Here is a 115343-nt window from a genome sequence, read left to right on the forward strand (position 1 = left end):
GCAGGCACACCAGGAACCGGCGGCGGACCGGGCGGAGCCGGCGGCCCCACCACAGCAGGCCCGGCCAACATCGTCGCAGCGTGATCAAGCCCACCACCCGGCGCACCAGAAGCCCCCGGCCGCGCACCAGGCGCAGGAGGCGCGGACGGCACGTCAGCCGGCTCACCGGCCGCTGCCCTGGAAACCCCCGGCCGCACCCGCGCCTTGCTCGTCGGCGCGTCGGCGATGCTCCCGGCACCCTCCCCCAACGCCGGCGCTATCGCCGTCCTCGGCAGCTGGCTGCCCCCGGACATCAACGTCGTCTTCGCCTCCGGGGCCACCCCCGAAGAGGACGCCGCCGCACCCTCCTCCGCGTCCGACCCCGACAGCGGCGGCGCGAACACCGTCGCGGGCAACGGCACCGACGGCTCGTCGGCGCCGGAATTCACATCCGTCCCCGCCCACGGCGTCGCCCCCACCGGCACCCCGTCATCGGCGGTCGGCTCGTACGGCACCTCGGCCCCGCTGCGGGACGCGACCGCGTCCGAAGGAACGCCGCCGGCCTCGGAGGCCTCCTTGCGGGGGATCCCCGCACGGTCCGCTGCCTCCTGCAACCACTCCGGCGGACTCAACATGAAGGACGTCTGTTCCGAGTCGATCCGCGGCGACGGAACCGAAGCCTCCGCCACCGGCGCCGGCGCCGCCCCGTACTCCTCCTCGTACCGCCGGATCACCTCACCCACCGGCAACCCCGGCCACAGCGTCACCTCCCCGCTGTCCCGCGCGATGACCAGCCGCTGCCGCCCACCACCGGACACCGGACCCGCCGCACGGTCCTCCGCCCACACCACGAAGCCCAGCCCGAACTCCCGCACCCGCACCTCACGGTGCTGGTACCCGGGCACATCCCCGTTGATCCACTCCTCGGCGCGCTCCTGCGCCTGCGCAAACGTCACCACCGCGCCGTCACCCCTCCACCGGAGCGGCACCCGCAACGGGAACCGAGCGTGCGAATCCGCCGTCCACCATCAGACCGGCCACCGTCTCCAACTCCGGCGGATTGCCCGCCAACCGCTCCAGAAAGGCGTCGAAATCAGCACCGCACGGCAGCAACAGCCGCTCCACGCGCTCCTGCACCGACCAGCCGTCCCGGTCCCGTCCATCGTCGTAGGGAGAGAACCACACGGAACCGATCCCCTCACCCTTCACCTTCACCGCGAGCAACCCGCCCTGCGCGAAAGCCACGCACAGGTAGTCCTTCGTCAGGTGGTCCCGCAGACACTTGTTGACGTACACCAGGTCGTTGACCGCCGCCTCCTCACGCACCGTGAAGAACGGCTGGTCCACCAGCAGGCCCAGCTCCACGTCCAGCCCGGTACCCACCGGCGCACAGCCTCCGGCCGCCTTGAGGAACGAGCGGTACGCCTCCGGCAGCCGGTACCCGAGGTCCTCCTCGACGCCCTGCACCTGCCGCTCCGACACCGACACCACCGACTTCGGCAGACCCAGGTGCACCGGACGCACCTCCTGCAAGGGCCGCGTCCCGCGCTTTTCGTGGTCCACCGGCGCCGTCGCCAGCCCCGCATGGTGGCGCAGCAACGCCTTCACCTCGACCGGAACCAACTCCAACCGGCGCGAACCCGACACGTGGTGCCACGTCCAGCCGTGCGGAGTCGCCACCGCACCGACCGTGTCCCACAGCTCGTGACCCACCGCGCGCATCGCCGCATTCGCGGACACGTAGTCCGTCAGACGCAGCTCGTCCACACCGAAGCCCTCCGGCGGCTCCGCGATCTCCACCGCCGCCCGCGCGTACGGAGAGAAATCGGGATGCCCCTCACCACTCATCCGGACACCGTGAGGATGCCGGGCAGCCCGGACCGGGTCCGGAAAATGCACGACCTGCCCCGAATAAGCGGCGTTGGGTGGCGGGGCCTGCTGCCCGAGCCGACCTGTCGTCATGGCGGTAGCCCCCTGCTGGATCTGGCTGGTTCACCACAGCCTATGTGCTCCCGCAAGAGCGGCAGCCGCCCGCCGGCCGCCCACCCACACCGCGGCCCGCAACATCCGAATTGATACGAAAATTCGACCCCGCTTCCACACCACACGGGACATTTGACAGGCTGTCCCCTCAGCACGGGGGCGTGCGCGACAGCGGCCCACCACCGCCGCCACGGGAGGGAAGAGCGACCATGCAGCACACGGCAACACGCGCGGACCACGCCGGACCGGCACCCACCACCGCCGCCACCACCAGCACAACCGGCACCATCGGCACCACCGGCACCGGCGACCCGCGCCTGCGCTGGAGCACCACGGACGGCCGCACCGTCCCCGTCCTGCGCTTCCGCCGCGACGGCATCCTGCCCACCATCGCCGCAGCCCTCTCCGTACGCGGCGAAACCCTCACCGGCACCGCCGGCAAAGCCGACCAGCCCCCCGCCCTGCACCCGCTCGTCCAGGACTACCTCGACACGCTCACCAGCAGCCAGCGCGAACGCTTCACCGGCCGATGTCCCGAGGCGATACTCCTCTCCCGCCACATCACCGCCGCCGAAGCCGCCCGCAGCAGACGCGCCTCCCGCAAGCCCCTCACCGCGAGCGAAGCCCGCCGCTCCCTGAAGCACGGCAAGATCACCGCCCGCCACATCCGCGAAGACGGCGACCCCCTCCACGGCACCTACGCGCCCCCCTGCCGCTCCTGCCAAGCCCTCCTCGCCCACTTCGGCGTACGCCCCGTCGACCTCTCCCACACCGAGTAGCCGCCATGACCACCTCCGCGTCCTACGACCGCTCCTCAGCCACCCGCTTCCCCACCGCCGTCGACGCCGCCCTGCGCACCGCCGGATGGGAACCCGGCCGCTGGGACATCAAGCAGGCCGAATACTGGGCCGACGCCCTCCGCGATCACACCACCCCCGCCGGACACCGCCACACCGTCTTCCCGGCAGCCGTCGAAGCCTGGGCCGAATTCGGCGGCCTCACCATCACCGCGGCCGGGCCCGGCCGCCAGATAGCCCCCACCCCCGTACGCCTCGACCCCCTCACCGGCCTCCACCTCGCCCGCACCTTCGCCGACCTCGGCCGCGCCCTCTCCACCGAGCTCAGTCCCCTCGGCACCGACGCCGACACCGGCTCCCACCTCGCCATCGACCGCGAGGGCCGCGTCTACGGCATCGACCACACCGGCGACTGGTACCTCGGCGCGTCCCTCGACGAGGCCCTCACCCTCCTGCTCACCGGCCTCCAGCCCACCCGCCTCACCACCGGCTAAGCCTGCACGGACGCACACGGCAGCACGGCCGACACCCGGAACCCGCCCGACTCCGTCGGCCCCGCCACGAACACCCCGCCCAGCCCCAGCACCCGCTCCCGCATCCCCACCAGACCGTTCCCGCCACTGGGCAGGCCCGCGCCACCCGCATCACCGTCACACGGCCCGTTCTCCACCTGCATCGCCACCTCACCCTCCCGGTGAGCCAGCCGCACCACGACCTCCGCACCCGGTGCGTGCTTGTGGCAGTTGGTCAACGCCTCCTGCACCACCCGGTACGCCGTCTGCTCCACCTCAGCCGCATACCCCGGCCGCTCCCCGCGCACATCGAGCCGTACCACCATCCCCGCCGCCCGCGACTGCCCCACCAGCACCTCCAGCTCCGCCAGCGACGGCCCCTCCTCCACAACCGGCGCCGGCACCGCAACCGCCACCGGCTTCGGCACCGCCGGGGCCGGGGCCCGCAACACCCCGAGCATCTCCCGCAGCTCCGTCAACGCCTGCCGGCCCATGTCCCCCACCAACGCCGCGTTCCGCGCCGCCTTCACCGGATCCTTCACCGCCACCGCCTGCAACGCCGCCGCGTGCACCACCATCAACGACACCCGGTGCGCCACCACGTCGTGCATCTCCCGCGCGATCCGCGTCCGCTCCTCCGTACGCGCCCACTCGGCCCGCTCCTCGGCCCGCTCCGCCAGCAGCGACAACTCCCGCTCCAGCGAGTCCGCCCGCTCGTGCAGGCTCTCCATCAGCCGGCGCCGCGCGCCCACGTACATGCCGAGCAGCACCGGCGGCACCGTCAGCGCCACCGCCACGAACACCGACAGCGAGATCAGCAGGGTCTGCGTCACCCCCGCCTCGTCGTCGGTCCGCACGTACATCACCACCAGCGTCGCGACGAGCGACATCGAAGCCACCGTCGCCGTGACCCGCCGGGGCACCTCGCACGCGGCCAGCGTGTACAGCCCCACCACCCCGAGCAGGAACCCCATCACCGCCGGCGTCACCGCGATCGACACCAGCACCACGGCCACCGGCCAACGCCGCCGCAGCACGAGCGTGGCCCCCACCACGAACCCGAACAGCACCCCCAACACGACCGGCACCCCGGCCTCGCGGGCGAAACCCACCCCCTCCCACGCACACTCCAGGGCGGACACCGCCCCGATCCCCACGTCCCACACGACGTCCCGCCGCCGCTCCCACCACAAAGGCGGCCCAGCGCGGCCTTGCTCTTCCCCCGTACTGGTCATGCCGTCCAGCGTACGCAGCGCCCCCACCACGCCCCGGCGGAATTTTCCGGGAAACCGCCGGTAATCGCACGTACGACTGAATGCGCCGCGTGCCGAGACCTGAATCCCGCATTCCGGACGAACCTGGGTCCATGAGCAAATACGCCGACTTCGAGGGTCTCCGCACCCGGGCCGTGGCCCTCCGACGCGAAGGCCTCAGCCGCCGCGAGATCCGCGACCGCCTACAAGTCTTCAACGGCGAGATCCTGAACCGCTTACTGCACGGGGAGCCGGCCCCGGAGTGGACCCGCCGCCCGAACGCCAAGGACGACCTCCGCGATCGAGCCCGCGAGCTCCGTCTCAAAGGCCTCACGTACGACCAGATCCGGACCGAGCTGGGCTGCTCCAAGAGCTCCATCTCCCTCTGGGTCCGCGACCTTCCCAAGGTGGATCACCGCACACCCGAGGAGCAGGGCCGCGACGCCGCCCTGAAACGCTGGGCCTTCGAGGGTCCACGCCGGGAGGCCGCGCGCAACGCCTCGATCGACGCCGCAAGAGCAGCGGTCGGCAGCCTGAGCGACAGGGAACTCTTCTTGGTCGGCGCGGCGCTCTATTGGGCCGAGGGCAGCAAGAGCAAGACATATCGACGGAGCGAGACCGTGACGTTCATCAACAGTGACCCCGGCGTCATCCGCGTCTACATCGCCTGGTTGAACCTCGTCGGCGTCAGCCGTGAGCGACTGCGCTTCCGGGTGATGATCCACGAGACGGCGGACGCGGCCGGCGCGGAGCTGTACTGGGCGGACTTCGTCGGGGTGCGGCGGGCGCAGCTGCAGAAGACCACGCTCAAGAAACACAACCCCAAGACCGTCCGGAAGAACACCGGAACCGACTACCGTGGATGCCTGATCGTCCGTGTGTCCGCGAGCTGCGACTTGTACCGTCGCATTGAGGGCACTTGGTGCGGCATAGTAGGTGCCGTCGACTCGATCAATAGAAGCGAATGTCCGATTTAGTCGGGTTTACCATCCCCTGTGGTGTAATCGGCAGCACTGGGACCTTTGGAGTCCTATGTCCGGGTTCGAGTCCTGGCAGGGGAGCAATACAAGTTCGGGTCCCGACCTCCGCGGTCGGGACCCGGCCTCGTTTCCGGCTCCCGGCCCACCGGTATCCTTCACGGGTCCACCCCCGAAGCCGAAGGGCACACCCGTGAGCGCAACCCGCCCGGCAGCCGTCGTCGTACTCGCAGCGGGTGAAGGCACCCGCATGAAGTCGGCCACTCCCAAGGTTCTGCACGAGATCGCCGGGCGCTCGCTCGTCGGCCACGTCGTCGCCGCCTCGCGCGAGCTGGACCCCGCGCACCTCGTGGTCGTCGTCGGCCACGCCCGCGAGAAGGTCTCCGCGCACCTCGCCGAGATCGACCCGGGTGTCCGCACCGCCGTCCAGTACGAGCAGAACGGCACCGGGCACGCCGTCCGGATGGCCCTCGAAGAGCTCGGCGGAGAGATCACCGGCACCGTGGTGGTCGTCTGCGGCGACACCCCGCTGCTGACCGGCGAGACGCTCCGCCGGCTCGCGCACACGCACGAGGCCGACGGCAACGCCGTCACCGTGCTGACCGCCGAGGTCCCCGACTCGACCGGCTACGGGCGGATCGTCCGGGACTCGGCGACCGGCGCCGTGACGGCCATCGTCGAGCACAAGGACGCCACCGACGCCCAGCGTGCGATCCGTGAGATCAACTCCGGTGTCTTCGCGTTCGACGGGGCGCTGTTGAGCGACGCGCTCGGCAAGGTCCGTACCGACAACAGCCAGGGCGAGGAGTACCTGACCGACGTCCTCGGCATCCTGCGCGAGAGCGGGCACCGCGTGGGCGCGGCCGTGGGCACGGACCACCGGCAGATCCTCGGGATCAACAACCGGGTGCAGCTGGCGGAGGCCCGGGCGCTGCTGAACGCGCGGCTGCTGGAGCGCGCGATGCTCGCCGGGGTGACCGTGGTCGACCCCGCGAGCACGTTCGTGGACGTGACGGTGACCTTCGGGCAGGACGCGGTGGTCCACCCGGGTACGCAGTTGCTGGGGAGCACGCATGTCGCCGAGGGGGCCGAGGTCGGTCCGAACACCCGGCTGACGGACACGCGGGTCGGCGCGGGGGCGCGGGTGGACAACACGGTCGCGGTTTCCGCGGTGGTCGGGGAGTCGGCGAGTGTGGGCCCGTTCGCGTACTTGCGGCCGGGGACGGTTCTCGGTGCGAAGGCCAAGGCCGGCACGTACGTGGAGATGAAGAACGCGACGATCGGTGAGGGCACGAAGGTGCCGCACCTGTCGTACGTCGGGGACGCGACGATCGGCGAGTACTCCAACATCGGTGCGGCGAGCGTCTTCGTGAACTACGACGGTGAGCACAAGCACCACACGACGATCGGTTCACACTGCAAGACGGGTTCGGACAACATGTTTGTGGCTCCCGTCACGGTCGGGGACGGTGCTTACACGGCGGCCGGATCGGTGATCACGAAGGACGTGCCGCCGGGTGCGCTGGCCGTTGCCCGTGGCCAGCAGCGGAATATCGAGGGCTGGGTGGCTCGCAAGCGTCCGGGGAGCGCCGCTGCCGCGGCGGCCGAGTCGGCGGTCGGGGAGGACTCGGGGCCGCGTTGAGGGGCCGTCCGGGTGAACTGACCGGAAACAGGTGCGTCGGCGACGGCGTACCGTGATAGGTGCACGCAATTCGGCTGGCTCACCGTGTGCGGGACGGACGCACACGGGGGCGAGCAGCTTTCAACACGTCTGAGGAGACTGTGCTGTGACCGGGATCAAGACGACCGGCGAGAAGAAGCTGATGCTCTTCTCCGGCCGCGCCCACCCCGAGCTGGCCGAGGAGGTCGCGCACCAGTTGGGCGTCGCTCTGGTGCCGACGAAGGCTTTCGACTTCGCGAACGGTGAGATCTACGTTCGGTTCCAGGAGTCGGCGCGTGGTGCGGACTGCTTCCTGATCCAGAGCCACACGGCTCCGATCAACAAGTGGATCATGGAGCAGCTGATCATGATCGACGCGTTGAAGCGTGCTTCGGCGCGTTCCATCACGGTGATCGTGCCGTCGTACGGGTACGCCCGTCAGGACAAGAAGCACAAGGGTCGCGAGCCGATCTCGGCGCGTCTGGTGGCGGACCTGCTCAAGACGGCTGGTGCGGACCGGATCCTCACGGTGGACCTGCACACGGACCAGATCCAGGGCTTCTTCGACGGTCCGGTGGACCACCTGTCGGCGCTGACGGTCCTCGCGGACTACGTGGGCGCGAAGGTGGACCGGTCGAAGCTGACGATCGTGTCCCCGGACGCGGGCCGGGTGCGCGTGGCGGACCGCTGGTGTGACCGTCTGGACGCGCCGCTGGCGATCGTGCACAAGCGCCGCGACAAGGACGTGGCGAACCAGGTGACCGTCCACGAGGTCGTGGGTGAGGTCAAGGGCCGGGTCTGCGTCCTGGTGGACGACATGATCGACACGGGTGGCACGATCTGCGCCGCGGCCGACGCGCTGTTCGCGCACGGTGCGGAGGACGTCATCGTGACGGCGACGCACGGCATCCTGTCGGGTCCTGCGGCCGACCGGCTCAAGAACTCGAAGGTCAGCGAGTTCGTGTTCACGAACACGCTGCCGGACCCCTCGGACCTGGAACTGGACAAGATCACGGTGCTGTCGATCGCCCCGATGATCGCGCGTGCGGTGCGCGAGGTCTTCGAGGACGGTTCGGTCACGAGCCTGTTCGAAGAGCAGCAGTAGCAGCGGTCGGCGGGCCGGCCCGCTGATCCTTTTGGGTGTGGCCTCCCGGCCGGGTAGACTCTTCGAGTTGCTCGGCGAGGGAGGCCGTACCTGTTTTCGGGTGCGGATGCTCCGTTATCGACGCGCTCTTCGTAGCAGGCCGTTTCGGCCGGGTGACCGTCGTCCTTTTTCCGTCACCCCACGAGGAGTGAGCATGTCCGAGGTCAAGCTTTCCGCCGAGTCCCGCACCGACTTCGGCAAGGGCGCTGCCCGTCAGGCCCGTCGCGACGCCCTGACCCCCGCCGTCATCTACGGCCACGGCACCGACCCGAAGCACGTCAACGTCGACGCCCACGCCCTTCAGCTGGCGCTGCGCACCCCGAACGTCCTGATCTCCCTGGACATCAAGGACGGCGGCACCGAGCTGGTCATCCCGAAGGCCGTGCAGAAGCACCCGCTGAAGCGCTCGGTCTCGCACGTCGACTTCCTGATCGTCAAGAAGGGCGAGAAGGTCACCGTCGACGTCGCGATCGTCACCGAGGGCGAGCTGGCCCCGGGCGGCAACATGCTGGAGACCCTCCAGAACACCATCTCCGTCGAGGCCGAGGCCACGCACATCCCGACCGAGGTCACCGTCTCCATCGCGGGCCTGGAGGCCGGCGCGACCATTCACGCGTCCGACCTGGTCCTGCCGAAGGGCACCACGCTGGCCGTCGACGGTGACATCGCCGTCCTGCAGGTCGTCGCCCCGCAGGCCGAGGAGCCGGCCGCCGAGGCCGACGCCGAGGGCTCCGAGGCCTGAGTTCCGCCTCTCCCCCTCAGCATTCGCAGCACTTGCTGAACGACCGCCGTCCGGCTCCACTGGAGCGGGACGGCGGTCGTCTTCGTTCCAGGCACTTGAAGGAGCTTTTGATGTCGGACGACGCGGCGCCCTGGCTGATCGTCGGTCTCGGGAATCCCGGGGCGGAGTACGCGGGCAACCGCCACAACATCGGGTTCATGGTGGTGGACCTGTTGGCGGAGCGGATGCGCGGGAAGTTCAAGGCGCACAAGGCGCGGGCGCAGGTGGTGGAGGGCCGGATCGGTTCTCCGGGGCCGGCGAACCGGCGGGTGGTGCTGGCGAAGCCGATGTCGTTCATGAACCTGTCGGGTGGCCCGGTGTCGGCGTTGCGGGACTTCTACAAGGTGCCGCTGGAGCGGATCGTCGCGGTCCACGACGAGCTGGACATCGACTATCCGACGCTCCGGTTGAAGCTCGGTGGCGGTGACAACGGGCACAACGGGTTGAAGTCGATGACGAAGGCGATGGGGCCGGATTACCACCGGGTGCGGTGCGGTATCGGGCGGCCGCCGGGCCGGATGCAGGTGGCGGACTTCGTGTTGAAGGACTTTTCGTCCACGGAGCGCAAGGAGCTGGACTGGTTCGTGGACCGGTCGGCGGATGCGGTGGAGTGCCTGGTCCAGGAGGGTCTGGAGCGGGCGCAGTCGGCGTACAACGCGTAGCGGAACGTGCGGAAGGGGGTCTGCCCGTGCCAGTCGGCACGGGCAGACCCCCTTCCGGCTTGCCCGGTGCCGGTCAGCCGGTGTTGCGCAGGCCGGCGGCGACGCCGTTGACGGTGAGGAGGAGGGCGCGGCCGAGGAGCGGGTCGGGTTCTTCGCCGCGTTCGGCGGCGGCGCGCTGGCGGGCGAGGAGGGAGACCTGGAGGTAGGAGATGGGGTCGAGGTAGGCGTCGCGGACGGCGAAGGTCTGCTGGAGGACGGGGTGGGAGTCGAGGAGCTTCTCCCCGCCGGTGATGCGCAGGACCTCGCGGACGGTGAGTTCGTGTTCGGCCTGGATGCGGTCGAAGACGTGCTTGAGGTGGTCGGGGACGAGGGTGTCGACGTAGTGGCGGGCGATCCGCAGGTCCGTCTTGGCGAGGGTCATCTCGACGTTGGACAGGAAGTTGCGGAAGAAGTGCCAGCGCTCGCCCATTTCGGCGAGGGCGTCGTCCTGGCCGGCTTCGCGCAGGGCCTTGAGGCCGGAGCCGACGCCGTACCAGCCGGGGACGATCTGGCGGGACTGGGTCCAGCCGAAGACCCACGGGATGGCGCGCAGGCCGTCGAGTCCGGCGCCGGAGTCGGGGCGGCGGGAGGGCCGGGAGCCGAGGTGGAGGTCGGCGAGCTGGTCGACGGGGGTGGCGGCGAAGAAGTAGGCCGGGAGGTCGGGGTCTTCGACGAGGGCGCGGTAGGCGGCGTGCGCGGCGTCGGAGACGGTGTCCATGGCCGCGTCCCAGCGGGCGAGGTCGTCGTGGGACTGGCGGGGGGCGGTGTGCAGGGCGGAGGCCTGGAGGGTCGCGGCGACCGTCAGTTCGAGGTTCTCGCGGGCGAGGGACGGTACGAGGTACTTGTCGGAGATGACCTCGCCCTGTTCGGTGACCTTGATCTCGCCTTCGAGGGTGCCCCAGGGCTGGGCGAGGATCGCGTCGTGGGAGGGGCCGCCGCCGCGGCCGACGGTGCCGCCGCGGCCGTGGAACAGGCGCAGGCGGACGCCGTAGCGGTGGGCGACGTCGCGCAGGCGGCGCTGGGCGCGGTGGATCTCCCACTGGCTGGTGGTGATGCCGCCGAACTTGGAGGAGTCGGAGTAGCCGAGCATGACCTCCTGGACGTCGCCGCGCAGGGAGACCAGACGGCGGTAGGAGGGGTCGGCGAGCATGGCGTCGAGGATGACGTCGGCGGCCTTGAGCTCGTCGGTGGTCTCCAGGAGCGGAACGATTCCGATCTTGGCCCAGCCGGCGTGGAGGTCGATGAGGCCGGCTTCGCGGGCGAGGACGGCGGCGGCGAAGACGTCGTCGGCGCCCTGGCACATCGAGATGATGTAGGACTCGATGACTTCGGGGCCGAACTTCTCGAAGGCGTCCTTGATGGCGAAGAAGACACCGAGGGTCTTGGCGCCGGCGGCGTCGAGGGGCGCGGGGGTGGGGGCGAGGGGGCGGCGGGAGCGCAGTTCCTTGGCGAGGAGCTTGCCGCGGTAGTCGCGGGGCATGTCGGCGTAGCGCCAGGATTCCTCGCCGAGGCGGTCGAAGAGCTGGCCGAGGGCGTGGTGGTGGGCGTCGGCATGTTCGCGGACGTCCATGGTGGCGAGCTGGAGGCCGAAGGCGGCCAGCGTGCGGATGGTGCGGTCCATGCGGCCGTCGGCGAAGAGGACCGCGCGGTGCTCGCGCAGGGAGGTCTGGATGAGGGTGAGGTCGGCGAGGAGTTCGGCGGTGCCGAGGTAGTCGCGGCCGTCCTGGTGGGGGGTGCCGCCGGCGAGGCGTTCGCGGGTGTTGAGGAGCTTCTGGCGGACGCAGGTCGCCTTGAGGCGGTAGGGCTCTTCCGCGTTGAGGCGCTTGTACCGGGGGCTGATCTCGGGCAGGCGTTCGAGATCGGTCTGGAGGGAGGTGAGGAGTTCCTCGGTGGCCCCGGTGTAGCGGATGGAGTTGGACAGCAGTCCGCGCAGTTCGTCGATGGCGGCGAGGGCGTCGGTGATGCCGTGTTCGTGCTGGAGGATCAGGACGTCGCGGGTGACGTCGGGGGTGACGTTGGGGTTGCCGTCGCGGTCGCCGCCGATCCAGGTGCCGAAGGTGAGGGGGCGGGTGCCGGGGGGCAGTTCGACGCCGACGCGCTGGAGCTCGGCGGCGAGGTCTTCGAGTACGTCGCCCACGGCGCCGGCGTGCAGCTCGTCGAGGTAGTAGATGGCGTTGCGGGCTTCGTCGGCGGGTTCGGGACGCACGACGCGCAGTTCGTCGGTCTGCCAGACGAGGTCGATGTTCTCGGCGAGCCGCAGGTCGTGGCGGCGGCGCTCGCCGGCGCCCGTGGCGGGCTCTTCGAGGAGCGCGGCGATGCGGCGCAGCTTGTTGAGGACGCTGCGGCGGGCCGCTTCGGTGGGGTGGGCGGTGAAGACGGGCCGCACGTTGAGGTTCTTGACCGTTTCGCGCAGGTGTGCGGGATCGGCGTCCTTGAGCATGTCGGCGGTCCGGGCGAGGAGGCCGCCTTCGGCGGCCCGGTGGGCGCGCAGTTCCTTGCCGCGGTGTACCTGTTCGGTGACGTTGGCGAGGTGGAAGTAGGTGGAGAAGGCGCGGACGAGCTTGGCGGCGGTTTCCAGGTCGGTGTCGCCGAGGAGCCGGGCGGCGGCTTCGCCGTCGGTGCGGGTGAGGGCGCGGACGCGTTCGACGAGGTCGAGGAGGTCCTGGCCTTCCTGGCGTACGAGGGTCTCACCGAGGAGGTCGCCGAGGCGGCGGATGTCGGCTCGCAGTTCCGCGTTGGCGGTGGCGGCCTGCGTGAGGGTGGCCTTGGTGGCCGGGGCCTGGGTGACGGGGGCCTGGGAGGCCTGGTCAGCACTGCTCACAGGTGCGGCTCCTTGCAGTGTTCGAGCGCTACTGGGCGGTGGGCTCCCGGGGCGGGCGCGGCGGTGCCGCTGCGCAGCCCGGGCTGCCCGTGCGGACCGCGCTGTCCGACGTGACCAGGATAGGTGGCCGGTGCTCGTGTGACGGCAGCGCGGGCCTGCTGCGCCCGGCGGGCGTGCTCCTCTTGCCGCGAGCGGGAGCTTTGCCATACTTACGTTGCCGTAGGTTACGGGACCGTAGGGTCCGTGATCATGCGCTCCCCCGTCTCCTCACCCCCCAGGGGATCCACTGTGACCATGACCGACGACCTGATCGACGGCGCTTCGGCGCCGTCCCCGACGAGTGGGCCGTCCGCGACGCGCGGAGGCGAGAGCAAGCGGTCCGTCGAGCAGATCGCGTTGCTCTTGTTCATCACCGTCCCCTTCGTGGCGCTGCTGGGGGCGATCCCGCTGGCGTGGGGGTGGGGGGTGAGCTGGCTGGACGTCGGCCTGATGGTGTTCATGTACTTCCTGGCGTGCCACGGCATCACGATCGGTTTCCACCGCTATTTCACGCACGGTTCCTTCAAGGCGAAGCGGCCGCTGCGGATCGTGCTGGCGGTGATGGGCTCGATGGCGGTGGAGGGGCCGCTGGTGCGGTGGGTGGCGGATCACCGCAAGCACCACAAGTTCTCCGATCACGAAGGCGACCCGCACTCGCCGTGGCGGTTCGGCGAGACGGTCCCGGCGCTGATGAAGGGGCTGTGGTGGGCACACATCGGATGGCTGTTCGACGAGGAGCAGACGAACCAGGCGAAGTACGCGCCCGACCTGATCAAGGACCCGGCGATCCGGCGGATCTCACGGGACTTCGTGTACTGGACGGTGCTGTCGCTGGCGATCCCGCCGCTGGTCGGGGGTCTGGTCACGATGTCGTGGTGGGGGGCCTTCACGGCGTTCTTCTGGGGTTCGCTGGTGCGGGTCGCGCTATTGCACCACGTGACGTGGTCGATCAATTCGATCTGCCACGCGGTGGGCAACCGTCCGTTCAAGTCGCGGGACCGCTCGGGGAACGTGTGGTGGCTGGCGGTGCTGTCGTGCGGCGAGTCCTGGCACAACCTCCACCACGCGGAGCCGACGTCGGCGCGCCACGGTGTACTGCGCGGGCAGGTCGATTCCAGTGCGCGGCTGATCCGCTGGTTCGAACAGCTGGGGTGGGCTTCGGACGTGCGGTGGCCGTCGGAAGCCCGCATCGCTGCCCGGCGCAAGGAAATGCCTTCGAACGCGGCATGATGGGGGACGTGGCGATCGACGGCAGCAGTAGTACCAGCGGTGACAAGCCCCGGCGTGGTCGCCGCGTGCGGATGACGGGGGCGGAGCGACGTCAGCAGCTGCTGGACATCGGCCGGGCGCTGTTCGCCGAGAAGGGCTTCGAGGGCACGTCGGTGGAGGAGATCGCGGCGAAGGCCGGGGTGTCGAAGCCGGTGGTGTACGAGCACTTCGGGGGCAAGGAAGGCCTGTACGCGGTGGTCGTCGACCGCGAGATGCGACAGCTGCTGGACGGGGTGACGGGCGCGCTGACGGCCGGGCATCCGCGGGAGCTGCTGGAGCAGGCGGCTTTCGCGCTGCTGGATTACATCGAGAGCTATACGGACGGGTTCCGCATTCTGGTGCGGGATTCGCCGGTGGCGCAGTCGACGGGTACGTTCGCGTCGCTGATCAGCGACATCGCCACGCAGGTGGAGGACATCTTGGGCCTGGAGTTCAAGGCCCGCGGTTTCGACCCGAAGCTGGCTCCGCTGTACGCGCAGGCACTGGTGGGGATGGTGGCGCTGACGGGCCAGTGGTGGCTGGAGACGCGGCGCCCGAAGAAGGCGGAGGTGGCGGCGCACCTGGTCAACCTGGCCTGGCACGGCCTGGAGAACCTGGAGGCCCGCCCCCGCCTGGTCGGCCACCGCAGGAGCTGACGGGACCGTCAGCCGCTCGACCGCCAAGGGCTCGAAAGGTTGTACGGAAAACTACTTTGACCTCGTGAAACGCGCCGGTACCGTGGGGTCCACTTCCGGGGGGAAAGTACGACCGACGCCCAGTGCCGTTCTCGGGCTGCGCCCACGACCGTCGTGACGACCACCCGGTTCCACTGCGAGTCACTGGGGAACCCACTTGCGCTCTTCGCGCCTCGGCCGCATCGCGGCCTGCACCGCTCTCGCCCTCTCCGCGGGCACCCTGCTCTCCGTAGGCCAGGCGACCGCTGCCGGCAAGACCTCGGACCGCCCGGCGCCCGCCGCGGCCAAGGCATCGACCAGCCCGAAGGCCGCCGTCCCGCACGCCGCCGCCCCGGCACCCGGCGTGGTGGCGCCGAAGGCCAAGTCCGCGAACCAGGGCGCTCGCGCGGCCGCTCCGCAGGGCGTCGCCGCCGCTGCCGCGGGCAACGTCGCCCAGCCTCGCCTGGACCTGGACGGCGACGGCTTCAGCGACCTGGTCTTCCGTGACACGCGCGGCTGGGCCGGCGCCTTCGCGACCAGCGCTCCGGCGGGCAACCCCGCCACCGCCTTCCGCATCCAGGGCGACGACACCGAGACGGTCAAGGACATCATCGCCCTCGGCAACGTCGGCGGCAGCTGGAACCCCGAGATCCTCACGCTCACCTTCGACGGCAAGCTCCAGCTCCGCGAGACCTCGGGCGGCTACGCCGGTGCGCCGACCTGGACCGGCTCCGGCTGGCAGATGTACAACCGCGTCATCGCGGCGGGCGACCTGAACAAGGACGGACGCCCCGACGTCCTCGCCCGCACGCCCGCCGGTGACCTGTACTACTACAAGAGCACCGGCAACCTCGCCAGCCCGTTCGCAGCCGCGGTGAAGGTCAGCGGCGGCTGGAACCAGTACGACCAGATCGTCGGCCTGAGCGACATCGACGGCGACGGCGACGCGGACGTCCTGGGCCGCACGTACACGGGTGAGCTGTTCCTCCACAAGGGCACCGGCAACGGCGCCAGCCCGTTCGAGTGGCGGACCCAGATCGCCTCCGGCTGGACCGGATACACGCAGATCATCGCCGCCGACGACATCGACGGCGACGGCAAGGCCGACATGATGGGCGTCACCCCCACCGGTGACCTGTTCTGCCACTTCTCCGAGGGCAACGGCCTGTTCAGCCAGCAGTACAACTGCGGCTCGAACTGGAAGAGCACCGAGCTCTTCCTCGGTGCGGGCATCACTCCGGTCTACGGCAAGCACAACGTCGGCACGATCGACGCCGGCGGCCAGTACTGGTCGTACGACGCCAAGAGCGACGGCACGCTCTTCGAGCCGCGCAAGTCCGGGGACTTCGTCTGGCCGGACGACGGCTCCAAGCTGGTCGTCGTCAGCGGCCTGGACAAGACCGGCTGGGGCCACAAGTTCCAGTTCAACCAGTGGGGTCTGACCAACCGCACCACGAACCAGAGCATCGCCGGCGACTGGTGGGGCGTCACCAACGCGGTCCTCGGCGGCGGCGACGTCTCCGGCGACGGCAAGGGCGACCTGCTGACCCGCGACATCTGGGGCAACCTGTACGTCCACCAGGGCAACGGCACCGGCAACGCCTTCGCCGCCCCGGTGAACGTCGGCGGCGGCTGGGGCCAGTACAAGCAGCTCGCCTCCGGTGACTTCAACGGTGACGGCTACGCGGACCTGGTCGGCATCGACAACAGCGGCGGCCTCTACTTCCACCCGGGCACCGGCAAGGCCGCCGCACCGTTCGGCACCCGCTGGCAGGTCTACGCCTTCATGGGGGGCTACAAGGACGTCGTGTCGCCCGGCGACCTCACCGGCGACGGCAAGGCCGACCTGGTGCTCGTCGACGCCGGCGGCAACGCGTTCCGCATGGAAGGCGGCCACAGCCTCTTCGGCAGCGAGGTCCTCACCCCGCAGGTCATGTTCCGCGGCAACATGAGCTACCGCAGCATCGGCTAGCCCTGCCGGCACCACGCCACGGCGCCCCGTCACCGGAACTCCGGTGGCGGGGCGCCGTCGTTCGCTCAGGTGGTGGGTTCGAGGAATTCGAGGCGGTTGCCGACGGGGTCGTGGGAGAAGAAGCGCTTGTGGCCGGGGAGGCCGGTGTCCCAGTGGACGTCGGCGCCGTGGTCGCGGAGCCGGCCGGCGTAGGCCTCGATGCCGGTGACGCGCAGGCCCGGGTGGGCTTTGATCGCGGGCCGGAAGTCGTCCTCGATGCCGAGGTGGAGCTGTACGGGCCCGGCTGCGAACCAGCAGCCGCCGCGGGCGGCGAGGGCGGGCGGTTTGGGTAGTTCGGTCATGCCGAGGGCGTCGGCGTAGTAGCGGCGCAGCAGGTCTTCGGAGCCGGGCGGCGCGGCGAGCTGGACGTGGTCGAGTGCCGTGAGCACGTCAGGCCTCCTTGCGGGCGACGGCGAAGATGCGGCGGAAGGGGAACACGGTGCCGCGGGGGCCCGGCGGGTAGGCGGCGCGCAGGGCTTCGCGGTACTCGGCGAGGAAGCGGTCGACGGCCTCCTTGTCGTCGCCGAGTTCGGTGAGGACGGGCCGCAGGGCGGTGCCCTTGACCCAGTCGAGCACCGGGTCCGGCCCCGCCAGCAGTTGGTGGTAGGTGGTTTCCCAGACGTCGACGGCGCAGCCGAGTTCGGTGAAGCGGGCCAGGTACTCGGCGGGTTCGAGGATGTGGACGTAGCGCGCGCCGTGGCCGGCGAGGCGGTCGCGCCAGCGGGGGGCGTCGCAGAGGTCGGCGAGCATCCGGTGGCTGGGCGCGGTGAAGTTGCCGGGGATCTGGAAGGCGAAGGTGCCGCCGGGCCGCAGTGCGGTGATCCAGGCGGCGAAGGAGCCGGGATGGTTCGGCACCCACTGGAGGGCGGCGTTGGAGACGATCAGGTCGTAGGACTCCTCCGGGTGCCAGTCGGCGAGGTCGGCGTGCCCGAAGTCCAGGTGTCCGCCGCCGGGGGTGGGGCCGGCGTGGTCCTGGGTGGCGCGGCGGAGCATCTCGGGGGAGAGGTCGAAGCCGGTGATACGGGCCTGGGGCCAGCGGTCGGCGAGCAGCGCGGTGACGTTGCCGGGGCCGCAGCCGAGGTCGGCGATGCGCGCGGGGGTGGTGGGGAGCTCGGGTATGCGAGTCAGCAGGTCGAGAAAGGGGCGCGTACGGTGCCCGGCGTGCCGGAGGTACTGCTGGGGGTCCCAGACGGGCGCCGCGGAAGCGGTGACCACGGGCGTCGGGGCCGAGGCGGTATCGGAGTGCATGTGCGAAGCCTCCCTGCTGATGGGGCGGTTGGAAGCGGAAGCCATCCGGCCCCCTCCATTCCCATCCTGGCCGAATATATATCTTGATGTCAAGATACTCGATATCGAGATGTCCAGTTCCTGAGATCCTTGAATTGAAGAGACTTCACGTCGACAGACCCCTTACACTGATCGGCATGGAGGACGAGGTCGACCGACTGGTCGCGGCATGGCGGCGAGAACGCCCTGACCTCGACGTTGAACCGCTCGAGGTACTGAGCCGGGTGAGCCGGCTCGCCCGCCACCTCGACCGCGCCCGCAGGCTGGCCTTCTCCGAGCACGGCCTGGAGCCCTGGGAGTTCGACGTCCTCACCTCGCTGCGCCGCGCCGGCGCGCCGTACCAGCTCTCCCCCGGCCAGCTGCTGACCCAGACGCTGGTCACCTCCGGCACCATGACCAACCGCATCGACCGGCTCGCGAAGAAGGGCCTGGTCGAGCGGCTTCCCGACCCCAGCGACCGGCGCGGCGTACTGGTCCGGCTGACCCCCGAGGGCCGCGACCGCGCCGACCAGTCCCTGGCCGGGCTGCTGGCGCAGGAACGCGCCATCCTCGCCCAGCTCTCCCAGGGCCAGCGCGGTGACCTCGCGGCGCTGCTACGCAGGCTGACCGCTCCGTTCGACAACATCCCCGGCTAGCTCCGCCGGCCGCACCCCGGCCCGCCGGGCCAGTGCCACCGCCGCGAGCGTGGAGTGCACCCCGAGCTTGCCCAGGACGTTCTGCATGTGGGTGCGGACGGTGTGCGGGGACAGGAACAGCCGCGCCGCCACGTCCTTGCGGCCCAGTCCGGCCACCATGCAGCGCAGCACCTCGTGCTCGCGCGGCGTCAGCGACTCCACCAGCCGTTCGCTGTCCGTACGGTGCTTGCGCGCCGCGGTCAGCTCCCGCAGGACCCCGGTCAGCAGGGCGGGCGGCAGGTGGGTCTCCTCCCGCAGGACGCCTCTGATGACGGCCAGCAGCCGCGAGAGCGAACAGTCCTTGGCGACCCAGCCGGAGGCCCCCGCCTGGAGCGCGAGCGCGGCCCGGCGGGGGTCGTCACGTTCGGCGAGGACCACCGTACGCACCCCCGGATGCGCCGTGCGCACGCTCGCGACCAGCGCGATCCCGTCCGCGCCGGGGGGCGCGGGCGGTGGTGCGGAGCCCGGTGCGCGCTGTACGGGTACGGTCCCCGCGGCAGCGCCCAGGTCGGCGTCGACGAGCATGACGTCGAAGCGGCGGCCCTCGGCCGCGGCGCGTTCGAGGCAGCGCGCGGCGGCGGGAGCACTGCCGGCCGCGGACACGTCCACGTCCGGCTCGGCCGCGAGCGCGGCCGCGAGAGATTCGGCGAAGATGCGGTGATCGTCGACGACGAGAACGCGGATACGAACCACGAAAACCCCCACGGGTCGGGGAACGGACGACGGCGGGTACGGCGCCCGGACCGGGTGGTGATCCGCAGCAGCCGCGGCCGCCGCCGAGACATCTCTGCACTACCCCGGAGCGGACGCCGTACCCGGCGTATCTCGACCCCTGAATCAACACCGGCCCCCACCGGTGTCACGCATCAGCGTAGAGCGGCCGGGCTCCGGCGGTTGGCCGAATAGCGGAAGTTTTTCGAGGGATTTTGCGACGCGGAGGCCCCGAACCGCCCTTGGGGTGGCCGGAATTCACCTATCCGCGTGACCCGGCGGACGGTCCGGGGCCCGGGGCGTGCCACGGGCAGTTGCACGGGGGGCGGTTCACCCGGCGTACGCACGCCGGGCGCCCGCGCAGGGCGCCCGGCGACAGCGCACGGAGAACCGGTGCGCGCCCCTGTCCGCGGCGCGCCCCATGCCCGATCGGAAGGTGCGGGCCGGTCGGAAGGGTGCGGCCGGTCAGGAGGGTACGGCCGGTCAGGAGGGTACGGCCGGTCGGAAGGGTACGCCCGGTCAGGAGTGGTTGCGGCGCGCGAAGTTCCAGGCGTCCGTCACGATGCCGGTGAGGTCGGAGCGGGTGGGGGTCCAACCGAGGCGCTCGTGCGCCGTGCGGGCGGAGGCCACCAGCACCGCCGGGTCGCCCGCGCGGCGCGGGGCGACGACCTCGGGGATCTCCCGGCCGGTGACCTTGCGGACGGTCTCGATGACCTCGCGGACCGAGAAGCCGTTGCCGTTGCCGAGGTTGCAGATGAGGTGTTCGCCCTCGGCGGCGACGCGCAGCGCCGAAAGGTGGGCCTGTGCGAGGTCCGCGACGTGGATGTAGTCGCGGACGCAGGTCCCGTCGGGGGTCGGATAGTCGTCGCCGAACACCGAGATGGACTCGCGCTGTCCGAGCGCGACCTGCAGCACCAGCGGGATCAGGTGCGTCTCGGGGTCGTGCCGCTCGCCGAACTCCCCGTAGGCACCCGCCACGTTGAAGTAGCGCAGCGACACCGCCGCCAGGCCGTGTGCCACGCACTCGCCCGCGATCATGTGGTCGACGGCGAGCTTGGAGGCGCCGTAGGGGTTGGTCGGCGCGGTCACCGACGTCTCCGTCAGCAGGCCTTCGGTGGGCTCGCCGTAGGTGGCGGCGGTGGAGGAGAAGACGAGCTTGCGCACGCCCGCCCCGCGCATCGCGGTCAGCAGGGCGAGGGTGCCGCCGACGTTGTTGTCCCAGTACTTGCCGGGGTTCACGACCGACTCGCCGACCTGCGAGGAGGCCGCGAAGTGCAGTACGGCGTCGAAGGAGGGGTCCAGGTACCGGGCGGCGTCCTGGATCCGCCCGTCGATCAGGGTGGCGCCCGCGGGGACGCCCTCTCCGAAGCCGGTGGAGAAGTTGTCGAGGACGGTCACCTCGTGGCCGGCTTCCAGGAGGTGGGCGGCGACGACGCCGCCCACGTATCCGGCGCCGCCCGTGACCAGGTACTTGCTCACTGCTGCTGCCTCTCGCGGGGGAACGCACACGGGAACGCGTGCAGGGTCCGGCTTACCGGATCGCACGCCTCCGGGGAAATCCGCGGGGACGCCCTGCCCGCAATCGCCCGGAAAGCGGACCCCGGCCCGCCCCTCAGCCCTCGGCGGGCGGCGGCCACACCGGCGGCGCGGGCGGGGCCGCCCGGTCCAGGAGGCCGGTACGGGCAGCGAGCGCGGCCGCCTCCAGCCGCGAGCCCACGCCCAGCTTCATCAGGACCCGCTGGACGTGCGTACGCGCCGTGCTCGGCGCGATGGCCATGCCCGCCGCGATGAGCCGGGTGTCCTCGCCCTCCGCTACCCGGACCAGTACCTCCACCTCGCGCGGCGTGAGCATCCGCAGCAGCCGGCTTCCCTCGTCGTCGGGCTGGGCGGCGGGGTTGAGCAGCTCCGCGAAGGCGCTCTGCAACAGCTGCGGGGAGATGGCGACCTCCCCCGCCCGCGCCTTGGCCAGGGCCCGTTCCACGCCCTCGATGCGCTCGTCGTGGCGTACGTACCCGCAGGCGCCCGCGGCGAAGGCGGCGGCGATCCCGCGCGGGTTCGGCACCGGGCCGAGGACCACGACGGCGATCTGCGGGCGCTCGCGCCTGATGCGGACGACGGGTTCGAAGACGGCCGGCTCGGCCGGGGTGGCGGTACCGAAGAGGCAGACCTCGGGGGCGCGGCTGATGACCAGTTCGGCCGCTCCGGCGGCCGGCGCGGCGGCGGCGAGGACCCGGTGGCCCCGCAGTTTGAGGGCCGAGGCGAGCGCCTCGGCCAGCAGGCGGTGCTCGTCGACCACCATGACCCGTACGCCCATGAGGGCAACCTCCCCCGTTCCTCCTGACCCGGCAAGCTACACGCTTGTTCGACGGGGCGTGCCGGTTACCGCGCGAAAGCCCCCGGAAGCGTCGGGTCGTCCGGGGGCTCGCGTGCGCGGGGGTTCGTCGGTCAGTTGGCGATGAAGGACACGAACAGGTGCTCCGGTTCACTGGTGCTGGAGTAGGGCTTGCGGACCATCGTGCGGGCGATGAACAGGTGCCCGTTGTGGTAGCGGAACTCCGAGTGGTCGACCACGAACTGCGTCTCGGCGCTGTGGACGGCCTTGTCCGACGGGTTCTGCATCAGGACGGTCTGCTTCATCGTCTTGCCGTCGATGCTGACGATCTGGCCGCCCCCGTCGTAAGGGGGCTCCTTGTAGGCGATGATGTTCGACCCGTCCATGCGCAGCGGGTACATCGTGTACCGCTCACCGGCGTCGGCGCGGTCGGTGGTGCCCTTGCCGGTCTCCAGGTCGAAGGAGACGATCTCGTTGGTGCGGCCGATGGAGCCGGCCGCACCCTGGTGCTCGTAGGTGGGGAGGTAGACCTTGCCGTTGCCGACGACCATGCCGGAGCACTGCTCGACCTCGGTGGCGGGGCAGTCGGGCCCGTAGTTGCCGCTGGAGAGCCCGATGCGGGACTTGAGCTGGCCGGCGTCGTCGATGACGAACAGGTCGCTGACGTTGGTGGCGTTCTTGGCGGTGTTGCCGACGTTGGCGGCGACGATGAGCGGCTTGGTGGAGATGATGCCCGCCCACTCGATGCCGGGGGCCAGCTTGTACGAGGCCTTCGGCGCGCCGGTCGCCGGGTCGAGGGACTGCGCGAAGAGGGTCTGGTTGGGGTCGCGGCCGCACTTGCGGAGCACGGCGAGGGCTTCGCCGCCCGCGTAGCCGAGGTCGTAGCAGCCGTCCGCGTCGGCCTTGGGCGTCCACAGCGACTTGCCGTCGGCGAGGTTCCAGGCGGCGCCGCCGCCCAGGCCGCCGGCGGCGACGGTCTGGCCGCTGAGGGTGACCTCGGTGAAGGGGACGGGCTTGTCGCCGTTGGTCTGGGACTTGGCGGTGCCGGACCAGACGAGCTTGCCGGCGTCGAGGTCGATGACGCCGACCTGGGTGCACCGGGGGTACTTGTTGCTGTCGTTGGCCATGCCCTCCTGGAAGAGGATGGCCGTCTTGTTGCCGCTGACGTGCTTGGTCGCACCGCAGACCTGGGCGGGGAGCGGGATCTCCCACTTCTTGCCGCCGTCTACGAGGTTGTAGCCGACGACCTTGGCCAGGTCGGACTTGACGTAGGTGGTGTCGGTGAGCCAGGAGCCGTCGACGGAGACGACGTCGTCGGGCGCCGGGCTGGGGACGTTGACCAGGGTCCGCGACTTGGTGTTGGCCGGGACCTTCTCCGTGCCGCCCGAGGGCGCGGGTCCCTTGTCGCTGCCCGGGGAGCCGCTGGGGCCGCCGTTGGCGGTGGGCTGCGTGCCGCCACCGCCACCCTGGTCGGAGACGTACAAGAAGCCGCCGCCGATGATGAGGACCATGGCCAGCAGCGCGGCGCCGACGATCATCAGCTGGGTGCGCTTGTCGCCGCCGCCCGCTCCGCCCTGGCCGACGGCCTGGTGCGGCGTCGTGGGGAAGCCGGCGGGCTGCTGCTGGGGGTAGCCGTAGCCGGCCGGTGCCTGCGGCGGGTAGCCGTAGGAGGGCTGGCCGGGCGCGGCGGCCGGGGGCTGCTGCGGAACCGTCGGCGGCATGGGCGGGACCGGCGGGGGCGCGCCGTAGCCGCCGGGCGGCGGCTGGTTGGGCGGCGGGGGCGCGCCGTAGCCGCCCTGGGGCGGCTGGTTCGGCGGCGGGGGCGCGCCGTAGCCGCCGGCGGGCGGCTGGTTGGGCGGCGGGGGCGCGCCGTAGCCGCCGGCGGGCGGCTGGTTGGGCGGCGGGGGCGCGCCGTAGCCGCCGGCGGGCGGCTGGTTGGGCGGCGGCGGCGGGGTACTGGGCGTGCTCATGGGGGGATCTACTGCCTCTCGGTGGGCGGCTCGTTGGACTCGTTCACTTGCCGAAGGCCATCAGGAGCTTCTCGTCCTTGCCGTCGGCCTGCAGACGGGTGACGGACAGGAAGAACCGGCCGTCCACGTAGTCGAGCTCCGGGGAGTAGAACGCGCTCTCTACCTTCGAGGCCGCCCCCGACGGATTGTGCAGCAGCACGGTCGGGTTGCCGCCTGCGGCCGGGACGGCGACGATCTCGCCGCCCTTGTCGGAGGACAGGCTCTTGCGGTAGGCGATCAGCCGGCCCTTCTCGGCCCCGAGCGGGGCCAGGAAGGTGTTGTCCCCGGAAGGGGTGCGCCACTTCGCCTTGCCGCTGCCCAGGTCGAAGGCGACGATCTCGTTGGACTTGCCGCCCGTCGCGGACGCGGTCGCCAGGTAGAGGGTGTCGTCGGCGACGGCGGAGGTGCCGCAGCCCTGCCGGCCTTCGTCGCCCCCGGGGCAGATGCCGAACGATCCTTCGGCGGACATGCTGGCGCGCTTTTGCCCGTCGGGGCCCAGGGAGAGGATCGCCCGTTGCTTGGTGTCGCGGTTGCCGACGTCGATGACGAGGGGGTCCACGGAGTAGACGCTGCTGACGGTGAAGCCCTTGGGCAGGCGGTAGGTCCAGCTCTTCTTGCCGGTGGCCGGGTCGGCGCCCTGGACCTCGGCGGTGCGGTCCGCGTCCTCGCAGGTGGCGAGGCCGATCATCTTGGTGCCGCCGCCGATGTAGGCATGCGGCTTGCAGCCCTCGGGGACGTTGCCGGTGAAGAGCTTGTCGCCGGTGCTGATCTTGTAGGCGGTGCTGGAGATGAGGCGGTTGACGGTGACCGTGTCGCCGACGATGCTCGGGTAGGCGCTGATGGCGGTGTCGAAGAGGTTCTGCTGTTCGACGGTCTTCGTCCAGCCCTCCTTGCCCGACTTGAGGTCGATCAGCTTCAACTGGTTGCAGTCGGCGGTGTCGCTGTCGTCCTGCTTGAGCAGGACGGCGGTCTTGCCGTCGCCGGTGGTCTGGTCGGTGCTGCCGCAGACATCGGAGGGGAAGTCGAGCTTCCACTTCTGCTTGCCGTCGGTGACCTGATAGCCGACGAGGGACTTGCCCACCGCCTTGACGACGGAGTCGCCGACGACCCACTGGCCCTTGGAGGGGATGCCGGCGCCCGGACCGTCGATCTTCGCGCTCTTGTACCAGAGGACCTTGTCCTCGCCGGGCCCCCGGCCCGCGTTGAAGTCCTGTTGCTCGCCGGCGCCGTTGCCGCTGCCGTCGCCCGTGTCGACGGAGGGCGAGCCGGAGGGCTTGTCGTCGGCGGACGTACTGCCCTGTGCGACGGGCTGCTTGGGGGAGCCGCCGCCGTCCCGGCCGAAGGCGAAGTAGGCGCCGGTGCCGAGGACGAGCGTGGCGGCCACGGCGGCGGCGATGATGACGACCGGCTTCCGGTTGCCCGGGACGCCGGGGGCACCCGGCGCGCCGGGAACGCCCTGGGGCGGCGGCGGGAAGCCGTAGCCGGGCTGCGGGAACTGCTGCTGCGGGGCCGTCGCGGGCTGCTGGGCGTACGGGTTCCCGCCCGGCGGCGGAACGTACCCGGGCTGCGGCGGGCCGGGCAGGTGGCCGTAACCGGAAGGCGGTGGCGGCTGGTTCGGCGGCGGCTGGGGCGGCTCGGTCATCAGCGCATACCTTCGGCGTGGGACGGTCGTGACGGGAGAATGACCTTTCTATCACTGACGCCGCGCATACATCGGGCCGGTCCACGCCCTGTTCCCAAGGGAGGACCGGCCCGTGACGTGGCCGTTATCCGGTCGGCCGGCGACCGGAGGTGGCCGGATCAGGCCTCTTCGGCCAGCTCCAGCCAGCGCATCTCCAACTCGTCCCGTTCTGCGATGAGTTCCCGCAGCTCCGCGTCGAGCTTGGCGACCTTGTCGTAGTCGGTGGAGTTCTCCGCGATCTGCGCGTGCAGGTTCGACTCGCGGTCCGACATCTTGTTGAGCTGCCGCTCGATCTTCTGGAGTTCCTTCTTCGCGGCGCGCCCGTCCTTGGACGTCGCGGTGCCCGCCGAGGCGGACTTGGCGGCGGGCGCCGGCGCCGGGGCGGCGGCCTCGATCATCGCCCGGCGGCGCTCCAGGTACTCGTCCAGGCCGCGCGGCAGCATCCGCAGGGTCGCGTCACCGAGCAGCGCCATCACGGTGTCCGTGGTGCGCTCGATGAAGAACCGGTCGTGGGAGATGACGATCATCGAGCCGGGCCAGCCGTCGAGGAGGTCCTCCAGCTGCGTCAGGGTCTCGATGTCGAGGTCGTTGGTCGGCTCGTCGAGGAAGAGGACGTTGGGCTCGTCCATCAGCAGGCGCAGGATCTGCAGCCGCCGACGCTCGCCGCCGGAGAGGTCGCCGACCGGCGTCCACTGCTTCTCCTTGGTGAAGCCGAACTGCTCGCAGAGCTGACCGGCGGTCATCTCACGGCCCTTGCCGAGGTCGACGCGGTCGCGGACGCGCTGGACGGCTTCCAGGACGCGCAGCGACGGATCGAGCTCGCCCACCTCCTGGGAGAGGTAGGCCAGTCTGACGGTCTTGCCGACGGTGACGCTGCCGCCCGCGGGCTGCTCCTCGCCCTGGGTGCGGGCGGCCGCGGCGAGGGCGCGCAGCAGGGAGGTCTTGCCGGCTCCGTTGACGCCGACGAGGCCGACGCGGTCGCCGGGGCCCAGGTGCCAGGTGAGCTGCTTGAGCAGGACCTTGGGGCCGGCCTGGACGGTGACGTCTTCCAGGTCGAAGACGGTCTTGCCGAGGCGGGCATTGGCGAAGCGCATCAGTTCGGACGTGTCGCGCGGCGGCGGCACGTCGGCGATGAGCTCGTTGGCGGCCTCGATGCGGTAGCGCGGCTTGGAGGTGCGGGCCGGGGCGCCGCGGCGCAGCCAGGCGAGCTCCTTGCGCATGAGGTTCTGCCGCTTGGACTCCTCGGTGGCGGCGATCCGTTCGCGTTCGGCGCGGGCGAAGACGTAGTCGCTGTAGCCGCCCTCGTACTCGTGGACGGCTCCGCGCTGGACGTCCCACATGCGGGTGCAGACCTGGTCGAGGAACCAGCGGTCGTGGGTGACGCAGACGAGTGCGGAGCGGCGTTCCTGGAGGTGCTTGGCCAGCCAGGAGATGCCTTCGACGTCGAGGTGGTTGGTGGGCTCGTCGAGGACGAGGAGGTCCTGCTCGGCGATGAGGAGCTTGGCGAGGGCGATGCGGCGGCGCTCGCCGCCGGAGAGCGGGCCGATGACGGTGTCGAGGCCCTGCCCGAAGCCGGGCAGGTCGAGGCCGCCGAAGAGGCCGGTCAGCACGTCGCGGATCTTGGCGTTGCCGGCCCACTCGTGGTCGGCCATGTCGCCGATGATCTCGTGGCGGACGGTGGCCTGCGGGTCGAGGGAGTCGTGCTGGGTGAGGACGCCCATGCGCAGGCCGCCGGACTGGGTGACGCGGCCGGTGTCGGGTTCCTCCAGCTTGGCGAGCATCCGGATGAGGGTGGTCTTGCCGTCGCCGTTGCGGCCGACGACACCGATGCGGTCTCCCTCGGACACGCCGAGGGAGATGCCGTCGAGCAGGGTACGGGTGCCGTACACCTTGCTGACTGCCTCGACATTGACCAGATTGACGGCCATCAGACGCGCTCCAGGTGCGGGGTCCCCCCGGCCGGTGTCCGGGAGAGGGTGTGGATCAGCCCCTCAGCCTAACCCTCCCGGACGGCCCGGAGACGACGGTGGCTCCCGGGGCGGGACCGTCGGCCACACGGGTGGCGCGGCAGGTCCCGGAGGCTTCGAGGGCGGCGGCGACCGCGGCGGCCGACGCCGCATCACGGACCAGGAACGCGGTGGTGGGGCCGGAGCCGGAGACCAGGGCGGCCAGCGCTCCGGCGCCGGTGCCCGCCGCGAGGGTGTCGGCGAGAGCGGGCCGCAGCGACAGGGCGGCGGGCTGGAGGTCGTTGGCCAGGGTCGCGGCGAGCGCGTCGGCGTCGCCCGAGGCGAGGGCGGCCAGCAGGTCCGGGGACGCCTGCGGGGCCGGGACTTCCCGGCCGGCGGTGAGCCGGTCGAACTCGCGGAACACGGCCGGGGTGGACAGCCCGCCGTCGGCGACCGCGAACACCCAGTGGAAGGTCCCCGCCGGGACCGGCGTGAGGACCTCCCCCCGGCCCGTTCCGAGCGCCGCCCCGCCGACCAGGCTGAACGGCACGTCGCTGCCCAGCTCGGCGCAGATGTCCAGCAGCTGCGCGCGCGGGGTGTCCAGGCCCCACAGCCGGTCGCAGGCCAGGAGGGCCGCCGCGCCGTCCGCGCTGCCTCCGGCCATGCCACCCGCCACGGGGATGTTCTTCGCGATGTGCAGGTGCACGGACGGGGCGAGGCCGCTGCGCTCGGCGAGGATCTCGGCGGCGCGGGCGGCGAGGTTGCTGCGGTCCAGGGGCACCTGGTCGGCGTCGGGGCCTTCGCAGGTCACCGTCAGCCCGTCGGCGGGGGCCGCGGTGACCTCGTCGTACAGGGACACCGCAAGGAAGACGTTCGCCAGGTCGTGGAAGCCGTCGGACCGGGCGGCGCCGACCGCGAGACGGACGTTGACCTTCGCCGGGACCCGTACGGTCACGGAGCTGCTCACGGAACTGCTCGCGGAGTCGCTCACGGGGCCGCTCAGCGGGTGGTTCGCGGCGCGGCTCACAGGGCGGGCCTCTCGGCGGCCGGCTTGTGCTCGGCGATCGCGGCGAACTCCTCCACCGTCAGGGACTCCCCGCGGGCCTGCGGGGAGACGCCCGCGGCGACCAGGGCGGCCTCGGCGCCCGCGGCGGAACCGGCCCAGCCGGCGAGGGCGGCGCGCAGGGTCTTGCGGCGCTGTGCGAAGGCCGCGTCGACGACCGCGAACACCTCCGCCTTGGAGGCGGTGGTCTTGATCGGCTCGGAGCGGCGGACCAGCGAGACCAGACCGGAGTCGACGTTGGGGGCGGGCCAGAACACCTTGCGGCCGATGGATCCGGCCCGCTTGACGTGCGCGTACCAGTTGGCCTTGACGGAAGGCACCCCGTAGACCTTGTTGCCCGGCTCGGCGGCGAGCCGGTCGGCGACCTCCGCCTGCACCATCACCAGCGTCCGCTCGATGGTCGGGAAGCGGTCGAGCATCGTGAGCAGGACGGGCACGGCCACGTTGTACGGGAGGTTCGCGACGAGCGCGGTCGGCGCGGGGCCGGGCAGCTCGGTGACGAGCATGGCGTCGGAGTGCACGAGCGCGAAGCGGTCCTTGCGCCCGGGCATCCGTGCCTCGATGGTGGCGGGCAGCGCGGCGGCGAGGACGTCGTCGATCTCGACGGCGGTGACCCGGTCCGCGGCCTCCAGCAGCGCGAGCGTGAGGGAACCCAGACCCGGCCCGACCTCCACGACCACGTCGTCCGGCCGCACCTCGGCGGTGCGCACGATCCGGCGGACCGTGTTGGCGTCGATGACGAAGTTCTGGCCCTTCTGCTTCGTCGGCCGGACGCCGAGTACGGCGGCCAGTTCCCGGATGTCGGCCGGGCCGAGGAGGGCGTCGGAGGGTGTCTCGTTGGGCTGCTGCTCTGCGGTGCTCACCGGTAAAGCCTACGGCCGCAGTGGGGCCAGGGAGTCGCCCCCCGCTGCACGTAGAGCTTCTTGGCCCGGTAGGTCTGCTCCGCGCCCGGGGCGTCCTGGGGCCGGCCGCTGCCGCCGAGGCTCTGCCAGGTGCTGACGTCGAACTGGTAGAGCCCGCCGTAGGTTCCGGACGCGTCGGTGGCGGAGGGCCGGCCGCCGGACTCGCACTGGGCCAACGCGTCCCAGTCGAGGCCGTCGGCGCCCGCGACGGAGGTCGGCAGCGGCTTCGTGCCGACCTTGACGAGCTGGGTGACGGGCTCGCGGATCACCTCGTCGGAGATCCGGCGGGGCTTCTCCCGTACGCCGTTGACGGTGCGCAGGCTGTAGGTGACCCGGCGGGCCCCGGGCCGGCCGGCGCGTTCCACCAGCTCGGTACCGGCGAAGAGGCTGTCGTCCTCGGCCCGCTCGGTCTCGAAGGGGATGCGTTCCTCGCGGACCTCGTGGATTCCGGTGATGCGCAGCACGGTGACGGTCTGCCCGTCGCGGGGGAAGGAGTCGGGCGGGACGGAGGTGGTGTCCTGGCCGCGCAGGGTGATGCCGGCCTGGCCGAGGGCTTCGCGGACGGTGGCGGCGTTGGTGCGGATGGTCGTCTCGTGGCCGTCGGCCATGAAGGTGACGCCGCGTTCGGTGCGGACGGTGAGGGTGAGCCCGGCGCGCGGTACGGCGGTGGCCGGGGCGGCGGAGAGGTAGGCGCCTTCGGCGCGGACGCCGATCTGGTGCAGGGCGCCTTCGACGGTGCGGGCGGTGGTCCACACCTGGCGGGGAGCTCCGTCGAGGGTGAGGTGGAGGGGCCGCCCGTAGCGGACGACGACCTCCTCGCCGTCTTCGAGGGCGGTGTCCCGGCCGGGGGCGACGAGGTCGTGGGGGCCGACGCCGAGGTCTTCGGCGGCGAGCAGTTCGTCCACGCCGTCGGCGAAGGTGTGGAGGGTGCGGGGGACGCCGTCGACGGTGAGGCGGACCGTTTTGTCGGCGGCGACGAACGCGGTGGTGCCGCCCGCGAGGAAGGCGACGACCAGGGCCTGGGGGACGATGCGGCGCCAGTGGTCGGGGCCGGCGGTCGCGGTCGCGGGCGCCGCGCGGCGTCTTCCGGTGCCGGTCGCGGCGGGGGCGGGCGGGGGGTTCTCGCTCCGGCGCCTGCGGCCGGGTCCGGTCTCGGCGGGGGGCCAGGCGGTGGCACCCGCGGCTTCCGGGCGCCGGCGCCTGCCGGGGCCCGCGGGTTCCTCCGCCGGGGTGCGGGACGGGTCCTCGTGCGGGGCGGCGGGACGACCGCGGCCCTTGCGGCGCCGTGCGGGACGCGGGGCCGGGACGGCCGGGTCCGGATCCCGCGGCGTGGGGTGCCCGGGCTCCTCGCGCGGGGCGAGGAGGCTGCGTAGCGGGCTGTCGTAGGGGTCGCCGGGCGGGGTTTCGAGCCGGCCGTCGTACGGGCCGCCGTCCCGGTCTTCGCGAAGGCTCCCGTACGGGTCGCCGGCTCGGCCCTCGCCCTGGCCGTCGTACGGGCCGCCGACGCGATGGCCTCCGTACGGGTCGCCGGCTCGCCCCTCGCCCTGGCCGTCATACGGGCCGCCGACACGATGGCCTCCGTACGGGTCGCCGGCTCGCCCCTCGCCCTGGCCGTCGTACGGGCCGCCGACACGATGGCCTCCGTACGGGGAGTCGCCGTGGCCGCCGTAACGGGCCTCGTAAGGGCCGTCGTACGGGGCTTCGCCGGGGCCGCCCGGGTGGGGCGGCCGGGTGGGCGGGGGCCAGAGGGCCGGGGAGGTCCAGCTCGGGGCCGGGCCGTCGGCGCCGCGCGGCCAGGCCGCCGCGGCGGTGTCCCACTCGTCCCGCGCCCCGGCCGGCCGGGGCTCGGCCGTCTGTGCGGCACGGCCGCCACTGCCCTGTGTCTCGCTCACGACGATCGCTCCACGTGTCCGGCCCCACTGGTTCGGGCACGGCACCCTAGCGGGAACGGCCGTCACTCATCAAAGCCGCAGCGCTACCCAGCGTGTCGGACGGGTCCCGGGGGCCTCAGTAGCCGAAGGCGCGGGCCGTGTTGGCGGCCAGGGCGGTGGCCATCGCGTCCTCGTCCAGGCCGCGGACCGCAGCCATCGCCCGTACCGTCAGCGGAATGAGATAGGGGGCGTTCGGCCGCCCCCGGTACGGCGCGGGGGTGAGGTACGGGGCGTCCGTCTCCACGAGCACCAGCTCCAGCGGGGCCACCGCGAGCGCCTCGCGCAGCGGCGCGGCGTTCTTGAAGGTGACGGTCCCGGCGAAGGACATGTAGTACCCGGCGGCGGCGCACTCGCGGGCCATCTCGGCGTCCCCGGAGTAGCAGTGGAAGACGGTCCGCTCGGGGGCGCCCTCCTCGCGCAGCACGCGCAGTACGTCGGCGTGGGCGTCCCGGTCGTGGATGACCAGGGCCTTGCCCCGGCGTTTGGCGATCTCGATGTGCGCACGGAAGGACCGCTCCTGCGCGGCCATGCCCTCGGGCCCGGTGCGGAAGTAGTCCAGTCCGGTCTCCCCGACCGCCTTGACGTGGGGGAGCGAGGCCAGCGCCTCGATCTCGGCCAGCGCGTCGTCCAGCGCCCCCTCGCCGCCGCCGGTCCGGACGCCCTGCCCCGGCCGGCCTCCCCCGGGATCCCCGTGGACGATGCGGGGCGCTTCGTTCGGGTGAAGGGCGACGGCGGCGTGGACGTTCTCGTACGCGGCGGCGGTCTCGGCGGCCCAGTGCGAGCCCTTCACGTCGCAGCCGACCTGGACGACGGTGGTCACTCCCACGGAGGCCGCCTTGGCCAGGCCTTCTTCGACGGTTCCGGACTGCATGTCCAGATGGGTGTGCGAGTCGGCGACCGCCACCCGCAGCGGTTCGGGCAACGGGGGCGGCGCGTCGTTCGGGGTGCGGCTCATGAGGCCGATCTTATGACCGGCCGGGCGGGCGGGTCTCGCCGCTCGCCCGCCGCCCGTCCGCTGCTCACCGGCGGCTCACCGGCGGCTCACCTTGCCGCTCATCCGCGGAAGAGGCTCCGCAGCCGGGCCAGCGGCCCGCGCCGTACGGCCGGGGATCCGGCGGGTACCGGACCGGGTCCCTCGTGCGTGAGCGGCGCCTTGCGCGGCTTGGGCGGCCGCGGGGTGTCCTGCGTGGCCGGGACGGGTCCCGCGATACCGGGGTGGATGGCCTGGTGGTAGAGCTGGTCGAGCATGCCGAGGACCGACTTGACCTGTCCCTCGCGCATGATGCGGACCACGTGGCCGCCGCAGTTCATGCAGGTCGGGTTGGACAGGGGCGACGGAACCCGCTCGCTGTCGGCCGTGTACACGATGAAGGGCTGGCCCTTGCCGTCCACGTGGTGTTCGATCTCGTACCCCTGCTCCCAGCCGTACCCGCACTTCATGCAGGCGAACGAGTACGCCTCGTGCACCGTGTGCACGGACGGCCTCGGCGGGGCGGCGGGTATGGCGGTGGCGGCGGTCGGTGCGGGTGCCGGGGTCTCAGCGATCTCACTCATGCCAGCTCCTCTTGTTCCACTGGTGCATTGCCAGTGGACGCCTCTTCGGGCGGGAGCGCATCAGGCCCTGTCCAGTGTTGGGCGGACTTTGGGCCACTCATGCCAAAAAGGGCCGGTGCGCGGTCTGAGCTTTGCTTTTCAGGTTATCTCTTTACCGATCTACGCCTCGTTCCGTGCCGCATTCTTTGCCGCCACCACCGCGTCGAAGACGTCGCGCTTGGGTACGCCGGCCTCGGCGGCGACCGCCGCGATGGCCTCCTTGCGCCGCTCCCCCGCCTCCTCGCGCACGCGCACCCTGCGCACCAGCTCCTCGTCGTCGACGTCGCCCGGTGCGGCGGCGGGTGCGCCCTCGACCACGACCGTGATCTCGCCGCGCACTCCTTCGGCGGCCCAGACCGCCAGATCGGCGAGAGCGCCGCGCTTGACCTCCTCGTAGGTCTTGGTCAGTTCGCGGCACACCGCGGCCCGCCGGCCCCCGCCGAACACCTCGGCCATCGCGGCCAGGGTGTCGTCCAGCCGGTGCGGGGCCTCGAAGTAGACGAGCGTGCGCCGCTCGCCCTCGACCTCCCGGAGCCGGCCGAGGCGCTCGCCCGCCTTCCGCGGCAGGAAGCCCTCGAAGCAGAACCGGTCCACGGGCAGCCCCGACAGGGCGAGCGCGGTCAGCACGGCGGAGGGGCCGGGGACGGCGGTGACCTTGATGTCCTTGGTCACGGCGGCGGCGACGAGGCGGTAGCCGGGGTCGGAGACCGAGGGCATCCCGGCGTCGGTGACCAGCAGGACCCGCTTGCCGGACTCCAGGGCCTCGACCAGTTCGGGGGTGCGGGCGGACTCGTTGCCCTCGAAGTACGACAGCACGCGCCCGGTGGTGTGCACGCCGAGCCCCTGGGTGAGCCGGCGCAGCCGCCGGGTGTCCTCGGCGGCGATCACGTCGGCCCGCTCCAGCTCGGCCCCGAGGCGCGGCGGGGCGTCGGCGAGGTCGCCGATCGGGGTCCCGGCGAGCACGAGCACGCCGGTGGTGGAGGGGGTCACGGCGGCGCGGGGCTGGTCAGTCGTCACCGGTCCATCCTCTCAGCCGCCCCATGGGACTCGCGCAGGCACTGGGGTTCCCCCAGCCGCGTTCCCTACGATGATCCGGTGACCAGTACCGCGACGCCGCCGCCCAGCCCCGCGGGGGCCCCGCCCGTGCCGTCGGGCGGGGGTGGCCCCGAACCCGAGCCGCCCGTCTGGCTCCGCCGCCTGCGCGGCTTCGGCTACGCCCCGCGCGTGCGGGGCGCGGACGTCCGTACCCGCCTCGTGCCCCCGTACGCGCACCCCTCCGAGCAGCTGTGGACGGCGCTCGGCGTGCCCGTCGCGGCGCGCGAGCGCTGGCAGCGCGTCATGGCCTGGGTGGGGCCGCTGCTGGTGACGCTGGTCGCGGGGGTGCTGCGGTTCGCGCACCTGGGCAGCCCGAAGGCGGTGATATTCGACGAGACGTACTACGCGAAGGACGCGTGGGCCACGATCCGGCAGGGCTACGAGGCGAGTTGGCCCAAGGACGTCGACAAGTCGATCCTCGCCGACCCGAGCGGGGTCGCTCTGCCGCTGGAGCCGGGGTACGTCGTCCACCCGCCGGTCGGGAAGTGGGTGATCGGCCTCGGCGAGTGGATGTTCGGTTTCGATCCGTTCGGCTGGCGGTTCATGACCGCGGTGCTGGGCACCTTGTCCGTTCTGATGCTGTGCCGGATCGGCCGGCGGCTGTTCCGCTCGACGTTCCTGGGCTGTCTGGCCGGTGCGCTGCTGGCGGTGGACGGGCTGCACCTGGTGATGAGCCGGACCGCGCTGCTCGACCTGGTCCTGATGTTCTTCGTGCTGGCGGCGTTCGGGGCGCTGGTCATCGACCGGGACCGGACGCGGGCGCGGCTCGCGGCGGCGCTGCCGGTGGACGCCGACGGCCGCGCCCGGCCGGACGCGGCCGTCGCGCAGACGCTGCGGCTGGGGTGGCGCCCGTACCGGCTGCTGGCGGGCGTCTGTCTGGGCCTGGCGTTCGGCACGAAGTGGAACGGCCTGGTGGTGCTGGCATTCTTCGGCGTGCTGACCGTGCTGTGGGACGCGGCCGCGCGCCGCACGGCGGGCGCGGGCGCCCCGTACGCGGCGATGCTGCGCCGGGACGCGCTGCCGGGGTTCCTTTCGACGGTGCCCGTGGCGATCGGCGTCTACCTGGCGTCGTGGACGGGCTGGCTCCTGAGCGCGGACGACGGCAAGGGCGGGTACTTCCGCGACTGGGGCGCCAAGAACGACCGGCACAGCTCCCTGTCCTGGCTGCCGGAGTGGCTGCGCAGTCTGTGGCACTACGAGACCGAGGTGTACAAGTTCCACGTCGGCCTGACCTCGGGTCACACGTACGAGTCGAACCCGTGGAGCTGGCTGGTGCTGGGCCGGCCCGTCTCCTACTTCTACGAGTCCCCCGCGCCCGGCACCGACGGCTGCCCGGCGACGGAGACGGGCAAGTGCGCCCGCGAGGTGCTGGCCCTGGGCACGCCGCTGCTGTGGTGGGCGGGCTGCTTCGCGCTGCTGTACGTGCTGTGGCGGTGGTTCTTCCGCCGCGACTGGCGGGCGGGCGCGATCGCGTGCGCACTGGCTGCGGGCCTGCTGCCGTGGTTCAACTACCAGGAACGCACGATCTTCTTCTTCTACGCGGTGGTCTTCGTCCCGTACCTGTGCCTGGCGGTCGCGATGATGATCGGCGCCCTCCTGGGCCCAGCGGGTTCCTCGGAGCGCCGCCGCGCCCTGGGCGCGATCGGCGCGGGCGTCCTGGTCCTGTTGATCATCTGGAACTTCATCTATTTCTGGCCGATCTACACGGGCGGCACCCTCCCCATGGACTCCTGGCGCGGCCGCATGTGGCTGGACACCTGGGTTTGAAGCCCCGGCAGACCTGGATGAACAGAGTGCGGAGAGGTCCGGCGCCGACGGGGCGCCGGACCTTTTCCGTGGAGGTCGAGAACCGGCCAGGACGTTCCGGTCCGGTAACGAGGCGTGTCCGGCCGTTTCGCAGCGCGTAAGGTCCACACCAAGGGTTCTTGAACACGTTCAGGGGCCGTGGCCCGGGGAGGGGACGCAAGTGAACGGGGCGGCGAAGGGTGCCATCGTCGGCGGGGTGTTCCTCGCGATGGTCGGCGGGGCCGGTTGGGGCGTGTACACGCTGGTCTGGGAGGACGGAGGCGGGGCGACGGGCCTGGCGGCCACCGCCAAGGAGACCGGCCCGCCGAGCACGAAGGAGACCGAGCGGACCGCGAAGGACTTCCTCGCCGCCTGGGCCTCGGGGGACTACCGGGCGGCCGCCGACCTGACGAACAACGCGCAGGAAGCGCAGACCGCGGTAGCCGACTTCGCGGCCAAGGCGTACGTGTCGAAGGCCGTGATCACTCCCGGCACGCCGACCGGCACCACCGTGCCGTTCAAGGTCGAGGCGGAGGTCACGTACGAGGGCACGACCAAGCCCCTCGCCTACGACTCCCGGCTGACCGTCGTCCGCGGCGTCTCCACCGGGAAGGCGCTGGTCGACTGGCAGCCCTCGGTCCTCCACCCGCAGCTCCAGAAGGGCGAACGACTGCGCGTCGCAGCGCCCGCGAACGCGCCGGTCAAGACCGTGGACCACGGCGGTGCGGAGCTGACCGCGGAGAAGTACCCCTCGCTGGGCCCGGTCCTCGCCGAGCTGACCCGGGCCTACGGCACGAAGGCGGGCGGCAGACCCGGCGCGGCGCTGTTCATCGAGCCGGCCGGGGCGGGCACGCCGCAGCGCACGCTGCTGACCTTGACGGAGGGCGAGCCCGCCACGCTCACGACGTACCTGGACGCGCGGGTGCAGGCGGCGGCGGAGAAGGCCGTGTCCCGCTACCCGGAGTCCTCGGTGGTCGCCGTCCAGCCCAGCACCGGCCACGTCCTGGCCGTGGCGAACAACCGCAAGGACGGCTTCAACGCGGCGATGCAGGGCGCCCGCGCCCCCGGCTCGACGATGAAGATCGTGACGGCGGCGATGCTGCTCGACCGGGGCAAGGCGGCCGCCGACAAACCGGCGGAGTGCGTCAAGGAAGCGGCCTGGGGCGGCCGCACGTTTCACAACCTGAACGACTTCGAGCTGCCCGGCGCGAGTTTCGCGACCAGCTTCGCCAAGTCCTGCAACACCGCCTTCATCAAGCAGATCGACGACGTCAAGGACGACGCGGCGCTGGCGAAGGAGGCGAAGGAGGTCTTCGGCATCGGCCTGGACTGGAAGACGGGCGTCAAGTCGGTCGACGGCAAGGTCCCCGTCACCTCGGGTGCGGAGGCGGCGGCCGAGTACATCGGGCAGGGGAACATCACCATGAACCCGCTGAACGTCGCCTCCCTCACGGCCACGGCGCGCACCGGGCAGTTCCACCAGCCGCTGCTGGTCGCACCGGAGCTGGACGGCCGGTCGGTCGCGGCGGCGGCGCGCGGGATGAAGCCGTCGGTGCGCCAGCAGCTGGTGTCGATGATGCGGCTGACGGCGTCGAGCGGGACGGCCGCGGGCACGATGTCCTCGGTCGGCGGCGACAAGGGCGCGAAGACCGGCTCGGCGGAGGTGGACGGCGTCAGCCCGGACAGCTGGTTCACCGGCTTCAGTGACGACGTGGCGGCCGCCGCCATGGTCGAAGCGGGCGGCCACGGCGCGGATGCGGCGGGCCCCATCGTCGCCGCCGTGCTCTCCGCCGCTCCCTGACGCGCCCCTCGCACCGCCCCGTTCCGGACGCGCCCCTCGCACCGCCCCGTTCCGGACGCCGGACTCCGTCCGGCGGATGCCGGGCGGGGCCGCTGGGCGAGGCGTCGGGCTTCGGTGACCTCCGCCCGCCGCCGCCTGCCGGGGGCCCGGTGCCGGACTCACCCGGACACGCGGCGCCCGGCTCCCGCACCGGTCGGGGCCGCGCCGGCCTCGCCCCCGGAAGGGCCCGTGCCGGGTAGGGACGGCCGCCCAGCCTCCCGCGCCACGGCGAGCGCGGCGGGCAGGTCCGGTTCCCGCACCGTGACGCCCGGCAGCGGCGGCGCTGGATGTCAGGCCGACAGCGAAGCGGCGAGGGCGCGGATCAGGGACTGGGGACGGGGGTCCGCGGTGACCGACTTGGCCAGGGCGTTCGTGACGTAGCCGAAGCCGATGCCCGCTTCCGCGTCGGCGAAGGCCAACGAGCCGCCGCGGCCCGGGTGGCCGAACGACGACGGGGACAGCAGCGGTGAGGCCGGGCCGTGCAGCATGTAGCCCGGGCCGAAGCGGGTGTTCACCACCAGCACCCGGTCCGGCCCCGACGACAGCTCGCGGGAAGCCAGCGCCGCCGTCTCGGGGCTGAACAGCCGCGCGCCGTCCTCGGTGTCACCCAGCAGCGCCGCGTAGAACCCGGCCAGCGCCCGCGCCGTCCCGATCCCCGCCGAGGCGGGCAGCTCCGCCGCCCGGTACTCGGGGGCGTTCTCGTCCGGCAGCGGGGCTATCGCCGCGAAGGCGCGCCGCGTCAGGGAGGACGGGTCCGCGTACGCCTGTGAAACGTTTCGCCGCGGACGCGTCCGAAGGACCCCCGCCGGCTCCGGCGGCTCCACCGGACCGACCCGCCCCACGCGCCCCGCCTCCGCCTCCGCTTCCGGCAGGCCGATCCAGAAGTCCAGCCCCAGCGGCCCCGTGACCTCCCGGGCCAGCCAGGCCCCGATCGAAATCCCGGTCACCCGCAGCATCAGCTCCGACAGCAGCCAGCTGTACGTCTGCGCGTGGTAGCCGTGCTCCGTGCCCGGCTCCCAGAACGCCTGCTGCCCGGCGACCGCCCGCGCCCCCGAGACCCCGTCGACGGCCTCGGCCGGGCTCAGCGGCCGGTCCAGCGCCGGCACCCCCGCCCGGTGGGCGAGCAGGTCCCGGACCAGCGTCCGGTCCTTGCCGCCCGCCTTGAACTCCGGCCAGTACGCCCCCACCGGCGCGTCGAGGTCCAGCAGCCCCCGCTGGTGGAGCAGCAGCGGCACCGCCGCCGCCACGCCCTTGGTCGCGGACCGCACCACCTGCGCGGTGCGCGCCTCCCAGGGCCCGCCGCCGTCCGCGTCCTTCGTCCCGGCCCACAGGTCGACGACCCGGCGCCCGTCCCGGTACACGGCGACGGCCGCGCCCCGGTCCCCGAGCACCTCGAAGTTGCGTACGAAAGCGTCCCGGACGGGCTCGAAGCCCTCCGCCACCTCACCCTGGATGTCCACGCGCGGTCCAACAACCGGCCGGAGGTACTTATGCCGCGGCCACCGGCAGCGTCACCGACCGCGGGTCGAAGCCGAACGGCAGCTCCAGCCGGTGCGCCCGCATCAGCTCCTCGTCGCACAGCAGGTCCTGCGTGCGTCCGTCGGCCGCGATGACCCCCTCGCTGAGGACCACCGCCCGCGGGCACAGCTCCAGCGCGTACGGCAGGTCGTGCGTCACCATCAGCACCGTCACGTCCAGCGAGCGCAGGATGTCCGCCAGCTCGCGCCGCGACGCCGGGTCGAGGTTGGAGGAGGGTTCGTCCAGTACGAGGATCTCCGGCCGCATCGCGAGTACGGTCGCCACCGCCACCCGGCGGCGCTGCCCGAACGACAGGTGGTGCGGCGGCCGGTCCGCGAAGGCGGACATCCCGACCTGCTCCAGCGCCTCGTCCACCCGGGCCTGGAGTTCCGCGCCCCGCATCCCGGCCGCCGCCGGGCCGAAGGCCACGTCCTCGCGCACGGTCGGCATGAACAGCTGGTCGTCGGGGTCCTGGAAGACGATCCCGACGCGCCGCCGGACCTCGGCGAAGTTCCGCTTCTCCACGGGCAGCCCGGCCACGCTCACCGTGCCGACGCCACCGCCCAGGATGCCGTTGAGGTGGAGTACGAGGGTGGTCTTGCCCGCGCCGTTGGGGCCGAGCAGGGCCACCCGTTCCCCGCGCCCGACGGTCAGGTCGACGCCGAAGAGGGCCTGGTGCCCGTCGGGATAGGCGTACGCCAGGCCGGAGACTTCCAGGGAGGGTGCTTCGGTGGTCACAACGTCCATGGTCACAGCGTCCATCCCATCAGACATACGGCGAGGGCCGTCACCGGGAGCACGGCCGCGTGCGCCCACTGGGCGCGCGAGGCCGCGATGTCGTCGATCACCGGCATCGAGCCGGTGTAGCCACGGCTGACCATCGCGAGGTAGACCCGCTCGCCGCGCTCGTAGGAGCGGATGAACAGCGAGCCGGCGGTCTTGGCCAGCACCCCCCAGTGCCGGACGCCGCGCGCCTCGAAGCCGCGCGAGCGCCGTGCGATGGACATCCGCCGCAGCTCACCGGTGATCACGTCGCCGTACCGGATCATGAAGGTGGCGATCTGGACCAGCAGCGGGGGCAGTTTCAGCCGCTGCATGCCGAGCAGCAGCGCCCGCAGTTCGGTCGTCGACGCGAGCAGCACGGAGGCGGCCACGCCCAGGGTGCCCTTGGCCAGCACGTTCCAGGCGCCCCACAGGCCGGAGACGCTCAGCGACACACCGAGCACCCCGACCCGCTCGCCCTGCGCGACGAAGGGCATGAGGACCGCGAAGGCGACGAACGGTACTTCGATCAGCAGCCGCCGCAGCAGGAAGCCGGCCGGGATCCGGGCCGCTGCCGCGACCGCGGCGAGCAGGACGGCGTAGAGGGCGAACGCCCACACCGCCTCGCGGGGTGTGGAGACGACGACCACCACGAAGGCGAAGGCAGCGGCGAGCTTGCACTGCGGCGGCAGCGCGTGCACCGCGGAGTGCCCGTGGCGGTAGAGCTTGTGGGTGTGGCCGGCGCCCATGTCAGCCTGCAACGGAGGTGGAGGTGGCCGTCAGCTCGTCCGCGCGGCGGCGGCGCACCATCCAGAAGATCCCGGTGCCGACGGCGACGGTCGCGCCGACGCCGATGACGCCCGCGAGGCCGCCGGAGAGACGGGTGTCGGGGACGTCCTTGACGCTGTAGTCGGCGAGCGGGGAGCCCGCCGCGGCGTGCCCCCGCTCGTTGCGGTCGATGCCCTTGTCGGCGGCGACCTTCTCCAGGCCGTCGGGGCTGGCGGAGGCGTAGTAGGAGACGAAACCGGCCAGCACGAGGGCGGTGACCAGGCCGGTGATCCACACCGGCCTGGTGGAGCGGGGACCGGCGACGGGCGCGACAGGGGCGGCGGCTGCGGGGGCGTCGACCAGTTCACCGCCGACGCGCAGCTTGAGCGGCGTGCTCAGTCCGCGCGCACCGTGCACCAGGTCGGGTCGTACGGCGAGCACCGCGCCGACCGTCGCGGCGGTGATGACCGCCTCGCCGATGCCGATGAGGACGTGCACGCCGACCATGGCGGTGAACACCTTGCCGAGCGGTACGTCGGTGGTGCCGCCGACGGCGTAGAAGAGGGTGAACATGACGGCCGCGCCTGGGACGGACAGCAGGGCGCCGGTGAAGGCGGCGGCGGTGACCGAGCGGCGGGTCTTGGGCAGGACCTTCACCAGGCCGCGGAACACGGCGTAGGCGACGACGACCGTGACGACGGCCATGTTCATGACGTTGACGCCGAGGGCGGTCAGACCGCCGTCGGCGAAGAGCACGCCCTGCATCAACAGCACCACGGACACGCAGAGCACACCGGTGTAGGGGCCGACGAGTATCGCCGCGAGCGCGCCGCCGAGCAGGTGTCCGCTGGTGCCTGCGGCGACGGGGAAGTTCAGCATCTGCACGGCGAAGATGAAGGCCGCCACCAGCCCGGCGAGCGGCGCGGCGCTGTCTTCGAGCTCCCGGCGGGCGCCGCGGAGGCTGACGGCCACCGCTCCGGCGGCTGCGACACCTGCGGCTACGGAGACGGGGGCATCGATGAAGCCGTCGGGCACGTGCATGGGTTTCGCTCCGCTTCCTGCGGTTGACTCGCAACAGTTTTTAACCGTTCAAGAATAGTGCCCAGTTGCAAACCGTTGGCAAGAGCGTCCACCGCACAAATAGAAGCGGGCGGATTCGTGGAAATGTGCGAGGCTAGAGGGAATACGGACCCATATGTCCCGATTTGGAGGAGTCTTGGAGATGTCAACCACCGCCGAGAATCCCCACGCGACCGCCACCACGACCGCAGTCGAGGAACGGGTCCGCGCCCGCGTGATCACCGACGATCCGCTCTACCGTGCCATCCCGGTCGCCCTGCGCTTCGTCTCCGACGAGCCGCTCGCCGTCCGGATCGTCTTCCCCGCCGGGGTCTCCCCCGAGGGCACCGACAACGAGTGGGTCTTCCCCCGGGCCCTTCTGGAGGCGGGCCTGCTGGCCCCAAGCGGGACCGGTGACGTACGCGTCTGGCCCTGCGGCCGGGTGCAGGTCATCGTCGAGTTCCACGCCCCCGAGGGCGTGGCCGTCGTCCAGTTCGACAGCGCCGCGCTGCGCCGCTTCCTGCGCCGTACGTTCGCGTCCGCCCGGTAGCCGCCCGCACGCGCGAAACGGACCGGCCCCGCACCACCTGCGATCAGGCGGTGCGGGGCCGGCCGTTCACCCGGGCGCCGTTCACCCGTGCGGAGCAACGTCAGGCGTTGACCAGCTCCCGGTCCTTGTCCGGACCGTGCGCGGACTCCCCGAGGTGCTTGCGCAGGCTCTCGCCCTCCACGTCAACGTTCGGCAGGATCCGGTCGAGCCACTTCGGCAGCCACCACGCCTTGTGCCCGAGCAGCGCGAGCACCGCCGGGACGATGGCCATGCGGACCACGAAGGCGTCGAAGAAGACCGCCACGGCCAGGCCGAAGCCGATCATCTTGACCATCTGCTCGCTGGCCCCGATGAAGCCCGAGAACACCGCGATCATGATGACGGCGGCCGCCACGACCACCCGCGCGCTGTACTGGAAGCCGGTCACGACGGCCTGCCCCGGGCGCTCGCCGTGGACGTACGCCTCACGCATCCGGGTGACCAGGAAGACCTCGTAGTCCATCGCCAGGCCGAAGACGACGCCCACCATGAAGATCGGCATCATCGACATGATCGGCCCGGTCTGCTCCACCCCGAAGAGCGAGCCCAGCCAGCCCCACTGGAAGACCGCGACGACCGCGCCGAGGGCCGCGACGACCGACAGCAGGAAGCCGAGGGCCGCCTTGAGCGGCACGAGGACCGAGCGGAACACCAGCATCAGCAGCAGGAAGGCCAGACCGACGACGAGTGCGAGGTAGGGGACCAGCGCGTCGTTCATCTTCTGCGAGAAGTCGATGTTCATCGCGGTCGCGCCGGTGACGAGGACGTCGTCGCCGCTGCCGTCGCGGATGGTGTGGACGAGCTTCTCGGTCTCGGTGGAGGAAGGGCGGTCCTTCGGGATCACGTTGATGATCGCCGCGTCGCCCGCCTTGTTGGGCATCGGCGGGGTGACCACGGCCACGCCGTCCAGGCCCTTGATCCGGTCGACCGTCTTGTCCGCGAGCGCCTTGTCGCCGTCCACGACCACCATCAGCGGGCCGTTGAAGCCCGGGCCGAAGCCGTCCGACAGCAGGTCGTACGCCCGGCGCTGGCTGGTGGACACCGGCTGGGCGCCGTCGTCAGGAAGGCCCATCTCCAGCTTGCCCGCCGGGATCGCGATCGCGCCGAGGCCGATCACGCCGGCCAGCAGCACCAGGACCGGGCGGCGCAGGACGAAGCGGGCCCAGCGGGTGCCGCCGTTGGCCTTGGGCTCGGCCCCGGCCGGCTTGCCCTTGCCGAAGAGCCGGCTCTTCGTACCGGCCGGCAGGACCTTCTTGCCCGCGAAACCGAGGATGGCGGGGACCAGGGTGAGGGCGACGAGGACCGCGATGACGACGGTGCCGGCGGCCGCGAAGCCCATCTTCGTCAGCATCGGGATGTTGACGACGGCCAGGCCCACCAGGGCGATGACCACGGTCAGACCGGCGAACACCACGGCGGAACCGGCGGTTCCGGCGGCCCGGCCGGCGGCCTCGTCGCGCTCACGGCCCTCGGCGAGCTCCACGCGGTAGCGGGAGACGATGAAAAGGGCGTAGTCGATGCCGACGGCGAGGCCGATCATCATCGCGAGGGTGGAGGTGGTGGAGCCGAGGTCCAGCACGTTGGCGAGCGCCGTGATGGAGGAGACGCCGATGCCCACGCCGATCAGCGCGGTCAGCAGCGGCAGTCCGGCCGCGATCAGCGAACCGAAGGTGATGACCAGGACGACGGCCGCGATCAAGATGCCGATGACCTCACCGGAGCCGGTCTCGGGCGCCGTCATCAGCGCGTCACCACCGATCTCGACGGTCAGCCCGGCGGCCTGGGCGTCCTTGCCGGACTCCTTGAGCGCCTCGCGCGTCGCGTCGGTCAGCTCCATGCCGCTGACCTTGTACTTGGTGCTGATGTAGGCGGTACGGGAGTCCTGGCTGATCGCCTTGGACTGGTACGGGTCGTCGACCGAGGCGATCTGGTCGGCGCCCGCGCCGCCCTTGAGGCCGGAGACGATCTTCTCGACCTGGGCCTTGGGGGCCGGGTCGGTGACCTTGGCGCCGTCCGGTGCCTTGATGACGATGCGGGCGGTCGCGCCGTTGGCGGTCATGCCCGGGAAGCGCTGCTCCAGCAGGTCGAAGGCCTTCTGGGCCTCCGTGCCGGGTATGGAGAACGAGCCTGAGGTGGGGGCGGACGCCGACGCCGCGCCGAAGCCGGCGGCGAACAACAGTGCCACCCAGAGGAGGGCGACGAAGCGACGGCGCCGGAAGGCGCCCCTGCCGAGTCGGTAGAGGAAGGTGGCCACGTCGTGGTTCTCCCGTTCGGGTCGTGGAATGGGTGGGGGCGCCGCGAGGCGCCCCCCGAGGGCATGGAGAGCCGGCCCGACGACGAGAGCGGCGTGTCAGGAGCAGCGGACCACCCCGGGGAGGGTGGGCGGAGAGGTCAGACGCCGAGGGCGGGGAACACCACGGCGTCGATGAAGCGGCCGAGGAAAGCCCGGTCCACCGAGCGGTCCTCGATCAGCGGGAGCGCGATGAACGCCCCGATGAGCATGTGCGGTACGAAATCGAGCGCCGAACAGTCCGGGGCGATCTCACCCCGGTCCACCGCGCGCCGCAGCATCACCTGCAGGCCGTTGATCTCGGGGTCCACCAGCAGGTCGCGCAGTGCCTTGTGGAGCTCCGGGCTCTCGTGGACGGCGTGGGCCAGGCCCCGCATCAGGGCGGTGTCCTTGGCCATCTGCGCGTCGTCGGAGTGCTCGACCATGAGGGCGAAGTCCCCGCGCAGACTGCCGGTGTCGATCTCCCGCAGGGAGACCGGCTGGGTGCACCGCAGGGCCTTCGCGACCAGCTCCGGCTTGCTCCCCCACTGGCGGTAGAGGGTCGCCTTGCTGGACTTCGTACGGGCGGCGACCGCGTCCATGGTCAGCGCCTCGTAGCCGACCTCGCGCAGGAGGTCCAGGACCGCCCCGTGCAGTTCGGCTTCCCGTTCGGGGGTGATCCGGGTGCGCCGCGACGAGACCTCTTCGAGCATCTCCGCATCTCCCATCCGAACGGAACCGTTTCGTACTCCTCGAACCATACCCCCGCGCCGATCGAAACGAAACCGTTCCGTTTCGATCGAACAAGTGGCATGGATCACCTGTACGAGTTGCCAGGGCCCCTCCGCGCGGAAAGCATTGGGGGGTGAGTCACGACGGCGCGTACCTCCGATACCCGCACCTGCACGACGACCTCCTGTGCTTCGCCACCGAAGACGACCTCTGGGTGGCGCCCCTCGTCCCGCCCGGCGCCACCGCCGGCCGGGCCTGGCGGATCACCGTCGACCGGACGCGGGTCGGGCACCCGCGCTTCTCCCCCGACGGCCGCCACATCGCCTTCACCACCTGGCGCAGCCTCGACCCCGAGATCCACCTCGCCCCCGTGGACGGCGGGCCCGCCCGCAGACTGAGCTACTGGGGCTCCACCGACACCCGGGTCTGCGGCTGGACCCCGCCGGACAAGGAAGGCCGCAGCGACATCCTGGCCGTCTCCTCGCACGGCCAGCCGTTCTCCTACTACTCCTGGGCCTACTCCCTGCCCACCGACGGCAGCCCCGGCGGCCGGCTCCCCTGGGGTCCGGTCTCCGACATCGCCGTCCAGGACGTCCCGGGCGCGAACGGCGCCCCCGAGCGGCGGACCCTGCTGCTCACCGGCAAGCCGCCGCACGAGCCCGCGGCGTGGAAGCGCTACCGGGGCGGCGCCACCGGCCGGCTCTGGCTGCACGGCACCCGGCTGCTGGAGGACATCGAGGGCCACCTCGACTCGCCCATGTTCGTGGACGGCCGGATCGCCTTCCTCTCCGACCACGAGGGGATCGGCAACCTCTACTCCTGCCTGCCCGACGGCACCGGTCTGCGTCGCCACAGCGACCACGAGGAGTTCTACGCCCGGCACGCCTCCAGCGACGGCACCCGGGTCGTCTACCAGTGCGCGGGTGACCTGTGGCTCGTCGACTCCCTGGCCGCCGACGCCTCACCGCGGCGGCTCGACGTCCGCCTCGGCGGCCCGCGCGCGGGACGGCGTACGTACCAGGTACCGGCCGCCAGCCACGTCGACTCGCTCTCCGTCGACACCACCGGCCGGGCCAGCGCCGTCGTCGTGCGCGGCAGCCTGTACTGGCTCACCCACCGCGACGGACCGGCCCGCACCATCGCCGACACACCGGGCGTCCGCGTGCGGCTGCCCGAGATGCTCGGCAGCGGCGGGCAGGTCGCGTACGTGACGGACGCCGAGGGCGAGGACGCCATCGAGATCGCCTACCTGCCCCGCGCCTCCGGGCCGCGGCAGCCGCGCCGGCTGGCCTCCGGGAAGCTCGGCCGGGTCCTTGAACTGGTGTCCGACCCGGACGGGGAGCGCCTGGCCATCGCCTCCAACGACGGACGGCTGCTGCTCATCGACGCCACCGAGGAAGCCGAGGACGGCGAGGGGGCGGAAGGGGCGGAGGCGGAAGGCTCCGCGGAGTCGGCGGGCGAGGTCACCGAGCTCGTCAAGTCCCTCAACGGACCGGTCAACGACCTGGCGTTCTCCCCCGACGGCTGCTGGCTGACCTGGTCGCACCCCGGCATCGGGCGGTCGCTGCGCCAGATCAAGATGGCGCGGATCGCCGGCCCCGGCCCCCGTACGGTCGTCGACGTCACCAACGGCCGCTTCGAGGACGAGAACCCGGTCTTCACCCGGGACGGCCGCTACCTCGCCTTCCTGTCCTGGCGCGGCTTCGACCCGGTGTACGACGTGCACACCGGCGACCTGTCCTTCCCGCTGGGCTGCCGCCCGTACCTGGTGCCGCTGTCCTCGGCCACCCCCTCGCCGTTCGCGTTCACCCCCGACGGCAGGCCCGCCGCCGGCGGACTCGACCCGGTGGAAGGCGAGTCGGGGGAGGGCGACGGCGCGGTGACGGTGGAGGTGGAGGGGCTGGAGAGCCGGGTGACGCCCTTCCCGGTGGCGGCGTCGAAGTACTCCGCCCTCTACCCGGTGCACGGCGGTGGGCTGGTCTGGCTGCGCTGGCCGATCTCGGGCGCGCTCGGCGAGACCTTCGCCAACCCGGCGGACACGACCGGCAAACCGACCCTGGAGTACTTCGACATCACCAAGGCCCGCAAGACCGAACTGGCCTCCGGGCTGGACTGGTTCGCGGTCAGCGGGGACGGCACCCGGCTGGTCGTCAACGACGACGGCGACCTGCGGGCGGTCCCCGCGACCGAGTCGGGCGACAGCGACTCCACCGTCTACCTGGACCTCCGGCGCATCCTCCACGAGGTCGACCCGGCCGCCGAATGGCGCCAGGCGTTCGAGGAGGCGGGCCGGCTGATCCGCGCCTACTTCTGGGAGCCGGACATGTGCGGCATCGACTGGGACGGGGTGCTGCGCCAGTACCGCCCCCTGGTCGAACGGGTCGCCTCCCCCGACGAGTTCGCGGACCTGATGCGCGAGGTGCTCGGCGAACTCGGCACCTCCCACGCCTACGTGTCCCCCGCGCGCCGCAACGAGGGCCCCCCGCACTACCAGCGGGCCATCGGCCTCCTCGGCGCCAACCTCGTCCCCCGCGACGGGGCCTGGACCGTCTCGCGGATCCTGCCCGGCGAGTCCTCGGACTCCAAGGCCCGCTCCCCGCTCGCCGGTACGGGCATCCGCGAGGGCGCCGCACTCACGCACGTCGACGGCCGCCCGGTCGATCCGGTGGCGGGACCCTACCCCCTGCTGTCGGCGGCGGGCGGCACCACGGTCGAGCTGACCTTCAAGCCGGCCGAGGGCGAGGGCCGGGCGCGCCGGGTCGCGGTCGTCCCGCTCATCGACGAGCGGCCGCTGCGCTACCAGGACTGGGTCTCCAAGCGGCGGGCGGTGGTCCGTGAGCTCAGCGACGGCAAGTGCGGCTACCTCCACATCCCTGACATGGGCGGCTCGGGCTGGGCCCAGTTCAACCGGGACCTGCGGATGGAGATGTCACGGCCCGCGCTGATCGTGGACGTACGCGGCAACGCCGGCGGGCACATCAGCGAGCTGGTGGTGGAGAAGCTGACCCGTTCGATCCTGGGCTGGGACCTGACCCGTAACGCCCAGCCCGTCTCGTACGCCTCGAACGCGCCCCGGGGGCCGATCGTGGCGCTGGCCGACGAAGCCACCTCCTCGGACGGGGACATGATCACGGCGGCCATCAAGCTGCTGGGCCTCGGCCCGGTGGTCGGCCAGCGCACCTGGGGCGGGGTGGTCGGGATGACCGGCCGGCACACCCTGGGCGACGGGACGGTGATCACCGTCCCGATGAACGCGGCGTGGTTCCCGGAGTACGGCTGGTCGGTGGAGAACCACGGCGTCGAGCCGGACCTCGCGATCCTGCGCACCCCGCTCGACTGGGCCGAGGGGCGGCACGCGCAGCTGGACGACGCCGTGCACCTGGCGCTGGATCTGCTGGAGCAGGACCCGGCGGCGGTCCCGCCCGGCTACGAGGACGTCCCGGACCTGCGCCGCCCGAAACTCCCGCCGAGGCCGTAGGCATGCGAGAGGGGCGCGACCCGCCGGACGGGCCGCGCCCCTCGGCGCGTCTCGGGGCACCTCGCCAGGGCTCGGCGACGCCTCCCCCCGCCCCCGCGGCTCCTCCCGCTCCTGCTGTCTCGCTCAGTCGTGCCGCGTGCCCGCCGTCCGCTCCTGCTCGTCGGCGGCGCCCCCGGCGCCCACCAGCCCGCGCGGGATGCCGGCCAGCCGGGGCTCGAAGCGCCGCATCTCCCGTCGGCCGCCGGCCGCGATGAGCGCCGGCAGGTAGCCCCGCACGCCCTGCATGCCCCGCAGCCACCACTGCGCGTACACGTGCGCCGAGCGCCGCTCGATGCCGGCCACGATCCGGTCGACGGCCGGGCCGAGCGGGTACGTACGGTTCGCCGGCCACGGCAGCCGGCCGCGCAGCTCCCGCATGACCTCGTCCTGGTCGGCGCCGCGCACCATGTCGGTGTCGGTCCAGGACAGGTAGCCGACGCCCACCTTGACGCCCTTGTAGCCGACCTCGGCGCGCAGGCAGTGCGCGAACGCCTCGACTCCGGACTTGGACGCGCAGTACGCCGTCATCATGGGCGCCGGGGTGATCGCCGCGAGGGAGGCGATCTGGAGGAAGTAGCCGCGGCTCTCCGTCAGTACCGGCAGGAACGCGCGGGCGGTCACCGCTCCGCCGATCAGGTTCACCTCGATCACCCGGCGCCAGGCGTCGGGGTCGGAGTCGGCCAACGGCCCGCCGGACGCCACACCCGCGTTGGCGACGACGATGTCCACCTTGCCGAAGCGCTGTTTGACCTCCTGCGCCACGCGGGCCATCGCCTCGTGGTCGGTGACGTCCGCGTGCCAGTGGTCGCTGTCGGTGTGCAGCCGTTCGGAGACCTCCTTGAGCGCCTCCGGCTCCAGCCCGACCAGGGCGACCTTCGCGCCGCGCGCGGACAGCTTGCGGGCCAGCAGTTCACCGACCCCGCGGGCGGCGCCGGTGACGACGGCGACCTGGCCTTCCAGACTCCTGCGAGCGCTCACGGCGTCTTCTCCTTCGGGGTGCCCTGGTTGGTGTCGGATCGGTGCTGCGCCGGGCGGCGGGCGGCCAGCTCGCGTATCACGCGGGTGACGGCTTCCGGCGCCTCGATCGGGGTCATGTGGCCCATGCCGGGCAGCTCGGTGAGGCCGGCGCAGTCGGGCAGCGCGGCGGCGAGGGCGCGGGCGTGCAGGATCGGGGTCAGGCGGTCGTTCGTGCCGCCGATGACGGCGGTGGGCACGGTCAGCGCGGTCAGGTTCGCCTCCAGGTCCAGCCCGGCGAGCACCTGCGACCAGGCGTACCGGACCCCGGTGGGGCAGCCGTGCACGATGCGGGCGCAGGCTTCGACCTGGTCCGGGGTGGCGGCCGGGCCCATGGTGGCGTACCTCAGCACGTGCTTGCCGACCGGCGTGACGGGCCCCAGGGGGGCGCGGGATCCGAGGATCGCGCCGGTGATACGGGTCCTCGCGCGCCCCGCGCGCACCGGCAGGACCAGCGCCTCCGCGACGAGCCGCGCACTGCCGGTGCTGCACAGCAGGGCGGCCGCGACGTGCTCGGCGAACCCCGGCCGCCCGGCGGCGGCCATGATCGTCATGCCGCCCATGGAGTGGCCCGCGACGACGGCCCGTTCACCGGGGGCGAGGGTGGCCTCCAGTACCGCGAGGAGGTCGTCGGCGAGCGCGGCGGTGGTGTACCAGCGCCCGGCGGGGCTGCGGCCGTGGCCGCGCTGGTCGTAGGCGATGACCCGGTGGTCCTGGGCCAGGTCCCGTATCTGGGCCGCCCAGAACGCGGTGGAGCAGGTCCAGCCGTGGGACAGCACCACGGGCGGGGCGTCCTCGTCGCCGTGGACCTCGACGTGCAGCCGGGCCCCGTCGGCGGAGACGGCGACCAGCTCGCGCCGGGCGGACGGCGGCGCGTACCGGCCGGAGGTGACGTACGCCGGGCGCCTCATGCCGCGCCCTCCTCGACGGGAGCGGCGGCGGCGTGGCCGGCAGCCGCCGGGACCGCGGCTTCGGCAGCGATGCGGTCCTGGCCCCGGCCCCGCTCCCGCTCCCGCTCCCGGATGCGTACGACCTCGTACTCCGCGAGGTCGACCGAGCGCGTCTCGCGCCGGAACTCGCCCGTGGTGCCCGGCCAGACGGTCGTGTTGCGGCCGTTGGGGTCCAGGTACCAGCTGGTGCAGCCGCCGGTGTTCCAGACCGTCCGCTCCATCCGGGCCTGGACGCGCCGGTTCCAGGCGCCCACCGCCGAGGGCCTGGCGGCCAGGGCGGCCCGGCCGCCGAGCACGTCCAGTTGGCGCAGGTAGTCCGCCATGTAGTTCAGCTGTGACTCGATCATCAGGATCATCGAGCTGTTGCCGAGCCCGGTGTTGGGCCCGATGATCGTCATCCAGTTGGGGAAGCCGGCCGCCGTCGCCCCCCGCAGGGCCTGCATGCCGCCCTTCCACGCGTCCGCGAGCGTTACGCCCCCGGCGCCCACGACCCGGTCGGCGATCGGCATGTCCGTGACGTGGAAGCCCGTGCCGAAGATGACCGCGTCCACCTCGGTCTCGGTCCCGTCCGCCGCCACGAGGGTGCTGCCGCGGACCTCCGAGAGGCCGGAGGCGACCAGGTCCACATTGGGCCGGGCGAGCGCCGGGTAGTACTCGCTGGACAGCAGGATCCGCTTGCAGCCGATCCGGTAGGAGGGGGTCAGCTCGGCCCGCAGCTGCGGGTCCTTGATCGAGCGCGCCATGTTGGCCTTGGCCAGCGACTCGATCAGTCCGAGCTGGTTCGGCCGCTTGGTGAACGCGCTGACCTGGAGCTCGCGGATCCCCCACAGCAGCCCGCGCCGGGCCGCCCGGGTGAACGGCAGCTGCCGGTGCAGCCAGCGCTCGGCGGTCGAGATCGCCCGGTCCGTACGGGGCATCACCCACGGAGGGGTCCGCTGGAACAACGTCAGGCGCTCCACGTCGGGCGCGATGGCGGGGACGATCTGGATGGCCGAGGCGCCGGTGCCGATCATCGCGACGCGCTTGCCGCGCAGGTCGTAGTCGTGGTCCCAGCGGGCGGAGTGGAAGACCTTCCCGGGGAACGTGTCCAGCCCCGGTACCTGCGGCATCTTCGGGTCCGACAGCGGCCCGGTCGCCGACACCACCACGTCGGCCGTCAGTTCACCGGCGGAGGTCTCGATCTCCCAGTGCAGCTCGTCGGCGTTCCAGCGCATCATCCGGACCTCGCAGTCCAGCCGGATGTGCGGGCGCAGGCCGAAGGTGTCGGCGACGTGTTCCAGGTACGCGCGGATCGCGGGCTGCCCGGAGAAGGTCCGCGGCCAGTCGGGGTTCGGCGCGAAGGAGAACGAGTACAGGTGCGAGGGGACGTCGCACGCGCAGCCCGGATAGCTGTTGTCGCGCCAGGTCCCGCCGACGGAGCCGGCCCGTTCCAGTACGACGAAGTCGGTGATCCCTTCGCGCCTCAGCCGTACCGCGGCGCCCAGTCCGCCGAACCCGGAGCCGATCACCGCCACCCGCACGTGTTCGCGCCCGTCCATGCCGCCCATGCCCGCCCGCCTTCCGCTTCCACAGTCCCAGCGCACCGTCACCGAACACTGCCAGCAATCACTGGCACAATCGGGAGGGTAGAGCAGCCTCGTACCCATGGGTAGGGGTCGCGCCGGGAAAGTTACTGCCGGTACGCCCTACGCTGCGCATGTGGCGGAAGAAAAGACACACGAATACCGTACGGAGGAGCTGGCCGAGGCGGCCGGCATCCCGGTGCGCACGCTGCGCTTCTACCGCGAGCGCAAGCTCCTCCCACCGCCGCGCCGCGAGGGCCGGATCGCCTGGTACGACGAGCACCACCTCGCCCGGCTGCGCACCATCGCCGCCCTCCTGGAACGCGGTCACACCCTCGGCGGGATCGCCGAGCTGACGGCCGCCTTCGAGAACGGCCGCGACGTCGGCCAGCTCGGCGAACTGCTCGGCATCGGCTGGTCGGAGGAGACCCCCGTACGCCTGACGCCCGAGGCGCTGGCCGACTACTTCGAGGGAGAGGTGACCCCGGACAACCTGGCGGCCTCCCTGGACCTCGGCTACCTCGCGGTCGACGGCGACGAGATCGTGCACGTCAGCAGGCGCCTTCTGGAGGTCTCCTCGGCGCTGGTCCGCGAGGGCGTTCCGCTGGCCGCCGTGCTGGAGACGGGCCGTCGGGTGCGCGAGCACGCCGACGCCATGGCGGCCCTGTTCACGGAGCTGATCTCCGCGCACCTGACGCAGGACGCCCTGCCGCGGCTGCGCCCGCTCGCCAAGAGCGTGGTCGAGGCGGAGCTCACCATGGCGATGGACCGCCTGCTCGCCTCCGAGAGGGGTCAGGAACCCAGCTCGTAGACCACCGTCACCGGGGCGTGGTCGGACCACCGCTCCGGGTGCGTCCCGGCCCGCTCCACCCACGCCTTCACGGCGCGGCCCGCCAGCCCCGGGGTGGCCACCTGGAGGTCGATGCGCCAGCCCGCGTCGTTGTCGAAGGCCCGGCCGCGGTAGGACCACCAGGAGTACGGCCCGTCGGTGTCCGGGTGCAGCACCCGCACCACGTCGACGTAGCCGGCCTCCCGGTACACCTTGCCGAGCCACTCCCGCTCCTCGGGCAGGAAGCCGGCGTTCTTGCGGTTGGTCTTCCAGTTCTTGAGGTCGGCTTCCTGGTGGCAGATGTTCCAGTCACCGCAGACCACGACCTCGCGCCCGTCGGCGGCGGCCCGCACCTTGAGCTCGGCGAGGTGGGCGATGAACTCCTCCATGAAGCGGTACTTCTCGTCCTGCTTCTCGGTGCCGGCCTGCCCGGACGGCAGGTACAGGCTCGCCACGGTCACCCCGGGCAGATCCACCTCCAGGTACCGGCCCGAGCCGTCGAACTCGGCGCTCCCGAAACCGACCTGCACCCGCTCGGGCGCCCGGCGCGTGTAGAGCGCGACCCCGGCCCGGCCCTTGACCGCGGCCGGGGCGAACACGGTGTGCCAGCCCTCGGGCTCCCGCGCCTCCACCGGAATCTGCCCCTCCTCGGCCCGTACCTCCTGGAGGCACACGACGTCGGCGTCGGACCCGGCGAGCCACTCCACGAAGCCCTTCTTCGCGGCGGCGCGGATCCCATTGACATTCACGGTGGTAACGGTGAGCATCCCCGCACGATAGCGGGAGCGTTCCGTACGATGTTCCGATGTCTCACGGGATAACCCTCCGCGCCGTGCCGTACGACCACCCGGACGCGGTCAAGCTCAACGACCGGGTCCAGCTCGAATACCAGGCCCGTTACTCGGGGGAGGGCGACGCCACCGTCCTGGACCCGGCGATGTTCGCCCCGCCGAACGGCCTGTACTTCGTGGCCTACGACACATCGGACGCCCCGGTCGCAAGCGGCGGCTGGCGCGCCCGCGACGAGAGCCCGGAGGGCTACCTCGACGGCGACGCGGAGCTCAAGCGCATGTACGTCATCCCCGAGGCCCGCGGCCTGGGTCTGGCCCGCCGCATCCTCGCGCTCCTCGAATCCGACGCCCGCGACGCCGGCCGCCTCCGCATGGTCCTCGAAACCGGCGACCAACAACCGGAGGCCATAGCCCTCTACCGCACCTCGGGCTACGCGGACTGCCCCAAGTTCGGCTACTACCGCAGTTACGAATCCAGCATCTGCATGGCCAAGCCCCTGACGCCTGCCGTCCCGCGGTTCCGCTAGCGCGGACCGGGCCCCGCCCGGATCCGACGGCCCGGCGCCCGAGTTCGCTTCGGCAGCCGCAGGTCGGAGCGGGCCGGCCGTGGTCCCGACCCCGCAAACGCCGAGATCCCGCCCGGTCTTGCGACCGGACGGGATCTCGTGACGTTCTCGGGAGCTACCCGGGAACTGTCGTCTGTGGACCTGTGGGGATTTGAACCCCAGACCCCCTCGATGCGAACGAGGTGCGCTACCAGACTGCGCCACAGGCCCTTGCGACGTGTGAAACATTAGCATCCCCGCGCGGGTGCTCCAAAACGGTTCCCGGGAGCGTCCGCGCAGGTCACCGATCACTCGTTCGCGGCGCGCGGGCGGGACTCGCCCTCGTACTGGTCGAACAGCGGGGTGCGGCCGCGGTCGATGCCGCGGGGGCGGGGGGGCTTGGGTTCCGCCGCGGGCTTCGGGGGGCCCGGCTGGGCGCGCAGGCGGGGTTCGGTCGGCTCCGCCGTGCTGGAGCGGGTCGGGCTCCAGGCGTCGGGGGCCGCCGGGCCGGTGGCACGGGGGGCGACGGGGGCGGTCACGTAGGTCGGCAGCGGGACCGGGACCGGCTCCCAGCTGTCGCCGCGCGCCGGGCCCCGCTCGCGCTCGCGCTGCTGGTCCACCCACTCCGCGTGGTCGGTCTGCTCCACCACCGCGCGCCGCCCCGCCTCCTGCGGGGACACCGGCGGCGCGGGGTCCGGTTCGGCGCCGGCCGCGGCCTCGGACTCCCGGCGGCGCGAGTGGTGCTCGCGCAGCCGCCGGGCGGCCGCCTCCGCGCGCCGGCGGTCCATGGTGAACTCGTAGCGGCGCCGCTCCTGGACCCGCAGGTGCACGATGTACGCGCTCAGCAGCAGCGCGGGGACGGCCGGAGCCCACAGGAAGCGCAGCCCGCCGACCGCGGCGACGACCGCGCCCAGCGTGAAGATCAGGAAGAGCAGCGCGGTGGTGCGCCTGCGGCGGGCGAGGACCTGGAGCCGCTGTTCGCGCCGGGCCCGCTCCGCCCGCTGCGCGCCCGCCGACCTCGGTTCCGCCCTGGTCGGGGGCACGACGAAAGCCCGGGCGTCGGCGTCCACGGAATTCACCGTTTCCGTCGCCGCGTCCGGGTCCGTGTGGGGCTGGGGTTCCACCTCTTCGGCACCGCGCTCACGCAGTCCCTTGGCGTAACGGCGCTCCATTCCCGCCCGGCCGGAAAGCAGCCGGATGGCAGTGGAGAAGCGTTCCGTCGGACGGGCTTCGTTCAGCTCGTCCTGCCTCCGGAGCCACATGGGCACCAAGTAGGCGGCCCAGGCCCCGACAATGACTGCGTAGATGAGGCCGCTGCTGCTCACACCCCACACCGTAGAGGGATGCGGCCGGGGGGATCGGCCAATTGAGCCGGTGTGTCGCGCGATCTCGCTGATATCACGGACTTTTTTTGTGATTCTTCGGATCAGGTTATGGACGAAGCGCGGCAGAATTCGAACGCTTTTGCGATTTCATGAATTAGGGGGGCTCTGCGGCCCCGTAGGGCCGTCTCCGTGCCGCGCCGCCGCCCTGCGGTGCCAGCGGCGCAGCAGCCCCTGCGGCACCTCCTCCGCCGTGAGCGCGAAGACGAGGTGGTCCCGCCAGGCGCCGTCGATGTGGAGGTAGCGCGGCCGCAGCCCCTCCTCGCGGAACCCCAGCTTCTCCACCACCCGGCGGCTCGGACCGTTCTCCGGCCGGATGCACACCTCGATCCGGTGCAGTCCGACCGTCATGAAGCAGTGGTCCACCGCCAGCGCGACGGCCGTCGGCATCACCCCGCGCCCCGCGACGTCGCGGTCCACCCAGTAGCCCACGTGGCCCGCGCACATCGACCCCCAGGTGATCCCGGCGACCGTCAACTGGCCGACCAGCCGCCCCTGGTACTCGATGACGAACGGCAGCATCCGCCCCGCGCCGGCCTCCGCCCGCAGGTGGCGCACCATCTGGCGGTACGTCGGCCGGTGGATGACCGGCCCCCACGGCGCGGGCGGCGGGATCGTGGCCTCCCACGGCCGCAGCCAGTCGCGGTTGCGGCGGTTGACCTCGCGCCACGCACGCTGGTCCCGCAGCTTTATCGGCCTGAGCGTGACGTCACCGTCCGTCAGCACCACGGGCCAGGACGGGCCGTTCAGCTCGCGCTCCCGGAGGGTCTGGGGTGATCGCCGCCCCGGATCTGGTCGACGGCGTGCAGCAGGATCCGCTCCAGCACCGCGAGGCCGTCGCGCACCCCGCCCGTCGAGCCGGGCAGGTTCACGATCAGGGTGCGGCCCGCCACGCCCGCCAGGCCCCGGGACAGCGCGGCCGTCGGCACCTTCGCCAGGCCCTCGGCGCGGATGGCCTGCGGGATGCCGGGGACCTCGTAGTCCAGGACCCGGGCGGTGGCGTCCGGGGTCCGGTCGGTCGGCGAGATGCCGGTGCCGCCGGTGGTCAGGACGACGTCGTACCCGGCGGCCACGCCCTCGCGCAGCGCCTCCTCGACGGGATCCCCGTCCGGCACCACGCGCGGCCCGTCCACGGCGAAGCCGAGCCGGCCGAGCCCGTCCGCCAGCAGCGGGCCGCCCTTGTCGGCGTACACGCCCGCCGAGGCGCGGTTCGAGGCGGTGACCACCAGGGCGCGCAGGGTGCGCACCGGCTCCCCGGCTGCCGGTTCTGCCGCCCAGGCCTCGCCCGCCACCGGCGGTACGTGGCTGTGGCTGAACGCCTCGCCGCCGCGCGGGGCGTTCATGCCCGGCTCCAGTCGCCGGACTTGCCGCCAGTCTTCTCCTCCACCCGGACGTCGGTGATGACCGCGCCCTTGTCGACGGCCTTGACCATGTCGATGACGGTGAGCCCGGCGACGGCGACCGCGGTCAGCGCCTCCATCTCCACGCCCGTGCGGTCGGTCGTCTTGACGGTGGCCAGGATCTCCACCGCGTCGTCGGCGACCGAGAGGTCGATCGTGACGCCGGAGACGGCCAGCGGGTGGCAGAGCGGGATCAGGTCGGGGGTCTTCTTCGCCCCCATGATCCCGGCGATCCGCGCGGTGGCGAGGGCGTCGCCCTTGGGGACGCCCTCGCCCCGCAGCAGCTCGATCACCCGGGGGGAGACGAGGACGCGCCCGCTGGCCCGGGCCGTCCGGGCGGTGACGTCCTTCGCCGAGACGTCGACCATCCGGGCCGCGCCGGCCTCGTCGATGTGCGTCAGCCTGCTGTGCTCAGGGGGTCCGGGGTTCTCCGCCCGGGAAAACGCTGCCATAGGTTCGTGCCGCTCCCGCTCCGGGCCCCACAAGGGCCCTGTGTGGTGCAACACGCTACCCGCACCGGCCGGTCCTCAGCCGAGCAGGACCACTTCCAGCTCGGCCCCCGGCTCCACCGTGGTGACGTCCTCCGGTACGACCATCAGCGAGTCGGCGTGCGCCAGGGCGGCGATCAGGTGGGAGCCCGATCCGCCGACCGGGCTGACGGTTCCGCTCTGCGCGTCGTACGCGCCGCGCAGGAACTGGCGGCGGCCCGCCGGGGAGCCGATCGCCCGGTCCGCCTTGAGCACGGCCCGTACGGCCGGACGCCTGACGTCGGGCAGGCCCATCAGCGCCCGGATCGCGGGGCGGACGAACAGCTCGAAGGAGACGTAGGACGACACCGGGTTGCCGGGCAGCGCCAGCAGCGGCGTGTGGTCGGGGCCGATGGTGCCGAAGCCCTGCGGCTTGCCCGGCTGCATGGCCAGCTTGCGGAAGTCGATCCCGCCGCCGTCGACCTCGTCGGAGCCGGTGGCGACCGCCGTCAGCGCCTCCTTGACGACGTCGTACGCGCCGACGCTGACCCCGCCCGTGGTGACCAGCAGGTCGGCCCGGATCAGCTGGTCCTCGATGGTGGCGCGCAGGGTGTCCGCGTCGTCCGCGACGGCGCCGACCCGGTAGGCGATGGCGCCGGCGTCCCGGGCGGCCGCCGCCAGCGCGAAGCTGTTCGAGTCGTAGATCGACCCGGCACCCAGGGCCTCCCCCGGCTGGACCAGCTCGCTGCCGGTGGACAGGACGACCACCCGGGGCCGCGGCCGGACCCGTACGCTGCCGCGCCCGATGGCGGCCAGCAGCGCGATCTGCGGCGGCCCGAGCACCGTACCGGCGGCCAGCGCCAGGTCGCCGGCCTGGACGTCGCTGCCGCGCGAGCGGACGTGCGCCCGCGCCTCGGCGGCCCGGTGCACCCGCACCTCGCCGCCCGCGCCCTCGGGCGCGGCGCTGGCCGGGCTCATCCCGGAGGCCGCGCCGCCCCCCGTGCCGCCGTCGGTCCACTCGACCGGTACGACGGCCTCCGCGCCGGGCGGCAGCGGGGCGCCGGTCATGATGCGGGCCGCCTGGCCGGGGCCCACGGTGGGCAGCTCACCGCTGCCCGCCGCGACGTCCCCGATCACCGTCAGCACCGCGGGGAACTCCTCGCTCGCCCCCTGGACGTCGGCCACCCGGACGGCGTAGCCGTCCATGGAGCTGTTGTCGAAGGGCGGCAGGGCGACGGGCACGGTGACGTCCTCGACCAGGACGCAGCCCTGGGCGTCGAGCAGCTGGAGCTCGATGGGCTCCAGCGGCCGGACGGCGGCGAGGACGTCCGCGAGGTGCTCGTCCACCGACCACAGACGGTGCGGGCCGGTGTCCTGCGGTGCGTCGGGGCTGCTCAAGGTGCTACATCTCCTCCGTGACGTAACGGTGAAGCCAGGTGCGGAACTCGGGGCCGAGGTCCTCCCGCTCGCACGCGAGCCGGACGATGGCCCGCAGGTAGTCGCCGCGGTCCCCGGTGTCGTAGCGGCGGCCCCGGAAGACCACGCCGTGCACCGGTCCGCCCACGCTCTCGTCGGCGGCAAGCTTCTGCAGGGCGTCGGTCAGCTGGATCTCGTTGCCGCGGCCCGGCTCGGTCTCCCGCAGTATGCCGAAGATCGCGGGGTTGAGGACATAGCGTCCGATGACCGCGTAGTTGCTCGGGGCGTCCGCGGGCTCCGGCTTCTCCACGAGTCCGGTGATCCGCACGACGTCCGGTTCGTCGGTGGCCTCGACGGCGGCGCAGCCGTAGAGGTGCACGCTCGCCGGGTCGACCTCCATCAGTGCGATGACGGTGCCGCCGGTGCGGGCGTGGACGTCGACCATCTGGCGCAGCAGCGGGTCGCGCGGGTCGATGAGGTCGTCACCGAGCAGGACGGCGAAGGGCTCGTCGCCGACGTGCGGCTCGGCGCAGAGCACGGCGTGGCCGAGGCCGCGCGGGTCGCCCTGGCGGACGTAGTGCATGGTGGCCAGGTCGCTGGATTCCTGGACCTTCTTGAGCCGGTCGTCGTCGCCCTTGGCGATGAGGGCGGACTCCAGTTCGTAGTTGCGGTCGAAGTGGTCTTCGAGCGCGCGCTTGTTACGTCCTGTGATCATGAGTACGTCGTCGAGCCCCGCCGAGACGGCCTCTTCGACCACGTATTGGATCGCGGGCTTGTCCACGACCGGAAGCATTTCCTTCGGGGTCGCCTTGGTCGCCGGAAGGAAGCGAGTGCCGAGGCCCGCGGCCGGGATGACGGCCTTCTTGATCACGGGGTGCAACTGATTCATGCGCAGAACGATAGTGGGTTACGCAGAAACGCCAGGTCAGATTCCGGGGAGAAGCTCCCGGTCTGTGCCGTTTCGAAAGGAAATCTGATCCAGCTGTGGTAGGCAACCAGTCAGACGCGTCCGGCCGGAGGGCGGCCCGCGTGGCCGAGAAGGCGGCCTTGCGCCGCGAGCTGCTCGCGGCCCGCCGCGCCCGCTCCCCCGAGTCGCGCCGCGCGGCGGCCCGCGCGCTCGTCCGCTCCGCCTCGGGTCTGCCCGAACTGGCCGGAGCGGCAACGGTCGCCGCGTACGTCTCCGTCGGCACCGAACCCGGCACCCGTGAACTGCTCGACGCGCTGCGGGCGGCCGGGAAGCGGGTCCTGCTGCCGCTGCTCCTGCCCGACAACGACCTCGACTGGGCGGTGTACGAGGGCCCGGACGGCCTCACCGAGACCGCGCACGCGGGAAAGATGGCTCTGCTGGAGCCGTCCGGGCCGCCGCTGGGCCCGGAGGCGGTGACCGGGGCGGACGCCGTCCTGCTGCCGGGGCTCGCCGTCGACGCGCGCGGGATGCGGCTCGGGCGCGGCGGGGGCTCGTACGACAGGGTGCTGGAGCGGCTGGAGCGCGCCGGGGCGCACCCCGCGCTGGTGGTGCTCCTCTACGACGAAGAGGTGGTCGCGCGGGTCCCGGAGGAACCGCACGACCACCCCGTCCGGGCGGTGGCCACCCCGTCGGGGGTGTTCCGCTTCTGACCGCCCTACGGCTTGAGCGTCAGGGTGTCGACCGTGGCCTTGTCCACGGCCTCCTTGCCGAACGGCCAGTCCAGCAGCTCGCCCTTGGCCCACAGCGTGGTCTGGTCGGTGTAGTGGGAGTTGTACGCGTGCCCCGAGGCGCCGGTCAGGTTGATCCAGCGGGACTTGTCGAGGTCGTTGAGGTTGACGACCATCCGCATCGACGGCACCCAGGTGACCCCGTAGCCGCTGGAGGCGTTCCAGCCGGTGGCGTTGACGGTGGCCTCACCGCCGCCCAGGTTCCACGGACCGCGGTTCAGCAGCCACCGCATGAAGCCGGGGCCCTCGGTGCCGATCGTCTGGTTCCTGAGCGTCAGCTGGTGCAGCCGGCCCCAGCTCCAGGTCGACTGGTCCTTGCCGAGCTTGGCGGTCAGCTCCCAGCGGGCGTCCTTCATGGCCCGGGCGAACAGCTCGTCCCGGGTCGTGGTCGGCTTCTCCCGCACGGTGCCGGGCGACTTCCACCACGCCGAATTCTCGTCCTTGACCAGGCGGCGGACCACCTCGAACCAGCGGTCGCCGCCGTCCGGCTGCGCGGTGTCGGGGCCGCGGGTCCCGCACTCGCGGACGACGTCGGCGAGGTCGTCGGCGGGTCCGTTGCCGCTGTCCTGGACGTTCATGCAGCTGTTGGTGACGCGCAGCTCCTTCGGCATCTTGTCGCCGAAGGCGCGCTTGAGGATGTTGCGCCACACGGCGTTGAAGTAGGCGGCCGCCGCCGAGTCGGGTTCCTGGGTGTAGTTCCAGCCCTCCAGCAGCTTCTGCGCCGAGCGCACGTCCGGGTCGGAGACCTGGATCTTGGCCAGCATCGGCGTCAGCAGCGCGGCGATCTCGCTGCTGTTGTCCATCTGCATGGTGCGCATGTCATCGGTGGAGATCTTGCCGTTGTCCTTGGTCTTCGCCTCGATGAGGTCGTTGATCCGCTGGCTCCGGGCGCCGTAACCCCAGTCGGTGGTCAGCACGTACGGGTACTTGCCCGCGCCGGTGCCGCTCTCGGTGACGGCCTGGTTGGCCGTCACGATGTAGCCGCGCGCCGGGTTCAAGTCGTACGGCATCTCGTCCTGGGGGACGTAGCCGGTCGCGCCGTCCTTGCCGCCCTTCCAGGCGTACTTCGGGTCCCAGCCGGGCGCCGGCATGCGGCCGTCGCCGGCGCCGCGGATCGGGATGCGGCCCGGGGCCTGGTAGCCGATGTTGCCGCTCGGACCCTTGTTGTCGGCGTAGATCAGGTTCTGGGACGGGACCTCGAAGTCGCGGGCGGCGGCGCGGAAGCCCGCGAAGTCCTTGGCCCGGTCGAGCTTGAAGACCGCGTCCATCGACTTGCCCGGGTCCAGCGCCGTCCACCGCAGGGCCACGCCGTAGCCGTCTCCGCGGTCGGGGGCGGAGCCGGAGACCGGGGCGCGGGAGCCGACCGTGGCCAGCTCGTCGCTGCGGTCGGAGATGAGCGGGCCGTTGTTGGTGGTGCGGACCGTGATCCGCTTGCTCTTGCCGCCCGCGACCTTGATCTCCTCTTCACGGGTCGTGAAGGGGACCACCTTGTTGTCGTAGACGTAGCCGTCCGGCTTGATCTGCTCCAGGTAGAGATCGGTGACGTCGGCGCCGAGGTTGGTCATGCCCCAGGCGATGTCGGCGTTGTGGCCGATGACCACGCCCGGCATGCCGGAGAAGGTGAAGCCGGCCACGTCGTACTGGCACTGGGGCGAGGCCGCACGGCAGTGCAGGCCCATCTGGTACCAGACGGAGGGCAGCTGCGGTGCGAGGTGCGGGTCGTTCGCGAGCAGCGGCTTGCCGGTGGTCGTGTACTTGCCCGCCACGACCCAGGAGTTCGAGCCGATGCCGCTGCCGTTGGGGCCGAGGATGGCCGGGATCTCGTCGAGGGTCTTGGCGAGGGAGGACAGCTGGGTGCGCAGGCCGACGCTCGCGCCCTGGGCGGAGGCGTTGTCGGCGAGGCCGGTGGTGATGCCGCCGTTCGGGGTCGCCTGGGAGCCGGTGCCGGTGACCGTGGACCCCGTGCCCGTGCCGGCTCCGGTTCCGGTTCCGGTGGAGCCGGTACCCGTGGTGCCCGTGGATGCCGCGCCCTGGGGGGCGTACTTGCCGCCGGAGACGGCGCCGCCCTCGACGATCGGCTTGTTCCGGTCGAAGGGGTACGGCGGGTACAGGTCGTCGATCTGCTGCGGCGAAAGCTTGCCGGCCATCAGCGAGCGGTCGATCTCGTCCTGCATGTTGCCGCGCAGGTCCCAGGCCATCGCCTTGAGCCAGGCCACCGAGTCCACCGGCGTCCACTGCTCCGGCGTGTAGTCGCCGGTCAGCTTGAGGGCCGCGTGCTCCACGGAGAGGTCCTTGCCGGACTTCCCCTTGAGGTAGGCGTTGACCCCGTCGGCGTACGCCTGGAGGTACTTCTTGGTCTCCGGCGAGAGCTTGGTGTCGTACTCGGTCTGCGCGACCTGGCGCCAGCCCAGCGTGCGCAGGAAGGCGTCGGTCTCGACCTGGCCGGAGCCGAACATCTCGGAGAGCCGCCCGGAGGTCATGTGGCGGCGGACGTCCATCTCCCAGAAGCGGTCCTGCGCGTGGACGAAGCCCTGCGCGCGGAAGAGGTCCTCGTCGTTGTCGGCGTAGAGCTGCGGGATCCCGTGGTCGTCGCGTTTGACCTCGACGGCCGCGGTCAGGCCGGGCAGCTTGAGGGAGCCGGTGGTCTGGGGATAGGAGGCACGGACGCCGTCGACGCTCCAGTACGCCCCGTAGCCGAGTCCCGCCAAGAGCGCCAGGACCATGACGAGCACGATCAGACGTGCGCGTCGTCCCTTCTTCTTGACGGAAGGGCCGGATGAGTTGGCGGGCATCGCTGTCCTTAGAGGGGCAGGGTGGTCCTGGGATTGCTGGAAGCCACCATAGGCGCAGGACCGCCCTCGATGATCCGCCAGGGGTCGAGGTCCGTAGGACAGGGGCGGGCGCACGTTTCACAATGTGGTTGTCGAGTAAAGACTCCGTCAAAGATTAGGTAAGGTAACGAAGTACTTGTCGCACGTGCCTCCGGAGGAACGATCCGTCACGGCACATGGAGGGAAAGGGCCGCCCGCTGACTGTCCACCAGCTCAATGAGCTCCTGCTGGTCTGCTCGCTCGTGCTGCTCGTCGCGGTAGCGGCGGTACGCGTCTCCTCGCGCAGCGGTCTGCCCAGCCTGCTCATCTACCTCGGCATAGGCATAGCGATAGGCCAGGACGGCATAGGCAACGTCGTTTTCGACAACGCCGAGCTGACCCAGGTCATCGGCTACGCCGCACTCGTCGTGATCCTCGCCGAGGGCGGTCTGGGCACCAAGTGGAAAGAGATCAAACCGGCCCTGCCGGCGGCGATCGCACTCTCCCTCGTCGGGGTGGCGATCAGCGTGGGGGTCACGGCGGCCGGGGCGCACTACCTGGTCGGGCTGGAGTGGCGCCAGGCCCTGCTGATCGGCGCGGTCGTCTCCTCGACCGACGCCGCGGCCGTCTTCTCGGTGCTGCGCAAGGTGCCCCTCCCGTCCCGCGTGACGGGTGTGCTGGAGGCGGAGTCCGGCTTCAACGACGCCCCCGTGGTCATCCTGGTGGTGTCCTTCGCGACCGTCGGACCGGTGGACGACTGGTACGTCCTGATCGGCAAGATCGCCCTCGAACTGGCCATCGGCATCGCCATCGGCCTCACGGTGGGCTTCGTGGGCGCGTACGGCCTGCGGCACGTGGCGCTGCCCGCCTCCGGCCTCTACCCGATCGCCGTGATGGCCATCGCGATCACCGCGTACGCGGCCGGCGCGATGGCGCACGGCTCCGGCTTCCTCGCGGTGTACCTGGCGGCGATGGTCCTCGGGAACGCGAAGCTGCCGCACTGGCCCGCCACCCGGGGGTTCGCGGACGGGCTCGGCTGGATCGCCCAGATCGGCATGTTCGTCCTGCTCGGCCTGCTGGTGACCCCCCACGAGCTGGCCGGGGACTTCTGGCCCGCGGTGATCATCGGACTGGTGCTGACGATGGTGGCGCGGCCGCTGGAGGTGTTCGTCAGCCTGCTGCCCTTCCGGATCCCGTGGCAGGAGCAGGCCCTGATGTCGTGGGCGGGCCTTCGTGGCGCCGTGCCCATCATCTTGGCCACCATCCCGATGGTGACCGGGATCGAGGGCAGCGACCGGGTCTTCAACATCGTCTTCGTGCTCGTCGTCGTCTACACACTGGTCCAGGGCCCGACCCTGCCGTGGCTGGCGCGCAAGCTCGAACTCGGCGCCACGGACGAGGCGGCGGACCTGGGCATCGAGTCCGCGCCGCTGGAGAAGCTGCGCGGGCACCTGCTGTCCTTCGCCATACCGCCGGCCTCGCGGATGCACGGCGTGGAGGTCGGTGAGCTGCGGCTCCCGGCCGGGGCGTCGGTGACGCTGGTGGTCCGGGACGCCAAGAGCTTCGTACCGGCGCCGTCGACGGTACTGCGCCGGGGGGACGAGCTGTTGGTGGTGGCGACGGACCAGGTGCGGGACGCGGCGGAGGCTCGGCTCCGGGCGGTCGCGCGGGGCGGCAAGCTCGCGGGGTGGCTGGGGGCGGGCTCGAACGGGGCTTGAAACGGGGCCGGAGCGGGCTGTGGTCGGGCCGGAGCGGGCTGGAAACGGGGCCGGAGCGGAGTGCCGGCGGGCCTGAGCGGAGCGTTAGAGCAACGTTCTAAATCTGTGATTTCGCGGTTCGGTGCGTGTTTCTGCCCTGCTTTGCGGGTATGCGGAATGCGAACTTCCAGTTAATCGCAGGTGAACCCATAACTTGTCGCCGGAATCACAGGACGCAAGGGGAGCTCTGCCTGTACGATAAAGGCACACCAGAACGAACCAACTCTGCCTGACGCAGAGCTGGCGCGACCGCAAAGCGGCCGTGGCCCCCGCAGTGGGCGCCCAGGTATCACTCGGTTCTGCGCAAGAGGACAGCTCTCGGGGCTCCCACATGTACGGGTGCGACTCGCCCACAAGGTGACGCACCGTCCGCAGACGGGGAGTTCTACCAGGCAGCGGAAAGGCAAGGCCGTGACATCCGCGGTCACGACCGAATCGTCCGCCCGCCCCGGCTACGGGCAGCTCCTGCGCACTCCCGGCGCCCTCGGCTTCCTGCTCCCGGGCTTCGCCGCCCGCCTGCCGTTCGGCATGCTGACCATCAGCATCCTGCTGCTCGTCCAGCACACCACCGGCTCCTACGCCAACGCCGGCATCGTCTCGGCCGTCACCGGCATCTCCATGGCGCTGTGCGCCCCCCTGATGGGCAACCTGACCGACAAGCACGGCCAGAGCGCCGTCCTGCTGCCGGTCGTACTCGTCCACGCCGCCGCCGTGAGCGCCCTGGTCGCGCTCGCGCTGCTCGGAGCCCCCGTCCTCGCCATCGCCGCCGCCGCGATCCCGGCCGGCGCCTCCGTACCGCAGGTCGGTCCGATGGTCCGGGCCCGCTGGGCCGCCAAGCTGGAGGGCTCGCCGCTGCTGCCGACCGCCGCCGCGTTCGAGTCCGTCACCGACGAGTTCACCTTCGTCGTCGGCCCGGTCCTCGCGACCGCGCTGTGCACCGGCCTGCACCCCTCGGCCGGCCTCATCACCGAAGCCACCCTGTCGCTGCTCGGCGGCCTGCTCTTCGCCGCCCAGCGCGCCACCCAGCCCAAGGGGCACGCCCAGACCGCCACCGGCGGCGAGCGCGCCTCGGCCCTGTCCTTCCCGGGCCTGCGCGTCCTGATCGTCGCCTTCCTCGGGATCGGCGCCGTCTTCGGCGGCATGCAGGTCTCGATGGCCGCCTTCTCCAGCGAGATGGGCAACCCCGGCGCGAACGGCCTGCTGTACGGCGTCTTCGCGGCGGGCAACATGCTCGCCGGCATCGCCTGCGGCGCCATCGCCTGGAAGATCGGCCCGCGCCGCCGGCTGCTGCTCGGCTACATCGGGCTGACCGCCACCGCGTCGCTGCTGTGGACCGCCGACTCGATGGTCCTGCTGGCCGCCATCGGCCTGCTCGTCGGTCTGTGCATCGCCCCGGCCCTGATCACCGGCTACACGATGATCGAGGCGCTGATCCCGGCGAACGCCCGCACGGAGGCCTTCACCTGGCTGACCGGTGCGGTCGCCTTCGGGCAGGCCATCGCCGTGATCGTGGCCGGCCGCCTGACGGACGCGCACGGGTCCTCGTACGGGTTCCTCGTGCCGGCGGCCGCCACGGCGCTGGCGCTGGTCACGCTGCTGTCCCTGCGGGCGAAGCTCGCGCCGAGGGCGGGCGGCAGGATCGTCAGCTCTTCCGACACCCCGCAGGGCCGGGAAGACCGGGGCCGGCAGCGGGACCTCACCACCGTCTGAGGGTGGTGTCGGTCACCGCGCGGCCGAGATCGGTGGACTGTTCCGCCGGAATACGTCACCATGGAGCGTCGTTAGCACTCATTGAGTGAGAGTGCCAGGAGGAAATTCGTGCCGACCTACCAGTACCAGTGCACCGAGTGCGGTGAGGGCCTTGAGGCCGTGCAGAAGTTCACCGATGACGCACTGACCGTGTGCCCGAACTGCGACGGACGCCTGAAGAAGGTGTTCTCTGCGGTCGGCATCGTCTTCAAGGGCTCCGGTTTCTACCGGAACGACAGCCGCGGTGCGTCGTCGAGCAGCACGCCTGCTTCGAAGCCGGCTTCGTCCACGACGTCGGCGCCGGCCGCCCCGGCCGCCTCGTCGTCGACCTCGTCGACCACGAGCAGCAGCTCCACCTCGGCCGCCTGACCCGTCCGCATTCCGTAAGGCCCCGCAGCCCCCACCTGGGCAGCGGGGCCTTGCGCGTGCCCGGCTAGGGTGACCGGTATGGCGAACGCAGAGATCGGTGTCATCGGCGGTTCGGGGTTCTACTCCTTCCTGGAGGACGTCTCCGAGATACGGGTGGAGACCCCGTACGGGCCCCCCAGCGACTCCCTGTACCTGGGCGAGCTGGCCGGCCGGTCGGTGGCGTTCCTGCCGCGGCACGGGCGCAGCCACACGGTGCCGCCGCACAAGATCAACTACCGCGCCAACCTGTGGGCGCTGCGCTCGGTCGGCGTGCGTCAGGTGCTGGGGCCGTGCGCGGTCGGTGGTCTGCGGACCGAGTACGGGCCGGGCACGCTGCTCGTGCCGGACCAGCTGGTGGACCGTACGAAGTCCCGGGCGCAGACCTTCTTCGACGGGGAGCCGCTGCCGGACGGATCGGTGCCGAACGTCGTGCACACCACCTTCGCCGACCCGTACTGCCCGCTCGGCCGGGCGGCGGCGATGGGTGCGGCGCGCGGGCGCGGCTGGGAGCCGGTGGACGGCGGCACGATGGTCGTGGTGGAGGGCCCCCGGTTCTCGACGCGTGCCGAATCGCTCTTCCACGCGGCCATGGGGTGGTCGGTGGTCGGTATGACCGGGCACCCGGAGGCGGTCCTCGCGCGGGAGCTGGGCCTCTGCTACACCTCGATGGCCCTGGTGACGGACCTGGACGCGGGCGCCGAGACGGGCGAGGGCGTCTCCCACACGGAGGTGCTGAGGGTGTTCGGCGAGAACGTCGGGCGGCTGCGCGAGGTCCTGTTCGACGCGGTCGCGGCCCTGCCGCCGACGGAGTCCCGGGACTGCCTGTGCACGCACGCGCACGACGGCTGGGACCTGGGCATCGAGCTGCCGTAGCGGCCCGGACCCACCCCTGGGGGTGACGGGGTTTTCCACAACCTGGGGACCGTCCACAGGCGCGAGCGGGATCCGCCGCCGGGACGGATCGTGAGGGGTGTCCGGACGCCGGGTCCGGGCACCGAACTCACAGCCAGGCGGTGTTCAGCATGTCCGCGTTCCTTTCCCCGCAGCTCTCCCCGTCCGTGTCCCCTTCCTGTTCTCCCTCGTCTTCTTTCCCTTCCTCGTCGGGCTCGGGTTCTTCGGGCTCTTCGGGCTCTTCGGGCCCGACTCCCGCGTGCCTGCCCGGTCGCCCCGTACCGCTCTTCCCGCCGCTGCGCGTGGGGCGTGGCGGGGACCGCCTCAGGCGCGCCCTGCGACGCCGGCGGCGGGCGGGGGCTGCCGGGCTGGCCGTCGTTGCGGCCGCCCTTGCGGTGGGTGGGACGGAGGCGCGGGCATATCGGGGCGCCGGGCCCCCGGATGCGGGACCGCCGCCCGCAGTCGCGCGGATGGCGTCGGCGCCCGTACGCATCGCGGACGGGGCCACGGTGCGGCTGCTGCGGCCCGGGGACCGGGTGGACGTGGTGGCGGCTGAGCGCGCCGGGCAGCCCCGGGTGGTCGCGGTCGCGGCCCGGGTCGCGCGGGTGCCGGAGCCGGAGAAGGTGCCGGGCGACGGCGGGGCCCTGGTGGTCCTGTCCGTGCCCCGGGAGACCGCGCGGGCCCTGGTGGGCGCCGGCAGCGTGTCACGGCTGGCGGTGACACTGTGCTGAATCGGACAGGTGGCCGGTCACACCGTCTTGGGACGGGCCTCAATTGGACAGGCGGGGTCCCGGCTGCCGTATTTTTCGGAACGGTTGGCTCCGTGTTCCGTAGATGGTTCCGCAGATGGTTCCGCAGATGCGAGATGAGGCTCAGTCGTGAGCAAGAAGAACGAGAGCGTCCTGGCAGGCTTCAAGGCCTTCCTGATGCGCGGCAACGTCGTCGACCTGGCGGTGGCCGTGGTCATCGGCGCCGCGTTCACCAACATCGTGAACTCCGTGGTGAAGGGGATCATCAGTCCGCTGGTGGGTGCCTTCGGCACGAAGAACCTGGACGTCTACTCGTCCTGCTTGAAGGCCCCGTGCGGCGTCGACGCGAAGGGGGAACCCACCGGCGTGAACATCATGTGGGGTTCGGTGCTGAACGCCACGCTGACCTTCCTGATCACCGCCGCGGTCGTCTACTTCCTGATGGTGCTGCCGATGGCCAAGTACCTGGCCAGGACGGAGGAGCGGCGCAAGGCCCGGGAAGGCGTCCAGGAGACCATGGAGATCACCGAGCTGGAGGTCCTCAAGGAGATCCGCGACAACCTGGTCGCCCAGCGCACCGGCTCAGGCCCGGCGGGCGGCCACGCCCAGTCCCAGGGACCGGGTTACGGTCAGGGGCGCGACGGCTCGGTCTGAGCCCCGGCGCTCAGGCGTGGTGCGGGGGCTTCTCGTCGAGGAAGCGGGCCAGGTCGGCCGCGCTGCCGCCGGCGGGGGGCCGCTCGCCCCAGCCGCGGTCCGTGTCGTCCGAGGACTGCTGGTCGAGCGGGTCGCCGAAGTCGAGCTTCGGCTTCGGCTTGAACTCGGGCTTCGGCCGGGACCTCGGCTGGGGCTTCGCCGCCGTGGCGGGCGCGGCGGCCGCGGGGCCGGTCGTGGAACCCGACGGGTCCGCGGGGTCCTGGCGGTCGGAGGCGGGGGCGGTGCTCATGCCCTCAGGGTACGGCCGCTCCAGCCGGAGCCACCGCTCAGCCGCAGGCCCCCGGGCCCTTGCCGGCGTAGGACCACCGGCTCACATCGCGAGACGCGGGGCGGCGTGCGGCCCCCCGTTTCACCGCGGGCCCGCGCGCCTCGGGTGCCGGCCGGCGGAGGGCTGCTGTCCTGGGCGTCATGATCTACGTACCTATGACCGCCCGGCGCACGGACGAGGCGCACCGGACCGCGACGCCGCTGGAGCTGTTCTTCGACCTCTGCTTCGTCGTCGCGGTCGCCCAGGCCGGGGGACGGCTGGTCCACGCACTGGCCGAGGGGCACGTCGGCGCCGGCATCACCGGCTACCTCTTCGTCTTCTTCGGGGTGTTCTGGGCCTGGCTCAACTTCTCCTGGTTCGCCTCCGCCTACGACTGCGACGACATCCCGTACCGAGTGGCGACCCTGGTCCAGATCGCCGGTGTGCTGATCTACGCGGCGGGGGTGCCGCGTGCCTTCGACAGCCAGGACTGGACCGTGGCGGTCGTCGGCTACGTGGTGATGCGCATCGCGCTGACCGCACAGTGGTTGCGCGCCGCCGCGGGCGAGAGCGGCCCGGCCCGGCGCTCGGCGCTGATCTACGCCGCCGGTCTGGTGGTGTGCCAGGCGGGCTGGATCGCCATGCTCGCGGCTCCGGTGGAGGCACGGCGCTGGCTGTTCCTGGTGCTGGTGCTGGCCGAGCTCTCCGTCCCGGTGATCGCCGAGAGGCATCACCAGACGGCCTGGCACCCCCACCACATCGTGGAGCGGTACGGCCTGTTCACCCTGATCGTCCTCGGCGAGACGGTCTCGGCGAGCACCGTCGCCGTTCAGTCCGCCCTCGACGAGCACGAGGCACTGGGTGTGCTGCTGCCGATCGCGGCCGGCGGCCTGCTGATCGTCTTCGGCGCCTGGTGGATCTACTTCGCGGTCCCCGCGCACGAGCGGCTGTCCACCGACCGCCAGGCGATCCCCTGGGGTTACGGGCACTACGTGATCCTCGGTGCGGCGGCGGCCGTCGGCGCCGGGATGGAAGTGGCGGTCGAGCACGCTGTCGGACAGGCCCACATCTCGCAGCTGGCGGCCAATCTGACGGTCACCGTGCCCACCGCCCTGTACCTGGCGGCCGTCTGGTTCCTGCACGCCCGCCACTTCAAGCGCACGACGGCCCAGCAGTTGCTGCTTCCGCTGTCGGCGCTGGCGATCCTCGCCTGTGCATGGACCGGGGAGTACGCGGTGCTGTGGGCCGGCCTCGTCATGGGGGCCTCGGTGGCGGTGGGCGTGACCTTGACCGAGCGGACGCGTTCTGGTGCGTGAGTACAGACGGTCGGGGGCGGCACGGCGACTGCACAGACGACGAGGAAGAAGGTGCGGGCCATGACAGTCCCGGCACAGCGTTACGCGGACCGGCCCGGGCAGGAGCTGGCCGATCCGGCCTTCTGGCAACTGCCCCCCGAGGACCGCCTGGCCGCCTTCGCACGGCTGCGGGCGCTGGACGCCCCGGTGTTCGTGACCGAGGGCCGGGGGCGCGGCCACTGGGCCCTCGTGCGGCACGCGGACGTGCAGGAGGCGAGCCGGCTTCCGAAGGTGTTCGCCAGCGCGCCCGGGGTCACCACCCCGGAACCGGCCCGCTGGGTGCGGGCGCTGTTCGGGGACTCCATGGTCAATCTGGACGGGCCGGACCACGCGCAGCTGCGGAAGATCGTGCAGCGCGCCTTCACACCCCGGCTGCTGGCCGCGGCCGAGGCGGACATCCACGCGGTGGCGGCCCGGATCGTGGACGACGTACTGGCGCACCGGCCCGACGAGTTCGTCTCGGCGGTGGCTTCCCGGCTGCCCCTGGAGGTGATCTGCAACATGATGGGCATCCCGGACCGGTACCGGCCGGAGATCGCCGACCGGGTCAACCACGCCTCCGAGAACATCGGGGTCGAGCGGGGCCTCGCGGCGCGGCTGCGGATGCCCGGGCGGGGTCTGCGGGCGCTGGCCCGGATGCAGCGGATGGTCGCGGGGATCGGGCGCGAGCGGCGCAGGAATCCGCAGGACGACCTGATTTCCGCGCTGGTCTGCGCCAACGTGGACGGCCAGGCGCTCGGGGCGCGACAGCTGGGCGCGTTCTTCTCGCTGCTGATGGTGGCGGGGGTGGAGACCACCCGCAACGCCATCACCCACGGGCTGAGCCTGCTCACCGATTTCCCCGGCCAGCGGGACCTGCTGCTCGGCGACTTCGAGACGTACGCCGACGGGGCGGTGGACGAGATGATCCGCCACTCGACGCCGATCATCCAGTTCCGCCGGACGGTGAACGCCGAACACCGGCTGGGCGGCCACCTGTTCCGGCCGGGCGACAAGGTGGTGCTGTACTACGCCTCCGCCAACCGTGACGAGGCGGTCTTCCCCGACCCGGACGCCTTCGACATCACCCGCTCGCCCAACCCGCACCTGGGGTTCGGGGGCGGCGGCCCGCACTTCTGCCTGGGCGCGCACCTGGCCCGGGTGGAGATGAAGGCGCTGTTCCGGGAACTGCTGACCCGGCCGGTGGGGCTGCGGGCGGTGGGCCGGCCCGATCTGGCGGGCTCCAGCTTCGACAACCGGGTCCGTTCGCTCCGGTTCGCCTTCGACCAGCCCTGACGAAGGACGGCCGGCTCCCGGGCGGCCGGCCCGGGGGTGCGGCCGGTGGGGGTGCCGGTCGGCTGGGGGGGGCGGCCGGCCCGGGGGTGCCGGTCGGCCGCCGGGTCGGCTGGGGGCCCGGCGGCCGGAGACGGGGCGCCGGGTTACTGGCGCAGGCTCTGCACCGTGATGACGCAGTGGGCGCTGCCGGTCAGCACCGCCTCGTCGCCCGCGAACGCCTGGAGCAGCTCCGGGCTCACGGGCCGGCCCGGGACGGCCTCGGGCCAGGCGGTGGTCGCGAAGAGGAAGTACGCCTGCCCGCTCTCGGTCGCCGCCGTCACCCACTCGTCGGGGGCGGTGCAGGTGGCGTTGAGGCCGGGCAGGGTGAGCGCGACCTGGTTGCCCGCCAGCACGATCTGCACCGCGAAGGTGGAGGGGTTGCGGGTGCCGTCCATGACCACGTCGCCGATGGGCAGCCCGATCTCCTCCAGCAGCCCGCGGGCGGCCGCCTCACCGGCCTCCTTGCCCTTCGGGCCGTCGCCGAGGGTGTAGGCGAGGAGGTACGGGATGTCGTGGCCTTCGGAAGGGTCGCCGATCCAGGCGAGCACCGAGAGGGTGCCGAGTTCGGACCGGTCGATTTCGGCTTGGGTTGAAGTCATGCGCCGCACCTTAGTGCTCTCTCCCGCGACCCTTTCACGGCCTTTCACCCGGGCGGGCTACGGCGCCGCTAGACCGCCCAGAATCCCCCGCCCGAATTCGCCTGGATGTTCGCGTCCTGGTACTGGAGCCGCACGACGCGCACCTTTTCGGGGATTTCGAACACCACCCACCCCTCGGCCCGTTCAGCGACCGCGAGGGAATCGAAGACGAGCGGTTTGCCCGTCGTCAGCTCACCGGTGGGCACCACCGCGTGCCGCCCGCCGGCACTGTCGTACGCCCACATGCGACCGAGCGCCCCGTACGAAGCGCCGCCCACGTTGACGAACGACATCGAGGCGGCCACCCAGCGCGTCCCGGCGGCCGGCGCGAAGTTCTTGTCGACGCTGACGGCCGGGTCCACGTACGCGTTGAGCACCACCTCCAGGTGACGGCCCACCTGGCGCCCCCGCACCCGTACGGACTCACCCACATGGGCGTCCTTCGCGGCGCCGGGCGCGGCCTGCGCGCCGGGCCCGGCCGGGTCCTCACCTGCGCCGGGCGCCCCGTCGTCCACCGGGACGGCGGGCGCCGCCACGGTCGACGCGTCCCCCGCGGGCGCGCTCTGGCAGGCGGTGGCACCGAGCAGCAGACAGGGGAGGAGGGCGGCGACGGCGAGGGCGGAAGCAAAGTGGCTGCGCATACGGGATCCCTTCGGGGATCTTCGGGGATGTATTCCGGCCAGTTTCACGCGCCCGGGCGGGGAATTGCACACACCGACACGAGCCCGCGAAGCACATCGGCGCCCGACTGCCAGCACAATGCGTTCCGGCGGAATTCCGTCACCCACATCCACCTGGAGGAATGATGGCCCTGACCGGCCCCCGAATGGCCCTGTCCGCGTTCTCCGCACTGGCCGCCGCAGCGGTATTCGCCACCCCCGCCACCGCCACTTCTTACACCAATACGATTTCCGTACAGCCGTACGTCCACATCACGCCGGACGGAACGATCACCCTTTCCGGGACGTATGTCTGCAACGACCCGTCACCCGCGGGGGCGGTCCAGCTGATGACCGTGGTCGTCCAGGACTCGGTCCGCCTCGGAAGCAACGCGGACGAGGAGCCCGTCTGTGACGGCGCGGTGCACGAGTGGGACAGCCACGCCAGGATCGCCTGGACTCCCGGCCTGCACGCCGGTGAGGCGGGCGTCGAGGCGCGGCTCCAGCGGGTCAACCGGGCCGGCGGCGGCATCATGCCGAAGTCGATCGACACCCTGGCGGAGGACGTCCACGGCGTCGAGGTGGTCGACCACCGGTGACCGGGACCGCGGGCCCGGGAGGCATAGCGCCGCCCCCGCCCGGTAGCCGCTGCCCCCCGCCCGGTAGCCGCCGCTACCGGGCGGGACGGCCGCCGCCGCGGCATCCGGGCGAACCTTCCCGGCCACAGCACCAGGCGGCGCGCTGGCGGGCGGCAGGCGGTGCGCGGCGGGTCGTCAGCGGCAGGCGCCAGGCTGCGGGCCGTCAGCGGCAGTGCGGTGCGACGCCGGTCATCGACATGAACGCGACCGTCTGGCAGCCCGGGTCCGCGTGCGGGCGGCCCGTCGTCCAGTCCACGACCGCCGGGACGCCGGCAAGCAGCAGGAGCAGGGCCAGGATCCCGCCGGCGGCCCGCCCGTTCAGGCGGCGCACGTCACGATCCCCGCGTCACACGTCGGTTCCATGGCCGCATCATCGCCCCACACCCCGAACCGCACAACCCGTGACATATCGGTCACGTTCCGGAGCGCGGCAGGCCCGTCGCCTCGAACTCGCACCAGACGGCCTTCCCCTCGCCCCGGGACTCCACCCCCCAGTGCGAGGCCAGCGCGTCCACCAGGAGCAGCCCCCGCCCGGTGGTCGCCGACTCCCCCGGGGTGCGCCGCCGTGGCCACACACTGGAGCGGTCCTTGACCCACAGCCGGATCCGCCGGACCGGCTCGGGCAGCACCTCCATCGTCAGCACCGCCCCGCCGTCCGTGTGGAGCAGGGCGTTGACCAGCAGTTCCCCCGCCGCCAGCTCCACGTCGTCGGCGAGCTCCGGCATGCCCCAGTCGCGCAGCGCCTGGCGAAGGGCGTAACGGGCCTCCGAGAGGCCCTCCGGGTCCGCCTGGTGGATGTACTGGTGGATCCGTGGCGCGCGCTGCGTGCCCGGGTCGGGGGCCCGGCGCAGCACCAGCAGCGCCACGTCGTCCCCGGAGCCCCAGCGCTCCCAGAGCCGGTCCGAGAGGTGGTCGGCGAGGGCCCCGGCGTCCTCGGGACCGCTGCGCACCGCGTGGGCGAGCGCCTCCATGCCCTGCGTGATGGCGGTCCCGGGTTCCTCCACCAGCCCGTCGGTGCACAGCACGAGCGTCTCGCCGGGCACCAGGTCCAGGCGGGTCTCGGGGAACTCCTCCTGCTCGAACACCGAAGCCAGCCCGAGCGGCAGGCCGCCGCGCACGTTGGGCCAGCCGGTCCGGCCGTCGGTGTGCCGGATCAGCGGCCCGAGGTGGCCCGCGCGGACCGCCCGTACGCCTCCCGTCTCCAGGTCCACCTGTGCGTACATGCAGGTCGCGAAGCGTTCGGTGTCGAGTTCGGCGAGGAAGCGGGAGGCCCTCGCGAGCACCGTGGACGGCGGGTGCCCCTCGCCCGCGTAGGCCCGCAGCGCGATCCGCAGCTGGCCCATGATGGCCGCCGCGTGCGTGTCGTGGCCCTGTACGTCGCCGACGACGATGCCGACCCGGTCGCGGGGCAGCGCGATCACGTCGTACCAGTCCCCGCCGACCTCGCGCCCGCTCCAGGCCGAGTGGTACCGCACGGCGATCTCCCCGCCGCTGATCCCGGGGATCCGGCGGGGCAGCATCGCGGCCTGGAGTCCGGTGGCGAACTCCCGCTCCTGGTCGAAGAGCAGGGCCCGCTGGAGCGACTGGGCCACGATGCCGGCCAGGCCCAGGCACAGGTTGCGCTCCTCGGGGCTGAATTCGCTGCGCCGCCGGTAGAACAGCACCAGCCCGCCGATCGCCTTGGCCTGCGCGATCAACGGGAGGTAGGCGGCCGCGTCGTACGGGATCCGTTCGAGGTAGTCGGCGAGCAGCGGGAACTCGGCCCCGAGTGCGGTGAGCGAGGTGACGAAACGCGCCTGCCCGGTGACCACGGCGTGGGAGAGCGGCAGCGAACCGTCCAGCCGGGTGAACTGCCGCTCGCTGAGGATCTCCAGGCTCTCCCCGCTCAGCGCGATGATCTTGATGGCGTCGTTCTCGACCAGCCCCAGCGCCAGTCCGTCCGCACCGAGCCGCTCCAGCGCGCCCGCGCCGGTCAGGCTGGCCGTCACGTCGTCGACGGTCACCGCCCGCGACAGGGCCTGCGTGGTGCGCTGCACGATGGTCGCCTGGTGGGCGCGGGCCGTCTCCAGTTTCCGCAGGGCGGTCAGCTGGGCGAGTTCGGCCGTCGCGTCCCGGACGATCCCGACGATCCGTACGGGCCTGCCGCCGGGGTCGCGCAGCACGCGGCCCTGCGTGTGCGTCCACTGGTCGCGGCCGTCGCGCCGGCGCACGGTGAAGTACGCGCCGTACGTGTCCTCCCCGCCGTCCAGGACGCCCTGCACGGTGTCCGCGAGGCGCGCGCTGTCATCGGCCGGGATCCGCAGCCCGAGTCCCTCCGGGGTGTCGTGGAACTCCTCCCGCTCCAGGTCGAAGACGGTCAGGCCGGCGTCGTCCAGCACCAGCACCCCGGTGTCCAGGTCCCAGTCGAAGCTGCCCATGCCGTTCAGGGCGAGCCGTTCCCCGGGGCCGGTCAGGGCCTCCCGTGATTCCGGACCGTCCGAGCCGGGTCCGTCGGATCGCTCCGCCGCTGCCAAGAGACTCACACCACCTAACGGCCGGGCCAGCACGGCTGGGAAATGAGCCGCTCCCACTCCTCGTCAGGATGCCCCGGAAGGGTCCGCCCGGCCTCTCGCCAGCGCGAGAGGAGGGCGAGGTAGATCGTGTACTGCTCGCCGGGACCGGGACCGGGACCGGGGCCGGGACCGGGGCCGGAACGGTAACCGGAGCCGCCTGGACCGGGAGCGGGTCCGGCGCCGTTCCCGGCCGGGGACTGTTCCCCGCGGCTCGCCGGAATGCGCACCCAGCCACGGCCGCCGCCCTGTGCTCGTTCGCCGCCCATCACGACCCCTTCTCAGCGCACCGACGCCGCTCACCGCAGATACGTCTTGGGATACCCCGCCGGCGCCCGGTCGACCCGGGTCCCGCCGGGGGAGCCCGGCAGCGGGCCCCGGCCGCCGAGACGGCCCAGCACTCCCTTCACCAGTCTCCCCGCCGTGAAGCCGGCGCCGTGCACGAATCGCATGGAGGGGCCGAACGAGGGAGCCGTCAGCAGCCCCGCGAAGAACAGGCCGGGCCACGAGGACTCGAAGCGCGGGCCCAGCTGCGGTGTACCGCCGTCGCCCACGGTCGCCAGCGCGGCCCGCAGCCCCGCGTCGAGCAGCCCCAGCCGGCGCAGCTGCGGGGTGAAGCCGGTCGCCGCGATGACGTGCGCCACGTCCAGGACGACGGACTCCCCGGCCGCCGTCGTCAGCCCGAGCCGGGTCCGCTCGCCGACCGCGACGGCCCGGTGCAGGTGGTGGCTGAGCAGTACGGGGACCCGCTGCTCGAAGCGGTCCCTCAGCCACCACGCCCCGGCCGGCCCGAGAGCGGTGGCGGCGATCCGCTCCCGGGTGGCGGCGGGCAGCCTCCGCACCGCCCAGGGCAGCTCCGACCACACCCAGCTGCGCCAGCCGGTGCCCAGGCCGCTGTGCGGGTCGCGCAGGGCGCGGGTCAGCGGCCGCTCCAGGGGCTGCGGGACGGTGTTCCAGTCCAGCCGCGGGCGCCGGGCCACCAGACACGGCCGGGCCCCCGCCTCGGCCAGCAGCGCGGCGGTCTCCAGGGCGGCCTGCCCGGCGCCGAGGACGGCGACCTCGCGGCCGGCGAAACGGGTGAGGTCGCGGTGGCCGCTGCTGTGCGAGTAGTGGCTCGGCGGCAGGTCCCGCAGCACCCGGGGGAAGTTCACGAACGGCATGACCCCGAGGGCGAGCGCGACCGTGCGGGTGAGCAACGGCGGTCCCTCCGCCGTCCTGACCACGAACCCGTCGCCGCGCGGGGCCACCTCGGTGACGGTGACCTCCTCCACCCCGGGACCGCCGGCGTGCCGGGCGAACCAGAGCCCGTACGCGCTGAACGTGCGGATCGGCAGCGGACTGCCGTGCTCGGCGGCCAGTCCGCGGGTGGCGCAGTAGTCGGCGAGGGTGTACCGCCCGTCGGGCGCGGACAGGTTCGAGGACCAGGGCTCCGACTTGAGGTACATGCCGGCGGGCATGTGGTCCCGCCAGGACGCCATGGGCCGTCCCAGGACCCGTACCCCGAGCCCGGCGGCCGCCGCGTGCGCGGCGATCGACAGCCCGTACGGTCCCGCGCCGACCACCACGAGATCGTCCATCCGCGTCATCACTGTCCTTCCAGTCCCATGGATGCCCGGCCGCGCCTTCGTGCGTGCGGTCCTCGCCCCGGCCGACGGACCCCCCGCACGGCCCGCCGGGCGGGACGGGGGGCCGTCGCTCTCACCGGATCACCGGATCACCGGGTCACCAGCTCGTCCGGTTCTGCCGGGGCCTCCGGCGGCGCGGCGCTGCGGGTGGCCGGGCCGCCCGAAGCGGCCGACGGCTGCTGACGGCCCCGCTGGCGGGGCGCGCGGACCACCGCACGGGCGGTGCGCCGGCCCCGCGCGGGAACCCCGCGCAGCACCCGCGCGCCCTTGTCGGCGCCCCGCCCGAGGAAGGCGGCCAGCATCGCCAGGAACGGCACGAGGTCGTCGGCTGCGAACCAGGCCGCCTCCACCCGCCCGCGGCGCGGCGCGTCCGGGACGGCGGCCGCCGCCGCATCCCGGCCCGCGCCCCGGGCGAACGGCAGGCGCCGTCCCCGTACGGCCGCCAGCAGCGCGTAGTTCTCCGCCAGGAACACCCGGCCGGGGCCGCCCGACGGCTGCGGTACCCGTTGCCCCGTCAGGTCCATGTACATCGCCTGGACCACGTCCAGCCCGCTCGCGTCCGTGAACAGCCGGAACTGCGCCCCGGGCCGCGGGTTGAAGTCCACCAGCCGGAAGCAGCCCCGTTCGTCCCGGCGGAAGTCGAGGTCCAAGATGCCCTGGTAGCCGAGCCGTTCGGCGAGCCGCAGCCCCGCCTCCTCCACCGCGGGGTCCGGCAGCCACCGCCCGACCGCCGTCAGCCCCGTCCGCACCGGCCAGGACAGCTCCTTGCGGCCCGAGCCGACCAGCAGCGGGCGGCCGTCCCGGGCGAAGGCCCCGTGGAAGAACCAGTCCGTGTCCGTACCGGCCGGCAGGAACCGCTGGAGCAGCAGCCGGCTCCCCGCCTCCGCCGAGCGCTCGTACAGCCGCCGCGCCTCGGCGGCGCCGTGCAGCAACGTGGTGCTCCGCAGCCCGGCGCCCCCCGGCAGCAGCCACGGCCGGCTCCACTTCGCCACTACCGGCAGCCCGAGCCGCCACACGGCCTCCGCGGCCTCGGCCCCGCTCGCCGGGATCACCGTCTCGGGGTGCGGGACGTCCCAGCGCGCGCACAGCCGGGACAGCTCCGCCTTGTCGGCCACCCGGGCGGGCAGCCCGTCGGGCTGATGGGGGATCCGGTAACGCCCGGTCAGCATCGGCGCGATCCGCGCCACCGCGATGGCGCTCAGGTCGTCCATCGCGACCAGCACCGCCGGCCGCCCGATCCGTTCGGACACCCCGACGAGGCACTCCAGCAACGCCTCCGGCGCCTCCGGATCCAGGCCGCCCTCGGGCCCCGGGTGCGCGGCGCGCAAATACCGCGAACGTCCCATGGGACCTCCCCCGGCCTCGACGACGGCATGGACCTCCACGCCCTTGCGGCCAAGGGATCTGACGGCGCCAAGGGTTCCGTGGTGGAACGGATTGCGATCGAGTCTGAGCAGAACAGCGGGCACATGGTTGGCGAACGCGTGCATGGCAGCGGTGTCTTTCACCTAGTCGGACCAAGCGGGAATGGTACGCACCTGCGAATGGCCTACTGATGGGTCATCGGACAGGCCATTCGTCGGATGTGATGTCTAACGTCGTTGGTGACCACACCGGTTCAGGAAGCTCGGGAGATGCCATGCGCAGACCACACCGCCGACTGGCGAGCACCTGCGTCGGTACGGTCACGGCCGGACTCCTCGCGTCCGGCGCCGCTCTGGCGGCGCCGGAGCCGCAACCGCCCGCCGGCTCCGGTCCCGGCTCCGACATCGCCATGGGCGCCTACCTCGACTACGGGCCGCCCGGCGTCGCCCGGATCCCGTACCTGTCGCGCTGGCTGGGCGGCAAGGAGATCCGGGTCGGGCACACCTATCTGCCCGGCGACCGGTGGGCCGGGATCGAGGGCTCCGTCGACTTCCTGGAGGACTGGGCCGAGTGGCGCCAGGCCCGGGACGACCGGATGTTCGTGCTCAACGTGCCCATGCAGGCGCGCAACGAGGACCGGGTGCCGGACTGGCAGGTGGCCCGGCTGATCGGGGCCGGCGCGCGGGGCGAGTACGACGTGCACTTCCGCCGGCTCGCCGAGCGGCTGGTGGACCTGGGCGTCCCGGACACCGTCATCGTGCTCGGGTGGGAGATGAACGGGGCCACGTACACCCACCGCTGCGGTCCCGATCCGGAGAAGTGGAAGGCGTACTGGAAGCGCGTGGTCAACACCATGCGCTCCGTGCCCGGACAGAAGTTCAAGTTCGATTTCGCCCCGAACCGCGGTTCGGACGCGATCGGCTGGACCCGCTGCTACCCCGGTGACGACGTGGTCGACATCATCGGAATGGATTCGTACGACCAGGCCCCCGGCCGGACGTTCGACGAGCAGATCAGCCAGCCGTACGGGCTCCAGCAGCACGTCGACTTCGCGAAAGCACACGGCAAGCCGATCTCGTACCCGGAGTGGGGGCTGTTCCGGCGCGGGGACAACCCCGAGTACGTGCGGCGCATGCTCAAGTGGATCGAGCAGCACAAGCCGCTCTACCACACCATCACCGACTACTGCCCGCACGGCGTGTGGCAGTGCAAGGCGAACCCGCGGTCGGCCATGGCCTTCCGCACCGCGCTGACCCCGCACAGGCCGGACCCGGTCACCCCGACGCCCGTGGTCCCGACCCCACCGGTCGTCCCCACGCCGCCCGTCGCCCCCACGCCGCCCGTCGCCCCCACGCCGCCCGTCGCCCCGACGCCGCCGGTCGTGCCCACGCCGCCCGTCGCCCCGACGCCGCCGGTCGTGCCCAGCCCCACCGTCCCGGCGCCCGTCGCGTCCGAGCCAGTGGCGCCGAGCCCACAGGTGCCGTCGCCGACCCCCACTCCCACGCCCACACCGACTCCGGCACCCACTCCGACGCCCACCCCCGAGGCGCCGGTGTCCGAGGCCCCGGTCCCGGTCCCGGTCCCGGTCCCGAGCACACCGGATCCGGTCCCCGCGAGCCCTTCGGTCCCGCCGGTCGTCCCGGCCGTCCCCGACCCCGTCCCCGACCCGGTCCCCGTCCCGTCGGCCACACCCGCGCCCACGCCCGCACCGTCGGTCGTACCGAGTCCGCCGGTGCCCGTCGCGCCCAACGTTCCCGTGGTGCCGCCCAAGCCGAAGCCGTCCGGCACGAACACCACCCAGTGGTGCGTGCCGATCAACTTCGGCGAGTGGCTGTCCAAGCTCGTCGGCAACCAGGCCGTCTGCATCAAGATCGACTGGAGCAAGGGCTCGCTCTGGCCGTTCTAGCGGTCGCGGGTGCGTACCTCCCGTCATCGCACCCGCAGTTCGTTCAGCCGGGCCCGCCAGTCCCTGGCGGCCGGCAGGGCCTCGCGCAACGCCCCCACCGCCCGCTCGCGCCCGGTCAGCTGCGACTCGTGCAGACGCAGCAGGGGCGCGAGCGCGTTCGTGGACAGCAAGAGCCGCTGGTTGACGACCGTCTCGGGCCGCCAGTGGTTCTTGTACGGCTCGTTGCCGCGCAGGAAACTCACCACCGGACGGCCCTCGGCGAGCGCGCGGCCGGTCTCGTAGCGCAGCAGCAGGGTGGCGATGTCCACCTTCCGGTCGCGCAGGTCCGGATCGGCCCCGTACAGGTAGCCGCCGCTCAGCGCCGCGGACAGCAGCGTGACGTTGGCGGCCACCACCTTCCCGTCCAGCCGGAACTCCGTCAGCCGGCCCTCGCCCGCCCGGACCATCCGCCGGGTCGCCCGCGTGAGGTGCTCGGCGAAGCGCGGCTTGAGGTGCTCGGGGGTGACCCCGCGCCCGCGCCACTGCTTCTCGTGCAGGCGCAGCAGTGTCCGTACCGCCCCCGGCACCTCGTGCTCGGTGACCTCGTGCTCCTCGATCCCGGCGGCGTCGGTCTTGCGCAGCTTGGCCCGCACCCGCTGGGCACCGGACGCGGGCATGCGCTTGACGAGCTCGTCGAACGGGAGCGTCGGCAACTCCATGCAGGTCGAGTCGGCCAGCTTGGCGCGGGCCCCGGGCCAGGCCTCGAAGACGGCTTCGGCCGAGGCGCCCGGCCTGACCTCGCGCAGGTCCACGACCGCGCCGCGGGCGGCCCGGTGCAGGCCCTGGGCCAGCGCAGGGACGACCTGGTCGGCGTGGCCGGGATCCACGAGCACGTCGAAGTAGTCGGTGATCCCGCCGCCGAGCGGCACCAGCAGCGGCAACGGCCGGTGTACGAGGGTCAGCGCGGCCGCCCCGACCAGTTCCTCGCCGCGCCGTACGAGGAGCAGCCGCAGCCTTCCCTCACGGCCGTACGAGAGCCACCAGGAGTGCAGCCAGGCGTGGCTCTGGAAGGGGGTGGCGGTGGGGCAGGCGCGCAGGAGCCGGTTCCATTCCTCCGCCAGCGCGGCGAACTGCCGGGGGTCGCGGCACAGCGTCACCGACAGGGCCCCGGTGCAGCCCGCAGTCATCGCACGGGCTCCTTCTCCTTGGCCGGGGCGGGCTCGCCCTGTGCGGGCAGCGAGGCGTACTCCTCCACGACGCTCCCGTCCCCGACCGCCTCGACGGCGGACGTCCCGCGCCGCCGCCGCGTGGGTCCGGCCAACAGCCACAGCCCGCCGAGCAGACCGCCGGCGCACATGCCGACGGCGCCGCTGACGGGTGCGGAGGGGGAGGCGGGGTCGGCCGGTGCGACGGCCTGGTTGAACAGGATCAGCTGCACGCCGGTGTTCTTGGCGGCCTGGTTGCTGCTCAGGGAGAGGGCGTCGGCGACGGCGTTGGCGATGTCGGCGGCCTCCGACGGGCTCTTGGAGGTACCGGTGATGGCGATCATCGGGGAGTCGGGCGAGGTCTCCGCGCGCACCTGCGTCCGCAACTGCCGGGCGCCGATGCCCGCGCGGGGCTGGGCGTAGGCGAGGGTGGAGCTGCTGGTGGCGATGCGGGCGTAGGCCTGGGCGAAGCCGAGTGCGGTGGCGGGCTCGGTGGTTTCGTTGGGTACGGCCACGACGTAACTGGTGGCGGCGTACTCGGGCGCCTTGAGCACCCCGTACGCCCCGCCGGCGACCAGCCCCAGCAGCGCGGCGGCGGGCAACGGCCACCACGCGGGCGGGCGCGGGACCCGGATCCGGCGTCGGTGGTCGGACTTCTTCTTCTGGTCGGCGGTGTCGGCCATGTGCGTGCTCGCTTCCTGAGTGGAGGGGACTTCCTTCGGTCCCCGTACGGGGACCCTTGCGGGAGGACTACTCACCCGACGTGACCGCCGGCGAACGAGGCGGACCCGGCGCCGCGGGCATGTGGAGCGCGGGCTCCGAGGCGGGCGAACCCGGCGCCGCGGGCGTGCGGGGCGCGGGCTCCGGGGCGGGCGAACCGGGCTCCGCGGGGTCACCCCCGGGGGCAGCCGGGAGGGCGCGGGGCGCGGGCTCCGGGGCGGTGCCCCGGCCGTCCCGCCCGGCGGGCCGGGGCAGCTCCGGGCCGGGGGCCGGGCCGGGGCTCCGGCCGGGCAGAACCGTGTCGTAGACCGCGAGGAGCCGCTCCGCGCTCCGCGCGATGTCGTACCGCCGCACCACCGGAGGTTGCGGCAGGCGCCGCGCCCCCACCTCCATGTGCCCCCGCAGCGCCGCGACCAGCTCCTGCGTGCCCGTCCCGATCCGCCGCGCCCCCGGCGCCTGCGCCTGCGGCAGGTCGTCGATCGCCGGGCAGGTGACGTGCAGCACCGGCAGCCCCGCCGCCAGCGCCTCGACCACCGCCAGCCCGAACGCCTCCTCCCGCGAGGGCGACACGAACACGTCCATCGCGGCCAGCAGCGCGGCGACCCCCGGTGTCCCCCCGTCCGCGCCGTCCCCCAGCGGGTCCCGCTCCCCCAGCAGGTGGATCCGGCCCTGCGCCCCCAGCTCTCCGGCCAGCCGCCGCAGCGCGGACCGCTCCGGGCCGTCCCCGGCCAGCAGCAGGTGCGCCCCCGGCAGTGCCGCCACGGCCCGCACCAGTACGTCGAACCGCTTCCCCGGCACCAGCCGCCCGACCCCGCCCACCACGAACGCCCGTTCCGAAAGCCCGGTCCTGGCCCGCGCGGAGCGCCGTACGCCCTCGTCGAAGCGGAAGCGGGCGGCTTCGATCCCGTTCGGTACGACGTGCACCCGCCCGGGCGGCACCCCCCACGCCTCCAGCCGGGCCGCCACCGTCTCCGAGACGGCCACCGTCGCCGAGCCGAGCCGTTCACCGGCCAGGTACAGGGCCCGTACCCCGCCCGACAGCGGCCGGCCCTCGATCTCGGCCGCGCCCAGGGAGTGTTCCGTGGCCACGACCGCCCGGACCCCCGCGAGCCGGGCCGCGAGCCGCCCGTACAGGCAGGCCCGGTACAGGTGCGTGTGCACCAGGTCGTACCGGCCGCGCCGGATGAACCGCACCAGCCTCGGCAGCGCGACCAGGTCCCGGTTGCCCTTCATGGCGAGGTGTACGACCCGGACCCCGTCGGCCCGCAGCCCCTCGGCCACCGGCCCCGGGTTGGTCAGCGTCAGCACGTCGCACCGCATGGGCATGTGCCGCAGCAGCAGCCGCAGCTGCTGCTCGGCGCCGCCCACGCCGAGCCCCGTGATGATGTGCAGTGCCTTCACCACCGCACCCCGCGCACCAGCTGTCGGCCCTGGTGGCGCAGCTGCTTGACGCGCAGCCGGGCCCCGCCGTCGGTCTGGCTGACGTGCGTGCGCGGCATGGCGTGCCGTCCCGCGAGCCGGCCGGGGTCGATGGCGCACGCGTACCCGTACCCGGCGGCCTCGGTCGCCTCCACGACCCGGGGGTCGAGGTGCCCGTACGGGTAGCAGAACCCCTCCGGCAGGGTCCCGGTCAGCTCGCGGATCAGCTCGCGGCTGCCGCGCAGCTCCTGCTGGAGCACGTCGTCGGGCGCGGCGGTGAGGTCCTGGTGCAGCAGTCCGTGCGAGCCGATCTCCTGGCCCGACGCGGCGACCTCCCGGATGCCTTCGGCGGTGAGCAGCGGCTTGCGCGGTCCGAGTGGGTCCCACACGTTGTCGACGCCGAGCCGCCCGGGCAGTACGAACAGGGTGGAGGTGCAGTCGTGGCGGCGCAGCAGCGGGAGCGCCCGGGTCAGGAAGTCGGTGTAGCCGTCGTCGAAGGTGAGACCGACGAGCCCGGCGTCCCGCCCGGCGTCCCGGGCCCGCAGCAGTTCGCCGACGGAGACCCCGCGCAGGCCCCGGGAGCGCAGCCACAGCAGCTGGGCCTCCAGCGCGCCCGGGGTGACGGTGATGCCGTACGGGTCCTCGGCAGGGTCGGTGAACTCGGTGACCGAGTGGTACATCAGGACCCACGGGGAAGCGGTCCGGCGGGGTGGTACCACCGTGGCGGCGGGCGCCGTGTCGGTGTCAGCGGGCATGACGGAACCTCTGGGTGAGCTGGGAGGTGAGCTGGCTGATCTGTTCGGGCAGGGCGGTGATCTCCAGGGCCCGCATGGCCATCCCGGTGGCCCCGAACATGGCCGGGACGAGCAGGCAGCCGAGCGCGGCGCTGAGCAGCGGGTCGGGGATCATCGGTCCGGCGATCCAGCCGGTGGCGCAGGCCGCGAAGGCGGCGACGGCGAGCCGGCCGATGCTGACGGCGACCCGGCGGACCTGGATCGGGACGATCCGCGAGCCGAGTCCGGTGAGGAGGAGGGCGGCGGCGGTGGTGATGCCGGCGGCGTTGGCGGCGGCGATCCCGTACGTGCCCCACCAGCCGACGGCGAAGGCGCCGGCCACGATGTTGACGAGGAGCCCGGCGCCCATCGCGAGGGCGGGGAACCAGGTGGGCCGGTCGGTCGAGAAGAAGGGCCTGCTCAGCGCCCCGACGAGGCAATGGCCCAGCAGCCCGAGGCCGTAGACGCGCATGACGGACGCGGTGGCCTGGGTGTCGTGGTGGGTGAACGCACCGCGTTCGAAGAGGATCTGGATGATCTGGGGCGCGTACCCGATGACGAGGGCGGTGCCCAGCAGGACGGCGAGCGAGGCGAGCGCCAGGTCCTGTTCCACGCGTCGGCGCGCCTTCTCGCGCTCGCCGCCGGCCATGGCCTGGGCGACGACGGGGAAGGTGACGGTGCAGATCATCAGGGAGAGCACCATCGGCATCTGCGCGACCTTCTGCGCGTAGTTGAGGTGCGAGATGGCGCCGGGTGGCAGGGAAGCGGCGAGGAAGCGTTCGACGAGCACCTGCGACTGGCGGAACACTGCGAAGAAGATGACCGGGGCGATCAGCCCGAAGGCCATCAGCGTCGGCCGGTCCCGGTCGCGTTCTCTGCGGTGGGCCGCCTTCACGCGGCTCGGACCGAAGCCCACGTTCCGGATGAACGCCGGGAGTTGGACGAGGACCATGAGCGCCCCGCCGACGGCGACTCCGGCGGCCGCCGCGCGCACCCCCCACAGGGCGTGCAGGGCGACCATCGTGCCGATGATGCCGACGTTGTACGAGACGTAGATCGCGGCGGGGGGCAGGAACGAGCGGTGTGCACGCAGCGCGGCGCTGAAATACCCGGCGACACCGAAGGTGAGGACGGTGAGCGCGGTCATCCGGGTGCACTGGACGGCGAGTTCGGGGTCGGGCAGTCCGGGCGCGAGCACGCCCACGACGAGCGGCGCGGCGACGATCAGTACGGAGGCGACGGCGGCCAGGAACACCGCGAGGCGGGGCAGGGTGGCGCCGACGAGCAGCCGTACGGGGTCCTGGCTCCGGGCCTCCTTGCGGGTGCGCCCGGCCCGGCTGGCGGCCCGGCGGGCCAGGGCGTGGCTGAACGCGGGCACCATCAGCAGCGCCATGGCGTCCTCGATGAGCAGCGTGGAGGCCATCTCGGGGACGGTCCAGGCGATGAGGAAGGCATCGCTGTCGTGACCGGCGCCGAAGAGGTGCGCGATGGTCTGGTCCCGTACGAGGCCGAACACCGCTCCGGCCGCGGTGAGTCCGGCGGTGACGGCGGCGGCCTTGGCCAGGAACCGGCCGAGGGGGGCCGGCCCGCTCCCGCCCCGCCGCCCGTCCTGCCCGCCGTCCCCGGCCGCGCCCCGCCGCGCTTCCCGCCCACCGGACGCGTCGGCCCCGTCGGCCGCCCCTGCGCCGGGGGCCGCCGCACCGGTCCCGTCCGTGCCGGGCGCCGCCGTGTCCGGCGCGGGTGGCGCCGCCGGCCCCGGGCGGGCGGCGCGGGGCAGGCGGATGCGCTCCCCGGGCGGATCGGCGGGGGACGCGGCGGACGGGGGCTCCGGGTCCGGCGGACGGCCCGCGGCCGCGGCGAGGTCGGTCGCCGCGGCCGCGGGCCGCCACGGCGTCGTGTCGGTCACCGGCCGGCCGGCCCCTCGGGGACGGGCCGGGCCGGGAGCACGGCGGCGACACCCCCGGGTCCGGCGGGCAGGGCCCACCACGCCGCCAGCCCGATGATCACTCCGGTCAGCACGGTCGACGGCCCCCCGATGTCGGCGTAGAGGAAGTCGGTCAGCTGCCACACGAGCAGCCCGACCGCGATCAGCCCGCAGTCGCGCAGGCCGCGTTCACCGCCGGCCGCGTACCGGCGCAGGCCCGCGACCAGCAGCGCGGCCCAGCCGCCCGCCAGCGCGGTCAGCCCGATCAGCCCCTGCTCGCTCAGCACCAGCAGGTACATGTTGTGCGGGGACAGCAGCGGCTGCTTGACGAAGGCCTGGCCGGCGCCCGCGGTGTCGCTGCCCGAGGACAGCGCCAGCGAGGAGTGGCCGTCCCGGTTGGCGGGGAAACCCTTGAGGCCCACCCCGGCGGCCGGCCGCTCCCGCCACATCGACTCGGCGGCGGCCCACATCGTGTACCGGTCGGTGACCGACTGGTCGGGGGCGTCGGAGACCTGGGTGATCGAGGTCAGCCGCTCCGCGACCATCTCGGAGCCGACCCCGAACCCGCCCACCAGCACCACGCCCACCGCCGCCAGGGCCACGACCACCTTGAGCGCCCGCCGGATCCCGGCGAGCACCATCACCAGCACCGCCGAGCCGGCCGTCGCGATCCACGCGCCCCGGCTGAACGAGAGCACCAGCGGCACCGTCAGCGCCGCCGCGCAGCCGCCCGCGATCCGCCGTACCCGGCCGGGCAGCCCCGGCGCGAGGGCGGCGGCGGTTGCCACGACCAGCCCGTAGGCGACGACCGTGGCCATGCCCATGACGTCGCCCGGGCCGAAGGTGCCCACCGCCCGGATGTCCGCGCCCTGGTACGAGGCGCCGGTGTGGGTGACGAACTGGACGACGCCCAGCGCCCCCTGCACCAGCGCCAGGACCACGAAGCACCCCGCGGCCAGCCGGAACTCCCCTGCGTCCCGCACCAGCAGCACGATCGCCGCCGGCACCAGCACGAAGACCTGGAGGTAGCGCACGAACCCCGGCAGGGCCGCGTACGGGTCCCCCGCCGTCACCGTCGCCACCGCGAGCCCCACGGCGGGAGCCCCGAGGACGAGCGCGCCCAGCGGGCTCAGCGCCCGTACCCGGCCCTGGAGGGCCCGCAGCGCGCAGACGGCCACGAGCAGCAGCGACGCGGCGTCGGCCGGACCGACCTTGCCGGAGGTGCTCGCGTCCCCCGCGGGCAGCGGGGCGAGCAGCAGCAGGACGGTCGCGGCCAGCGGCAGCAGCGGCCAGTGCCGGCGCAGCAGCGGCCCGGCGTACGGGCGGCCCCGGGGGCGGGAGTTCGATACGGCGAGGGTCATGCTCAGCTGCCTCCCAGCCGGAAACGGAAGAAGGAGGCCGCGGTCCGGGCCAGGATCCACAGGTCCTGCCACAGCGACCAGGTGTCGATGTAGTGGTTGTCGAAGCGGGCCCGGTCCTCGATGGAGGTGTCCCCCCGCAGGCCGTTGATCTGCGCGAGCCCGGTGATTCCGACCGGCATCCGGTGGCGGGCCTCGTAGCCGGGGTGGACGGTGCTGAACTTCGCGACGAAGAAGGGCCTTTCGGGGCGCGGCCCGACCAGGCTCATGTCTCCCCGTACGACGTTCCACAGCTGCGGCAGCTCGTCCAGCGACGACTTGCGCAGGAACGAGCCGATCGGACTCATCCGACGGTCCCCGGCGACGGTCCACCGAGTGGCGGACTCGTGCGCGTCGGCGCTCAGGGTGCGGAACTTGAGCAAGGTGAAGGGCCGCCCGTACAGGCCGACGCGCTCCTGCCGGAAGATCACCCCCGGCCCGTCGGAGAGCCGTACGGCCAGGGCGCAGGCGGCCATCACAGGTGCGGCGGCCAGCAGCGCGACCGCGGCGAGCGAGGAGTCGATGATCCGCTTCGCGTGCCGTTCCAGCGACCGCGTGGGCCGCGGCAGCATCGGCTGTACGGCGTAACCCCACAACTGGTCGGCCGGCTCCGCCACCCGCATGCCGGTGACCTTGGCGGTCCCGGCCGGGTCGGCCAGCCAGAGCCGGCAGCCGTGGTCGTGGAAGAGCCGGACCAGCGAGGCGGTGCGCTCGTCGGCCTCGGGCGGCCGGGTGAACACGGCGTGCCGGACGGAGTTCTGGATGACGGCGCGCCGCACGTCCTCGTGGGTGGACAGCACCGGCAGCGGGCCGCTCTCCACGTCGGGCGCGGAGCCGGTGTCGGCGATCCCGACCGGCCGCAGCCCGTACTCGCGCCGCCCGTGCAGCGCGGCGGCGACGGCGCCCGCACCCGCCCCGCGCCCGACGACCAGCGCGGAGCAGGGTCTGCGCACGGCCGCCCGGCGGCGGAGCTGGTTGACCAACCCACGGCCCGCGCAGGCCAGGAGGGTCTGCACGCACAGGGCGCCGAGCAGCACCTCCCACCCGAGCGCCTGCCCCGGCCGGACCGCGGCCAGCACCGCGGCGGCGCCGCACCACAGCACGGCGGCCCGCCCGGCCAGCGCGGGCAGCTCGCGCAGCGCGGAGGGCGCGAGCCGGGGCCGGTACAGCCCGGCCTGCGCGTGCAGTGCGGTGACCAGTACGGCGAGGGGTGCCGCGAGTTCGGCGGTGAGTTCCAGACCGGGTACGGCCAGTGTGGTGAGTACGGCGGCCAGCGCGTCGGCGGTCAGCAGCGGGAGGTTCCCGTCGCCGCGCCGGGCCCGCTGCGGCCGGACGGCGGGCCGGGCCTGCTCGGCCTTGGGCCGGCGCGGGGGGTGGATGGCGGTCACGGCACGGCGGACGGCGGTGGTACCGCCGGCGGGCCCCGTGCCGCTCTGCCCGGTGTGCCGGGCGGGTGCGCTGTCCATCGTCATCGGCTGATGCGCTCCATGTTCGAGGGCTTGGGGGTCCCCCCGGCGGAGCCGGGGGGCCGGCCCCGGCGGGCCGAGGGGGCGGGCCTGCCCAGCAGTTCGTGGTACAGGCCGGTGACCGCGTCCGTGGTCCGCCGCACGTCGAACTCGGTCCGGGCGTGTTGCCGGGCCTGCTCCCCCAGTTCGGTGAGCAGCCGCGGTTCGGCGAGCAGCCGTCCCAGGGCTTTGGCCAGCGCCGTCGGGTCCTCCGGAGGCACCAGGCACAGCCGTCCCTGGCCGGGCGGCAGGCTTTCCCGGGCACCGCTGACGTCGGAGACCAGGACCGGGCGGCCGCAGGCCATGGCTTCGAGCGGGGCGAGCGCCATTCCTTCCCACCGCGACGGCAGTACAACGATGTCGGCGGCCCGAAGCCACGGTCGGATGTCGGCGGCGGCTCCGGCGAAGTGCACGCCGGGCGGCGCGGAGTGCCGCAGTGCCTCGCCGTCGGGGCCGTCGCCGACCAGCGCCAGGCGGGCGTCCGGGACCGTTCCCAGCACCTCGGGCCAGGCGCGGAGCAGGATGTCCTGCCCCTTCTGGGTGCACAGGCGTCCGACGCAGACGGCCAGCGGCCCCCCGTCCCGGAAGGCGTCGGGCAGCGGCAGTGCCGCGCGCGCCCCGGCCCGGTCCTCGCCCCGGTCGTCGCGGCCCGGGCGGAAGTGGGACAGGTCCACGCCGTTGCGGATCACCGACCAGCGGGCGGTGACGCCCTCCGCCTCGCCGGCCCGGCGCTCCGATTCGCTGACGCAGAGCACCCGGTCGGCCCAGCGCGCCCCGAACCGTTCCCAGCGCAGCGCGAGCGCGGCGGTGGCCCCGCCGACGGCGTCGAAGGACCAGGCGTGGGGCTGGAAGACGGTGGGCACGGAGCCCCGTACAGCGAGCCGTCCGGCGAGGCCGGCCTTGGCGCTGTGGGCGTGCAGGAGGTCGGGGCGGACGCGGCGGACCAGCCGCAGCGCGCCGAGGACTTCGGCGGGCAGGGCGGGTCCGGGGGAGCGTCCCGCGTGCCAGCTGTGGACGTCGGCCCCGGCCTCGCCGGCCGCCTCGCCGAGCTGTCCGCCGTCGGGGCAGCCGACGACGACGCGCAGCCCGGCGGCGGACTGGGCCCGCACGAGGTCGGTGACGACCCGGGCGACCCCGCCGTCGACGGGCTGGACCAGGTGGAGGACGGTGAACGATCCGGCGTTCGGGTGGTGCGAGGAGTGCGGGGGCTGTGCTGTCGGACGATGTGTCGGCACGTGGAGTGGTCTCCTGCGTTCAGCGGCGTGCGTCTGTCTGAACGAAGAGCACACCGAGGAATTGGCCCTGGCTTTCACCCGTGAACTTGAAGCTCAGACTGCGGGCGCCACCGGACAGGGCGGGGCTCAGATCGAACACGTCCGCGTCGTATCCGAGATTGTTCATATATTCAGGCTGTCGCACGAACGCCTGCCCGAATTCCGAGATGGTGGAATTCATGACGTCATTGAAAGGATTTTCCGAATCACTGACGCTCACCCGACGGCCGCTGTCCGCGGTGACCGTGAGCGAGTCCCCCAGGACCCCCCGGTCGCCGTCGTACGCGACCACCCCCAGCCGGCCCGAGGAACCCGCCGGGGCGTTCAGCCCGGCCAGCTCCACCGTCTCCCCGGCCGCCTCGCCGGCTCCGGCCGCCAGGCCCTCGAAACCGTCCCACAGCGAGACCCGGCGCAGCGGCTCCTGCGGCTGCTCGTACGCGGCGACGAGCGTCCAGCCGCCCCAGGCGCCCGCTTCCGAGCGGCCCATGGCGATGTTCAGCTGGGCGACCGTCCACATCCCCGTCCCGCCCTTGCGGACGAGCGGGGTGACGTCGGCCGATGCCTGGTAGGCGTCGCTCGCGGCGTCCGTGCGGTGCCCGACCACGGTGTCCGCCAGCACCTCCTTGTACGCACCGCCGGGCTCGGCGACCAGCACCCGGCCGCTGTCCTCCGGCGGCTTCTGCTCGCCCACGCGCAGGTTCCCGCCCCAGTACAGGCGGGCGTACGCGACCTTCGCGCCCTGGGGGACCTTGAGCTCGGCGCGGGTCGAGTTGTAGGTGTCGGGGTCCTTGTCGACCTCCGTGTAGAACATGTCGTAGTCACCGTTGACCCCCGCCGCGCCGCGCTTCACCTCCGCGCACGGCTCGGACTGCGGCGCCTCCTCCTTGCGGCAGGTGATCGAGGAGTTGGACGCCCGGACCAGTCCGCCGTGCAGCACGGCCTGGTAGCGCTGCGTGAAGGGGACGCGGGGCAGCTCCGCGACCGCCGGGGTCGCCGTCGTGGCGGCGGAGGTGGCGGAGGTGGCGGCACCGGCCGCGGGGACGTTGGCCGAAAGCACGAGGCAGGACAGAAGACCGAGAGCGCCGAGGATTCTTCGGGGGGAACCCATGACCCTGCCTCCTATTTTCGATCAAGGGGACAAAACAGGAGTGAACTTTGTCAGAAATCAGGGCTGAAATCACGCGGGACTCGCTCGTACGGCCTTTTGGGCGATAACACGCACCCTCGCAGTGGGCGGGTCGTTATGCGGGTGCACCATTGTTCGAACGGAAAGGGAAAAGCGGAGATGGAGGACGGCGCGACGGCGAACACGCTCGCCGCGGGCGGCCGCACCACCGCCGCCACCGCCGCCGGCGTCATCGCCGCTCCCGACCCCGCACCCCGGCCCGCGTTCGGCACCACCCGGGTCAACGCCTGACGTCAACCGCGCCGTCCGAAACTTCGGCATCCGGGTGAAGACACGCAACCCGAGCCGGGACCACGCCGTTGATCCTGGTGCTCCAAGTAACGGGCAATCCTGCAAAAAAGGGACGACAATGATCAAGAAGTTTGTGGCCGGCGCAGCGGTTGCCGCCTCCGTCGTGGGTCTTGGTGCCGCCATGGCGCCCCAGGCGATGGCCATCGGCAACGACAACGGCATCAACACCGTCAACGGCAACGGCGCCTCGCAGATCTACGGCAACCAGGCCACCTACGGCAACATGAGCCCGCAGATGGCCCTGATCCAGGGCTCGTTCAACAAGCCCTGCATCGCCCTGCCGGCCAAGGCCAACGTGCAGTCGATCCTCGCCCTGGTCAACGTCGGCGTCCAGGACGTCCCGATCCTGTCCAACCCGCAGAACCAGCAGTGCACCGAGAACTCCACCCAGGCCAAGGGCGACGAGCCGCTCTCGCACATCCTGGACAACATCCCGATCCTCTCGGGCAACGTCTCCGCCGGCAGCTGATCGCACCCCGCGCCGGGGGCGGGGCCGTCGCACCTTCGGGTCGCGGCGGCCCCGCCGCGTATGGCCCCTTTCCACGGACCCGGCGCAGGCGTCCCGTTGAATCCGCAGACGAATTCGGAAGCGCGGGCACGCGGGCATCGGGGTGAAATTACCCACCGCCCCCGGAAATAGCCGGTTTCTTTTCCCGAAGCCACTCGTTGTTAATTTTGCAGTGGATACGCCTCTGCAGGAAGGATCGAAATCAAATGACGTACAAGAAGGCAGTGGTGCTGGCCGCCGGCGTTCTGATGGCCGCCGGTGCCGCCTCCCCCGCCCTGGCCGACGCGGGTGCCGAGGGCGCTGCCGTCGGGTCCCCCGGTGTCCTCTCGGGCAACCTCGTCCAGGTCCCGGTGCACGTCCCGGTGAACGTCTGCGGCAACACCGTCAACGTGATCGCGCTGCTGAACCCCGCGTTCGGCAACGTCTGCGTCAACGACTGACGAAGCGCCCGCCCGCAAGGGCACACCTCCTCGCCAGTGGCCTCGGAGTGCACGGCGGTGCACTCCGAGGCCATTTCGATTTCAGCACCGGCGAGAGCGCCGGTAGACAGGGAAGGACCCATGCGACAGGTACTGAGCCGACAGGTACTGGGCAAGGGGGTGCTCACTGCGGCGGCCGCTTCGAGCCTGCTGTCGATCGCGACCGGCGCGGCCTACGCATACCCGGGGGCGTTGGCCGAAGCCGCGCACTCGCCGGGTGTGGCGTCGGGCAACGCCGTCTCCGTACCGATCACCTTCGCCCCGAACGTCTGCGGCAACAGCGTGGACGGGGGCGCGGCGCTCAACCCGGCGTTCGGCAACACCTGCGCCACCACCACCGGTTCCGACACCGACTTCGACTACGAGCGCTACCTGAGCCCGGAGCACGCCGAGGCCTTCGAGCGCTACCTCGACGAGCGGCAGGGACGCCACGCGCTCCCCCGCCAGCGCCACGAGGAGGAGGCGGCCCCCGACCACGACGCCCCCCGCCACGCGGCCCCGCCCCGCGGCTCGATGCGCCCGGAAACCCCGGCACACGCGGCCCCGCAGCCCCGGCCCGCGCAGCACGGAGCCCCGGCACACGCGGCCCCGCAGCACGGAGCCCCGGCACACACGGCCCCGCACCAGGCCCCGCGCCAAGCGGCCCCGCACGAGGTCCCCCGCACCGAACTCCCGCGGCCGGCGGAGTCGCACCGGGACGGATACGGCGATTCCGGGCCCCGTGGAGGTCACGGCGAGGAGGAGTGCGACGACCACCCCCGGGCCGCGCACCCCGCACCGCCCGCGCCCGTCCCGCCACAGGCCGAGGAGGAAGCGCCCCACACCCTCCCGGCCCCGGTCGAGGAGGAGGCCCCGCACACCCTCCCCGCCCCGGTGGACGAGGCTCCGGGCGGCCCGCCGCACGGCAGCCAGGTCGTGGAGCACCCGGCCCCGGCGCCCGCGCCCGAGGCGGCACCTCCCGCCGACCAGCCGCCGGCCGCCCCCGCCGGGGACGTTCCCGTCCACGTGCTCCCCGCCCCGGCGCCCGCTCCGGCTCCCGCACCCGCACCCGCACCGGCCCGCCCCCAGGTCCGGGCGCCCGAGCTGGCCGCCACCGGAGCCGGCCAGCCCGGAGCCGCGGCGGCGCTCGCCGCCGCCCTGGTCCTCGGCGGAGCCATTCTCTACCGGCGGTCCCGGGCAGCCTGACCGGCAATACCGGTAATCAGAAGAAATATCGGCCGGAGAATCCCTTGTTCGGATTCTCCGGCCGTCGCCTTGTTCGCTCGCGCGTTTCCGTATCCCCCCGGAATCGTTAGCCAGGTCGAAAGCGGCGCGACGGTCGCCGCTGGAAAAGGATTTCGAAAAAATGAAGTTCACGAAGGTTGCCGCAGTCGTCGCCGGCTCGGTCGCCGCGCTCGCCGCCACCGCTCCTGCCTTCGCGGCGCAGACGCCGGCGGCCGCGCCCCCCATGAGCCTGACGGGCGGGGTGACGGAGACCTTGAACGCGGTCAACCCCGTCTCCGAGGCCCTCCCCCAGACCGCGGGCAACGCCCTGGCCGAGCAGGGCGACACCGTGGGCAAGGTGGTCGGAACCGTGCAGAGCGTCAACAAGGTCCGCAACGACGCGCCCGGTGAGGTGCTGAAGCTCGCGGACGGGGCCACCCAGGCCACCCCGATGCTCGGCGGCGTCCACCTCAACGGCGGGGCCAACTGAGACGAGCGGACCCGCCGGGTCCTGACATGACTGTGGGCGCCACCGGCAAGGCCGGGGCGCCCACAGTCGGATGTGCCGACGTCAGTCGTTGACGCAGACGTTGCCGAACGCCGGGTTCAGCAGACCGATGACGTTGACGGAGTTACCGCAGACGTTGACCGGAATGTGGACCGGGACCTGGACCAGGTTGCCCGAGAGGACACCGGGGGACCCCGCGGCCACACCCTCGGCACCCGCGTCGGCGGAGGCGGCGCCCGCGGCGCCGGCCACAGCGAGACCAGCGGAGGCCAGGGCCACGGCGGCCTTCTTGGCAGCAGAGTTCATGGGAAGTGCACCTTCTCTTCGACGTCCTGCCCCGATCTTTGGGGCTCACATCGAGCGAAACGGTTCAGGTTCCCGAACGACACGGGTACGGGCGAGATCAGACCTGTTCAGCTCAATAGTCGTAACCTTGTGCCCCGTTCCCGTCCGTACTCCGCCGCCCCGGCGACGGCCTGTCGCGCCCTCAGGGAAGGTCGGGCACGTCCGGGATCTCGGGGACCAGGTCGGCGGGGGGCTTGAGCGGAGTCGCCGCCGGCGGCACCGCCGGGGTGGCGGGCAGCGCCGGGACGGAGACGGACGGGGCCTTCTTCACGGCGTCGACCGGCAGCTGCGGGAGCGCCGGCAGCGCGGGGATCTCCGGCAGCTTCGGCAGCTCGATCGGCGGCAGGGTCACCCCGGCCGGCAGCAGACCGGTCAGGGACTTGAGCAGGTCCTGCAGCGTCTTGAGCAGACCGGCGAGGAGATCGTCGATCGGCCCGGCCGCCGCCTTGGCCGCCTCCACTTCCTTCACCTGCTGCTGAACGGCCGCCACCCGTCGCGTGAGCGAGGCGGCACTGTCGCCGCCCGCGGCGCACGCAGGGGCTGCCGCGCCGGCAAGTATCACGGCAGCGAGGGCCGACGGGACAAGAACGCGGGTGCGGAACGACTTCGTGCGCATGGGTTTCCTTACGGTGGTCTCACGGAAGTGGACCCCAACGATCCACTTCCTTACCCACCGTGCGAACACCTTGCACGGAGCGCAACCGGAGGGCCACGGACGGCCCTCCTCGTGCGAGCCGTCCGGGCTTCGTACGGACTTCGCGCACACGTCCGGGGCGCCCTCACCCGGGCGGGGAAAAGCGCTCCTCCGAACGGGCCGTTTGAGTGAAGCAGCGGAACCAACCCCGTGGAGAGGCAGTTGATCAGGGCGCTCCACTAGCGGGCACTCGTGCGACAAAAGGACCAATGATGCTCAAGAAGATCATGACTGCTGCCGCGGTCACCGCCGCTGCCGTCGGCGCGGGCGCTGCTGTCGCGGCCCCGGCCATGGCCATCGGCAACGACAACGGGATCAACACCGTCAACGGCAACGGGGCGACCCAGATCTACGGCAACCAGAAGACCGAGGGGCCCCTGAGCCCGCAGCTCGGCCTGGTTCAGGGCACGCTCAACAAGCCCTGCGTCGGCCTGCCGGTCAAGGCCAACGTGCAGTCGATCCTGGCCCTGGTCAACATCGGCGTCCAGGACATCAACGTCCTGTCCAACCCGCAGAACCAGCAGTGCACCGAGAACTCCACCCAGGCCAAGGGCGACGAGCCGCTCTCGCACATCCTGGACAACATCCCGGTCCTGTCCGGCAACCTGTCCAACGGCAGCTGACCGCCGTTCCCCCAGCGGCCCGTACGGCCGTGGGGTCCGGGCCCGGCGCCCGTGGAGCGACGCGGTGACGCGGTCGAAGCGATGCGGTGTGTGATGTGACGAGGGCCCCGGCAGCCTCCAGCTGCCGGGGCCCTCGGGCGTGACCGGGCGGCCTCAACTCGTCCAGAACTCCCACCACCGGGTGAGGATCAGCATCCCGATCACTCCCAGGTGCAGCGCGGGCGGGGCCCAGCCGAACTCGGTGAAGAACTGGCGCAGCGGGCCGGGGGCCGCGCTCGCGCGGACGTTGCGGGCGGTGACCGCCCAGAACATCACCAGCGTCGCCGCCCAGGTCAGGCAGCACCACAGGCAGAGCGCGTTGATCTCGTAGAGGGACTGGACCATCAGCCAGGTGCAGAAGCCGGTGCCGAAGAGCATTCCGGCGTTCAGCCCGGCCCAGAACCAGCCCCGGTAGCGGGCCCCGGCCAGCAGGCCGGCGCCGACGCAGACGACGACCCCGTAAGCGACCAGCCCCAGCATGGGGTTGGGGAAGCCGAAGGCCTGCGCCTGCTCGCTCTTCATGACGCTGCCGCAGGAGACCACGGGGTTCAGGCTGCACGCGGGCTTGAAGGAAGGGTCTTCCAGCAGGAGGAACTTGTCGAGGGTGATCACCCAGGAGGCCAGCACTCCGGCGCATCCGGTGAGGACCAGCAACCACGCCAACCCGCGCGGAACGCGCGCGTGTTCGTCATCGGTCCGTCTGGAGCGGTCCTGTTGGCGCGGGAGGCCCACTGGGGCGGCTGTGGTGCTGTCGGGTGCCGTACCGTTCGTTGCCATGCGGCCCATAGTCCCGCGCTTCGCAGCAGACTAGGGCCAACCGTACCCATTCGTACGCAAGTTGACCTGATGGGGTGGCGGGAACCCCTGATGCTTCCCGGACGTTTTACCGAATCCCGGACGTGATGTCAGTGCCAGGGGCTACGTTGTGCTTCCGCGAAGTGACAAGCTGCGACGGCCTGGAGACCCACCTTGAGCGATCCGTACGAGACAACCGAGGCCCACCTCGATCGACTCCTGGGCCGCGCCCTCAACTCCTTCGACCTGCCGGACCCGCTGGTCGGGCGCCTGCGTACGGCGCTCGCCCACAGCTCTTCGCTGCACACCACGCACCACAGCCCGTCGGCGGGGCTGTGGCGCGAAACCCACCGGCACACCTACCTGCTGGCCGACGGCGGAGCCGAGTCGCTCTGGGAGCTGGTCTACCGGCAGCGGGGCGAGCTGACCGCGCGGCACGAGCTCTTCGCCGGCCGGTCCGAGCTCTGCCTCGCGGTGGCCCGGCTGTTCGGCGACGTGCCCTCGCAGGTGGCGCGGGACCTCGCGCCAAAGGGGGCGCAGCAGGCTACGGACCCGCAGGACGACGCGGCCGCGCTCAGCGCCCTGTTCGCGGCCCCGGCGCCGCCCCCGCAACGGGAGTACGCGGTCGAACAGTCCGCCGACCACGCCCGCCGGGTGCTGCGGCGCGCGGAGAACGCGGACCGGCCCGGCGAGCAGGTGGCGCTGCGCCTGCGCTCGGCGTACGCACACCAGATCACCCAGGCGTTCGGCGGACGGCAGTGGCTGGCGGACGGCCGGGGCGTCGGGTTCACCTTGTACGAGCACGCGTTCGTACTGGTGGACGGCAGCGAGGTGAGCCTGTGGGAGGTCGAGCACACGGCCACTCCGGACGGCCGCCACATGTGCGAGGTCTACGAGAGCGAGGCCGCCGCCCGCGAGGCGATGGAAGTGCGCGCCCGCGTCCGCTGACGTACCGGCGCAGCCCGCGCAGCCCGACGGGCGCGCCCCCCGGGGGTGGGCGCGCCCGTCGGTCAAGGCGTTCAGGCGGTCTCGGCGCCCTCGCGCTCGGCCGTCGGGACCTGCTTGCGCGGCAGCATGAACATCACCGCGAAGATCACGACCAGGACCGCCACCACCCACCACAGCGCGCTGCGGAATGCCTCGACGTACGGGGCTCCGTAGGCCATGTCGTCATCGATCATCCCGAAGAAGACGACGGACGTCAGACCCAGGCCGAGGGCGTTGCCCATCTGGCCGGTGGTGTTGATCAGGCCCGAGGCGGAGCCGGCGTGCTCGCGCGGGACCTGGGAGAGCACGGTGTCGGTGAGCGGGGCCACGATCAGCCCCATGCCCGCGCCCATGACGACGAGGGGCGCGGCCATCTGCCAGGAGGCGATCCCCATGCCGTAGTGGGCGGACTCCCAGATGTAGAGGAGCAGACCGGCGGCCATGGTCAGCGCGCCCGCCTGGAGCACCTTGCGGCCGAAGCGCGGTACGAGCTTCTGGACGGACATGCCCGCGGCCACCGAGACGGCGATCGAGAAGGGGATCCCGGTGGTGCCCGCGCGCAGCGGGGTCCAGCCGAGGCCCATCTGCATGTAGAGCGTCCAGACCAGGAAGAAGATGCCGGTCGCGATGCCGAAGGTCAGCTGGACGGCGATACCGCCCGCGAAGCTCTTGATCTTGAAGAGGGAGAGCTCCACCAGCGGCGAGCCGTCCTTGCGGATCTTGTACTTCTCGTACGCGATGAACGCGGCGAACAGGAACGGCGAGGCGATCATGCAGACGAAGCCCCACAGCGGCCAGTCGTTCTCACGGCCGTGCGTCAACGGGAAGATCAGCATGACCAGGGCGAGGGTCGCGAGCACGACGCCGACCAGGTCGAGCCGGAGCGCCTTGGGGGCCTTGGACTCGGTGATGAACTTGACGCCCAGGATCACGCCCGCGATGCCGACGGGCAGGTTGATCAGGAAGATCGGGCGCCATTCGAGGCCGAAGAGGTTCCACTCGGTGAGCAGCGCGCCGAGCATCGGGCCCGAGACGGCGCCGAGGCCGACGATCGCGCCGAACATGCCGAAGACCTTGCCGCGCTCGTGGGGCGGGAAGGTGACGTGGATGATCGCCAGCACCTGCGGCACCATCATGGCCGCCATACCGCCCTGGAGGATGCGGGAGGCAACGAGCACGGACGGGTTGGCGGCGATGCCGCAGAGCGCCGAGGCGGCCGTGAATCCGGCGATGCCGATGAGGAAGAGGCGCTTGCGGCCGTAGATGTCACCGAGACGGCCGCCCGTGATCAGACCGGCGGCGAAGGCGAGGGCGTACCCGGCGGTTATCCACTGGATCGCGCTGGTGGAGGCGCCGAAGTCCGCGCGCATGCTGGGTATCGCGATGTTGACGATCGTGACGTCGACCAGGTCCATGAACGCCGCGGTCATCACGATGGCGAGCGCCAGCCAGCGGCGGCGGTCGGCGGGTGAGCTGCTGCTCGTGTGGTCGTCGAGGGTGGCGTTCCGCTCTTCTCGTACGGGCCCGTTCTCTCTTTCGGGCGATGTCTGGGCTGTCTCGGTGCTCATAGGAAGCAACCTAGACGGCATGTAGGTCAGGTGATGTCCTATTTCCCTGGCAGCCTGTTGTCATGAACGACACTCCCGGACGGCTGCTCACCCTGCTCTCCCTGCTCCAGACCCCGCGCGAGTGGCCCGGCAGTGAGCTGGCCGAGCGACTCGGGGTCAGCGCCCGGACCATCCGGCGGGACATCGAGCGGCTGCGGGAGCTGGGGTACCCGGTGGAGGCGACGCTGGGGGCGGAGGGCGGGTACCGGCTGGTGGCGGGCGCGGCGATGCCGCCGCTGCTGCTGGACGACGAGGAGGCGGTGGCGATCGCGGTGGGCCTGCGGGCGGGGGCCGGGCACGCCATCGAGGGGGTGGACGAGGCTTCCGTACGGGCCCTGGCCAAGCTGGAGCAGGTCCTGCCGGCACGGCTGCGGCGCCGGGTCGGCGCGCTGCAGTCGGCCACGGTGGCGGTGGCCCGCGGCGACGGGGCGAGCGTGGACCCGCGGACGCTGACGACGATGGCGGCGGCGGTGGCGGGGCCGGAGCGGCTGCGGTTCGCCTACCGGGCGCGGGACGGGGCGGAGTCCCGGCGGCTGGTGGAGCCGTACCGGCTGGTGAGCACGGGCAGCCGGTGGTACCTCGTCGCGTACGACCTGGAACGGGACGACTGGCGGACCTTCCGGGTGGACCGGGTCAGCGAGCCGTTCGCGACGGGCGCGCGGTTCGCCGCGCGGCCGCTGCCGGTGGACGCGGCGGAGTTCGTGCGGCGGGGCCTGCGCGGGGAGCAGACGTACGCGGTCGAGGTGACCTTCGCGGCGCCGGCCGAGGCGCTGCCGGACTGGCTGAGGGGGCAGGAGGTGCCGGTGGCGGACGGCTGCCGGGTGCGGTTCGAGAGCGGGGACACGCCCGAGTGGCTGGCGGCGCGGCTCGCTCTGACGGGGGCGGACTTCACGGTCCATGCCCCGCCGGCCCTCGCGGAGGCCGCCCGTGCGCTGGCCTCACGGCTGGCGAGATCGAGCCCCGTCGGAGCGTGAGGCGCGGAGCGTGAGGCGCGGAGCGTGAGGCGTGCGGCCGGGCAGCGGGGAGCCCCCGGCGCCTGGGGGGGATAGGCACCGGGGGCTCGTTCTGGGGGCTTCGACTTCCGTGGGTCGACCAGGCGGGCGGGCCCGGTCAGGCCACCGCGTCGAAGCCGGTGTCGCGCGCCATCCGCTTGAGCTCCAGCAGCGCGTGCTTCTCGATCTGCCGGATCCGCTCCCGCGTCAGACCGTGCTGCTTGCCGACCTCGGTCAGCGTGCGCTCGCGTCCGTCCTCGATCCCGTACCGCATCTTGATGATGGACGCGGTGCGCTGGTCGAGCTTGCCGAGCAGGTCCTCCAGCTCCTCGCTGCGCAGCAGCGACAGCACGGACTGCTCCGGGGAGATCGCGGAGGTGTCCTCCAGCAGGTCCCCGAACTGGGTGTCGCCCTCGTCGTCGACGGACATGTTCAGGCTGACCGGGTCACGCGCCCAGTCCAGTACGTCACCGACGCGCTTCTCCGTCGTGTCCAGCTCGGCGGCGATCTCCGCGTGCTCCGGGTCGCGCCCGTTCTCGCGGTTGAACTCGCGCTGGATCCGGCGGATCCTGCCGAGCTCCTCGACCAGGTGGACGGGGAGGCGGATGGTCCGGGACTGGTCGGCGATGGAGCGGGTGATGGCCTGGCGGATCCACCACGTGGCGTACGTGGAGAACTTGAAGCCCTTGGTGTAGTCGAACTTCTCGACCGCGCGGACCAGGCCGGCGTTGCCCTCCTGGATCAGGTCGAGCAGGGGGAGCCCGCTGCGCGGGTAGCGGCGGGCGACGGCCACGACCAGGCGGAGGTTGGAGCGGATGAAGACTTCCTTGGCGCGCTCTCCCTCGGCCGCCAGGGCCTCCAGCTCCTCGCGGGCGGGGGCCGTCTCCCCGGCGGGCTCTGCCGCGCCGTCGAGGATCTGCTGGGCGTAGACGCCCGCCTCGATGATCTGCGACAGCTCTACTTCCTTGGCCGCGTCGAGCAGGGGGGTGCGCGCGATCTCGTCCAGGTACATCCCGACCAGGTCGCGGTCGGCGATCTCGCCGCCCGCTGCGCGGGCACTGCCCGTGGACTGACTGCGGGCGACGGCGCGGGTTGCCATGCGTGCTCCCTTGCGATGCGATGGATTTCGGTCGCGGTGCGGCTGCCGGACGCCTCGGCTGTGAGAAGTGCGGCACGGTCGACGCGTCCTTCGGACACTCTCCCGAGTGCCCGCTTCCGAAGGAAACAACGACTGGAATCGGGACAGAATTCCCACGAGGGCCGTCTTCTTTCCAGATCTTGCAGTACCCTGCCCCGCCAACGGGGCAAAGCGGCCGGTGGAGGCGAAGTGGCTAGCCGAACTGGAGCGAGCGCTTCGACAGCCCCATCCAGAAGCCGTCCACGGTGGTCGCCGGGGCTCCCAGGTCCCCGGAAGCCTCGGCGGCGCCCAGGGTGACGAACAGCGGCGCGAAGTGCTCCGTCCGCGGGTGGGCCAGACGGCCGGCCGGGGATTTGGCCTCGAAGTCGAGCAGGGCGTCCACATCGGCGGCGGCCAGCGCTTCGCGGCCCCAGGCGTCGAACTCCGTCGACCAGCCGGGCACGCCGCCCGCGTGCCGGAGCGCGGCGAGGTTGTGCGTGAAGAAGCCGCTGCCCACGATCAGGACCCCTTCCTCCCGCAGCGGGGCGAGGGTGCGGCCGATCTCCATCAGGCGGACCGGATCCAGCGTCGGCATGGATATCTGGAGCACCGGGATGTCGGCCTCCGGGAACATCTCCACGAGCGGCACGTAGGCCCCGTGGTCGAGCCCCCGGTCCGGGATGTCCTGGACCGGCGTCCCGGGTGCGCGCAGCAGTTTGCGTACGGAGGCGGCGAGCTCGGGGGCACCCGGGGCGTCGTAGCGCACCCGGTAGTAGTGCTCCGGGAAGCCCCAGAAGTCGTACACGAGCGGGGCCCGCTCGGTGGCTCCGAGGGCCAGCGGGGCCTCTTCCCAGTGCGCGGAGACCATGAGGATCGCGCGGGGGCGGGGCAGGCCGGCCGACCAGGCGGCCAGTTCGCCGGGCCAGACCGGGTCGTCGGCCAGGGGCGGGGCGCCGTGGCTGAGGTACAGGGCGGGCATGCGGCCCGTCGTGGGGGTGGTGTTCACAGGCACGGCGCGCTCCTCGTGGCGGGTGGCCGGGGGCCTTACGCGGTCCCCTGAAAAGACTAACCCCGCTTCGTTCAAATTTGAACGAAGCGGGGTAGTTCGTCATTCCCGTACGGTGCGCGGGGCGGGCGTCAGTGGGCGACCACCGGGATCCGCACCTCGTCCGCCACGCCGCCACCCGAGGCGACCGGACCGGCCGAGCCGGGACGGCCCGTGTTGATCAGCGTGAACGCGATGAGCGAGCTGGTCACCAGGATGCCGACGGCCCACCAGATCGCGGAGGAGTAGCCCTCCACCATGGCCTGCGCCTGGATCAGCTTCGCCGCCGCACCGCCCGCGGCGGCCTGAGCCGCGTGGTCGGTCAGATACGCGGTCGTCGCCGAGGCGGCGATGGTGTTCAGCAGCGCGGTGCCGATGGCGCCGCCCACCTGCTGGGAGGTGTTCACCATGGCGGAGGCGACGCCGGCGTCGGCCGGGTTCACCCCGTGCGTGGCCAGCGACATCGCCGGCATGAACGCCGAGCCCATGCCGAGGCCCAGGAGCAGCTGCGCCGGGAGGATCAGCGCCGGGTACGAGGAGCCGACCTCGAGCTGCGTGAGCAGCAGCATGCCGGTGGCGGCGAGCAGGAAGCCGGGGCCCATCAGCAGCCGCGGCGGGACGCGGGTCATCAGGCGGGCGCCGATCTGGGTGGAGCCCGTGATCATGCCCGCGATCATCGGAAGGAAGGCGAAACCGGTCTTGACGGGCGAGAAGCCCTTCACGACCTGGAGGTAGTAGGTGAGGAAGAGGAACAGCCCGAACATCGCGATGACGGCCAGACCGAGGGAGAGGTACACGCCGCCGCGGTTGCGCTCCAGCAGGACGCGCATGGGCAGGAGCGGGGAGTTCACCTTGCGCTCGGTGAGCACGAAGGCGCTGAGCAGCACCGCGGAGGAGACGAACATGGCCACGGTGAGGCCGTCCGACCAGCCGGCGGACTCGGCGCGCGTGAACCCGTAGACCAGCGCGACCAGACCGAGGGTCGACAGCACCACGCCGGGGACGTCGAGCCGGGCGCGGTTGCGGCCGCCGGCGGGTTCGCGGACGACCAGCCAGGCACCCGCCGCCGCGATGATCGCGAAGGGGATGTTGACGAAGAAGGTCCAGCGCCAGTTGAGGTACTCGGTGAGGAAGCCGCCGAGGATCAGGCCGACGGCACCGCCGCCGCCCGCGATCGCACCGTAGATGCCGAAGGCTTTGGCCCGCTCCTTGGCGTCGGTGAACATGACCGCCAGCAGGGAGAGCGCGGCGGGCGCCAGCAGCGCGCCGAAGGCGCCCTGGAGGGCGCGGGCGCCCAGCATCATGGCCTCGCCGGTTGCGGCGCCGCCGAGCGCGGAGGCGAGGGCGAAGCCCGCGAGTCCGGTGATGAAGGTCTTCTTGCGGCCCCACTTGTCGGCGATGCGGCCGCCGAAGAGGAGCAGGCCGCCGAATGCCAGCGCGTAGGCGGTGATGACCCACTGGCGGTTGCCGTCCGAGATGCCGAGGTCGGTCTGGGCGGACGGGAGGGCGATGTTCACGATGGTGGCGTCGAGGACGACCATCAGCTGGGCCAGGGCTATGAAGACGAGGGCCTTCCAGCGGCTGGGATCTGCAGCCGACGGGGGTGTCGCGGCTGTTTTGGACATGGGGGTACCCACTTCACTGTGCGGAATGACGGAACTGCTGCTGCGAGAACGGCTGGGTGGGGAACGGCTGCCGCAAGAACGGCTACTCGGCCCGCGGGATCACATGGCGGTCCGCCTCAGGTCGTCCAGGCTGGTCGCGCCGCCCGGCAGCTCGGACCGGGCCGGAGCGCGCAACCCGTCGAGGAAGACCTGGAGATGACGGTGGACGAACCGGTCCGCGTCCATGCAGCCGGTGCCCGGGAGGGGGCGGCCGAGCTGGGACAGGGCGACCATCAGGTCACCGGCCCCGATGTCGGTGCGGACGAGTCCGCCGCCCTGGCCCGCGGCCAGCAGGTCTTCGATGGCCTGCGCCAACGCGCCGCGCGCCGCGAGGAGTTCGGGGTGGTCATGGTCGAAGTCGGCGGAGAGCATCGGGCACAGGGCGCCGAACCGCTCGTCCGCGGCCGCGTGCGTGAACCGGCACAGCGCGGCGAAGGCGTCGGGCTCCTCGGCAAGGGCCTCCTCGGCGTGCAGGACGACCCGGTCCATGACGTAGAGCACGACGTGGTGGACCAGCGTGGCCCGGTCGGGGAAGTGCCGGTACAGCGTGGCGTTGCCGACGCCGGCCCGGCGGGCGACCTCGTCGAAGGGAGCGGCCGAGCCGAACTCCACGAAGAGCTCGCGGGCCGCCGCCAGGATGCGCTCCCGGTTGCGGACGGCGTCCGCGCGCGGGCGCGGGAGCCCGGCGCCGCGACCGGAGGCGGGATCCGCGAGGTCCACCGACGCCCGGGGCGCGGCGGAGGCCGCCGCGGCGGTGGTGGAGCGCTTCATTCCGGGCCTCCTCGGCACTGGACTCACAGTCTCTGGGCTACCCGAAACGGGGAAGCCGTCCCCGTTTGCGGGGTCAATAGTTCAAACGGGGATTGACTCCCCGGTTATTTCACTCGTCCGTGTGACCTACGTCACACCGTCGTGGTCTCCGGCTCCCGTTTGGCCGCTCCCGGCGCGCGGGCGCGCCGCAGCCGTCGGAGGGTGAGCGCACAGAGCGCAGACCGGGCCCGGCCGGCTGCCGCGGCCCGAAGGCGAGCTCCATGACGCAGACCCGCCACCGGATACGCAGTCCTCGCCGCACCTGCGCGTACGTCGGCATCGCCGCGCTGGCCATCGGTGTCACGGCGACCGCCAGCGCCGGGATATCCAGCCGCACCCACTCCGCCGCCGGCCCCGTGGCCACGAGCGTCGACTCCGCCCTCGCGCCCTGCCGGATCGCGACCACGATGGGCGTCCAGATGTCCGAAGGACTGCCGACGCCGCCCGGGTACTCGCGCTCGACCGGCGAGGTCCGGGCACTGAACCTGATGATCGACTTCCCCGACGCCAAGGGCGAGGGCTCGGCGATGGACCGGCTGGCGGAGTTCTTCCCCCAGACCTCCAACTGGTTCCGGACCAGTTCGTACGGCCGGCTCACCTACCGGGCCGAGGCCCCGATACGCAACTGGCTGAGGATGCCGATGCCCTTCGCGGCGTACGGGATCGGGCGCGGGTCCGCGTACGAACCCGGCTACCGGCAGCTGGTCGAGCACATAGCGCAGGCCGCCGACCCCGAAGTGGACTTCAGCCGCTACGACCTGATCAACGTCCTCGTCACCCCGAACGCCGGGCCCTCCGCCCTGGACACCGTCCTGTCGGTGACGTTCTCCGGCAACGGCGAGGCACCGATGGCCGACGGGGTGCCGCTCTCCAACACGTCCTTCGTGTACAGCCGGCAGGACGACGGCTCGGGCTCCTACCGGCAGACCGGCTACCGGGTGCTCCCCCACGAGAACGGCCATGTCTTCGGGCTGCCGGACCTGTACACCGCCGACGGGGGCGGCGCGGTCGGGCACTGGGACATCATGAGCGAGGACTGGGGCGCCAACAACGACCTGCTGGGCTGGCACAAGTGGAAGCTGGGCTGGCTGGACAGCAACCAGATCGGCTGCGCGTCGAAGTCCGGGGTCACGGAGCAGGTGCTGACGCCGCTGGGGGTGGAGGGCGGCATGAAGCTGGCCTTCGTACCGCTGACGGAGAACAGCGGGTACGCGGTGGAGGTGCGGACGCAGACCGGGAACGACGAGTCGGTGTGCAAGCCGGGGGTGCTGATCTACAGGGTGGACTCCCAGGTGGACACCGGCCGCGGCCCGGTGACGGTCTCCGACAGCACGACCGGCAGCGGCGGCTGCACCCGACGCCCGAACGTCCACTCGGAACTCTCCGACGCCCCCTTCCGCCCGGGCGAGACCTTCACCGACCCGAAGTCGGGCATCACGATCGCCGTCACCTCCGAACGCCCCGACGGCAGCTTCCAGATCCGCGTGACCCGCCCCTGAGCCGTCCGTCCCGCCCCGGCTGCGCTCCCGACGGCCCGCTCAGGTCGTCTTGGTCTGGCCGCCGTCGATGAGGAATTCGGCGCCCGTGATGTTCGCCGCGCGGGGCGAGGCCAGGAAGAGCGCGAGGTCGGCGACCTCCTGGGGTTCGGTGAAGCGTCCCGTGCTGATGCCCGTCTGCCGGGGCACCACCTCGTCCATGGCCTCCTGGGCAGTGGTCCCGGCGCCGGCCGCCACGGCCTCGGCGAAGCCGCCGGGGGCGGTCCAGAACGGGGTGCGGACCGGCCCCGGGGCGATGGAGTTCACCCGTACGCCGCGCGGCGCGAACTCCTCCGACAGCGCCTTGGTAAGGCTGGTCAGCGCGGCCTTGGCCGCGGAGTAGTCCACCACCGTGGGGTAGGGCAGCCGGGCGTTGAGGGAACTGATGTTGACGACCGCGCCCGCGCCGCCCGCGAGCAGGTGCGGCAGCGCGGCGCGGCTGGCGCGGACGGCGCTGAAGAAGTTCACGTCGAAGCCCCGCTGCCACTGCGTGTCGTCGATGGAGAGGAAATCGCTGCGGGGCTGGGTGGCGCCGACGTTGTTGACCAGGACGTCGATCCTGCCATGCCGTTCCATCGCCGCTCGGATCAGCGCATCCACGCCTTCGCCGGTGGCCAGATCGCCGGCGACGAAGGCCACGTCATACGTCTCGCGCAACGCGGCCAGCTCGGGGGTCTCGGAACGGCTGCCGGCGACCACGCGCCCGCCTTCGCGCAGGAACGCCTCGGTGATGGCCAGGCCGATGCCCTTGCCGGCACCGGTGACGACGGCGACTTTGTCGGTGAGCTCCAGATCCATCGGCAGGCACTCCTTGTGTCAGGAACTCGGCAGGGACTTTTCTGACGAATCGGAATTGCACGGGCATTGTGTGCGCCGGGGTCCCATGCGCCCTCGCAGGCACGCCGTGTCCTCCCGTCGGGCTGTGAGACCACCGTCGGCTGCGGTCGGTCCTCAACTGGTCTTCCGGCTCCGGAAATCGCCTCGGCCCCGGCTTCCGGTGTGCGTCCAGCCGCACCGTCCGCGACCGCGCCGATCGCCCGAGAACCGAGCCGCGGAGCGCCGCCCTGATCCGCTACCCTGTCCCTGGGCTGCCCTCGTGGCAGCCCAGGACCTTGCCGAGGCGAGCCGGGCTCTCATGCGGAGCATTCGGACACGTTTCACGCCAGGCCCCGCCTTCGTGGGACGTGTCGAAAACATCAAAAGCCCAGGTCAGCGTCTCATCACGACGAGACCCAAAACGGCACCCCTCGGATTTCAAAACGCCCCCAGCCCTAGGGCACCAGATGCACGGCTGGGCATGCGCTGCGGTGCCCCAGCCCGAAAGCATCAGCACCGAACCACGCGGCCATCCCGCCTGGGCCCCTCTCTAACTCAGCGCTACACAACAATGGGCGGCACTGGGCGGCTGAGAGCGCGCAACGCTAGCCCTCTTCCAGATCTTGCCGGAGTTGCTGGACTCAGTTCACCGGAAGGTCGGCCCCGCTGTCACGAGGAGAGCCACGACCACAGCGTCTCGATCGCGGAGCGGGTAACCGCCGCGCAGACGCCTTTGCAGGCGCCCTTGAGTAGGGCGCGGGCGAGCCGCGCCGTGCGGGTTCGCGAGGTGCTCGAGACTGCCTTCCCTGCGGACCGGCCATAGCCCGCCGGGCGTCGCTTCGGAGCGGACTTCCTCGTCATGGGTGCCTCCTGTCGGATGCCGGCCGTGATTCGTCCGGCGACGACCCCAGATCTCCGCCTTCCAGGGAGTTTCCAGCGACCTCCAGCGGCGTCCGGAGGGCACACCTACGCTGGTCGAAGCCGCGATGCGAGTTTTCCGGCGCACGACGAAACGGGATGACGAGTGGGGGAATCTTGGGCAAGGCAGTCGACCGGCTCGGCACCGAGCTGCGCAGCCTTTACAAGGCGGCGGGCGAACCAACCCTGAGCCGACTCGTCCGGCTCGGTTTGGACCAGGTACCCCCACTCCAGATCTCTGACTCCACGCTCAGTGCCTGGCTGAACGCGGGAAACGTGCCTGGTCCCGGCATGAAGGAGAGGTATTTCCTCCTGCTCGTGGCGCACCTGAACGGGCTGGCAGCGAGGAAGGGGCATCTCACGCGGCCCGAGGGTGCTTGGGCAGCCCTTCTCAAGACGGCTCGCGCGGAACGCAAGGCCCAGCGCGGGGGCCGGCCGCGCACGGCGGCCGGATCGACCTGGAGTGACGGGCCCGAAGCGCCGCAGACCAGGTCTGTAGTAGACCGGGTGCCGCCCCGTCCGGTGACCATCGTCGGTCGTGACGACTCTCTGGACGAGCTGCTCGCCCGGCTCATACCCCAGGACACGTCGTCCGCCTCCTCAGTGATCACCCTCGTGTCCGGCATGGGAGGCGCGGGAAAGACCACGCTGGCTATCGAGGCGGCCCATCGCGCCAGGGACCTCGGCTGGTTCACCGGCGGGACGTTCTTCGTAGACATGCGGGGCTACAGCGGCAATGACGCCGACCTAGAACCCGTGAGCGCGGCCGCGCTCCTGCTCAGGCACCTCGGCACGCCGGAGCAGGACATCCCGCCCGACGGCGACGACATCTTGGCACTCTGGCAGGCCCAGGCAGACCAGCTGGCCAGTCACGGACGACCGCTGTTGGTCGTCCTGGACAACGTCTCGTCCGCGAGTCAGATCCTGCCGCTCGTTCCGGCCCGTCCGCACCACCGAATCGTCGTCACGTCCCGGCACGTCTTGGCGTCCATACCGGGGCGCCACATCGGTCTGAGCGAACTGTCCCTGTCGAGCTCGGCACAGGTCCTCGAACGAACCCTGCGCATCGCCCGCCCGGAGGACTCCCGGGTCACCGATGCCTCCGAGCACGCCGAGCGCATCGGCGACCTCTGCGGTGGACTACCGCTCGCCCTCCAGATCGTCGCCGCCATTCTGAGGACGGAGCCCCACCGTCCGCTGGCCGACGTTGTCAAGGAACTGGAGGACACCCGCAGCCGGCTCGACGGACTCGCCTACGAAGACGTCGACGCCCTGGGCAACCCCATGGCCGTACGGGCCGCCTTCGCCCTCTCCTACCGACGGCTCTCACCGGCGGACGCCCGTGCCTTCCCACTACTCGCCCAGGCACCGGGACCCGACTTCTCGCTGGAGACGGCTGGCGTCCTACTCGACGCCGCACCAGCCCGGACCCGGCAAGTCGTGCGTCGGCTCGTCGGGGCCCACCTCCTGGTTGGCCGGACCTCGGAACGCTGGATGATGCACGACCTCATCCGCCTCTACGCACAGGAGAAGGCGGAGGAGCCCCAGCACAGCGACGAGGCGACGGAAAGCCTCGAACGTATCCTGCGCCATCTGCACCGAACCTCAAAGGAAGCCGATCTGCGTATCCGATGGAGAGATGGTGCCGCCGAGAGTGAGCGCTTCGCGTCGAGTAGCGACGTGTGGGACTGGTTCGATGCCGAGCACCACACCCTCGTGGCGGCCGTCGCTACCGCCTACCGCGCCGGCTTGGACGGGCTGTGCGTGAACTTGGCCGTGAGCATGGTCGGCTATTTCGAGCACCGAGCCCGTGCGGACTGGCGCGGCGTCTTCGAAGCGGCGGAGAAGGCCGCAAGCAGGATCTCAGACCCGGGACTCGACGTGGAGGTATTGGCCAACATCGGAGCCCTGTACGGGGTCGCTCATCAGCATGAGCAAGCCTTGTCCTACATCTCGCGAGCCATCAGGATCATTGAGGGATTGGGCGGCCACCCGAGCGAAGCGTCCGTGCTCAACGTCGCTGCCAGAGCGCTGATGGAGCTGGGACGCCCTCAAGAAGCACTCCACACCTTCGAGCTGGCCATGGCAGTGGTTCGCAAGGAGGGCGACAAGCACGGCGAGGGGATGTTGCTCCACAACATCGCCGGGCTCTTCGTCAGGAACGGCGCCCCCGAGCATGCCCTGGAACCCCTGCAACGGGATCTGGTCATCTGTCGCGAGCTCGGCGACCGAGCCGGCGAGGGCACTACGCTGAACACCCTTGGCAACGTGTACTTCGAGCTACACCGCTACGAAGAAGCCGCAGCGGCCTTCCGCAAGAGCCTGGTAGTCGCCCGGGAGTTCCGGGACGTCGTACTGGAGGGGCACTGCCTGAAAAACCTCGCAAACGCGTGCGCTGAACTCGCGAGGTTCGACGAGGCATTCGCACTGTACGAGGAGGCCCTGGAGCTCCAGAGGGCCTACGGCGATCGATTCCAGGAGGGCGACACCCTGATGAACCTCGGGTTCACCCACCGGCAGCTGAATCAGCACGCGCAGGCGGTGGACTGCTTCCGCGAGGCGATCGACGCCTTCGAGGAGGCAGGCGTCCAGGGCTACGCCCACACAGCTCGCGCGACACTTCACGAAACCCTGACAGACACCCCCGGCCACACACCCTGAGAGGGCGGACGAGTCCTATTACTCCATTCCGAGAACACCAGGCCGCAAGGTTGAGGCGCCCGACATCGCCCGTTACGTTGCGCACAGATACTCAGCGAGACCGGAGCACTCTCCGCGGTCGCCACCAGCGGGTTCTGCTCTCTCGAGGTAGCCGCTGGCCTGGCTGAGCTGCAATAGCACGCGGCCAGTGGTGCGGCATGGCCTCCCCCAAGACGCGCGCCCGCTGAAAGGTAGTGAAGAAGGCCATGGACGCGGTAGTGGTCGCCATTGCAGCTGCGGGGACGGCGGGCTTCGACTGGACACCCTTGTGGACGTTGGCTGGAGCCGTAGCTACTGGCGCCTTCCTACTTGCAGGCCACGCCATGGTGCAACGCTCAGCCAGGCGACAGGAGGAGCTCAAAGCGACCCGCGACCTCAGTAAATGGCACCGTGAACTGAGGCGACACTCCTACGTGACTGTGTCATCACGTATGAAAAGGTGCGCGACATGATCGTCCCCTTGAACCGGGCGATCCCGTGGCCGGTGAGCCGAGTGCTGACCATCGAGGAAACAGTGCATCTCGACGGTCTCCTCGCGGCCTTGGGTGAACGCTACGACGAGGCGTTCCAGAAGTGTCAGGTCGTCCGCTTGGAAGGCCCCGGAACCGTCGCCGACGCGGCACACCAGCTCATCGTTGCGGCAGCGGAGTTTCGGCAAGCCTCCGAGGAGAGGGCGCACGCAACACGGTCTGGTGAGCGCACCTCGACAGCACCGGCCTGGAATTCTTCCACCGAGAAAATGAACGACGAGCTCGACGCGTTCATCGAGATGGCACGAGCCATGATCGCCGTGGACTAATTGGCTGCACGGGAACTACCCAACCTCACCAAAGCTGCGCCATTCGGGGTGATTCGGCCCCACCTTCTTGCTATTCAAATAGCAGGGGTCGAGAGTGTGGTCATGAACGAGGTCTACGTGCCGTGGCCCCGGTTCGACCGACGGGCGTTTCTGCTGCTCCTTGACGACCAGCGCCGGCTGCTTCTATGCGGGGCATGCTGCCGGGGCTGGACGGTGCCGCAGGTCCGACTGGACAAGGGGGCCGACTACCTCGGGCAGGCCACCCGGTATCTGACGCAGCGCTTCGGGGTGCGCAATCCACGATTCTCGGCCCTATACGGGGTGCATCAGTCACGACGGGAAGAGCCATGGGACTTCGACAGAGTGACTGCCTCCCGCGTGTTCATCGTGCGGGTCACCGATGCAGAGTCCTCAGCCGTACGACACATAGCTAGTAACCATGCGCTGTGGACGATGAGCCAAATCCGCCAGCGGCGCCGGGAAATCTACCCTGAGGGGGTGGTTCTACTGATCACCGGGTACCTCGAAGGCTGGCTCCCGGATGGCCCCCTCAAGTTGTTGTGACCGGGATCCCGCTCCGGACCCACCAGCGTCGGGGACCTCCCTGACACGATCCAAGCCGGTGCGTCACCATCCACTGCCGCAGGCCCGGCGAGACCGCCTCGGATTTCTGCACCGCCCTGACCCCTCAGCCCTCCAAGCCTTGAGCAAGCGGCCCAAGGCTCGGCTCCTTCCGCGCCACGTCGAGCCAATGAGCCTGATGCCGTTGCAGCGGCGACGGGTCACTGCTGAGCTTTCCCAGGTGAGGGCCGGCTTGCCGCTCAATCGCCCCGGCTCTGCAGGTGGGCCAGCACGTCAGCGAGCTTCAGGTTGTACTGGTCCTTGTCTCCTTCCCAGCGCGACATGACCGCCACCGCAGCCTCGGCCATATCCGCAGGCAACCCGGCCGCGCGGAGCGTCTCGGCGATGTCCTCCATCTCGGGGACCCAACGCCAGGCACGTGCAGCCACGCTGGGCAGGTATCCGGGGTCGGAGAGGATGTTGGCCGCCATCACCTGTGCTTCGGCCGTGAGCTCGTCGCCGACGCCATGGGCGTCGGCCAGCGCGTGGGCCACACCAGCGAGGGTTCGGGCGGCCTTCTGGTAGCTGGCGAACGCCATCTTCAGTGCGGAGGCGGAGCCAACGCTGCCGCGTGCGCGGCGGATGTGCAACGCGGTGTCCTTGAACACGGGCTCCACCGTGTCCACCGCCTGGGCTTCGCCAGCGAGGTAGAGGCGAGCCGCCCTCTGACCACCGGGCGGGGGGCCGAAGATCGCACCGTCGAGAACCATGGCACCCGGTCTGATCTCCTCCGCGATGCACTGCATGCGCTGGGGGTTGATCGCGTTGGCGTCCACGTACACCCCGGCGAAGGCGTG

100 protein-coding genes, 2 tRNA genes and 1 pseudogene (1 of these 103 running past the window's edge) are annotated in these 115343 nt (G+C 72.1%); 41 read left to right on the forward strand and 62 right to left on the reverse strand.

The features are described from left to right. Both IE207_RS23560 and IE207_RS23565 read right to left on the reverse strand, forming a co-directional pair. The coding region (locus IE207_RS23560; RefSeq protein WP_506004950.1) for an SUKH-4 family immunity protein at positions 1-938 on the reverse strand (938 nt) is incomplete at its 3' end. A gap of 7 nt (positions 939-945) precedes the next feature. Next, positions 946-1941 (reverse strand): SMI1/KNR4 family protein, encoded by a 996-nt coding sequence (locus IE207_RS23565; RefSeq protein WP_190186285.1) that lies wholly within the window; start codon positions 1939-1941, stop codon positions 946-948. Between the two features lie 230 nt (positions 1942-2171). Here IE207_RS23565 and IE207_RS23570 point away from each other — a divergent pair, with 230 nt between their 5' ends. Then, complete coding sequence (locus tag IE207_RS23570; RefSeq protein WP_190186286.1) at positions 2172-2741, forward strand: YwqJ-related putative deaminase; 570 nt, start codon at positions 2172-2174, stop codon at positions 2739-2741. A gap of 5 nt (positions 2742-2746) precedes the next feature. Then, positions 2747-3253 carry an SUKH-3 domain-containing protein gene (locus IE207_RS23575; protein ID WP_190186287.1) on the forward strand — a complete coding sequence of 169 codons (507 nt, stop codon included), beginning with the start codon at positions 2747-2749 and terminating at the stop codon, positions 3251-3253. On the opposite strand, the gene IE207_RS23580 is transcribed toward IE207_RS23575, so the two are convergent. After that, positions 3250-4506, reverse strand: coding sequence for a sensor histidine kinase (locus tag IE207_RS23580; protein WP_190186288.1), 1257 nt, complete (start codon positions 4504-4506; stop codon positions 3250-3252). The genes IE207_RS23575 and IE207_RS23580 overlap by 4 nt on opposite strands. Positions 4507-4637: 131 nt before the next feature. On the opposite strand from IE207_RS23580, the gene IE207_RS23585 reads away from it, so the two are divergent. From IE207_RS23585 to pth, 6 genes are all read left to right on the forward strand, one after another. Beyond that, positions 4638-5501, forward strand: coding sequence for a hypothetical protein (locus IE207_RS23585; protein WP_229873921.1), 864 nt, complete (start codon positions 4638-4640; stop codon positions 5499-5501). A 12-nt stretch (positions 5502-5513) separates the two neighbouring features. Next, positions 5514-5585 (forward strand) — tRNA-Gln (locus IE207_RS23590). Between the two features lie 109 nt (positions 5586-5694). After that, the gene (gene glmU / locus IE207_RS23595) at positions 5695-7143 is read left to right on the forward strand and encodes a bifunctional UDP-N-acetylglucosamine diphosphorylase/glucosamine-1-phosphate N-acetyltransferase GlmU (protein ID WP_190186290.1); all 1449 of its coding nucleotides are present in this window, start codon (positions 5695-5697) and stop codon (positions 7141-7143) included. A 145-nt stretch (positions 7144-7288) separates the two neighbouring features. Beyond that, positions 7289-8266 (forward strand): ribose-phosphate diphosphokinase, encoded by a 978-nt coding sequence (locus tag IE207_RS23600; RefSeq protein WP_136213578.1) that lies wholly within the window; start codon positions 7289-7291, stop codon positions 8264-8266. 193 nt (positions 8267-8459) lie between these two features. Further along, a complete protein-coding gene (locus IE207_RS23605; RefSeq protein WP_190186291.1) occupies positions 8460-9047 on the forward strand; it encodes a 50S ribosomal protein L25/general stress protein Ctc in 588 nt (195 codons plus the stop codon). A 110-nt stretch (positions 9048-9157) separates the two neighbouring features. Next, on the forward strand, positions 9158-9748 hold the full coding sequence (pth, locus tag IE207_RS23610) for an aminoacyl-tRNA hydrolase (RefSeq protein ID WP_190186292.1): 591 nt from the start codon (positions 9158-9160) through the stop codon (positions 9746-9748). Positions 9749-9821: 73 nt separating this feature from the next. Here the strand turns inward: pth and ppc are convergent, their stop codons facing one another. Beyond that, positions 9822-12515 carry a phosphoenolpyruvate carboxylase gene (gene ppc / locus IE207_RS23615; RefSeq protein ID WP_190186449.1) on the reverse strand — a complete coding sequence of 898 codons (2694 nt, stop codon included), beginning with the start codon at positions 12513-12515 and terminating at the stop codon, positions 9822-9824. A 387-nt stretch (positions 12516-12902) separates the two neighbouring features. Here ppc and IE207_RS23620 point away from each other — a divergent pair, with 387 nt between their 5' ends. From IE207_RS23620 to IE207_RS23630, 3 genes are all read left to right on the forward strand, one after another. Further along, a complete protein-coding gene (locus IE207_RS23620; RefSeq protein ID WP_190186293.1) occupies positions 12903-13877 on the forward strand; it encodes an acyl-CoA desaturase in 975 nt (324 codons plus the stop codon). Further along, positions 13874-14551 carry a TetR/AcrR family transcriptional regulator gene (locus tag IE207_RS23625; protein ID WP_190186294.1) on the forward strand — a complete coding sequence of 226 codons (678 nt, stop codon included), beginning with the start codon at positions 13874-13876 and terminating at the stop codon, positions 14549-14551. Before IE207_RS23620 ends, IE207_RS23625 begins: the two co-directional genes overlap by 4 nt. Positions 14552-14747: 196 nt before the next feature. Further along, on the forward strand, positions 14748-16541 hold the full coding sequence (locus IE207_RS23630; RefSeq protein WP_190186295.1) for an FG-GAP repeat domain-containing protein: 1794 nt from the start codon (positions 14748-14750) through the stop codon (positions 16539-16541). A 65-nt stretch (positions 16542-16606) separates the two neighbouring features. Here IE207_RS23630 and IE207_RS23635 read toward each other — a convergent pair whose 3' ends face one another. Beyond that, positions 16607-16969, reverse strand: coding sequence for a VOC family protein (locus IE207_RS23635; protein WP_190186296.1), 363 nt, complete (start codon positions 16967-16969; stop codon positions 16607-16609). 1 nt (position 16970) lies between these two features. Continuing rightward, positions 16971-17828 carry a trans-aconitate 2-methyltransferase gene (locus IE207_RS23640; RefSeq protein ID WP_190186297.1) on the reverse strand — a complete coding sequence of 286 codons (858 nt, stop codon included), beginning with the start codon at positions 17826-17828 and terminating at the stop codon, positions 16971-16973. A 176-nt stretch (positions 17829-18004) separates the two neighbouring features. On the opposite strand from IE207_RS23640, the gene IE207_RS23645 reads away from it, so the two are divergent. After that, positions 18005-18502, forward strand: a complete 498-nt coding sequence (locus IE207_RS23645) for a MarR family winged helix-turn-helix transcriptional regulator (protein WP_136213571.1) — start codon at positions 18005-18007, stop codon at positions 18500-18502. On the opposite strand, the gene IE207_RS23650 is transcribed toward IE207_RS23645, so the two are convergent. The 12 genes from IE207_RS23650 to rsmI all read right to left on the reverse strand — a co-directional run bounded on the left by IE207_RS23650 (position 18461) and on the right by rsmI (position 33726). Further along, a complete protein-coding gene (locus IE207_RS23650; protein ID WP_229873922.1) occupies positions 18461-19234 on the reverse strand; it encodes a response regulator transcription factor in 774 nt (257 codons plus the stop codon). The two genes, IE207_RS23645 and IE207_RS23650, sit on opposite strands and share 42 nt — an antisense overlap. A 537-nt stretch (positions 19235-19771) precedes the next feature. Further along, the gene (galE, locus tag IE207_RS23655) at positions 19772-20731 is read right to left on the reverse strand and encodes a UDP-glucose 4-epimerase GalE (RefSeq protein ID WP_190186299.1); all 960 of its coding nucleotides are present in this window, start codon (positions 20729-20731) and stop codon (positions 19772-19774) included. Between the two features lie 133 nt (positions 20732-20864). Further along, the gene (locus IE207_RS23660) at positions 20865-21566 is read right to left on the reverse strand and encodes a response regulator transcription factor (RefSeq protein WP_190186300.1); all 702 of its coding nucleotides are present in this window, start codon (positions 21564-21566) and stop codon (positions 20865-20867) included. Between the two features lie 131 nt (positions 21567-21697). Beyond that, positions 21698-23554 carry an outer membrane protein assembly factor BamB family protein gene (locus IE207_RS23665; RefSeq protein WP_190186301.1) on the reverse strand — a complete coding sequence of 619 codons (1857 nt, stop codon included), beginning with the start codon at positions 23552-23554 and terminating at the stop codon, positions 21698-21700. Between the two features lie 43 nt (positions 23555-23597). Then, positions 23598-25235 (reverse strand): outer membrane protein assembly factor BamB family protein, encoded by a 1638-nt coding sequence (locus IE207_RS23670; RefSeq protein WP_190186302.1) that lies wholly within the window; start codon positions 25233-25235, stop codon positions 23598-23600. 158 nt (positions 25236-25393) lie between these two features. Beyond that, a complete protein-coding gene (locus tag IE207_RS23675; protein WP_190186303.1) occupies positions 25394-27202 on the reverse strand; it encodes an ABC-F family ATP-binding cassette domain-containing protein in 1809 nt (602 codons plus the stop codon). A gap of 55 nt (positions 27203-27257) precedes the next feature. Continuing rightward, positions 27258-28187: a 4-(cytidine 5'-diphospho)-2-C-methyl-D-erythritol kinase gene (locus IE207_RS23680; RefSeq protein ID WP_190186304.1), complete on the reverse strand. Its 930-nt coding sequence runs from the start codon at positions 28185-28187 to the stop codon at positions 27258-27260. A gap of 56 nt (positions 28188-28243) precedes the next feature. After that, a complete protein-coding gene (gene rsmA / locus IE207_RS23685) occupies positions 28244-29146 on the reverse strand; it encodes a 16S rRNA (adenine(1518)-N(6)/adenine(1519)-N(6))-dimethyltransferase RsmA (RefSeq protein WP_190186305.1) in 903 nt (300 codons plus the stop codon). Further along, positions 29143-31077, reverse strand: coding sequence for a ubiquitin-like domain-containing protein (locus tag IE207_RS34185; protein WP_190186306.1), 1935 nt, complete (start codon positions 31075-31077; stop codon positions 29143-29145). Before IE207_RS34185 ends, rsmA begins: the two co-directional genes overlap by 4 nt. 115 nt (positions 31078-31192) lie before the next feature. Next, on the reverse strand, positions 31193-32071 hold the full coding sequence (locus tag IE207_RS23695; protein WP_190186307.1) for a TatD family hydrolase: 879 nt from the start codon (positions 32069-32071) through the stop codon (positions 31193-31195). A gap of 98 nt (positions 32072-32169) precedes the next feature. Next, complete coding sequence (locus IE207_RS23700) at positions 32170-32670, reverse strand: hypothetical protein (protein WP_373304758.1); 501 nt, start codon at positions 32668-32670, stop codon at positions 32170-32172. 159 nt (positions 32671-32829) lie between these two features. Beyond that, positions 32830-33726 (reverse strand): 16S rRNA (cytidine(1402)-2'-O)-methyltransferase, encoded by an 897-nt coding sequence (gene rsmI / locus IE207_RS23705; protein WP_190186308.1) that lies wholly within the window; start codon positions 33724-33726, stop codon positions 32830-32832. A 78-nt stretch (positions 33727-33804) separates the two neighbouring features. Here rsmI and IE207_RS23710 point away from each other — a divergent pair, with 78 nt between their 5' ends. Continuing rightward, positions 33805-35571, forward strand: a complete 1767-nt coding sequence (locus tag IE207_RS23710; RefSeq protein ID WP_190186309.1) for a dolichyl-phosphate-mannose--protein mannosyltransferase — start codon at positions 33805-33807, stop codon at positions 35569-35571. A 199-nt stretch (positions 35572-35770) separates the two neighbouring features. Next, entirely contained in the window at positions 35771-37390 is a 1620-nt protein-coding gene (locus IE207_RS23715; protein ID WP_190186310.1) for a penicillin-binding transpeptidase domain-containing protein, read from the forward strand. A 329-nt stretch (positions 37391-37719) separates the two neighbouring features. Here the strand turns inward: IE207_RS23715 and IE207_RS23720 are convergent, their stop codons facing one another. Genes IE207_RS23720 through IE207_RS23735 form a run of 4 tightly spaced genes read right to left on the reverse strand, consistent with a single transcriptional unit; the run spans position 37720 to position 41518 of the window. Then, positions 37720-38889 carry a serine hydrolase domain-containing protein gene (locus tag IE207_RS23720; protein WP_190186311.1) on the reverse strand — a complete coding sequence of 390 codons (1170 nt, stop codon included), beginning with the start codon at positions 38887-38889 and terminating at the stop codon, positions 37720-37722. Between the two features lie 28 nt (positions 38890-38917). After that, the gene (locus IE207_RS23725; protein WP_229873923.1) at positions 38918-39694 is read right to left on the reverse strand and encodes an energy-coupling factor ABC transporter ATP-binding protein; all 777 of its coding nucleotides are present in this window, start codon (positions 39692-39694) and stop codon (positions 38918-38920) included. A 2-nt stretch (positions 39695-39696) separates the two neighbouring features. Beyond that, positions 39697-40458 (reverse strand): cobalt ECF transporter T component CbiQ, encoded by a 762-nt coding sequence (gene cbiQ / locus IE207_RS23730; protein ID WP_190186313.1) that lies wholly within the window; start codon positions 40456-40458, stop codon positions 39697-39699. A 1-nt stretch (position 40459) separates the two neighbouring features. Continuing rightward, positions 40460-41518 carry an energy-coupling factor ABC transporter permease gene (locus tag IE207_RS23735; RefSeq protein ID WP_190186314.1) on the reverse strand — a complete coding sequence of 353 codons (1059 nt, stop codon included), beginning with the start codon at positions 41516-41518 and terminating at the stop codon, positions 40460-40462. Positions 41519-41699: 181 nt separating this feature from the next. Between IE207_RS23735 and IE207_RS23740 the strand changes: the two genes are divergently transcribed. After that, positions 41700-42086 carry an SsgA family sporulation/cell division regulator gene (locus IE207_RS23740; RefSeq protein ID WP_190186315.1) on the forward strand — a complete coding sequence of 129 codons (387 nt, stop codon included), beginning with the start codon at positions 41700-41702 and terminating at the stop codon, positions 42084-42086. A gap of 100 nt (positions 42087-42186) precedes the next feature. On the opposite strand, the gene IE207_RS23745 is transcribed toward IE207_RS23740, so the two are convergent. Both IE207_RS23745 and IE207_RS23750 read right to left on the reverse strand, forming a co-directional pair. After that, positions 42187-44379, reverse strand: coding sequence for an MMPL family transporter (locus IE207_RS23745; RefSeq protein ID WP_190186316.1), 2193 nt, complete (start codon positions 44377-44379; stop codon positions 42187-42189). A gap of 137 nt (positions 44380-44516) precedes the next feature. Beyond that, complete coding sequence (locus tag IE207_RS23750; RefSeq protein WP_229873924.1) at positions 44517-45122, reverse strand: TetR/AcrR family transcriptional regulator; 606 nt, start codon at positions 45120-45122, stop codon at positions 44517-44519. 137 nt (positions 45123-45259) lie between these two features. Between IE207_RS23750 and IE207_RS23755 the strand changes: the two genes are divergently transcribed. Beyond that, complete coding sequence (locus IE207_RS23755) at positions 45260-48604, forward strand: S41 family peptidase (RefSeq protein ID WP_190186317.1); 3345 nt, start codon at positions 45260-45262, stop codon at positions 48602-48604. A 123-nt stretch (positions 48605-48727) separates the two neighbouring features. Here IE207_RS23755 and IE207_RS23760 read toward each other — a convergent pair whose 3' ends face one another. From IE207_RS23760 to IE207_RS23770, 3 genes are read right to left on the reverse strand one after another with little or no spacing between them, the layout of a single operon-like run. Beyond that, positions 48728-49621 (reverse strand): SDR family oxidoreductase, encoded by an 894-nt coding sequence (locus IE207_RS23760; RefSeq protein WP_190186318.1) that lies wholly within the window; start codon positions 49619-49621, stop codon positions 48728-48730. Further along, positions 49618-50568, reverse strand: coding sequence for an alpha/beta fold hydrolase (locus IE207_RS23765; protein WP_190186319.1), 951 nt, complete (start codon positions 50566-50568; stop codon positions 49618-49620). The genes IE207_RS23760 and IE207_RS23765 overlap by 4 nt, the downstream gene beginning before the upstream one ends. Continuing rightward, complete coding sequence (locus IE207_RS23770) at positions 50565-52145, reverse strand: flavin-containing monooxygenase (protein ID WP_190186452.1); 1581 nt, start codon at positions 52143-52145, stop codon at positions 50565-50567. Before IE207_RS23770 ends, IE207_RS23765 begins: the two co-directional genes overlap by 4 nt. Before the next feature lie 160 nt (positions 52146-52305). Here IE207_RS23770 and IE207_RS23775 point away from each other — a divergent pair, with 160 nt between their 5' ends. Then, complete coding sequence (locus IE207_RS23775; RefSeq protein ID WP_190186320.1) at positions 52306-52980, forward strand: MerR family transcriptional regulator; 675 nt, start codon at positions 52306-52308, stop codon at positions 52978-52980. Here the strand turns inward: IE207_RS23775 and IE207_RS23780 are convergent. Then, a complete protein-coding gene (locus IE207_RS23780; protein ID WP_190186321.1) occupies positions 52962-53765 on the reverse strand; it encodes an exodeoxyribonuclease III in 804 nt (267 codons plus the stop codon). The genes IE207_RS23775 and IE207_RS23780 overlap by 19 nt on opposite strands. Before the next feature lie 38 nt (positions 53766-53803). Here IE207_RS23780 and IE207_RS23785 point away from each other — a divergent pair, with 38 nt between their 5' ends. Further along, positions 53804-54316, forward strand: coding sequence for a GNAT family N-acetyltransferase (locus IE207_RS23785; RefSeq protein WP_190186322.1), 513 nt, complete (start codon positions 53804-53806; stop codon positions 54314-54316). Positions 54317-54491: 175 nt separating this feature from the next. On the opposite strand, the gene IE207_RS23790 is transcribed toward IE207_RS23785, so the two are convergent. The 7 genes from IE207_RS23790 to galU all read right to left on the reverse strand — a co-directional run bounded on the left by IE207_RS23790 (position 54492) and on the right by galU (position 59888). Next, a tRNA-Ala gene (locus IE207_RS23790) sits at positions 54492-54565 on the reverse strand. 77 nt (positions 54566-54642) lie between these two features. Beyond that, entirely contained in the window at positions 54643-55659 is a 1017-nt protein-coding gene (sepX, locus tag IE207_RS23795; RefSeq protein ID WP_190186323.1) for a divisome protein SepX/GlpR, read from the reverse strand. A 147-nt stretch (positions 55660-55806) separates the two neighbouring features. Continuing rightward, a complete protein-coding gene (locus IE207_RS23800) occupies positions 55807-56445 on the reverse strand; it encodes a GNAT family N-acetyltransferase (RefSeq protein ID WP_190186324.1) in 639 nt (212 codons plus the stop codon). Positions 56446-56462: 17 nt separating this feature from the next. Continuing rightward, the gene (locus IE207_RS23805) at positions 56463-57059 is read right to left on the reverse strand and encodes a MogA/MoaB family molybdenum cofactor biosynthesis protein (protein WP_229873925.1); all 597 of its coding nucleotides are present in this window, start codon (positions 57057-57059) and stop codon (positions 56463-56465) included. Next, positions 57056-57568: a cyclic pyranopterin monophosphate synthase MoaC gene (gene moaC / locus IE207_RS23810; protein WP_190186325.1), complete on the reverse strand. Its 513-nt coding sequence runs from the start codon at positions 57566-57568 to the stop codon at positions 57056-57058. The genes IE207_RS23805 and moaC overlap by 4 nt, the downstream gene beginning before the upstream one ends. 75 nt (positions 57569-57643) lie before the next feature. Then, the gene (glp, locus tag IE207_RS23815; RefSeq protein ID WP_229873926.1) at positions 57644-58981 is read right to left on the reverse strand and encodes a molybdotransferase-like divisome protein Glp; all 1338 of its coding nucleotides are present in this window, start codon (positions 58979-58981) and stop codon (positions 57644-57646) included. 4 nt (positions 58982-58985) lie between these two features. After that, positions 58986-59888, reverse strand: a complete 903-nt coding sequence (gene galU / locus IE207_RS23820) for a UTP--glucose-1-phosphate uridylyltransferase GalU (protein ID WP_190186326.1) — start codon at positions 59886-59888, stop codon at positions 58986-58988. A gap of 140 nt (positions 59889-60028) precedes the next feature. On the opposite strand from galU, the gene IE207_RS23825 reads away from it, so the two are divergent. Next, complete coding sequence (locus tag IE207_RS23825) at positions 60029-60616, forward strand: 5-formyltetrahydrofolate cyclo-ligase (RefSeq protein ID WP_190186327.1); 588 nt, start codon at positions 60029-60031, stop codon at positions 60614-60616. A gap of 5 nt (positions 60617-60621) precedes the next feature. On the opposite strand, the gene IE207_RS23830 is transcribed toward IE207_RS23825, so the two are convergent. Further along, on the reverse strand, positions 60622-63486 hold the full coding sequence (locus IE207_RS23830) for a penicillin acylase family protein (protein WP_190186328.1): 2865 nt from the start codon (positions 63484-63486) through the stop codon (positions 60622-60624). A 215-nt stretch (positions 63487-63701) separates the two neighbouring features. Here IE207_RS23830 and IE207_RS23835 point away from each other — a divergent pair, with 215 nt between their 5' ends. The 6 genes from IE207_RS23835 to mscL all read left to right on the forward strand — a co-directional run bounded on the left by IE207_RS23835 (position 63702) and on the right by mscL (position 69712). Then, complete coding sequence (locus tag IE207_RS23835) at positions 63702-65222, forward strand: potassium/proton antiporter (protein WP_190186329.1); 1521 nt, start codon at positions 63702-63704, stop codon at positions 65220-65222. A 450-nt stretch (positions 65223-65672) separates the two neighbouring features. Then, on the forward strand, positions 65673-66971 hold the full coding sequence (locus IE207_RS23840; RefSeq protein ID WP_190186330.1) for an MFS transporter: 1299 nt from the start codon (positions 65673-65675) through the stop codon (positions 66969-66971). A 108-nt stretch (positions 66972-67079) separates the two neighbouring features. Further along, a complete protein-coding gene (locus IE207_RS23845; RefSeq protein ID WP_190186331.1) occupies positions 67080-67379 on the forward strand; it encodes an FmdB family zinc ribbon protein in 300 nt (99 codons plus the stop codon). Positions 67380-67457: 78 nt separating this feature from the next. Then, entirely contained in the window at positions 67458-68291 is an 834-nt protein-coding gene (locus tag IE207_RS23850) for an S-methyl-5'-thioadenosine phosphorylase (RefSeq protein WP_190186332.1), read from the forward strand. Positions 68292-68779: 488 nt separating this feature from the next. Beyond that, entirely contained in the window at positions 68780-69040 is a 261-nt protein-coding gene (locus IE207_RS34000) for a hypothetical protein (protein WP_308433656.1), read from the forward strand. A gap of 147 nt (positions 69041-69187) precedes the next feature. Continuing rightward, positions 69188-69712: a large conductance mechanosensitive channel protein MscL gene (gene mscL / locus IE207_RS23860; protein WP_190186333.1), complete on the forward strand. Its 525-nt coding sequence runs from the start codon at positions 69188-69190 to the stop codon at positions 69710-69712. A 10-nt stretch (positions 69713-69722) separates the two neighbouring features. Here the strand turns inward: mscL and IE207_RS23865 are convergent, their stop codons facing one another. Next, complete coding sequence (locus tag IE207_RS23865) at positions 69723-70001, reverse strand: hypothetical protein (RefSeq protein ID WP_190186334.1); 279 nt, start codon at positions 69999-70001, stop codon at positions 69723-69725. A gap of 179 nt (positions 70002-70180) precedes the next feature. Between IE207_RS23865 and IE207_RS23870 the strand changes: the two genes are divergently transcribed. Both IE207_RS23870 and IE207_RS23875 read left to right on the forward strand, forming a co-directional pair. Further along, on the forward strand, positions 70181-71335 hold the full coding sequence (locus IE207_RS23870; RefSeq protein ID WP_229873927.1) for a low temperature requirement protein A: 1155 nt from the start codon (positions 70181-70183) through the stop codon (positions 71333-71335). A 60-nt stretch (positions 71336-71395) separates the two neighbouring features. Continuing rightward, a complete protein-coding gene (locus IE207_RS23875) occupies positions 71396-72649 on the forward strand; it encodes a cytochrome P450 (protein WP_190186335.1) in 1254 nt (417 codons plus the stop codon). Positions 72650-72792: 143 nt separating this feature from the next. On the opposite strand, the gene IE207_RS23880 is transcribed toward IE207_RS23875, so the two are convergent. After that, complete coding sequence (locus IE207_RS23880; protein WP_190186336.1) at positions 72793-73287, reverse strand: DUF5949 family protein; 495 nt, start codon at positions 73285-73287, stop codon at positions 72793-72795. Positions 73288-73355: 68 nt separating this feature from the next. After that, positions 73356-73967 carry a DUF4352 domain-containing protein gene (locus tag IE207_RS23885; protein ID WP_190186337.1) on the reverse strand — a complete coding sequence of 204 codons (612 nt, stop codon included), beginning with the start codon at positions 73965-73967 and terminating at the stop codon, positions 73356-73358. Between the two features lie 161 nt (positions 73968-74128). On the opposite strand from IE207_RS23885, the gene IE207_RS23890 reads away from it, so the two are divergent. Then, entirely contained in the window at positions 74129-74584 is a 456-nt protein-coding gene (locus IE207_RS23890; protein WP_190186338.1) for a DUF6299 family protein, read from the forward strand. 202 nt (positions 74585-74786) lie between these two features. On the opposite strand, the gene IE207_RS23895 is transcribed toward IE207_RS23890, so the two are convergent. The 4 genes from IE207_RS23895 to IE207_RS23910 form a co-directional block, all read right to left on the reverse strand. Continuing rightward, the gene (locus tag IE207_RS23895) at positions 74787-74954 is read right to left on the reverse strand and encodes a hypothetical protein (protein WP_190186339.1); all 168 of its coding nucleotides are present in this window, start codon (positions 74952-74954) and stop codon (positions 74787-74789) included. Between the two features lie 82 nt (positions 74955-75036). Continuing rightward, positions 75037-77136 (reverse strand): SpoIIE family protein phosphatase, encoded by a 2100-nt coding sequence (locus IE207_RS23900; protein ID WP_373304762.1) that lies wholly within the window; start codon positions 77134-77136, stop codon positions 75037-75039. Positions 77137-77471: 335 nt separating this feature from the next. Further along, complete coding sequence (locus IE207_RS23905; RefSeq protein WP_190186341.1) at positions 77472-78749, reverse strand: NAD(P)-binding domain-containing protein; 1278 nt, start codon at positions 78747-78749, stop codon at positions 77472-77474. Between the two features lie 137 nt (positions 78750-78886). Next, the gene (locus tag IE207_RS23910) at positions 78887-80287 is read right to left on the reverse strand and encodes a carboxylate--amine ligase (protein ID WP_190186457.1); all 1401 of its coding nucleotides are present in this window, start codon (positions 80285-80287) and stop codon (positions 78887-78889) included. Positions 80288-80436: 149 nt separating this feature from the next. Here IE207_RS23910 and IE207_RS33400 point away from each other — a divergent pair, with 149 nt between their 5' ends. Further along, on the forward strand, positions 80437-82068 hold the full coding sequence (locus tag IE207_RS33400) for a glycoside hydrolase family 26 protein (RefSeq protein ID WP_190186342.1): 1632 nt from the start codon (positions 80437-80439) through the stop codon (positions 82066-82068). 23 nt (positions 82069-82091) lie between these two features. Here IE207_RS33400 and IE207_RS23920 read toward each other — a convergent pair whose 3' ends face one another. The 9 genes and pseudogenes from IE207_RS23920 to IE207_RS23960 all read right to left on the reverse strand — a co-directional run bounded on the left by IE207_RS23920 (position 82092) and on the right by IE207_RS23960 (position 93372). Beyond that, positions 82092-83234, reverse strand: a complete 1143-nt coding sequence (locus IE207_RS23920; RefSeq protein ID WP_190186343.1) for a GNAT family N-acetyltransferase — start codon at positions 83232-83234, stop codon at positions 82092-82094. Next, entirely contained in the window at positions 83231-83935 is a 705-nt protein-coding gene (locus IE207_RS23925) for a YveK family protein (protein WP_190186344.1), read from the reverse strand. The genes IE207_RS23920 and IE207_RS23925 overlap by 4 nt, the downstream gene beginning before the upstream one ends. Positions 83936-84254: 319 nt before the next feature. Next, a pseudogene (locus IE207_RS23930) lies at positions 84255-85373 on the reverse strand (glycosyltransferase); the annotation flags it as partial. Then, positions 85370-86146, reverse strand: coding sequence for a polysaccharide deacetylase family protein (locus IE207_RS23935; protein WP_190186346.1), 777 nt, complete (start codon positions 86144-86146; stop codon positions 85370-85372). The gene IE207_RS23935 and the pseudogene IE207_RS23930, both read right to left, overlap by 4 nt. Further along, entirely contained in the window at positions 86136-88070 is a 1935-nt protein-coding gene (murJ, locus tag IE207_RS23940) for a murein biosynthesis integral membrane protein MurJ (RefSeq protein WP_229873928.1), read from the reverse strand. Before murJ ends, IE207_RS23935 begins: the two co-directional genes overlap by 11 nt. After that, positions 88067-89449, reverse strand: a complete 1383-nt coding sequence (locus IE207_RS23945) for an O-antigen ligase family protein (protein WP_190186347.1) — start codon at positions 89447-89449, stop codon at positions 88067-88069. Before IE207_RS23945 ends, murJ begins: the two co-directional genes overlap by 4 nt. Before the next feature lie 2 nt (positions 89450-89451). Beyond that, on the reverse strand, positions 89452-90957 hold the full coding sequence (locus IE207_RS23950) for an exopolysaccharide biosynthesis polyprenyl glycosylphosphotransferase (RefSeq protein ID WP_373304760.1): 1506 nt from the start codon (positions 90955-90957) through the stop codon (positions 89452-89454). Continuing rightward, complete coding sequence (locus IE207_RS23955; protein WP_190186459.1) at positions 90954-92147, reverse strand: glycosyltransferase; 1194 nt, start codon at positions 92145-92147, stop codon at positions 90954-90956. Before IE207_RS23955 ends, IE207_RS23950 begins: the two co-directional genes overlap by 4 nt. Positions 92148-92244: 97 nt before the next feature. After that, positions 92245-93372, reverse strand: a complete 1128-nt coding sequence (locus tag IE207_RS23960) for a DUF3344 domain-containing protein (RefSeq protein ID WP_229873929.1) — start codon at positions 93370-93372, stop codon at positions 92245-92247. Between the two features lie 177 nt (positions 93373-93549). Between IE207_RS23960 and IE207_RS33835 the strand changes: the two genes are divergently transcribed. From IE207_RS33835 to IE207_RS23980, 5 genes are all read left to right on the forward strand, one after another. Beyond that, the gene (locus IE207_RS33835; RefSeq protein WP_268250202.1) at positions 93550-93681 is read left to right on the forward strand and encodes a hypothetical protein; all 132 of its coding nucleotides are present in this window, start codon (positions 93550-93552) and stop codon (positions 93679-93681) included. Between the two features lie 118 nt (positions 93682-93799). Continuing rightward, the gene (locus tag IE207_RS23965) at positions 93800-94210 is read left to right on the forward strand and encodes a rodlin (protein ID WP_190186348.1); all 411 of its coding nucleotides are present in this window, start codon (positions 93800-93802) and stop codon (positions 94208-94210) included. A gap of 245 nt (positions 94211-94455) precedes the next feature. Next, positions 94456-94689: a chaplin gene (locus IE207_RS23970; protein WP_190186349.1), complete on the forward strand. Its 234-nt coding sequence runs from the start codon at positions 94456-94458 to the stop codon at positions 94687-94689. Between the two features lie 120 nt (positions 94690-94809). After that, positions 94810-95913 (forward strand): chaplin family protein, encoded by a 1104-nt coding sequence (locus tag IE207_RS23975; protein WP_190186350.1) that lies wholly within the window; start codon positions 94810-94812, stop codon positions 95911-95913. Between the two features lie 160 nt (positions 95914-96073). Further along, entirely contained in the window at positions 96074-96421 is a 348-nt protein-coding gene (locus IE207_RS23980) for a hypothetical protein (RefSeq protein WP_190186351.1), read from the forward strand. An 81-nt stretch (positions 96422-96502) separates the two neighbouring features. Here IE207_RS23980 and IE207_RS23985 read toward each other — a convergent pair whose 3' ends face one another. Further along, the gene (locus IE207_RS23985) at positions 96503-96745 is read right to left on the reverse strand and encodes a chaplin (RefSeq protein ID WP_190186352.1); all 243 of its coding nucleotides are present in this window, start codon (positions 96743-96745) and stop codon (positions 96503-96505) included. 181 nt (positions 96746-96926) lie between these two features. After that, positions 96927-97400 (reverse strand): hypothetical protein, encoded by a 474-nt coding sequence (locus tag IE207_RS23990; RefSeq protein WP_190186353.1) that lies wholly within the window; start codon positions 97398-97400, stop codon positions 96927-96929. A gap of 290 nt (positions 97401-97690) precedes the next feature. Here IE207_RS23990 and IE207_RS23995 point away from each other — a divergent pair, with 290 nt between their 5' ends. After that, on the forward strand, positions 97691-98101 hold the full coding sequence (locus tag IE207_RS23995; RefSeq protein ID WP_190186461.1) for a rodlin: 411 nt from the start codon (positions 97691-97693) through the stop codon (positions 98099-98101). A gap of 153 nt (positions 98102-98254) precedes the next feature. Here IE207_RS23995 and IE207_RS24000 read toward each other — a convergent pair whose 3' ends face one another. Next, the gene (locus IE207_RS24000) at positions 98255-98926 is read right to left on the reverse strand and encodes a vitamin K epoxide reductase family protein (protein ID WP_373304761.1); all 672 of its coding nucleotides are present in this window, start codon (positions 98924-98926) and stop codon (positions 98255-98257) included. 183 nt (positions 98927-99109) lie between these two features. On the opposite strand from IE207_RS24000, the gene IE207_RS24005 reads away from it, so the two are divergent. Further along, positions 99110-99883: a DUF6227 family protein gene (locus IE207_RS24005; RefSeq protein ID WP_190186355.1), complete on the forward strand. Its 774-nt coding sequence runs from the start codon at positions 99110-99112 to the stop codon at positions 99881-99883. Between the two features lie 71 nt (positions 99884-99954). Here the strand turns inward: IE207_RS24005 and IE207_RS24010 are convergent, their stop codons facing one another. Then, a complete protein-coding gene (locus IE207_RS24010; protein ID WP_190186356.1) occupies positions 99955-101490 on the reverse strand; it encodes an MFS transporter in 1536 nt (511 codons plus the stop codon). A gap of 62 nt (positions 101491-101552) precedes the next feature. On the opposite strand from IE207_RS24010, the gene IE207_RS24015 reads away from it, so the two are divergent. After that, positions 101553-102503, forward strand: a complete 951-nt coding sequence (locus tag IE207_RS24015; RefSeq protein WP_190186357.1) for a helix-turn-helix transcriptional regulator — start codon at positions 101553-101555, stop codon at positions 102501-102503. A 136-nt stretch (positions 102504-102639) separates the two neighbouring features. Here the strand turns inward: IE207_RS24015 and IE207_RS24020 are convergent, their stop codons facing one another. The 4 genes from IE207_RS24020 to IE207_RS24035 form a co-directional block, all read right to left on the reverse strand. Next, positions 102640-103620, reverse strand: a complete 981-nt coding sequence (locus IE207_RS24020; protein ID WP_190186358.1) for a sigma-70 family RNA polymerase sigma factor — start codon at positions 103618-103620, stop codon at positions 102640-102642. Positions 103621-103852: 232 nt separating this feature from the next. Then, on the reverse strand, positions 103853-104617 hold the full coding sequence (locus IE207_RS24025) for a dioxygenase family protein (protein ID WP_190186462.1): 765 nt from the start codon (positions 104615-104617) through the stop codon (positions 103853-103855). 158 nt (positions 104618-104775) lie between these two features. Next, on the reverse strand, positions 104776-106308 hold the full coding sequence (locus IE207_RS24030) for an MFS transporter (protein ID WP_190186359.1): 1533 nt from the start codon (positions 106306-106308) through the stop codon (positions 104776-104778). Positions 106309-106407: 99 nt separating this feature from the next. Further along, complete coding sequence (locus tag IE207_RS24035) at positions 106408-107118, reverse strand: TetR/AcrR family transcriptional regulator (protein WP_190186360.1); 711 nt, start codon at positions 107116-107118, stop codon at positions 106408-106410. Positions 107119-107378: 260 nt separating this feature from the next. On the opposite strand from IE207_RS24035, the gene IE207_RS24040 reads away from it, so the two are divergent. Continuing rightward, positions 107379-108656, forward strand: a complete 1278-nt coding sequence (locus IE207_RS24040) for a M6 family metalloprotease domain-containing protein (protein ID WP_190186361.1) — start codon at positions 107379-107381, stop codon at positions 108654-108656. A gap of 39 nt (positions 108657-108695) precedes the next feature. On the opposite strand, the gene IE207_RS24045 is transcribed toward IE207_RS24040, so the two are convergent. After that, a complete protein-coding gene (locus IE207_RS24045) occupies positions 108696-109490 on the reverse strand; it encodes an SDR family NAD(P)-dependent oxidoreductase (protein WP_190186362.1) in 795 nt (264 codons plus the stop codon). A 1053-nt stretch (positions 109491-110543) separates the two neighbouring features. On the opposite strand from IE207_RS24045, the gene IE207_RS24050 reads away from it, so the two are divergent. The 3 genes from IE207_RS24050 (at position 110544) to IE207_RS24060 (ending at position 114489) form a co-directional block, all read left to right on the forward strand. After that, positions 110544-113087: an ATP-binding protein gene (locus IE207_RS24050; protein ID WP_190186363.1), complete on the forward strand. Its 2544-nt coding sequence runs from the start codon at positions 110544-110546 to the stop codon at positions 113085-113087. A 487-nt stretch (positions 113088-113574) separates the two neighbouring features. Next, on the forward strand, positions 113575-113925 hold the full coding sequence (locus tag IE207_RS24055) for a hypothetical protein (RefSeq protein ID WP_190186364.1): 351 nt from the start codon (positions 113575-113577) through the stop codon (positions 113923-113925). Between the two features lie 102 nt (positions 113926-114027). After that, positions 114028-114489 carry a hypothetical protein gene (locus IE207_RS24060; RefSeq protein ID WP_190186365.1) on the forward strand — a complete coding sequence of 154 codons (462 nt, stop codon included), beginning with the start codon at positions 114028-114030 and terminating at the stop codon, positions 114487-114489. A 257-nt stretch (positions 114490-114746) separates the two neighbouring features. On the opposite strand, the gene IE207_RS24065 is transcribed toward IE207_RS24060, so the two are convergent. After that, positions 114747-115343, reverse strand: the 3' portion of a protein-coding gene (locus IE207_RS24065) for an NAD(P)-dependent oxidoreductase (RefSeq protein WP_190186366.1). It continues 243 nt past the right edge of the window; the window shows 597 of its 840 coding nt (coding positions 244-840); the start codon falls outside the window, past its right edge; the stop codon is at positions 114747-114749.

Source organism: Streptomyces cirratus (genome assembly GCF_014650775.1).
In the GTDB taxonomy this organism is placed as follows: Bacteria; Actinomycetota; Actinomycetes; order Streptomycetales; family Streptomycetaceae; genus Streptomyces; species Streptomyces cirratus.

Coding starts and splice junctions, on each gene's coding strand:
- IE207_RS23905 (WP_190186341.1), bottom strand. CDS start 78,749: ATGGACGATCTCGTGGTGGTCGGCGCGGGACCGTACGGGCTGTCGATC.
- IE207_RS23830 (WP_190186328.1), bottom strand. CDS start 63,486: ATGCCCGCCAACTCATCCGGCCCTTCCGTCAAGAAGAAGGGACGACGC.
- IE207_RS23665 (WP_190186301.1), bottom strand. CDS start 23,554: ATGAGCACGCCCAGTACCCCGCCGCCGCCGCCCAACCAGCCGCCCGCC.
- IE207_RS23580 (WP_190186288.1), bottom strand. CDS start 4,506: ATGACCAGTACGGGGGAAGAGCAAGGCCGCGCTGGGCCGCCTTTGTGG.
- IE207_RS33400 (WP_190186342.1), top strand. CDS start 80,437: ATGCGCAGACCACACCGCCGACTGGCGAGCACCTGCGTCGGTACGGTC.
- IE207_RS23740 (WP_190186315.1), top strand. CDS start 41,700: ATGTCAACCACCGCCGAGAATCCCCACGCGACCGCCACCACGACCGCA.
- IE207_RS23880 (WP_190186336.1), bottom strand. CDS start 73,287: ATGACTTCAACCCAAGCCGAAATCGACCGGTCCGAACTCGGCACCCTC.
- IE207_RS23735 (WP_190186314.1), bottom strand. CDS start 41,518: ATGCACGTGCCCGACGGCTTCATCGATGCCCCCGTCTCCGTAGCCGCA.
- IE207_RS24040 (WP_190186361.1), top strand. CDS start 107,379: ATGACGCAGACCCGCCACCGGATACGCAGTCCTCGCCGCACCTGCGCG.
- IE207_RS23695 (WP_190186307.1), bottom strand. CDS start 32,071: ATGAGCCGCACCCCGAACGACGCGCCGCCCCCGTTGCCCGAACCGCTG.
- IE207_RS23970 (WP_190186349.1), top strand. CDS start 94,456: ATGACGTACAAGAAGGCAGTGGTGCTGGCCGCCGGCGTTCTGATGGCC.
- IE207_RS23910 (WP_190186457.1), bottom strand. CDS start 80,287: ATGCACGCGTTCGCCAACCATGTGCCCGCTGTTCTGCTCAGACTCGAT.
- IE207_RS23990 (WP_190186353.1), bottom strand. CDS start 97,400: ATGCGCACGAAGTCGTTCCGCACCCGCGTTCTTGTCCCGTCGGCCCTC.
- IE207_RS23780 (WP_190186321.1), bottom strand. CDS start 53,765: ATGCTCACCGTTACCACCGTGAATGTCAATGGGATCCGCGCCGCCGCG.
- IE207_RS24015 (WP_190186357.1), top strand. CDS start 101,553: ATGAACGACACTCCCGGACGGCTGCTCACCCTGCTCTCCCTGCTCCAG.
- IE207_RS24000 (WP_373304761.1), bottom strand. CDS start 98,926: ATGGGCCGCATGGCAACGAACGGTACGGCACCCGACAGCACCACAGCC.
- galU (WP_190186326.1), bottom strand. CDS start 59,888: ATGAATCAGTTGCACCCCGTGATCAAGAAGGCCGTCATCCCGGCCGCG.
- IE207_RS23890 (WP_190186338.1), top strand. CDS start 74,129: ATGATGGCCCTGACCGGCCCCCGAATGGCCCTGTCCGCGTTCTCCGCA.
- IE207_RS23925 (WP_190186344.1), bottom strand. CDS start 83,935: ATGGCCGACACCGCCGACCAGAAGAAGAAGTCCGACCACCGACGCCGG.
- IE207_RS33835 (WP_268250202.1), top strand. CDS start 93,550: ATGGAGGACGGCGCGACGGCGAACACGCTCGCCGCGGGCGGCCGCACC.
- IE207_RS23995 (WP_190186461.1), top strand. CDS start 97,691: ATGCTCAAGAAGATCATGACTGCTGCCGCGGTCACCGCCGCTGCCGTC.
- IE207_RS23785 (WP_190186322.1), top strand. CDS start 53,804: ATGTCTCACGGGATAACCCTCCGCGCCGTGCCGTACGACCACCCGGAC.
- IE207_RS24060 (WP_190186365.1), top strand. CDS start 114,028: ATGAACGAGGTCTACGTGCCGTGGCCCCGGTTCGACCGACGGGCGTTT.
- IE207_RS23920 (WP_190186343.1), bottom strand. CDS start 83,234: ATGACTGCGGGCTGCACCGGGGCCCTGTCGGTGACGCTGTGCCGCGAC.
- moaC (WP_190186325.1), bottom strand. CDS start 57,568: ATGGCAGCGTTTTCCCGGGCGGAGAACCCCGGACCCCCTGAGCACAGC.
- IE207_RS23985 (WP_190186352.1), bottom strand. CDS start 96,745: ATGAACTCTGCTGCCAAGAAGGCCGCCGTGGCCCTGGCCTCCGCTGGT.
- IE207_RS23585 (WP_229873921.1), top strand. CDS start 4,638: ATGAGCAAATACGCCGACTTCGAGGGTCTCCGCACCCGGGCCGTGGCC.
- IE207_RS23700 (WP_373304758.1), bottom strand. CDS start 32,670: ATGAGTGAGATCGCTGAGACCCCGGCACCCGCACCGACCGCCGCCACC.
- IE207_RS23950 (WP_373304760.1), bottom strand. CDS start 90,957: ATGACGATGGACAGCGCACCCGCCCGGCACACCGGGCAGAGCGGCACG.
- IE207_RS23670 (WP_190186302.1), bottom strand. CDS start 25,235: ATGACCGAGCCGCCCCAGCCGCCGCCGAACCAGCCGCCACCGCCTTCC.
- IE207_RS24010 (WP_190186356.1), bottom strand. CDS start 101,490: ATGAGCACCGAGACAGCCCAGACATCGCCCGAAAGAGAGAACGGGCCC.
- IE207_RS23645 (WP_136213571.1), top strand. CDS start 18,005: ATGGAGGACGAGGTCGACCGACTGGTCGCGGCATGGCGGCGAGAACGC.
- IE207_RS24045 (WP_190186362.1), bottom strand. CDS start 109,490: ATGGATCTGGAGCTCACCGACAAAGTCGCCGTCGTCACCGGTGCCGGC.
- IE207_RS23750 (WP_229873924.1), bottom strand. CDS start 45,122: ATGGGAGATGCGGAGATGCTCGAAGAGGTCTCGTCGCGGCGCACCCGG.
- IE207_RS24035 (WP_190186360.1), bottom strand. CDS start 107,118: ATGAAGCGCTCCACCACCGCCGCGGCGGCCTCCGCCGCGCCCCGGGCG.
- IE207_RS23865 (WP_190186334.1), bottom strand. CDS start 70,001: ATGAGCACCGCCCCCGCCTCCGACCGCCAGGACCCCGCGGACCCGTCG.
- IE207_RS23565 (WP_190186285.1), bottom strand. CDS start 1,941: ATGACGACAGGTCGGCTCGGGCAGCAGGCCCCGCCACCCAACGCCGCT.
- pth (WP_190186292.1), top strand. CDS start 9,158: ATGTCGGACGACGCGGCGCCCTGGCTGATCGTCGGTCTCGGGAATCCC.
- IE207_RS23570 (WP_190186286.1), top strand. CDS start 2,172: ATGCAGCACACGGCAACACGCGCGGACCACGCCGGACCGGCACCCACC.
- IE207_RS23835 (WP_190186329.1), top strand. CDS start 63,702: ATGGAGGGAAAGGGCCGCCCGCTGACTGTCCACCAGCTCAATGAGCTC.
- IE207_RS23575 (WP_190186287.1), top strand. CDS start 2,747: ATGACCACCTCCGCGTCCTACGACCGCTCCTCAGCCACCCGCTTCCCC.
- IE207_RS24025 (WP_190186462.1), bottom strand. CDS start 104,617: ATGCCCGCCCTGTACCTCAGCCACGGCGCCCCGCCCCTGGCCGACGAC.
- IE207_RS23980 (WP_190186351.1), top strand. CDS start 96,074: ATGAAGTTCACGAAGGTTGCCGCAGTCGTCGCCGGCTCGGTCGCCGCG.
- IE207_RS23805 (WP_229873925.1), bottom strand. CDS start 57,059: ATGAACGCCCCGCGCGGCGGCGAGGCGTTCAGCCACAGCCACGTACCG.
- IE207_RS24055 (WP_190186364.1), top strand. CDS start 113,575: ATGATCGTCCCCTTGAACCGGGCGATCCCGTGGCCGGTGAGCCGAGTG.
- IE207_RS23885 (WP_190186337.1), bottom strand. CDS start 73,967: ATGCGCAGCCACTTTGCTTCCGCCCTCGCCGTCGCCGCCCTCCTCCCC.
- IE207_RS23625 (WP_190186294.1), top strand. CDS start 13,874: ATGATGGGGGACGTGGCGATCGACGGCAGCAGTAGTACCAGCGGTGAC.
- IE207_RS23960 (WP_229873929.1), bottom strand. CDS start 93,372: ATGGGTTCCCCCCGAAGAATCCTCGGCGCTCTCGGTCTTCTGTCCTGC.
- IE207_RS23945 (WP_190186347.1), bottom strand. CDS start 89,449: ATGACCCTCGCCGTATCGAACTCCCGCCCCCGGGGCCGCCCGTACGCC.
- IE207_RS23605 (WP_190186291.1), top strand. CDS start 8,460: ATGTCCGAGGTCAAGCTTTCCGCCGAGTCCCGCACCGACTTCGGCAAG.
- IE207_RS23640 (WP_190186297.1), bottom strand. CDS start 17,828: ATGCACTCCGATACCGCCTCGGCCCCGACGCCCGTGGTCACCGCTTCC.
- IE207_RS23935 (WP_190186346.1), bottom strand. CDS start 86,146: ATGCCCGCTGACACCGACACGGCGCCCGCCGCCACGGTGGTACCACCC.
- IE207_RS23770 (WP_190186452.1), bottom strand. CDS start 52,145: ATGGACGGGCGCGAACACGTGCGGGTGGCGGTGATCGGCTCCGGGTTC.
- IE207_RS23725 (WP_229873923.1), bottom strand. CDS start 39,694: ATGGACGTTGTGACCACCGAAGCACCCTCCCTGGAAGTCTCCGGCCTG.
- IE207_RS24020 (WP_190186358.1), bottom strand. CDS start 103,620: ATGGCAACCCGCGCCGTCGCCCGCAGTCAGTCCACGGGCAGTGCCCGC.
- IE207_RS24030 (WP_190186359.1), bottom strand. CDS start 106,308: ATGTCCAAAACAGCCGCGACACCCCCGTCGGCTGCAGATCCCAGCCGC.
- IE207_RS23765 (WP_190186319.1), bottom strand. CDS start 50,568: ATGAGGCGCCCGGCGTACGTCACCTCCGGCCGGTACGCGCCGCCGTCC.
- IE207_RS23660 (WP_190186300.1), bottom strand. CDS start 21,566: ATGGGCGTACGGGTCATGGTGGTCGACGAGCACCGCCTGCTGGCCGAG.
- IE207_RS23620 (WP_190186293.1), top strand. CDS start 12,903: ATGACCGACGACCTGATCGACGGCGCTTCGGCGCCGTCCCCGACGAGT.
- IE207_RS23850 (WP_190186332.1), top strand. CDS start 67,458: ATGGCGAACGCAGAGATCGGTGTCATCGGCGGTTCGGGGTTCTACTCC.
- IE207_RS23965 (WP_190186348.1), top strand. CDS start 93,800: ATGATCAAGAAGTTTGTGGCCGGCGCAGCGGTTGCCGCCTCCGTCGTG.
- IE207_RS23870 (WP_229873927.1), top strand. CDS start 70,181: ATGATCTACGTACCTATGACCGCCCGGCGCACGGACGAGGCGCACCGG.
- IE207_RS23975 (WP_190186350.1), top strand. CDS start 94,810: ATGCGACAGGTACTGAGCCGACAGGTACTGGGCAAGGGGGTGCTCACT.
- cbiQ (WP_190186313.1), bottom strand. CDS start 40,458: ATGGGCGCCGGCCACACCCACAAGCTCTACCGCCACGGGCACTCCGCG.
- IE207_RS23875 (WP_190186335.1), top strand. CDS start 71,396: ATGACAGTCCCGGCACAGCGTTACGCGGACCGGCCCGGGCAGGAGCTG.
- IE207_RS34000 (WP_308433656.1), top strand. CDS start 68,780: ATGGCGTCGGCGCCCGTACGCATCGCGGACGGGGCCACGGTGCGGCTG.
- IE207_RS23675 (WP_190186303.1), bottom strand. CDS start 27,202: ATGGCCGTCAATCTGGTCAATGTCGAGGCAGTCAGCAAGGTGTACGGC.